Annotated in this window: 106 protein-coding genes, 1 tRNA gene and 1 pseudogene (2 of these 108 cut by a window edge); 45 read left to right on the forward strand and 63 right to left on the reverse strand. The window is 36.1% G+C overall.

Annotation, left to right across the window (positions count from 1 at the left end; all coding sequences use genetic code 11):
- The 3 genes in view from ndk to IPH52_00355 are tightly spaced (at most 14 nt apart) and all read right to left on the reverse strand, a layout consistent with a single transcriptional unit that may run on beyond the window.
- A protein-coding gene (gene ndk / locus IPH52_00345) for a nucleoside-diphosphate kinase (GenBank protein ID MBK7053489.1) crosses the window boundary here: on the reverse strand, positions 1–9 show its 5' end (the start). It extends 408 nt beyond the left edge of the window; the window shows 9 of its 417 coding nt (coding positions 1–9); the start codon lies at positions 7–9; its stop codon lies off the left edge, out of view.
- 14 nt (positions 10–23) lie between these two features.
- The gene (coaD, locus tag IPH52_00350) at positions 24–524 is read right to left on the reverse strand and encodes a pantetheine-phosphate adenylyltransferase (protein ID MBK7053490.1); all 501 of its coding nucleotides are present in this window, start codon (positions 522–524) and stop codon (positions 24–26) included.
- 2 nt (positions 525–526) lie between these two features.
- The gene (locus IPH52_00355; protein MBK7053491.1) at positions 527–1,735 is read right to left on the reverse strand and encodes an argininosuccinate synthase; all 1,209 of its coding nucleotides are present in this window, start codon (positions 1,733–1,735) and stop codon (positions 527–529) included.
- A gap of 196 nt (positions 1,736–1,931) precedes the next feature.
- Between IPH52_00355 and IPH52_00360 the strand changes: the two genes are divergently transcribed.
- Complete coding sequence (locus tag IPH52_00360) at positions 1,932–2,219, forward strand: hypothetical protein (protein MBK7053492.1); 288 nt, start codon at positions 1,932–1,934, stop codon at positions 2,217–2,219.
- A complete protein-coding gene (locus IPH52_00365) occupies positions 2,216–2,551 on the forward strand; it encodes a hypothetical protein (protein ID MBK7053493.1) in 336 nt (111 codons plus the stop codon). Before IPH52_00360 ends, IPH52_00365 begins: the two co-directional genes overlap by 4 nt.
- Positions 2,552–2,748: 197 nt before the next feature.
- Here the strand turns inward: IPH52_00365 and IPH52_00370 are convergent, their stop codons facing one another.
- The 7 genes from IPH52_00370 to IPH52_00400 form a co-directional block, all read right to left on the reverse strand.
- Positions 2,749–4,359, reverse strand: a complete 1,611-nt coding sequence (locus tag IPH52_00370) for a methylcrotonoyl-CoA carboxylase (GenBank protein ID MBK7053494.1) — start codon at positions 4,357–4,359, stop codon at positions 2,749–2,751.
- A gap of 2 nt (positions 4,360–4,361) precedes the next feature.
- Positions 4,362–5,399 carry a glucose-1-phosphate thymidylyltransferase gene (locus IPH52_00375; protein MBK7053495.1) on the reverse strand — a complete coding sequence of 346 codons (1,038 nt, stop codon included), beginning with the start codon at positions 5,397–5,399 and terminating at the stop codon, positions 4,362–4,364.
- A gap of 9 nt (positions 5,400–5,408) precedes the next feature.
- Positions 5,409–7,241: a glutamine--fructose-6-phosphate transaminase (isomerizing) gene (glmS, locus tag IPH52_00380; GenBank protein MBK7053496.1), complete on the reverse strand. Its 1,833-nt coding sequence runs from the start codon at positions 7,239–7,241 to the stop codon at positions 5,409–5,411.
- Between the two features lie 5 nt (positions 7,242–7,246).
- Positions 7,247–8,623 carry a phosphoglucosamine mutase gene (gene glmM / locus IPH52_00385; protein MBK7053497.1) on the reverse strand — a complete coding sequence of 459 codons (1,377 nt, stop codon included), beginning with the start codon at positions 8,621–8,623 and terminating at the stop codon, positions 7,247–7,249.
- Positions 8,624–8,656: 33 nt separating this feature from the next.
- Positions 8,657–8,729 (reverse strand) — tRNA-Val (locus IPH52_00390).
- Positions 8,730–8,857: 128 nt separating this feature from the next.
- Positions 8,858–9,124 (reverse strand): 30S ribosomal protein S20, encoded by a 267-nt coding sequence (locus IPH52_00395; protein ID MBK7053498.1) that lies wholly within the window; start codon positions 9,122–9,124, stop codon positions 8,858–8,860.
- A 346-nt stretch (positions 9,125–9,470) separates the two neighbouring features.
- Complete coding sequence (locus IPH52_00400) at positions 9,471–10,550, reverse strand: hypothetical protein (GenBank protein MBK7053499.1); 1,080 nt, start codon at positions 10,548–10,550, stop codon at positions 9,471–9,473.
- A 121-nt stretch (positions 10,551–10,671) separates the two neighbouring features.
- On the opposite strand from IPH52_00400, the gene IPH52_00405 reads away from it, so the two are divergent.
- The 6 genes from IPH52_00405 to IPH52_00430 all read left to right on the forward strand — a co-directional run bounded on the left by IPH52_00405 (position 10,672) and on the right by IPH52_00430 (position 16,468).
- Positions 10,672–11,385 (forward strand): hypothetical protein, encoded by a 714-nt coding sequence (locus IPH52_00405; GenBank protein ID MBK7053500.1) that lies wholly within the window; start codon positions 10,672–10,674, stop codon positions 11,383–11,385.
- Positions 11,386–11,600: 215 nt separating this feature from the next.
- Positions 11,601–11,891 (forward strand): hypothetical protein, encoded by a 291-nt coding sequence (locus IPH52_00410; protein ID MBK7053501.1) that lies wholly within the window; start codon positions 11,601–11,603, stop codon positions 11,889–11,891.
- Complete coding sequence (locus IPH52_00415) at positions 11,885–14,032, forward strand: response regulator (protein ID MBK7053502.1); 2,148 nt, start codon at positions 11,885–11,887, stop codon at positions 14,030–14,032. Before IPH52_00410 ends, IPH52_00415 begins: the two co-directional genes overlap by 7 nt.
- A 160-nt stretch (positions 14,033–14,192) precedes the next feature.
- Positions 14,193–15,188 (forward strand): hypothetical protein, encoded by a 996-nt coding sequence (locus tag IPH52_00420; protein MBK7053503.1) that lies wholly within the window; start codon positions 14,193–14,195, stop codon positions 15,186–15,188.
- A 23-nt stretch (positions 15,189–15,211) separates the two neighbouring features.
- Positions 15,212–15,634, forward strand: a complete 423-nt coding sequence (locus tag IPH52_00425; GenBank protein MBK7053504.1) for an SRPBCC family protein — start codon at positions 15,212–15,214, stop codon at positions 15,632–15,634.
- 12 nt (positions 15,635–15,646) lie between these two features.
- Complete coding sequence (locus IPH52_00430) at positions 15,647–16,468, forward strand: alpha/beta hydrolase (GenBank protein ID MBK7053505.1); 822 nt, start codon at positions 15,647–15,649, stop codon at positions 16,466–16,468.
- Positions 16,469–16,553: 85 nt separating this feature from the next.
- Here IPH52_00430 and IPH52_00435 read toward each other — a convergent pair whose 3' ends face one another.
- A complete protein-coding gene (locus IPH52_00435; GenBank protein MBK7053506.1) occupies positions 16,554–17,702 on the reverse strand; it encodes a hypothetical protein in 1,149 nt (382 codons plus the stop codon).
- 33 nt (positions 17,703–17,735) lie between these two features.
- On the opposite strand from IPH52_00435, the gene IPH52_00440 reads away from it, so the two are divergent.
- Positions 17,736–19,091 carry an amino acid permease gene (locus IPH52_00440; protein ID MBK7053507.1) on the forward strand — a complete coding sequence of 452 codons (1,356 nt, stop codon included), beginning with the start codon at positions 17,736–17,738 and terminating at the stop codon, positions 19,089–19,091.
- Positions 19,092–19,260: 169 nt separating this feature from the next.
- On the opposite strand, the gene IPH52_00445 is transcribed toward IPH52_00440, so the two are convergent.
- Positions 19,261–19,593, reverse strand: a complete 333-nt coding sequence (locus tag IPH52_00445) for a DUF4404 family protein (GenBank protein MBK7053508.1) — start codon at positions 19,591–19,593, stop codon at positions 19,261–19,263.
- 277 nt (positions 19,594–19,870) lie between these two features.
- Here IPH52_00445 and IPH52_00450 point away from each other — a divergent pair, with 277 nt between their 5' ends.
- The 3 genes from IPH52_00450 to IPH52_00460 all read left to right on the forward strand — a co-directional run bounded on the left by IPH52_00450 (position 19,871) and on the right by IPH52_00460 (position 24,252).
- A complete protein-coding gene (locus tag IPH52_00450; GenBank protein ID MBK7053509.1) occupies positions 19,871–21,853 on the forward strand; it encodes a hypothetical protein in 1,983 nt (660 codons plus the stop codon).
- 146 nt (positions 21,854–21,999) lie between these two features.
- Complete coding sequence (locus IPH52_00455; GenBank protein MBK7053510.1) at positions 22,000–23,268, forward strand: hypothetical protein; 1,269 nt, start codon at positions 22,000–22,002, stop codon at positions 23,266–23,268.
- Positions 23,269–23,394: 126 nt separating this feature from the next.
- Positions 23,395–24,252, forward strand: coding sequence for an EamA family transporter (locus IPH52_00460; protein ID MBK7053511.1), 858 nt, complete (start codon positions 23,395–23,397; stop codon positions 24,250–24,252).
- Between the two features lie 196 nt (positions 24,253–24,448).
- Here the strand turns inward: IPH52_00460 and IPH52_00465 are convergent, their stop codons facing one another.
- The 5 genes from IPH52_00465 to IPH52_00485 all read right to left on the reverse strand — a co-directional run bounded on the left by IPH52_00465 (position 24,449) and on the right by IPH52_00485 (position 33,464).
- Positions 24,449–25,510 carry a hypothetical protein gene (locus tag IPH52_00465; GenBank protein ID MBK7053512.1) on the reverse strand — a complete coding sequence of 354 codons (1,062 nt, stop codon included), beginning with the start codon at positions 25,508–25,510 and terminating at the stop codon, positions 24,449–24,451.
- Positions 25,511–25,533: 23 nt separating this feature from the next.
- Positions 25,534–26,202, reverse strand: coding sequence for a DUF2135 domain-containing protein (locus IPH52_00470; protein MBK7053513.1), 669 nt, complete (start codon positions 26,200–26,202; stop codon positions 25,534–25,536).
- 3 nt (positions 26,203–26,205) lie between these two features.
- Positions 26,206–30,789, reverse strand: coding sequence for an alpha-2-macroglobulin (locus tag IPH52_00475; GenBank protein MBK7053514.1), 4,584 nt, complete (start codon positions 30,787–30,789; stop codon positions 26,206–26,208).
- Positions 30,790–30,792: 3 nt separating this feature from the next.
- Positions 30,793–31,755, reverse strand: coding sequence for a DUF1175 family protein (locus tag IPH52_00480; GenBank protein MBK7053515.1), 963 nt, complete (start codon positions 31,753–31,755; stop codon positions 30,793–30,795).
- A 134-nt stretch (positions 31,756–31,889) separates the two neighbouring features.
- Entirely contained in the window at positions 31,890–33,464 is a 1,575-nt protein-coding gene (locus IPH52_00485; protein ID MBK7053516.1) for a hypothetical protein, read from the reverse strand.
- 295 nt (positions 33,465–33,759) lie between these two features.
- Here IPH52_00485 and IPH52_00490 point away from each other — a divergent pair, with 295 nt between their 5' ends.
- A complete protein-coding gene (locus IPH52_00490) occupies positions 33,760–35,787 on the forward strand; it encodes an O-antigen ligase family protein (GenBank protein MBK7053517.1) in 2,028 nt (675 codons plus the stop codon).
- A gap of 102 nt (positions 35,788–35,889) precedes the next feature.
- A complete protein-coding gene (locus IPH52_00495) occupies positions 35,890–36,288 on the forward strand; it encodes a DUF1499 domain-containing protein (protein ID MBK7053518.1) in 399 nt (132 codons plus the stop codon).
- A 9-nt stretch (positions 36,289–36,297) separates the two neighbouring features.
- Here IPH52_00495 and IPH52_00500 read toward each other — a convergent pair whose 3' ends face one another.
- Positions 36,298–39,330 carry a DUF2339 domain-containing protein gene (locus IPH52_00500; protein MBK7053519.1) on the reverse strand — a complete coding sequence of 1,011 codons (3,033 nt, stop codon included), beginning with the start codon at positions 39,328–39,330 and terminating at the stop codon, positions 36,298–36,300.
- Between the two features lie 145 nt (positions 39,331–39,475).
- Entirely contained in the window at positions 39,476–40,150 is a 675-nt protein-coding gene (locus IPH52_00505; protein MBK7053520.1) for a hypothetical protein, read from the reverse strand.
- Between the two features lie 626 nt (positions 40,151–40,776).
- Between IPH52_00505 and IPH52_00510 the strand changes: the two genes are divergently transcribed.
- A complete protein-coding gene (locus IPH52_00510) occupies positions 40,777–41,010 on the forward strand; it encodes a Uma2 family endonuclease (protein ID MBK7053521.1) in 234 nt (77 codons plus the stop codon).
- A gap of 37 nt (positions 41,011–41,047) precedes the next feature.
- On the opposite strand, the gene IPH52_00515 is transcribed toward IPH52_00510, so the two are convergent.
- Positions 41,048–42,784: an FG-GAP repeat protein gene (locus tag IPH52_00515; protein ID MBK7053522.1), complete on the reverse strand. Its 1,737-nt coding sequence runs from the start codon at positions 42,782–42,784 to the stop codon at positions 41,048–41,050.
- 63 nt (positions 42,785–42,847) lie between these two features.
- On the opposite strand from IPH52_00515, the gene IPH52_00520 reads away from it, so the two are divergent.
- The 3 genes from IPH52_00520 (at position 42,848) to IPH52_00530 (ending at position 46,370) form a co-directional block, all read left to right on the forward strand.
- Complete coding sequence (locus IPH52_00520; GenBank protein MBK7053523.1) at positions 42,848–43,792, forward strand: MBL fold metallo-hydrolase; 945 nt, start codon at positions 42,848–42,850, stop codon at positions 43,790–43,792.
- Positions 43,793–43,920: 128 nt separating this feature from the next.
- Positions 43,921–45,069, forward strand: a complete 1,149-nt coding sequence (locus tag IPH52_00525; protein ID MBK7053524.1) for a hypothetical protein — start codon at positions 43,921–43,923, stop codon at positions 45,067–45,069.
- Complete coding sequence (locus IPH52_00530) at positions 45,066–46,370, forward strand: hypothetical protein (protein MBK7053525.1); 1,305 nt, start codon at positions 45,066–45,068, stop codon at positions 46,368–46,370. The genes IPH52_00525 and IPH52_00530 overlap by 4 nt, the downstream gene beginning before the upstream one ends.
- A 2-nt stretch (positions 46,371–46,372) precedes the next feature.
- Here IPH52_00530 and IPH52_00535 read toward each other — a convergent pair whose 3' ends face one another.
- The gene (locus IPH52_00535; protein MBK7053526.1) at positions 46,373–47,110 is read right to left on the reverse strand and encodes a hypothetical protein; all 738 of its coding nucleotides are present in this window, start codon (positions 47,108–47,110) and stop codon (positions 46,373–46,375) included.
- A gap of 43 nt (positions 47,111–47,153) precedes the next feature.
- Positions 47,154–47,486: a phosphotyrosine protein phosphatase gene (locus IPH52_00540; GenBank protein MBK7053527.1), complete on the reverse strand. Its 333-nt coding sequence runs from the start codon at positions 47,484–47,486 to the stop codon at positions 47,154–47,156.
- Positions 47,487–47,552: 66 nt separating this feature from the next.
- On the opposite strand from IPH52_00540, the gene IPH52_00545 reads away from it, so the two are divergent.
- The 5 genes from IPH52_00545 to IPH52_00565 all read left to right on the forward strand — a co-directional run bounded on the left by IPH52_00545 (position 47,553) and on the right by IPH52_00565 (position 51,650).
- Positions 47,553–48,005, forward strand: coding sequence for a hypothetical protein (locus IPH52_00545; GenBank protein MBK7053528.1), 453 nt, complete (start codon positions 47,553–47,555; stop codon positions 48,003–48,005).
- Positions 47,972–49,135 carry a SpoIID/LytB domain-containing protein gene (locus tag IPH52_00550; protein MBK7053529.1) on the forward strand — a complete coding sequence of 388 codons (1,164 nt, stop codon included), beginning with the start codon at positions 47,972–47,974 and terminating at the stop codon, positions 49,133–49,135. The genes IPH52_00545 and IPH52_00550 overlap by 34 nt, the downstream gene beginning before the upstream one ends.
- Positions 49,136–49,296: 161 nt before the next feature.
- Positions 49,297–50,001, forward strand: a complete 705-nt coding sequence (locus tag IPH52_00555) for a hypothetical protein (protein ID MBK7053530.1) — start codon at positions 49,297–49,299, stop codon at positions 49,999–50,001.
- Positions 50,002–50,187: 186 nt separating this feature from the next.
- Positions 50,188–51,156 (forward strand): NADPH:quinone oxidoreductase family protein, encoded by a 969-nt coding sequence (locus tag IPH52_00560; GenBank protein ID MBK7053531.1) that lies wholly within the window; start codon positions 50,188–50,190, stop codon positions 51,154–51,156.
- The gene (locus IPH52_00565) at positions 51,153–51,650 is read left to right on the forward strand and encodes a transcriptional repressor (protein ID MBK7053532.1); all 498 of its coding nucleotides are present in this window, start codon (positions 51,153–51,155) and stop codon (positions 51,648–51,650) included. The genes IPH52_00560 and IPH52_00565 overlap by 4 nt, the downstream gene beginning before the upstream one ends.
- Here the strand turns inward: IPH52_00565 and IPH52_00570 are convergent.
- The gene (locus IPH52_00570; protein MBK7053533.1) at positions 51,637–52,740 is read right to left on the reverse strand and encodes a M23 family metallopeptidase; all 1,104 of its coding nucleotides are present in this window, start codon (positions 52,738–52,740) and stop codon (positions 51,637–51,639) included. The genes IPH52_00565 and IPH52_00570 overlap by 14 nt on opposite strands.
- 62 nt (positions 52,741–52,802) lie before the next feature.
- On the opposite strand from IPH52_00570, the gene folP reads away from it, so the two are divergent.
- Positions 52,803–53,603: a dihydropteroate synthase gene (gene folP / locus IPH52_00575; GenBank protein MBK7053534.1), complete on the forward strand. Its 801-nt coding sequence runs from the start codon at positions 52,803–52,805 to the stop codon at positions 53,601–53,603.
- A gap of 1 nt (position 53,604) precedes the next feature.
- Here folP and IPH52_00580 read toward each other — a convergent pair whose 3' ends face one another.
- The 4 genes from IPH52_00580 to IPH52_00595 all read right to left on the reverse strand — a co-directional run bounded on the left by IPH52_00580 (position 53,605) and on the right by IPH52_00595 (position 57,843).
- Positions 53,605–55,641, reverse strand: a complete 2,037-nt coding sequence (locus IPH52_00580) for a sigma 54-interacting transcriptional regulator (GenBank protein MBK7053535.1) — start codon at positions 55,639–55,641, stop codon at positions 53,605–53,607.
- A 224-nt stretch (positions 55,642–55,865) separates the two neighbouring features.
- A complete protein-coding gene (locus IPH52_00585; protein ID MBK7053536.1) occupies positions 55,866–56,252 on the reverse strand; it encodes a YgiT-type zinc finger protein in 387 nt (128 codons plus the stop codon).
- Position 56,253: 1 nt separating this feature from the next.
- A complete protein-coding gene (locus IPH52_00590) occupies positions 56,254–56,559 on the reverse strand; it encodes a type II toxin-antitoxin system MqsR family toxin (GenBank protein MBK7053537.1) in 306 nt (101 codons plus the stop codon).
- Between the two features lie 147 nt (positions 56,560–56,706).
- A complete protein-coding gene (locus IPH52_00595) occupies positions 56,707–57,843 on the reverse strand; it encodes a hypothetical protein (protein ID MBK7053538.1) in 1,137 nt (378 codons plus the stop codon).
- Between the two features lie 245 nt (positions 57,844–58,088).
- Here IPH52_00595 and IPH52_00600 point away from each other — a divergent pair, with 245 nt between their 5' ends.
- Both IPH52_00600 and IPH52_00605 read left to right on the forward strand, forming a co-directional pair.
- Positions 58,089–58,952 (forward strand): fibronectin type III domain-containing protein, encoded by an 864-nt coding sequence (locus tag IPH52_00600; GenBank protein MBK7053539.1) that lies wholly within the window; start codon positions 58,089–58,091, stop codon positions 58,950–58,952.
- Position 58,953: 1 nt separating this feature from the next.
- The gene (locus IPH52_00605) at positions 58,954–59,748 is read left to right on the forward strand and encodes a DUF1554 domain-containing protein (protein MBK7053540.1); all 795 of its coding nucleotides are present in this window, start codon (positions 58,954–58,956) and stop codon (positions 59,746–59,748) included.
- A gap of 5 nt (positions 59,749–59,753) precedes the next feature.
- Here IPH52_00605 and IPH52_00610 read toward each other — a convergent pair whose 3' ends face one another.
- Positions 59,754–60,881: an LruC domain-containing protein gene (locus IPH52_00610; protein ID MBK7053541.1), complete on the reverse strand. Its 1,128-nt coding sequence runs from the start codon at positions 60,879–60,881 to the stop codon at positions 59,754–59,756.
- Between the two features lie 357 nt (positions 60,882–61,238).
- On the opposite strand from IPH52_00610, the gene IPH52_00615 reads away from it, so the two are divergent.
- Positions 61,239–61,532: a hypothetical protein gene (locus IPH52_00615; GenBank protein MBK7053542.1), complete on the forward strand. Its 294-nt coding sequence runs from the start codon at positions 61,239–61,241 to the stop codon at positions 61,530–61,532.
- Here the strand turns inward: IPH52_00615 and IPH52_00620 are convergent.
- The 18 genes from IPH52_00620 to IPH52_00705 all read right to left on the reverse strand — a co-directional run bounded on the left by IPH52_00620 (position 61,518) and on the right by IPH52_00705 (position 76,680).
- Positions 61,518–62,147: a hypothetical protein gene (locus IPH52_00620; protein MBK7053543.1), complete on the reverse strand. Its 630-nt coding sequence runs from the start codon at positions 62,145–62,147 to the stop codon at positions 61,518–61,520. The genes IPH52_00615 and IPH52_00620 overlap by 15 nt on opposite strands.
- Before the next feature lie 399 nt (positions 62,148–62,546).
- Entirely contained in the window at positions 62,547–63,872 is a 1,326-nt protein-coding gene (locus tag IPH52_00625) for an adenylate/guanylate cyclase domain-containing protein (protein MBK7053544.1), read from the reverse strand.
- 9 nt (positions 63,873–63,881) lie between these two features.
- Entirely contained in the window at positions 63,882–65,186 is a 1,305-nt protein-coding gene (locus IPH52_00630; GenBank protein ID MBK7053545.1) for a [cytidine(C)-cytidine(C)-adenosine (A)]-adding enzyme, read from the reverse strand.
- Positions 65,186–65,467 (reverse strand): hypothetical protein, encoded by a 282-nt coding sequence (locus tag IPH52_00635; protein ID MBK7053546.1) that lies wholly within the window; start codon positions 65,465–65,467, stop codon positions 65,186–65,188. Before IPH52_00635 ends, IPH52_00630 begins: the two co-directional genes overlap by 1 nt.
- Positions 65,452–65,874: a transcriptional repressor gene (locus tag IPH52_00640; protein MBK7053547.1), complete on the reverse strand. Its 423-nt coding sequence runs from the start codon at positions 65,872–65,874 to the stop codon at positions 65,452–65,454. The genes IPH52_00635 and IPH52_00640 overlap by 16 nt, the downstream gene beginning before the upstream one ends.
- 3 nt (positions 65,875–65,877) lie before the next feature.
- On the reverse strand, positions 65,878–66,288 hold the full coding sequence (locus tag IPH52_00645; protein MBK7053548.1) for a hypothetical protein: 411 nt from the start codon (positions 66,286–66,288) through the stop codon (positions 65,878–65,880).
- Between the two features lie 7 nt (positions 66,289–66,295).
- Positions 66,296–67,375 carry a hypothetical protein gene (locus IPH52_00650; protein MBK7053549.1) on the reverse strand — a complete coding sequence of 360 codons (1,080 nt, stop codon included), beginning with the start codon at positions 67,373–67,375 and terminating at the stop codon, positions 66,296–66,298.
- A 39-nt stretch (positions 67,376–67,414) separates the two neighbouring features.
- Positions 67,415–68,104 (reverse strand): hypothetical protein, encoded by a 690-nt coding sequence (locus IPH52_00655; protein MBK7053550.1) that lies wholly within the window; start codon positions 68,102–68,104, stop codon positions 67,415–67,417.
- Between the two features lie 60 nt (positions 68,105–68,164).
- The gene (gene thrC / locus IPH52_00660; protein MBK7053551.1) at positions 68,165–69,508 is read right to left on the reverse strand and encodes a threonine synthase; all 1,344 of its coding nucleotides are present in this window, start codon (positions 69,506–69,508) and stop codon (positions 68,165–68,167) included.
- A 425-nt stretch (positions 69,509–69,933) separates the two neighbouring features.
- Positions 69,934–70,566, reverse strand: coding sequence for a uracil-DNA glycosylase family protein (locus IPH52_00665; protein MBK7053552.1), 633 nt, complete (start codon positions 70,564–70,566; stop codon positions 69,934–69,936).
- Positions 70,567–70,764: 198 nt separating this feature from the next.
- A complete protein-coding gene (cyoE, locus tag IPH52_00670; protein MBK7053553.1) occupies positions 70,765–71,631 on the reverse strand; it encodes a protoheme IX farnesyltransferase in 867 nt (288 codons plus the stop codon).
- A 6-nt stretch (positions 71,632–71,637) separates the two neighbouring features.
- On the reverse strand, positions 71,638–72,570 hold the full coding sequence (locus IPH52_00675) for a COX15/CtaA family protein (protein MBK7053554.1): 933 nt from the start codon (positions 72,568–72,570) through the stop codon (positions 71,638–71,640).
- A gap of 1 nt (position 72,571) precedes the next feature.
- Positions 72,572–73,117 (reverse strand): ankyrin repeat domain-containing protein, encoded by a 546-nt coding sequence (locus IPH52_00680; protein ID MBK7053555.1) that lies wholly within the window; start codon positions 73,115–73,117, stop codon positions 72,572–72,574.
- A 10-nt stretch (positions 73,118–73,127) separates the two neighbouring features.
- Positions 73,128–73,544, reverse strand: a complete 417-nt coding sequence (locus IPH52_00685) for a MaoC family dehydratase (GenBank protein MBK7053556.1) — start codon at positions 73,542–73,544, stop codon at positions 73,128–73,130.
- A 13-nt stretch (positions 73,545–73,557) separates the two neighbouring features.
- Positions 73,558–74,010, reverse strand: a complete 453-nt coding sequence (locus IPH52_00690) for a MaoC family dehydratase N-terminal domain-containing protein (protein ID MBK7053557.1) — start codon at positions 74,008–74,010, stop codon at positions 73,558–73,560.
- Between the two features lie 456 nt (positions 74,011–74,466).
- Positions 74,467–75,927, reverse strand: coding sequence for an ATP-dependent DNA helicase RecQ (locus IPH52_00695; protein ID MBK7053558.1), 1,461 nt, complete (start codon positions 75,925–75,927; stop codon positions 74,467–74,469).
- 154 nt (positions 75,928–76,081) lie between these two features.
- Positions 76,082–76,384, reverse strand: coding sequence for a HigA family addiction module antidote protein (locus IPH52_00700; protein ID MBK7053559.1), 303 nt, complete (start codon positions 76,382–76,384; stop codon positions 76,082–76,084).
- 14 nt (positions 76,385–76,398) lie between these two features.
- The gene (locus IPH52_00705; GenBank protein ID MBK7053560.1) at positions 76,399–76,680 is read right to left on the reverse strand and encodes a type II toxin-antitoxin system RelE/ParE family toxin; all 282 of its coding nucleotides are present in this window, start codon (positions 76,678–76,680) and stop codon (positions 76,399–76,401) included.
- A gap of 169 nt (positions 76,681–76,849) precedes the next feature.
- Between IPH52_00705 and IPH52_00710 the strand changes: the two genes are divergently transcribed.
- Positions 76,850–77,326, forward strand: coding sequence for a hypothetical protein (locus IPH52_00710; protein ID MBK7053561.1), 477 nt, complete (start codon positions 76,850–76,852; stop codon positions 77,324–77,326).
- Positions 77,314–77,751: a hypothetical protein gene (locus IPH52_00715; GenBank protein MBK7053562.1), complete on the forward strand. Its 438-nt coding sequence runs from the start codon at positions 77,314–77,316 to the stop codon at positions 77,749–77,751. Before IPH52_00710 ends, IPH52_00715 begins: the two co-directional genes overlap by 13 nt.
- A gap of 10 nt (positions 77,752–77,761) precedes the next feature.
- Here the strand turns inward: IPH52_00715 and IPH52_00720 are convergent, their stop codons facing one another.
- From IPH52_00720 to IPH52_00730, 3 genes are all read right to left on the reverse strand, one after another.
- Positions 77,762–78,007, reverse strand: a complete 246-nt coding sequence (locus IPH52_00720; protein ID MBK7053563.1) for a CopG family transcriptional regulator — start codon at positions 78,005–78,007, stop codon at positions 77,762–77,764.
- A gap of 94 nt (positions 78,008–78,101) precedes the next feature.
- Positions 78,102–80,153, reverse strand: coding sequence for a guanylate cyclase (locus IPH52_00725; protein MBK7053564.1), 2,052 nt, complete (start codon positions 80,151–80,153; stop codon positions 78,102–78,104).
- Between the two features lie 136 nt (positions 80,154–80,289).
- Positions 80,290–80,709 carry a Uma2 family endonuclease gene (locus IPH52_00730; protein ID MBK7053565.1) on the reverse strand — a complete coding sequence of 140 codons (420 nt, stop codon included), beginning with the start codon at positions 80,707–80,709 and terminating at the stop codon, positions 80,290–80,292.
- Between the two features lie 244 nt (positions 80,710–80,953).
- Here IPH52_00730 and IPH52_00735 point away from each other — a divergent pair, with 244 nt between their 5' ends.
- The 5 genes from IPH52_00735 (at position 80,954) to IPH52_00755 (ending at position 88,042) form a co-directional block, all read left to right on the forward strand.
- On the forward strand, positions 80,954–81,844 hold the full coding sequence (locus IPH52_00735; protein ID MBK7053566.1) for a hypothetical protein: 891 nt from the start codon (positions 80,954–80,956) through the stop codon (positions 81,842–81,844).
- A gap of 272 nt (positions 81,845–82,116) precedes the next feature.
- A complete protein-coding gene (locus IPH52_00740; GenBank protein ID MBK7053567.1) occupies positions 82,117–82,827 on the forward strand; it encodes a 4Fe-4S cluster-binding domain-containing protein in 711 nt (236 codons plus the stop codon).
- Positions 82,827–85,673, forward strand: coding sequence for a DEAD/DEAH box helicase family protein (locus tag IPH52_00745; GenBank protein ID MBK7053568.1), 2,847 nt, complete (start codon positions 82,827–82,829; stop codon positions 85,671–85,673). Before IPH52_00740 ends, IPH52_00745 begins: the two co-directional genes overlap by 1 nt.
- A gap of 39 nt (positions 85,674–85,712) precedes the next feature.
- Positions 85,713–86,585: a hypothetical protein gene (locus IPH52_00750; protein ID MBK7053569.1), complete on the forward strand. Its 873-nt coding sequence runs from the start codon at positions 85,713–85,715 to the stop codon at positions 86,583–86,585.
- Positions 86,582–88,042 carry an ABC transporter substrate-binding protein gene (locus tag IPH52_00755; protein ID MBK7053570.1) on the forward strand — a complete coding sequence of 487 codons (1,461 nt, stop codon included), beginning with the start codon at positions 86,582–86,584 and terminating at the stop codon, positions 88,040–88,042. Before IPH52_00750 ends, IPH52_00755 begins: the two co-directional genes overlap by 4 nt.
- 45 nt (positions 88,043–88,087) lie before the next feature.
- Here the strand turns inward: IPH52_00755 and IPH52_00760 are convergent, their stop codons facing one another.
- Together IPH52_00760 and IPH52_00765 are read right to left on the reverse strand one after the other, a co-directional pair.
- Positions 88,088–88,387 (reverse strand): hypothetical protein, encoded by a 300-nt coding sequence (locus tag IPH52_00760; GenBank protein MBK7053571.1) that lies wholly within the window; start codon positions 88,385–88,387, stop codon positions 88,088–88,090.
- 40 nt (positions 88,388–88,427) lie between these two features.
- Positions 88,428–89,030, reverse strand: coding sequence for a hypothetical protein (locus IPH52_00765; GenBank protein ID MBK7053572.1), 603 nt, complete (start codon positions 89,028–89,030; stop codon positions 88,428–88,430).
- A gap of 48 nt (positions 89,031–89,078) precedes the next feature.
- Between IPH52_00765 and IPH52_00770 the strand changes: the two genes are divergently transcribed.
- Together IPH52_00770 and IPH52_00775 are read left to right on the forward strand one after the other, a co-directional pair.
- On the forward strand, positions 89,079–90,770 hold the full coding sequence (locus IPH52_00770) for a hypothetical protein (GenBank protein ID MBK7053573.1): 1,692 nt from the start codon (positions 89,079–89,081) through the stop codon (positions 90,768–90,770).
- A gap of 248 nt (positions 90,771–91,018) precedes the next feature.
- Complete coding sequence (locus IPH52_00775) at positions 91,019–92,599, forward strand: SpoIIE family protein phosphatase (GenBank protein ID MBK7053574.1); 1,581 nt, start codon at positions 91,019–91,021, stop codon at positions 92,597–92,599.
- 76 nt (positions 92,600–92,675) lie between these two features.
- On the opposite strand, the gene IPH52_00780 is transcribed toward IPH52_00775, so the two are convergent.
- Together IPH52_00780 and IPH52_00785 are read right to left on the reverse strand one after the other, a co-directional pair.
- Positions 92,676–93,197, reverse strand: a complete 522-nt coding sequence (locus IPH52_00780; GenBank protein MBK7053575.1) for a DUF1564 family protein — start codon at positions 93,195–93,197, stop codon at positions 92,676–92,678.
- Between the two features lie 141 nt (positions 93,198–93,338).
- Positions 93,339–94,643: a sugar transferase gene (locus IPH52_00785; protein MBK7053576.1), complete on the reverse strand. Its 1,305-nt coding sequence runs from the start codon at positions 94,641–94,643 to the stop codon at positions 93,339–93,341.
- A 140-nt stretch (positions 94,644–94,783) separates the two neighbouring features.
- On the opposite strand from IPH52_00785, the gene IPH52_00790 reads away from it, so the two are divergent.
- The 3 genes from IPH52_00790 to IPH52_00800 all read left to right on the forward strand — a co-directional run bounded on the left by IPH52_00790 (position 94,784) and on the right by IPH52_00800 (position 98,881).
- Positions 94,784–95,521, forward strand: coding sequence for a response regulator transcription factor (locus IPH52_00790; GenBank protein ID MBK7053577.1), 738 nt, complete (start codon positions 94,784–94,786; stop codon positions 95,519–95,521).
- Positions 95,512–97,593 (forward strand): hypothetical protein, encoded by a 2,082-nt coding sequence (locus IPH52_00795; protein ID MBK7053578.1) that lies wholly within the window; start codon positions 95,512–95,514, stop codon positions 97,591–97,593. The genes IPH52_00790 and IPH52_00795 overlap by 10 nt, the downstream gene beginning before the upstream one ends.
- Before the next feature lie 106 nt (positions 97,594–97,699).
- Entirely contained in the window at positions 97,700–98,881 is a 1,182-nt protein-coding gene (locus IPH52_00800; protein MBK7053579.1) for a MaoC family dehydratase N-terminal domain-containing protein, read from the forward strand.
- 35 nt (positions 98,882–98,916) lie between these two features.
- Here the strand turns inward: IPH52_00800 and ligA are convergent, their stop codons facing one another.
- The 5 genes from ligA to IPH52_00825 form a co-directional block, all read right to left on the reverse strand.
- Positions 98,917–100,911: an NAD-dependent DNA ligase LigA gene (gene ligA, locus IPH52_00805; GenBank protein ID MBK7053580.1), complete on the reverse strand. Its 1,995-nt coding sequence runs from the start codon at positions 100,909–100,911 to the stop codon at positions 98,917–98,919.
- Positions 100,912–100,970: 59 nt separating this feature from the next.
- Complete coding sequence (locus IPH52_00810; GenBank protein ID MBK7053581.1) at positions 100,971–101,726, reverse strand: sulfite exporter TauE/SafE family protein; 756 nt, start codon at positions 101,724–101,726, stop codon at positions 100,971–100,973.
- Positions 101,727–101,746: 20 nt separating this feature from the next.
- Entirely contained in the window at positions 101,747–102,667 is a 921-nt protein-coding gene (locus IPH52_00815; protein MBK7053582.1) for an SDR family NAD(P)-dependent oxidoreductase, read from the reverse strand.
- Positions 102,668–102,813: 146 nt separating this feature from the next.
- A complete protein-coding gene (locus IPH52_00820) occupies positions 102,814–104,709 on the reverse strand; it encodes a hypothetical protein (GenBank protein ID MBK7053583.1) in 1,896 nt (631 codons plus the stop codon).
- Entirely contained in the window at positions 104,702–105,721 is a 1,020-nt protein-coding gene (locus IPH52_00825; GenBank protein MBK7053584.1) for a GDP-mannose 4,6-dehydratase, read from the reverse strand. The genes IPH52_00820 and IPH52_00825 overlap by 8 nt, the downstream gene beginning before the upstream one ends.
- A 102-nt stretch (positions 105,722–105,823) precedes the next feature.
- On the opposite strand from IPH52_00825, the gene sppA reads away from it, so the two are divergent.
- From sppA to IPH52_00845, 4 genes are all read left to right on the forward strand, one after another.
- A complete protein-coding gene (gene sppA / locus IPH52_00830) occupies positions 105,824–106,795 on the forward strand; it encodes a signal peptide peptidase SppA (protein ID MBK7053585.1) in 972 nt (323 codons plus the stop codon).
- 8 nt (positions 106,796–106,803) lie between these two features.
- Entirely contained in the window at positions 106,804–107,385 is a 582-nt protein-coding gene (locus tag IPH52_00835; GenBank protein MBK7053586.1) for a hypothetical protein, read from the forward strand.
- Between the two features lie 18 nt (positions 107,386–107,403).
- Entirely contained in the window at positions 107,404–108,144 is a 741-nt protein-coding gene (surE, locus tag IPH52_00840; protein MBK7053587.1) for a 5'/3'-nucleotidase SurE, read from the forward strand.
- A 97-nt stretch (positions 108,145–108,241) separates the two neighbouring features.
- The gene (locus IPH52_00845; GenBank protein ID MBK7053588.1) at positions 108,242–108,976 is read left to right on the forward strand and encodes a class I SAM-dependent methyltransferase; all 735 of its coding nucleotides are present in this window, start codon (positions 108,242–108,244) and stop codon (positions 108,974–108,976) included.
- 14 nt (positions 108,977–108,990) lie between these two features.
- Here the strand turns inward: IPH52_00845 and IPH52_00850 are convergent, their stop codons facing one another.
- Positions 108,991–110,316: a DUF1566 domain-containing protein gene (locus IPH52_00850; protein MBK7053589.1), complete on the reverse strand. Its 1,326-nt coding sequence runs from the start codon at positions 110,314–110,316 to the stop codon at positions 108,991–108,993.
- Between the two features lie 197 nt (positions 110,317–110,513).
- Entirely contained in the window at positions 110,514–110,996 is a 483-nt protein-coding gene (locus IPH52_00855) for a hypothetical protein (GenBank protein MBK7053590.1), read from the reverse strand.
- Between the two features lie 60 nt (positions 110,997–111,056).
- Here IPH52_00855 and IPH52_00860 point away from each other — a divergent pair, with 60 nt between their 5' ends.
- Positions 111,057–112,097: an MBL fold metallo-hydrolase gene (locus IPH52_00860; protein MBK7053591.1), complete on the forward strand. Its 1,041-nt coding sequence runs from the start codon at positions 111,057–111,059 to the stop codon at positions 112,095–112,097.
- 65 nt (positions 112,098–112,162) lie between these two features.
- On the forward strand, positions 112,163–112,432 hold the full coding sequence (locus IPH52_00865) for a hypothetical protein (protein ID MBK7053592.1): 270 nt from the start codon (positions 112,163–112,165) through the stop codon (positions 112,430–112,432).
- 69 nt (positions 112,433–112,501) lie between these two features.
- Here IPH52_00865 and IPH52_00870 read toward each other — a convergent pair whose 3' ends face one another.
- The 3 genes and pseudogenes from IPH52_00870 to IPH52_00880 all read right to left on the reverse strand — a co-directional run.
- Complete coding sequence (locus IPH52_00870; GenBank protein ID MBK7053593.1) at positions 112,502–113,422, reverse strand: branched-chain amino acid transaminase; 921 nt, start codon at positions 113,420–113,422, stop codon at positions 112,502–112,504.
- Between the two features lie 138 nt (positions 113,423–113,560).
- Positions 113,561–114,664 carry a hypothetical protein gene (locus tag IPH52_00875; protein MBK7053594.1) on the reverse strand — a complete coding sequence of 368 codons (1,104 nt, stop codon included), beginning with the start codon at positions 114,662–114,664 and terminating at the stop codon, positions 113,561–113,563.
- Positions 114,665–114,791: 127 nt separating this feature from the next.
- A pseudogene (locus IPH52_00880) lies at positions 114,792–115,343 on the reverse strand (leucyl/phenylalanyl-tRNA--protein transferase); it runs 127 nt beyond the window's last position.

A 115,343-nucleotide genomic window follows, 5' to 3' on the forward strand; every position in this document is an offset into this window, starting at 1 on the left:
TCTAGACATTTGTTTTTCCTCTTTTATTTTAATTCTTTAAATTTATTCAATAATGCTTCATTTATGAATTCGTGAACATGACTCGCTACACTGCGACCATGCCTTGCTACTTCTTTTACAATACTTGAAGATACGAAAGAATTTTCTCCCGATGCCATAAAAAATACAGTCTCCAGATCAGGAGCTAATTTTTTATTCATAAGAGAAATTGCATATTCGTAATCAAAGTCGGTTACTGCGCGTAATCCTCTAATGATTGCACTTGCCCCTCTCTCTTCACAAAAGTCCACAGTAAGACCACTGAAGGTAGCGACTTCTAATCTATCTTTGTCAATTCCTAAATCTTTTATTACGCGGTGAATCAGCTCTAGCCTCTCATCTATCGAGAATAAAGACTGCTTTTTAGAATTCGTAGCAACAGCAATAATCACTTGATCAAATAAACTAAGGGCACGTTTGGCAATATCAATATGCCCATTCGTCATTGGATCAAATGCACCGGGGTAAATAGCGAGTTTTCTCATGCTTACTTTCTGAGCCGCGCTGTTTCTTTGGTTGGAAGACCGTAGATATTGATGAATCCTTCCGCATCATACTGATCGTATAATTCTTCTTTTTCAAAGGTTGCCATTTCGTGACTGTATAGTGAAACAGAAGATTTTCTTCCGGCTACTGTGCAGTTGCCTTTGTAAAGTTTCACTTTGACAGTCCCTGTCACATAACGTTGCGTTTCCGCTATATAAGCTCGCATTGCTTTCATTTGGCTTGAGAACCAATGCCCATTATAAATGAGGCGAGCAAAGCTAGTTGATAAATCATCCTTCTGGTGTTGTGTATCTCTATCAATTGTAATAGATTCTAAATCACGGTGCGCTATATGTAAAATAGTTCCGCCAGGAGTTTCATATACACCGCGCGACTTAATACCGACTAAACGGTTTTCTACAATGTCAACACGACCTACTCCATTTTCTCCGCCCACCTTGTTTAAAAATTCCATTACTTCCAAAGGATTCATGCGTATAGAATTAACCGCAACACAATTTCCTTCTTCGAAGTCTAATTCTACATATGTAGGAGAATCAGGAGCTTTCTCAGGAGAGACTGAAAGTAAAAACATTTCTGGATCAGGTTCTTTATAAGGATCTTCTAATATTCCACCTTCAAAAGAAAGGTGAAGTAAATTTCTATCCATCGAATACGGCTTAGAGGCAGTAACCGGAACTGGAATTCCTTTTTTCTTAGCGTATTCAATTAAATCAGTTCTTCCTTTGAATTCCCATGTGCGCCAAGGAGCAATAATATGTAATGCAGGGGCTAATGCCTTGAAACCCAACTCGAATCGAACTTGATCGTTTCCTTTTCCTGTAGCACCGTGGGAAAATGCATCTGCCTTTTCGGCTAACGCAACTTCTACCATTGCCTTTGCAATAATAGGACGAGCGAGTGATGTTCCTAATAGATAACGCATTTCATAAATAGCAGAGCCTTGGATGGCAGGATAAATAAAATCCCTTGCAAACTCTAAACGCAAATCTTTGATGTAGACTTTAGACGCTCCCGTCTTAATGCCTTTTTCTTCAAGACCTGTCAGTTCTTCTTTTTGACCCACATCAGCGCAAAAAGCAACAACTTCACAACCATAAGTATCCTTTAACCAGGCAAGAATCACCGAAGTGTCCAAGCCCCCAGAATACGCGAGCACGATTTTTTTTGGGGAAAATTCCTTCTTCATTTCAATCGTCAAATTACCACAAAAGGCTTTTCTGACAATGAAGTTTTAAGTTGGTTTATTCCCAGAATGATTGCATTTCCTTTCGAATCGAACATGAGTAGTCGAAAGACGGAAAGAATTATACAATTCTCTTTGGTCATAAATTACTTGACTTTCAAAGGAATTAAGAAGAAAAATAATTTTGGAGGATAATACAATGGCAGTCGAAGCATACATGAATCTTTTTTGGAAAAACTGGCAAGGCAAAAAGCCCGATAAACCTTTACAGTCATTGATTAATACTTCTCTTCGAGAAACTTATTATTCTCTCGGTATTAAAAAAGTGAAAGCCCTAGAAGGCATCAAAGGAATCGTAACCAAAAATAAAGTTTATCCCGTTCATCTCGTTAAAGATAAATTTTTTCCCCAAGGGGAAGAATGTATTGTAGGGAATAATAAAGAGTATGTGACACTAGATTGCTTTAAGAGGGAAGTTGTTCCTTGATATTTGGAACTATTATTGTTTTTGCCGGAATTCTATTTCTCGGTAAAGTCTGGGGAAAAATTCGCCCAATGATTGAAATAGAAAAAGATGATATTACTTATCACGCAGGTATCAGTCATTCCTTTAAAAAAGGAATGATTCCACTTTCTAAAAATGATCTAGAAAATTCAGACCTAGAATTGGGGGATGATTGTTTTTCTGGACTCTCCAATAAAAGTAAACTAAAATTAAAGTATGGGATAATGGGTAACACCAAGTCTGAATACGACGAAAAACTTCTTGATGTAAATCCTAAATTAAAATCAAAAGTGAGTAAAAGGAATAATAAGTAAGGATAAGCAGAGAATGAATTAAGCGAAGTAACTTCATATTCGAATAAGAAAATGCTATACCAACTTGGATATTAAAGAATGGTTTTAGTAACTAAGCCAGATTTCCATTCGCGTTGCCGGTTCAAATTGACCGGAGTAATATTAAATCATTACTTCTTGAGATTCCCGATTGAAAATTTCGGGAATGACAACCAAAATCACATCCGATAAATCCCATACTTAGGTTCAGGTATATCTTCCTTAGCCGCGAGAGCGAGAGCTAGACCTAAAGCATGACGGGTTTCTTTTGGATCGAGGATTCCATCATCCCAGAGACGGGCAGAACTATAAACACAGGAAGAGCGATTGTCGTAGTCTTCTAAGATTGGACGTTTAAATTCTGCTTGTTCTTCGGCTGTCATAGTCTTTCCTTCTTTGGAAAGCTGATCTAGCTTTACGGTTAAAAGCACATTAGCCGCTTGCTCGCCACCCATGACAGATATTTTAGAGTTAGGCCACATCCAGAGAAGTCTTGGATCGAAAGCACGTCCGCACATACCGTAATTACCTGCTCCATAAGAGCCTCCGATAATCACTGTAAACTTTGGAACGACAGAAGTAGAAACTGCATTTACCATCTTGGCACCGTCACGCGCAATCCCTGCGTTCTCGTATTTTTTTCCAACCATAAAGCCGGTAATGTTTTGTAAAAATAAAAGTGGAATTTTACGAGCATTGCATAGCTCGATAAAATGAGTAGCCTTAAGAGCACTCTCAGAAAATAACACACCGTTATTCGCAATGATACCAATAGGATAACCATAAATATTCGCAAATCCAGTTACAAGAGTGGTTGCATAGAGTTTTTTAAATTCTTGAAACTCGGAGCCGTCTACAAGTCTTGCGATAATTTCTTTTACTTCATAGGCTTTGCGAGTATCTCTTTGTATGATTCCATAAATTTCATCAGCCGGATAGAGAGGCTCTTTATAAGTAATTCCCTCTTTATTTGTGCGAGTCGAAATATTTAGAGTCTTTACGATCGAGCGGGTAATTTCGAGTGCATGTAAATCATCTTCCGCATAATGGTCAGTTACCCCTGATGTTCTACAATGAACATCAGCACCACCGAGTTCTTCGGGAGTCACTACTTCCCCGGTAGCCGCTTTTACGAGCGGAGGTCCACCTAAAAAGATAGTTCCGTTTCCTTTTACAATGATAGACTCATCACACATAGCAGGAATATACGCACCACCCGCTGTGCAACTTCCCATGACGACTGCAATTTGGGCAATCCCTTTGGCTGACATTTGTGCTTGATTAAAAAATATTTTTCCGAAGTGATCTTTGTCTGGAAATACTTCGTCCTGTTTAGGAAGAAAGGCTCCCCCTGAATCTACAAGGTAAATACAGGTCAGTCGATTTTGCATTGCGATTTCTTGGGCGCGAATATGTTTCTTGACGGTTAATGGATAGTATGTGCCACCCTTCACAGTTGCATCATTGGCAACAATCACACAATCTACACCACTCACTCGTCCAATTCCAGTAACAATTCCCGCAGAAGGAATAACGTCCGGATAAACTGATTCTGCCGCAATCGGTGCGATTTCTAAAAAGGAAGTCTCTTTGTCGATTAAAGTTTGAATTCGTTCGCGTGCAGTAAGCTTTCCACGCTCTTTGTGCTTAGCGATGGACTTTTCACCACCGCCAAGTTTAATTCGATTGATTAATTTCTTGATTTCAGAAGTTTTAGATTCTAAATCTTTGTAGTTCTCTTTAAATTCTTTTGAGCTAGTGTCAATTTTAGATTCTAAGATTTCTGCCATTTCTATCCTTCGTATAGGCTTTTTAAAAGAACTTCCTCTTCGAAGCTGAGAGTTTGATTTCTTCTTGCCATTATTTTTTTTGTATCTTGAATAAAATGGTCTAGTCTATATTTCTCGGAAGATTCTGCCCAAGAGAAAGGAGGCATATAGCCATTAACCCGTGCTTTCGTAACATTAGAGCCTATGTCAACAATAGTTCCAGTATTTAGCATTACGCCTATCGCAATTTTTGAGAAGTCCCCTATGATAGAACCAAATTTAATTGTGTCTGTGCTAATTTGCTTGCTCTGATATTTAACTTTCACAATTCCATAATTGTTTTTTAAATCACTTGTCGTTGACATCGCTCCCATATTCACCCAACTACCAATATGAGAATGACCGACAAATCCTTCATGGTGTTTGTTAGCAAAGTTTTCAAAGATAGAATTTCCAACTTCCCCACCAATCCGACATGCTTGACCAATGATACTTGCCCCTGTAATTCGGGCATTGTCTATCTGTGCATCTTCTGCTATATAGAGAGGTCCTTCCAAAAAAGAAAAGGAGGTAATCTTTACATTCTTATCAATGATAATAGGTCCTGAACTAACATCAAATACTACATTCGGATATATTATAGAACTAGGATGAACATACAAGTGTTTGCTCTTTCCATAAATGTGAAAGCGATCCGCCTTGACTTTAAATTTCTTCTGCCATTTAGCGGTTTCGTCAAAGTATCCAAGATCATCATCAATTTGTTTAGAGATAAGTGGGAGTAATTTCCAGGATAGAAAATCGTTAGGCGTAATCTCTAAGTCTATCACTTCTTCATTGTATAACTTGCATTCTGGATTTCTTTCTAGAAACGCTTTTGTAAAAAAAGGATTCGGATTTTTATAATAAATCAATGCGCCGGGATGCGCTAATCTAAGTCTCCGAATCGTAGTAAAAATTCCATTACGGATTTCAGAGAAGGACTTAAAGCGGGTAATCACTTCTAGCCCCTCCGGAGTTTCTGATTCATTGATTAATATTCTATGAATTTTACTCTTCATCGGATAATCCTATTCTACCGTTACCGACTTAGCTAAGTTACGTGGCTGATCAGGAGTGCAACCACGAGCAATTGCAACATAATAAGACAATAGCTGAAGTGGTATCACGTTAAGAATTGGACTTAAGAACTCATGACAGGCAGGAACTTCAAAACAATAATCCGAAAGAGACTTTGCTTCTTCATCTCCTTCCGTGACTATGCTAATTATTTTTCCATGTCTTGCTTTGATCTCTTGAATGTTAGAAATCATCTTTGGATAGATGTCTGATTTGTTTGCGATACAAACAACAGGAACTTCATTTGTAATGAGTGCAATCGGTCCATGTTTAAATTCACCACCTGCATATCCAGAAGCATGAATGTAAGAAATCTCTTTGAGTTTGAGAGCGCCTTCGAGTGCAATGGGATGATTATAGGTTCTACCCAAAAACACGAAGTCCTTGGTATTAATAAAATCACCTGCCCATTTTTCTATCTCCGAAGATTTGTTTAGAATGTATTCAATCTTTGTCGGTAATTGTTTAATTTCATCAATTAATTCTTTTCTGAGTTCATCCGACATCATCCATTTAATAGAAGAGAAATACATAGCGAATAAGAGTAAATGCAATACTTGAGCAGTAAATGCCTTAGTGCTTGCAACACCAATTTCCATTCCCGCACACGTGTCGATAAATGCGTCAGACTCCCTAGCTATCGTAGAATTTACATTGTTCACCATGGATAAAACTTTTAAGAACTTTGCTTTTGCTTCATGAATACTCGCAAGAGTATCCGCAGTCTCACCAGATTGAGAAATCGCAATAATGAGAGTATCCCCTTCTACTACGGGATTACGATATCTAAACTCGGAAGACATTTCTGTATCAGTCTGAATCTTAGTGAATTGTTCGAGGTAATGCTTTCCAATCATACCGGAGTGTAAACTTGTGCCAGCTGCTTGAATTACAATTCGATTTACCTTGGAGAGGTTTTCTTTGCTTAGCCCCATCTCGGAAAAATCTAATTCCCCATTTTCTTTTATTCTTCTATCAATGATCTTTCTGAAAATGCCTGCTTGTTCATGAATTTCTTTAAGCATGTAATGAGGAAAACCACCCTTATCCACGTCTTCCCATTTAGCTTCTTGTTTTTTCATTTCAGGAACAACATCATTTCCATCAAAATCAAATAAAACTAATTCATCTTTAGAGAAATATCCCCATTGCTTTGGTTTAATATAACATACTTCACTAGAATTTCTTACAAGAGCAGACAAATCAGAAGCTAGAAAATATTCTTTCTTTCCTTTTCCAATTAATAGAGGAGCACCATCTTGTGCAAAATAAACTTTATCCGGCTCTTTTTCGAATACAGCGGCTATTGCCCATTTACCTTGAATGATTTTAAATAAATTCAAAAACGCTTCTTTAATTGTTTTCTTTGCGCTCAATTCTTGCGAAAGCAAATGAGCAATTACTTCTGTATCAGTGTTACTGAGAAAAATATAACCAAGAGATTGCAATTTCATTTTTAATTGCATGTAGTTTTCAATGATACCATTATGGACGATAGCAATAGTTTGTTTTTCATTTGAATGCGGATGGGCGTTTACTTGCGATGGCTCGCCATGAGTAGCCCATCTAGTGTGTCCGACGCCAACATTTCCGCGAACCGGCTTTTCTCGAAGGAGTGCTTCGAGTGCTTTGATTTTTCCTTTTTCTTTTCTGATTTCCAGTTCATCGTTGTCAATGACTGCAATACCAGCAGAATCGTAACCTCTATATTCTAGACAAGCTAGACCTACCATCAATACCGACTCTACACTTTTGTTTCCTGCATATCCTACAATTCCACACATAGTTTTTAACTCTCTATTTTTTCTTTCGTTTTTTTAAGAAGCGTCTGCAAATCGTTTTCGCTTTTGGCTTCCGCAATAATTCGGATGATCGGCTCTGTATTGGATGCTCTTACATGCACCCAAGAAGAAGTAAAATCAAATCGAATTCCATCTTTGTCGTTTATTTTACTATCTTTGTAACTCTCTTTTAGTTTATTAAAAATTTCTTTAATGTCCCTACCTTGAATGGAAATACTTTCTTTTTTCATGAAAAGTTTTGGCATAATATCTAATTGCTTGTCTACTGTAGTTTTGTTCGAGGAAAGAAAATTTAAAATATGACCAATGCCCGCTAGAGAATCTCTTCCAAAGGAACTAATCTTTGGATCAATCACTCCACCGTTTCCTTCTCCACCAAAGAAAGCTTTTGACTCAATCATTTCTTTTACTACATTTGCCTCGCCTACTTTCGCAAGAAGTAGTTTCTTCCCGTAAGGCTCTATAACTTCCTTCGTGATAAAGCTAGTAGACAGATTCACAACTACATTTTTTAATTTTGAGTCTAATACAGAGTAAACGCTCAAAGGCAAAGTATATTCTTCTGAAATCACACCTCTTTTTGGGGTTAATACTATTAGCCGGTCAGCATCAGGATCTAAAGCAAATCCAATATCTGCATCCGTCTTCTTCATTAACTTAGCTGTTTTAGCAAGAGCAGCCGGTGTAGGCTCAGGCGGACGCGGAAACTTTCCATCTGGAGCGCAATATTGTCTGTATACCCCACAACCCAATCGTTCGAGAAATGCCGGAACAACTATGCTCCCACCACCATTAACTGCATCTACAAAGACTTTAAATTTTTTCTTTTTAATCTTAGCGAGATCAATTTGCTTTAAAACTGATTCAAAATGTAAATTCGTAAACTCTGACGAAACATCTTTCTTAGAAGAGCCAGGTGCAAACTTAGGTAAAGGAAGATTATCCTCTACGATGAAAGATTTTAATTTATCAATTTGCTCTGCATCAAAGAAAAAACCATTTTTCCCAACAAACTTAAACGCATTCCACTCAATTGGATTATGCGAAGCGCTAATCATAATCCCGCCATCGCTTTTAGTTTCGTTGACGATTGATTTTAAAGTAGGTGTTGGAACAATACCGATTGTTTTAACATTAACTCCAAGAGAAAGGAGAACGCCAGAAACAAGGTTTTCGATAAACTCACCACTAGGCCTTGAATCCCTACCAATGATGATAGTCTTGGGGTTTAAGACTTTTGCAAATGCTAATGTGAAGGAGACGAGATTCTGAAGATTGAGACCTGAGGGGATAATCCCCCGTATCCCAGAAACAGAAATCATTAAAGAATTGGAATTCGTTATTGAAATTTCTTTGTAGTTCATATTAAATTTTGTTAAAATTTAATAAATAGAACATGGGCGATGACAGGATTGAACTGCCGACCCGCTGCTTGTAAGGCAGCTGCTCTCCCAGCTGAGCTAATCGCCCTGAGAATACATTCCAGAAAAAATAAATATAAGATTTTGTCTAGCGAAAATAGAAAAAACTTACAGATATTTTAATTTTTATGAAATTCGCAGACAGGGTCATTTATTCTAATTATTATTTCTTAAATATTAACTCTTTATAGCTGCGATTTTAACAGAAATTCTACTTTTGCTTCTGTTTGCAGATTTTTTATGAATAATCTTATCTTTTGCAGCTTTATCTACAAGAGACGCATATTCGTTATAGAACTTGAGAGCATCTTCTTTCTTGCCTGCTTTCACTGATTTTAGAATGCTTTTTGCAAAAGTTCTGATAGAGGACTTTTTCTTTGCATTTCTTTCTCTTCTTTTTTCTGATCTTCTAATGTCTTTTTTGGACGATTTTAAATTTGCCAATGTAATTAACCTTTAATAAATAATTTTCCTGATTGTACTAGCTATCCTGTGATTTGGGGACTTTGAGTCAAGTTAAAATAAAATTTTCGGTGGTTGAAGTTTAATAATTGGGTGTTTGGTATAAAGGGATTCTCAGGAAGACTCAATTACGGGATTCCTTTTACCTTTGTATAAGAAGACGATGCACATAACATAGGGTAGGAATGGGTTCCCTTATACCTTAAATATGGGTTCAGGGGGCATAGGGAACCTATAGTGAGTCTATGTTTGAACCCATAGCTAACCTATATTTGATAGAACGTCATCTTAAACACACCTTATACAAAGCATTAACTTCTCCCCGACCTCAATCACTTTGAATCACGCTATTCTCTTTAAAGAAATCAAGATAAGAGCGGAGCATTCTACTTGCGGATAATCCGTAAAAGCCGTTCTTTCTATTTTGGCTTGCGATTTTGAAAAGGGTATCCCATTGATTGTAAAGAGTTTTGTAAGCAAAAAAGAGAGAGTATTTTCGATCATAGATATGAGTGGATTCTGCTTCGCTTCCGTTGACTTCTAGAATTTTGAAATCTCTTCCGTTGGATAATGCTTGTTTGTCTTTGAACTTAATGTCCATGCGTCCGAAGTCGTAACCTTTTACGGAAGAAAATATTTCTTCTAGTCTTTTGAATGTTTTCCCTTCGATGTCATTGATTCCATCCTCGAAGATTGCACCCTGACAATGATTTCCGGCACTACAGATTCGAAAGTTAGTTTCAGCAGCGATGATAGTATCAAGATGATTCTTGTTCTTTTCAAAATACGCACTTGCCATATACTTTGCTCTTTTATCTGATAGAATTAATTCAGATAGAGAAGATTTGCCATCTCCTTTTAAGAAAGGTAGGATTTTGCGGGTAATAGACGTTATTCTGCCCTTTGGTTCAGATGGGATTTTCACCCAGAAGACTCCGTATTCTAGTGGATACTCAATGTATTCCTGAATTAGAAAATCTCTATTGCAGAGCCTTGTGTATTCTAATAGGTCATTTCTATTGCGGATGATTTTAAATCCATTTCCTCTATGTCCCCGATCTGGCTTACAAATGACTGGATAGTTTAATTTATTCTTTTGAATCTGTTCCTCTATCGATAAAAGGTTTTCCTTATTATTGACTTCAATTAAGATTGTTTTGGCTACAGATTCCGGGTGAGAAAAAAATTGTGAAATCATATCATATTTTGAATCAAATGCCATTCCCCCTGCCGCAAAACAAGGATTAACTGCTGAAATCGCTGTAAAGGAGATTCTATATTTTAGCATCAAAAAGATATAATAGAAAAATACAGGTATATAAAAAATATTTGCAGGCAAAAATTCCCAGTGTTTATAAGACAAGAGCTTGTAATATTTGATTTTTATTTTGTTTTGCAGTGAAATCATTCTAGTTTCCTTTTCCAACTTTGACTCTCATACCTTATGAAACAAGTCATTTCGTTTTTTCTTTCTATCAAAGAATAATTGCTAGAAAACAACTAGGGATTTTTTAAAATAGAGCCTAACAATGAATACCATCAAGTTATTTTGGAAAAGAATCAACGAAATAGGTCTAAAAAACAAAGAAATTGACTCCATTGAGTCAAGATCAGTCGTATACTCAAATCAATTCTCTTTTATCATCGCACTACTCCTTTTTCAAAATATTTTATTCAATGCCTTTTACAGTCTTTTTCTTTATTCTTTTTTAGATTTTATTTTAATCCTATTTTTATTACCCGTTTTTATTTCAAACAAACATCGGTTTTATAAAAGTGCTGGTATATATTTAGTATCCTTTGCTAATCTCGGAATCTTTATTATCGACTCAATGGTAGGAAAAGAAGCGGGGAATTATATGTATTATGTGTCAGTCATTCTGTTAAACTTTTTCGTAATTGACTCTTCTAAGAAACGCATAATCATAATTAACTTTTTAATCACGAGCTTACTTTTGATTAGTCTTGAATTGACTGATCATTCTTTGTTTTTGGATAAGACACTAACTATTTTTCACAAACAGTATTTATTCACCATTGCAGTTTTTACCAATTGTAGTTTTATAACCTTTTGTCTCTATCGAATTATTTACAACCGCTCCAAGATAGAACTCGAATTACAGAACGAAGAGAAAACTTTAAAATCCATATTTAACTTTAGCCCATTAGGAATTGCCCTACTCAATAAGATAAAACAATCGAATCGTTTAATATCAATTTCAAAAACAATTTTTCAAAAATAACCAATCTGGAAATTCAAACAAACAAAAACTTGCTTGATTATGTTTCAGAAAATGATCTTCAAAATTTTAGAAACTATTTTAGTCTAATCGAAGAAGGTAAAACCATTCGAATATAAAAAAACTTTAAAACTGATTTTACATCCAATTGGTTTGATATTACATTTAGTCCAATCCTGGGAAATGATAATTCGTGCAGTAAAATAGTTCTAACTTTTGTGGACATTACCAAAAGAAAGCAACTTGAAATAGAAGCAGAAGTCGCAAAAGAAAAAGCAGAAGCGGCTAATACTTCTAAATCGCAATTTTTATCTTCCATGAGTCGTGAAATAGGAACTCCTATGAACGCAATCATTGATCTAACAGATACACTGATCGCGGAATATCCACGCAAAGATCAAAGGGATAGTTTAAATCAGCTTAAATCTTCCAATGAAAAATTACTGATTCTTATTAAGGATATTGTCAATTCTGAAGCGAGAATACAAAATAATAGAAGTATATGCTAAGAAAAATTTGGTTTAAAATATTACACTTAGGAGTAAATGATGACTTACCGTTTGATAGCGTTCGTAAAATAATAGCAATTAACAGAATACTTTTCATAATCTGTTCTACATCTGCTATTAATTTAATTGGCGATTGTTTCAAAGAATTATATTTCTATGCGATTGTCGATGCGGTTATCATTGTTTCATTCAGTTTCTTCTTTTGGCTCAGTTACAAAGGCTACTATAAATTATCCTTTCATTGTATAGTCCTATCCTTGAACTTCTTCCTATTCATTCTTGCATCGTCTACAGGAACTCAATCTGGAATTTTTTTACTTTTCTTTCCTCTCATAATTATCAGTTTCTTTTTCATAGGCATAAATCAAAGAGTTTCTCTATTCTTTTACTCATTTCTACCCATAGCGCTTCTAACTATAACGGTTACTACTGATTATTCTCTTTTAAAGAGACAATCAATTAGCATAGATGCAATGAATTATTTATTTTTTGAATCTATCCTTTCTATTATTATTTTCACAGGGTATAGTCTATACACAATAGTTGAAACAAATGAAACCATTGAAATAAAACTTCGCGAGAATAAAGCTAATCTAAACGCAATCTATAATAATGGTTTATTAAACATAGTTTTTATTGATAAAGAAATGAGAGTTAAAAACTTTAATGAACTTGCAAAGGAAAACTCATTAAGCATATTACACCTTCCCATCAACAAAGGCGATTACTTTCTTGATTTTATTTTAAAAGAAGACAGAAAATATTTTATCCGTAGCATCAAAAAAGCTCTCAATGGTAAAGTGACCTATCTAGAAAAGAATGTAGCAACAGATGAGTATGACCTTTGGTTTGAATTGCATTTTTGTCCAGTCCTCGATGAGAGCAAAAATGTAGAAGGTATAATCATCGCAGCAACAAACATTACCGAAAGAAAAAGAATTGAAATCAAAATATCAGAAGCCAGAAAAAATGCAGAAGCGGATAATAGAAGTAAATCCCAATTTTTATCATCGATCAGTCAAGAAATCAGAAATCCAATGAATACATTGATTGGAACAGTCGGAGAATTAATAGGTAATAATCCAAGAGAAGATCAGTTTATAAAACTATCCAATCTAAAAACTTCAGCCGAAAAGTTTTTAATTATAATAAATGATATATTGGATTTCAATCGCTTGGATACAGGCGAATTTGAGTTAGACGAATCTGAATTCAATTTGATTCATCTATTAACAACACTTACCAATTTTATTTCGCCATTAATCACTAATAAAGACTTGGAATTCGTTACAATTTATGATGAAAAAATTCCGACCGTATTAATTGGAGATTCAGTAAGACTCTCTCAAATTATCACAAACTTAATAGGAAATTCCATTCGTTATACTGATCGAGGCAAAATTGTTTTCGAAGTAAAATTAGAAGAGGAGAGTATTCAGTATTCGCAAGTAGGATTCTACATTTCGGACACAGGCTATGGCATAGAAGAACATACGATTGATAGCATATTTGAATCTTATGATTCTGCTTACTCCAATCTAAATGGAATCCTTCCTAGCTCAGGATTGGGATTAGTGATTACAAAGCGTCTATTGGAATATATGAACACAACTATCTTTTTAGAGAGCGAACTAAGAAGAGGAGCAAAGTATTATTTTACTTTAAAATTCAAAAATACTGAAAGAAGCGAATTAGATAGTCTAAATTACGTCATAGAGAAACGAGAGAAAAGTCCCTATAAGAAGCTTAAGAATATGCGATTACTATTGGTTGAAGATTACTTAATAAATCAAATGATTGTAGAAGAATTTTTAAGTAAATGGGAAGTAAACTTAGACATAGCGGATAACGGTCTTCAGGCGCTTGGATTGATTGAATCAAAGGACTACGACATTATTTTGATGGATTTACAAATGCCAGAACTCGATGGATTTGAAACAACCAAAAGAATTCGAAGTAAGACAGACTTAAAATATAAGAATATACCTATACTTGCTCTTACAGCCTCTTCGGTTAATGATATTCGAGCATCGATTATCGAAGCAGGAATGAATGATTATATTTCAAAACCCTTTGAGTCAGAAGAATTATACGGAAAAATATTAAAATATACGGAGAATAACAATGATTCTTTGTTTTAAATAAAGGAAATCGCCTGTGCTAATTTTCACGGAGCTAATGCTTATTTTGATGGAAAATTTAGAAAAATAAAATAGTCGTTCTTAGACTTGACGAAACAAGTTCAATTATACAAATTACAAAAGTATTCTTTTGCATAACAACTAATAGGATGTAACCACAATGAAACAACTTCTTTTCTTAGCTAAACCTTTCACTCTCATCGGGTTTATTTTTTTTATAAACGGATGCGCACTCTTGCAACAGTTTTTAGGTGGAGATAACCAACCTACTTTTTCTCTCAAGAGTGTAGACATCACCAAAATTACTTTGGAGAATATTTCTTTAAAAGTATTGACCAATGTAAGAAATCCCTACCCTGCTGCACTACCAAAATCCATTTTGGATATGAATGTATCTATCGAAGGAACAAATCTAGCAAAATTCTCAAAGATGGATCTCGGAAGAATTGAAGCAAATTCTAGCAAAGATTTGCCCGTTGATGTAATCATGAAATACACAGACTTAGTAGACATATACAAGAAGATTCCAGGCAAAGATCTGTTAGACGTTAAGCTAGATGGAGTATTAAATGTCCCTATTCCAGAAAAATTACAAATTGCAGGCAAGACATCCTTTGATTTTCCTTTCACCCAGGGCAAACAAATTCCAGCAGTCTTACCAACAATTGACATTCGCAATTTTAAAATCATTAAGCCTGAACCAACACAAATAGTAAGTAGCGCAAAAGATGCAGTAACCGCAACAGCTATGAATTACCTCGACAGCCTTTTAAGTGGCAAGAAAACTACCCCAGTATCTGCCGTCCAAGCAGGACTTGCAAATGTAGACATAGACGTAGCAACAGAATTCGAAATTGCACTAGCCAATCAAGCAGCAGCAGCTTTAAAATTCAGTGATTTAAAATACGATCTAGCACTCAATGGAGAAAAATTTCTTTCAGGAGTTCCTGTAGATATTATCAACAATGGGAAAGAATCTATTGTAAAGGTTAAGACGAGTTTTCCGCTAAAATCAGTTTCCAGTGGTATTGCCGATGCAATTCAAAAAAGAAGCTCTGACTTTAAATTAATCGGCTTATCAGGATTAAACGTTCCAGGCTTACCCGATGGAACAATGAACTTTGAATACGACAAAAAAGGAAATTTCAAATGGTAGTTTGAGATTCTAAAGGAATAACAATGTTTACCACCAAAGTAGAAGCAGTCATTCATGCACCAATAGAAAAAGTTTTCTCTTATGTAAGAGACTTAGAAACTATGCCCCAATACAATGCACATCTCAAACATGCAAAATGGCTAGACGAAAACAAAACTTCTTGTGCGATTACACTCAGTTTGTCGATAGTCAGTATCAATTCTGATTATAAAATTGTAGAAATGCAAGATGGCATTCGATTTGTTGCGAAGTGTGACTCTTCTGCTCTGGCATTTGAGGACATCTATGAATTTGAATCTCGCGGAGAAAATACATTTCTCCGCATAACAGATCACCTCGAATTAAAAGGACTTTTGAAGCTCAGTGAGGGATTTCTTTCTGGAATATTCGGAAAAGAAATGCAGGGAAACATGGATAGGCTCGTCAAAAAAATCGAAGCATTGTAAAATATCTTTACGATGAAAACTATTCTTCTCTTTCTTCTCACCCTCCTTCTATTCTACTCCTGCACTGAATCAAATCATACACAAGAGACTTCGATTCCTAAAAGATTTTTTCCAACGACTGAGACTTATATAACAGAAGGGGCAAATTTACAGTATGCATTAGTTAATTCAAAGAAGAGTAAATTAGTCCTATTCATTCATGGCTCTCCCGGATCTAGCAATGCATTCTCTGAATATTTAGAAGACCTTCAATTACAACAGGAAGCGATTCTAATTTCAATAGATAGGTTCGGATATGGTGGCTCTATGCGCGGATTAGCAGAATTATCTGTTGGCAATCAGGCGCGGTATATCAAGCCTATCTTGGATAAATACAATTTGCCTACGTTGCTTGTAGGTCATTCGTATGGTGGACCTGTGGCATTACGGATGGCAATGGATTATCCAGAGCAGGTAACAAGCATTTTACTCTTGGCTCCCTCTATCGACCCGGAGTTAGAGAAAGTGGAATGGTATCAAAGACTGGGCAATTTTAAAATAATACGATTCTTTTTACCTAGTTTTATTGATGTATCCAATCAAGAAATTTTACCGCTACGCTTTGAACTCGAAAAGATGGAGCACCTCTGGAAGAACTTAAAGACTCCGATGACAATAATCCAAGGCGACAATGATTCTCTCGTCCCACCGCGTAACGCTGATTATGCAGAGAAAATGTATCCCGATAAATCAAAGCTTAAAATCATTCGCGGTGATATGAATCATTTTCTACCCTGGAATCAACGCGAACTAATCCAATCGGAGATATTGGGAATTATGACAGGTATGGAATGACTGGATGTTATATTCTATATAATAAGGATTACATTGTATGAGTAGAGACAGGTCTCAGACCGTCTCTACTATGCAAGGCAATCCTCTATTTACGAGTAACGACCATTATGTGTTGTTGTTTATCAGCTGTTCCATAACCGTATTTGAAATTAACTTTCTCGGGTTTCTGATCTTCGTGTAATTTTTGTAATTCCTTTTGGACTTTCTCAGGCCAGAGTCCTATAGGTCGCGTATAACGTCCGAATACTTTAATTTTAAAGTCTTTATCTAAATCACGAACCGGTGGACCTGTATCATCCATTACCATAAGCTCGGAATTCTTAATGATGAATTCTTTCATTTCAGTAAACGAGTCATAGTGAAGAAGAAAGGATGCCGCTTTAAATGTAGAGGCGAAAGTGCCGAACTTACCGAGAAACTTCATTGTTCCCGGATTTGCTTTTAGCCCGTAGTTAGAAATATTAGTGGAAAGAAAATATAATTTCTTTTTTGCTCCGTCTACTGGATCAATGAAATCAATATCTAAACTAACTAGACCTTCCCGGTAATTTGCATTTGCCTTTATCTCTTCTTTGGTTAAATAAACAATATCTCCATTGTCATTGATTCTGAAATTTTTAATAGAGTATGGTTTCACTTTTAAAAATCCAAAGTAAGCAAGAAACACGGGAGCCGTTCCGCGAAATACAGATTTGCTTACATCTTCTTTCATCGAATTCGTCATGAAATAATTCAAACGAGAAATTGTATCCAAGCTACCGTTTAATTCCAATAAGCCTCTCGAAATTTGATTTTCATTCATGCTTTCGAAGTCAGGTTCAAATCCACCAGCTTCGAGTCCAATCATGATATACGTTGTTGCCTTGGGGTAAATGGTAAACGCATTTGGAAAATCGGGACCTGAGAAAGGATAGAACACAACTTTTGATTTTGGCTCTGGAACATTTTTATTTTTCCATGTGATAAATGGATCTTGGATTTCTTTGTTGTATTGCTCCCAGTGCTTGGTGATTCGTTGACGAAACGTTGCGTAGTAAGCAGTGCGTGTAAGTTTTCCTAATTTTGTAGTTTCATCCGCTTGGGATTTGCCACTTAAGAAGAGAGACTTTGCTTGCAGTTGCTTGGATTCGGGAGTTTCCGCAATGATGACACTTTCGCCGGATGTTTTATCCACTTTGCAAAAACTCAAAACGAAAAAATAGAAGAAAAATATAATTAAAAACTTGTTACTCATGTAAGCCCTTTTTTATAGTCAAATTATTCATTTATGGAATTAAAGCGAACACTTTCTTTAACAGATTCGGTCTCACTCATGTTTAGTTCAATGGTGGGATCTGGGGTATTCTTCACGACAGGATTTATTCTCAATAAAGTAGAAAATCCTTGGCTCGTAATTACTTGTTGGATATTAGGAGGGATATTTGCCATTGCGGGTGCAGTAACATTTGCTTATCCAGCCGTTATATTCCCGGAGGCAGGCGGAGATTATATCTATCTCAAAAAAGCCTATTCTCCTCTAGTAGCATTCATGAGCGGATGGGCATCTCTCAGCGTCAACTTCTCAGCTAGTATTGCCGTTCTTGGAATCGCATTTTCAAAATACTTGCAATTCATTTTTCCGGCTATCAAAGATTTGCCTGATTTTAGGACAACGATTGGTCCACTCAATGTAGAGCTAGGACCAACGCAAGCGATAGGCGCCGGTCTAATTACTTTTTTTAGTATCATCAATTATTTCGGAATCAAACAAGCCGTCCGTCTACAAAACGTATTTACCTCTATAAAAATTTCAGGACTCTTGATCTTAGTAATTGCTGGATTCGCATTTGGAAAAACAGATTTTTCTCCACTCAGGGATAATTCCTTCTTTCCCGATATTTTCCAAAATGTAAATCTTCTTATCCTTGGAATTGTGCCTGTATCCTTTTCGTATTTAGGCTGGAATATGGTGACCTATGTAGCAGGAGAAATCAAAGACCCGCGAAGAATTATTCCTTTGTCGGTTGCGATTGCTTGTGCAATGGTAATGTCTCTTTACATTGCGATTAATTTACTATTCTTAGTGTCTGCCCCCGTGAGTGAACTAAAAGGTCAGGGTGGTATTGGAGTGATTGCCGCCAAACATCTATTTGGCGACGGGATTACAACTGTTATTTCCTTGTTCATCTGTTGGATTATTTTGGGATCTATGTCTGCTATGATTATCGGTGGTTCACGTATATACTATGCTATGGCAAATGATGGATTATTCTTTCATCACCTAGCTGACCTACATCCAAAGTACGCCAGCCCACACAAGGCACTTTTATTTCAGTGTATTTATGCTTCTATTTTGATTATTTTCAATCAATTAGAAGACTTATTGTATTTTATCACTTGCGCCATATTGTTCTTATCCTCTCTGACTGCATTCATTCCGTTTGTTTTAAAGAAAGAATACAAATCAGAATCGGATTATAAAATTCCCCTCTATCCGTTTCCACCGTTGCTTTATATCACTGCAAATATTATTCTAATTAGTATTCTTGCCTACGAGCAGCCGGCAAACGCAATGAAGGGAATCGGAATAACGCTATTAGCCATTCCAGTTTACTTCGCATTCAGGCATAGCTTTAAGAAATGAAGACTGTCATTTCGAACATCCCTCAGCGGCAAATCGAATATAGGCAATGAGATTGATGTGAGAAATCTATCTGGCAAAGAAAGAATAGTGCTAAGGAAGATAGACCTCTCACGGTGTTCCCGCCCTGCGCTTAGCCGCGCCCTTCACCTGCGTATGTTCGAGGTGACAGTTAAAACCCGCTATTAGACAACGAAACGCAGATAGAATTTACAGTAGCTACTAGGTCCGGATGAGAGACTTCAAATTTGGCAACGCTTTCAGAAAGACCTTTTAAAGAAAGATCAAAGAGACTTTTGTTCTTCTCAGATTTAATTGCTTCATGAGTAGATGATTTTGTAAAATTGGCTACAGACTCGGCATCTTCTTTATTGGTATTGGAAAGATCTATTACTTCCTTTTTAAGTGAGCCTACTAAACCAAGTAGTTCATTTTTCTTTGCATCATCAATACTTTTGGCATCTCTAATATTTTGTTCGATTTTAGAAATTGTTTCCTGAATCATTTTGCTATCCTCTTTTCAACTAGATTAAAAACTCCCACACAAAAGGTCAAGAAGGTCTAATAGAAAAATCCAATGATATCGGTCGCCTTTTCTATATAATTGTTGCAATAATCTTAGACCACTCCGTATTTTTTATGAATAATATTAGTAAAAACCACAGGGGAAATATTTATTTCACTTGAAATTACTTGTTTATGATTTATTCTCTGTTCATAAAACATAAAAATTTGCAATTTATGGATTGGTTCTACTTTTTTTATTCAAATTTAAGAAAAAAATGAAACTGTTACAATTAAAAAAATTAATATTTGCACTTTTACTCTTACTATTTCCTTTCTCTTATGCTTTGTCGCAAGAAGAATCGGAAACTGTGAATCCGCTCATTTTATATATGGATAAAGTCTATGATGTAATTCCTCATGCAGAAATTTATGAAGATAAAACTGGAAATCTAAGCTTTGAAGAGGTAATCGAAAAAGAATTTAAACCCGGCGGAAAGAATTCTTATAATTTTGGTTTTACATCTTCCGTTCTCTGGATGCGCTTTCAAATCAAAAATCAAAATAGTTTCTTAAATGATGATTGGATTTTCTTTGTGGAGTATCCACAATTAGATTCGGTCAATTTTTATTTTCCAGTGGAAAACGATAAAGAGGAAGAAGATGTTTACATTGAAAAGGTCGGTGGAGATCATCTCCCATTTTCAAAAAGAAATATAGAGAGTAGAATTCTTAATTTCACTGTTCCCTTCGAAATCGAAAAAGACCCTGTGATCTATGTGCGCATTCAGTCCATTAGTGTTTTACAAATTCCCATCTATCTTTCCACTCAACGTCTCTTTCATTTAAGGGAAAATGAAAACCAAATTATAATTGGAATTTATTTTGGAATCATGCTCATCATGGGAGTTTATAATTTATTTTTATTTCTTTCTCTTAGAGAAAGGATATATCTATATTATGTGCTAACTGTTTTTTTTAGTTTGCTCTATATGAGTTCCTTTCACGGATATGGATATAAATACTTCTGGTCAGAATACCCATATATTCAAAATAAAATCATTCACTTAAGTGGGCTAACAACGATTTTCTTTTTGAATCTCTTTACAGTAGAGTTCCTGGATACAAAAAATTTTGCTCCCCTATTAGACAAAATATTAAAATTTCTATTGGTTCTTTCTCTTCCCGCATTCATTCTTAGTTTTGCTTTAGAATCCAATATTCCAATCATCGTTATCAATGTTTTACTATTATTCTATCCAGGTGCGTTAATAGGAGCAGGAATTATTGTTCTGCGAAAAGGTAATAAAGCAGCAAGACTTTATTTAGTAGGATGGGGATTTGCGGCAATCGTGGGGGCATTCACAGTTATGCGCTCTTTTGGAATAGTCCAAGACCACCGTATCCTAAATTATTTAGGCTTACTCACTGGATCTCTCGAAGTTGCCTTTTTTTCCTTCGCACTTGCAGATAAAATTAATATTCTAAAAAGAGCAAGAGCCCAAGCGGAAGAAAAGCTTATTACAACTTTAGAAGAAGCAAATCAAGAATTGGAAAAGCATGTTAAGAGCAGAACCAAAGAATTATCCCGATCCAATAAGCAAAACGAAGCTCTTTTACTCAATATTCTGCCTAACCATGTCATTGAAAGAATCAAAGCACACGATGAAGTTTTGATTGTAGATACAATTCCATTTGCTAGCATTCTATTTGCGGATGTTGTAGGATTTACAAAGCTTTCTCAAACGGTAGCCGCAACAGACTTAATTGTGCTTTTAAATAATGTGTTTTCCCATTTTGACGTTCTCACAATGGTTCACAATCTAGAAAAAATGAAGACAATAGGCGACTCCTACATGGTAGTGGGAGGATTACCAGGAAGCATTGATAATCATCTAGAGGCTATGGCTGATTTGGCGCTCGATCTTTTAAAATTCAGTCAACAACAAGAGCTAATTGATTTACTCATGAAATATCCTGACTTCAAAATCAGAGTTGGAATTCATTGTGGTCCCGCAGTCGCCGGTGTGATAGGACTCGAAAAAATTGCCTACGATATCTGGGGCGATACAGTAAATACAGCAAGTCGGATGGAGTCATATGGAGTGCCTGAAATGATTCATACATCTAGACAAGTCTACGATCAACTCAAAGGAAAATATATTTTTGAAAAACGTGGACTCATTGATATAAAAGGAAAAGGAATGATGGAAACCTATTTCCTAATGGATAAATTTCCTCCAAAAACTAAATCAGTGTAACGACTAACGTTTTTTATTTCATAGTTTTTAATTATCCCGATCTCTTTTTTGTTGCAAAACAAACTCACTTTTAAATTTGCCAGAAATTAGCAAAAAGAATTTAGAAATTTCTTGACTAAACAGAATTATTCCTATATGCTATTGCCATGCTACGAACATTTAAAATAGTTCCTTTCACTATATTGAGAACACTGTTATATCTTGCGCTTATTTCCTTTTTACCTTATCTAAATAATAGTCTTAGTGCAAAAGTAACTTGCACGGGTCCAGCTTGCGACGCTATTCCACAAAAATACATTTCTCAATTTGATAACATTGATGCGACTTTTCAATCTCAATATTTGCAACCAGTAATGCAGTCCATGATACAAGCATCCGTTATTTCAAATAACGGTTCCGGAATGATAGGGGCTGGTTATGTAAATCGGTTTCAAGTCGGAGTTGGTCTTGGTGCCGGTTATGTAAGAAAAGAAGATATAACAGTTAGCTACGGAGATATTGGAATTCCCAAGCTGCCTAATATAGGAGTTTCCGCGGCACCCACAGTTATGGGAGCGGTTAATCTAGGTTGGCTTCTGGGAAAAGGAGGCTCGCTTAATCCCACGAAAGACTTGAATGAAAACAAATCAAATGTGGAAGATGATGATGACGACGATGATGAGGAAGATTACAATAGAAAATACTTCCATAGATTTAATTTTTACTTTCATGGTATGAAAGCAAATTATCAAACTACAGATGTAAAAGCGGCTTACAATAATAAGCCGGAAGTATCAGGCGGAATTAAACTAGAAAGTTTTGGTATAATGCTTCGTTATCAAATCATTGAGCCTAAAATTTCCAGTTTTTCTTTCTTCGGTTTTTCAGGAATCTCAGCAGGTGTTGGATATAATATGCAAAACTTTGTGATGGACTTAAATCACCAGCCAAGAACAAATCCAACAATCAGCTTCGGACAATTACAAGGAGCATGGGTTGCGCGCACTGAATTTGATTTTGCTTCTAGCGTTCGAAGTATTCCTATGGAATTAAGAACCGGAATAAAACTATTTTACTTCTTTGATTTTTTCGTTGGAGTTGGATACAGCAAGAATTATGGAATGGCGGATTTACACTTATCTCGCGGAGGTCCGGTTAAATTATCGGTAGACCCATACTATGTTTTTAATAGTTCAATCTTAACTTCTGATTATTATAAATATTATACAAATAATTCACTCAATCCCTCGAAAGGTCCTTTGAATCCAGAAGGAACACTTTCCATGGACTTCAGGCAAAAGACAAAGATTCACAACAATACAAATTATATTATTGTAGGAACAGAATTTAACTTTGCTTTCCTGAAGATATTAGCAGAAGCAACCATTCTAGAAAAAGCCTATGGAGCTAACGTTGGACTCAAAGTCGCTTTTTAATTTCCAGATTGATTGAACATAAAAATAAGTTTAATTAGGAAATGATTCTATTTCCATAAAATTGGAAATAGAAAGAATGGATTTGTGAATACAGAAAAATCTAATTCTACTTATATTTTAGGTGTAATGTTCATTATCCTCTCAGCAATTGGGTTTTCCGCTAAGGCAGTGATGATTAAATTAGCCTATGCCTATAAGGTGGACGCTACGACTCTACTCTTTCTTCGTATGGCATTCGCCACTCCTTTTTTCTTAGTAGTTGGAATTTACAAATCTAAGTCGGAAGCGACTCATCTATCTTATTCGGATTGGGCGTATGTAGCTCTTCTTGGATTTCTTGGATACTACCTATCTAGTATTTTAGATTTTATGGGACTCGAATATATTAGTGCAGGAATGGAGCGGCTAATTCTATTTATCTACCCAACCATAGTTGTAGTGCTATCAGCATTTTTATTTAAGAATAAGGTTAGAGAAAGAGAAATACTTTCTTTATTTATTAGTTACATTGGAATAGCGATTGTGTTTTTTTCTGATAAAGTAGAAAAGACAGAGCATATTTATCTGGGAGCATTCTTAATATTTCTATGTGCATTCACCTACGCGGCTTACCTAATTGGAAGCGGGAAAATGATTCCTAAGATTGGAGCTTCTCGTTTTACTGCCTACGCAATGTTAATCGCTTGTCTTTCTATAAGTCTACACTTTCTATTTACTCACTCGCTGGATAATCTAAATTTGCCGTTCGAAGTATATGCTCTAAGTTTTGGAATGGCGATAATTTCTACTGTAATGCCTACGTTTTTACTCTCGCAGGGAATAAAACGCATTGGCTCTGGGACAGCTTCTATCATTGGCACGATAGGTCCTGTATCTACTATTTTACTCGCCTGGATATTTTTAGGGGAAACTCTCAATTTGCTCCAATTTCTAGGAACTGCTTTTGTAATTGCGGGAGTATTTATTGTGAGTTATAGGAGATAGGAATCCCAGTCACCTCGAATATGCTTTATCGTGAGAGGTCTTTTATGCTTAAAACTATCGTTGTATTGCAAGATAGATTTCTCACACCACCCATTAGCTTAGTCACAAACCCAGCCGCCAAGCTATGTCGGGAATCTCAATATGTTGAGATCCCCGACAACTAAACTCGGGGATGACAAATAAATATAAGATTGAACTATAAAATATTGAGAGTAATTGTCGATAGCTCTAAGGCTTCTTTTTTCCCTGATCCCTTGTCAACGAACACAACAAGCAAATAAGGATTATCCCCTTTTTTGAAATAGATAATATTCCAACCGTGCGTTGTGTATTTTTTTCCCTCGCGTGTGGGAGTGCCTGTTTTTCCACTTAGGATTTGAATGCTTGTATTTTGGAGGTGGACATTTTTTAGTGTTCCTTCCTTTACTGTTAGCCTTAGAGCTTGTTGAATTTTTCGACGAATAGAATCTGAATAGGGAAACGGGCTTACTTGTTTGGGAGTTTCACCCTTTAAAATAGGCATTAGAATGGGAGTATCAGAAAAAATGGCTCCGTAGATTTGTGCTAACTTTAGAGCGGTTAATTTTATTTGTCCGTCATCTCCAATACTCGTAAGAGAGGATTCAAAAGGAGTCGGAATTTTATGAGTCAAAATCTTAGCATTGGAAGTTCGTTCAAAAGAAGCTCCCGTTCCTTCGTCCAGTCGCCAATCTTGAATCAAAGTCTTATAAAAGAACTCTGAATCAGCAGAAACAAAGTGCAGATAATAGGCATTACACGACTCAGCTAATGCTTTTCGCATTGTAATTTCCCCATGACCTTTTTCTTTGGAACATCGGAAGTAATTCTTGCCTGTTTTGGAATCTTCTACTAGATTAAATCTAATTTTGTCTTCTGCTTTAAAATAATCTTTCGTTGGCTCTTCAAATTTCCCAATGCAGAAATACTTTTGCTCTGATGAAATATGAAATTTTTCTTGGTTTGCAAGAAATACAAACGAAGAGAGAGTCTTTAGAATAGAGCCGGGCGGTAACTTCTTATAAAATGCATTCTTCTCCGTGTAGGCAAATTCTATTTTACCCGACTCAGGACTTGTAATTAATACAATTGCTTCGTTCTTATTTTTCTTTTCCCAAGTAGTGAGCGCAGTATTTAGCTTTGCCTCATCGAATCCAAATAGGGAAATGGGTATTAATAGTAGGGGTTGAATACATTCAACCCACCGAATACATTCAACCCAACGCATGAAATATTTCATATGGAAATGTTAATTAAAATATTTCATTCCCCTGCTATCTGAAAGTCAGCGATATGATAGACTTGTTGGGCGCGGGTCATTGTAAATTCAAAACTCTTTCGCTCTTCTTTGGAGGTGCCTTCATAGAGGATAACATAGAGTTTGACTCTAGTGATGGGAGTATTGTAGTTAGAGTAGTATTGCACGTTTATCGCGTAAGAGCCAGACAATGCTTTGGACATGGTAAATGTTTCGGGACCAAATCCATCTGTAACGTCTACATCCAAGTTGCCGCCGGAAGAACTAGACGTGGCACCGAAAAAAGTTTTTTCGCTTTTTGGATCAATTACCCAGAGATCAACGTCAGTCGCTGTATCCCAGGTGAGAACCACTTTAATATCTTTCGGGGGAACGTTGGCATGAAAGGAAACTTTGTCATGGTCTTTTCCATGCTTGACTTCGATTGTATTACTACCGGGGGCTACTACTGATTTTATCCTAAAACTTCCTGAATTGGCTTTGATAGTTTGCGGAATTCCATTCATGACGAGAGTGATCCGCTCGGCTGATGTATCTGCAACAGAGCCAGTGATTTCAATGACTCTAGAAGTAGTAAATCCTCCGCGGGGAGATAAAATTTTTACTTCTGAGGAAAGAATAGAAATAGTCATAAAGAAAGATAAAACTAAAACAAAGCTTTTAAGGTTACGCATGATTTACTCCACTTTTAGGTTTTCAGAAGAAGAGATTCCCCTTACTTCTGGATAATACATAAGACTCGCACTTGCAGGGGCAGAATTGTATTTGCCGCTTATATCAGCGCGAAGAAAATAGCGAACTGTAGATTTTTGAATTGGACCGCGCACAAAGAAGACAGCTCGATCATCGTAAACCTGGCGGAATTCATAATCAGCAGAATAATTTCCAACGTAATAATTTGTATCTTTTGAGACAAAGCTAAAACCGGGAATCAAAGGATCTTCGACCATAAAATAAGAATCAGATTTTCCTGTGCGCTCAATTTCTAGCGATACCATAACGAGTTCGCCTGGCTTAAAGGAATTGGAATTCTTAACATTTAAGTTTACTTTACCGTTTTTCTCCTCTGCGGTTACGGAAAAGTATTCTCTCTTTACTTTAATTCCTTTGTCGATAGGAGAGAATGATTTTGACTTATCAATATATTGTAAAGAAACAACAGAGTAAACTGTTCCTCCTTTTTCTTTTACAAGTTCGATTGTATTTTCTCCTTTTACTAAATTAGGAATGGAAAAATTCCAATCTGCTTTGTCGGATAAAATCTCAGTTGGTTTCGCACTCACTGTCTTGAATTCTTTCCCATTGACTATGATATTGAGGGTAATAGGTGTTAATTTTTCAGTAAAGATTTCTAGCTTTTCTGCAAGAGCAAGGACTGCCATTCCTGTATCTCTAGAATTTTTCCAGCCAACATCTGTTCTCCTGTTAAATAACTCTTCGCTGAGAATGTCCGAGATTGCTTCTTCGTTTAGACGAACGGATAATAAGAGTAAGGCGGAAAGCATTTCTACTCCATCTTTTTCTATCGTATTGTCTTCCGGAAGTTTCTTACCATTCATAATGCCTGACTCAGCAATCGCTTTCTTAAATATTACTTTCGCCTTATCGGTATTACCTGATGAATGCAGAACTAATCCAGTTAACGCTTTGCCGTATACTCCTTGTTTGTCTACAAGACCAGCGAGTGAATTGACTAGAGAAGCTTCCACTTCTCCTCCTTCGAGAATCGAAAATAAAATATAAGCTTTTTGAAAAGGATCTGAAGTAGATTCGAGTGCTTTGTAGAGGTAACTTCTGGTTTGGTTTAGAATTTCTTCATCGGGAGATTGATTCATTTTTTTAGAAATGGAAAGAGCGCGATAGACATAGGCAGACATCATCAAATCTTCCCCGCTATCAGGGGCAAACCACTTGAAGCCTCCCTCTTTTCCAAGAAGTGATTTTAAATTTTTCAAACCCTGACTTGCCATCTTAGGAAGTTCCTCTCTTTGCTTTAAAGAAAGCGCACCTGCTTTTTGGGCAGCTAAAACAGGAACAAAGCGACTCATCGTTTGTTCGACACAGCCATATGGGTAATCAATCAAATAAGGTAAGGTTGATTTTAATGCTTCTAGATTTCCGGGATTAATTCGAAGCGTTAGCCGCTCTTCTGCTGCCGTGTTTGGAATTTTCAAAGATGCCTTTGCGCTTTGATTTTGAGAATTTAGTTTTAAGGAAACAGATTCAATTCTCTTCACGCCAAAATAACGAAGAGGAATTTTATGGAGCAGAATATCTTGATTAGCCCCTTTTGCTGTAAATTTAAGACTTACATTCTTTGCTGGACTTTTCTCCTCAGTTTGGATCGTAAAACTTACGAGTTCACTTCCCTGCGGCTTTAAGGTAATTTTCTTAGAAGAATTTCCCTGCACAGAAGCACCATTAGCCTCAAGACTCACTAGAACATCTTCTTTAACATTGCTAAAATTAGTAACAGTTGTGGATACAGAATGAGATTCTCCACGTAGTAAATAGGATGGTAAATTTGCTTGCAAAGAAAGAGGTTTACGAGAAATAAAATTCGAAGTTGACTGACCGAACTTAGAATCTTCTGTGAGGGCAACGGCTGTTATTCTCCATGAGGTTAAATTATCAGGAAGAACAAAACTGAGTTTTGCCTTTCCTTCTGAGTCCGTGTTTACCGTTGCTTTCCAAAAAGCAGTATCTTTAAACTTTTCACGGGAACGATTGTCGTCTTCTTTTAATGCAGAGAGCGGAAGATTTGACTTTTTCCCGAAAGCCAAATCCATTCTTCTAGATTCAGAGTAACCAAAGAAGCGATAAGAGGAAGAGTAAACTGTATTCACATCATTTCTTCGTGGATGATAGAAGTAAGAAATGAGAGGAGGGTTCTTCTCTTCTTGGATTTGGTAAATCGCTTCGTCTACAATTGCTACGGATACTTCTGATTTAACTCCTTTTTGTTTTAAGTCAGAGGTGGAAATTTCAAGTTGAACTGTATCTCCTGGCTTGTAGATTTCCTGATCGGTTTTCGTTTTTACCTTTAAGATTTTATTCTCAGGAGGAGCGACTACTTTTATTTGCCCCGAATAAGTTTCTCGATTGGCAAAGAGGACAGCAGATAAAGTAAAGTTCGGTGAAAGCTCTGGCGTGATTTTTACACTGTATTTATAAGAGTTTCCTTTCAGGGGAATGCTTTCATATTTTAGAATACGATTTCCTTCTAAGGTTACGAGTAAATTTGCATCAGCGACCGGAGAAAGAATTAATATTTCAGCAGTGTCCCCTTGCGAATAAATATCTTTACCCGCAGTTAGAGAAATATCTTTGAGAGGAATTTCGATTGAGTCCGATTTTGCAGAAGACCAAAGAGTAGTTTCTGCAAACGTTTCAGAACCATTGGCATCTTCTGTTTCAAATCTTAGCACATAATGACCTTTATCCGGAATAGAAAATTTGAATTGTGCTTTACCGTCTGGATTTGTTTTTTCAGAAAAAGAGTCTATTTTCTTTCTCTCAGCTTCTTGTGCGATCGATTGAAATTTTCTGCGATATAAAATTGCTTTTATTTTACGAGAAGCAATCTCACGAATAAGATTATCTTTAGAAAGAGATTTATCATAAGGAATAATTTCCGCACTGACTATCGCCTCTGAGCCCGGCTCGAAGACTTGGTTTTCTTTTTTTACACGAATAAAAATAGAGCTTCGATTTATGGAAAAAGACGAAGCACCGGATAGTGTAATATCAGAATCGCGGACAGAGGCTACTACAGTGTAGGCGAAATCTTCTGTGATACTTTCAGGAAGAAAAGAGAACGAATATGAGCCAGATTTATCTAAAATAGCTTTTTCAGATCTGATGATTTCTCTACGTCCTGAGGTTTCTTTTGAAGTAAGATAAGAATCCGTCCCTTCCCAATTTAAAGTTCCTATGGGAGAATAATCATACTTAGCCTTTCGAAAGATTTGGTATTCTACTTCCACGCCGGAAAGCGGCTTACCGTGGTAATACGCAGCTTGAATATCTAGTTTGACTTTTTCTCCTTTAACATAGGATGGTTTTTCTGGTTTAACTTTTACAAGAAAAGTAGGCTTCTTATAAGCATCTACAGAAAATTCCGTAGAGTAAGTTTTACTTTCAAAGTTTAAAACTAGATTGTAAACTCCAAGATAAACTTCGTCGCCATCAGGAGCTTTGAATTCTCCATCAAAGGTTCCATTCGAATTCAGGTTAATCGAAATTCCTGTTTGAATTGCATCTCCTTTGGATGAAAACACATCGACTGTTCCCTTTCCTGAAGAAGGGAAATAAGAATCTTTTTTGAAATTCCTAACGATTCCTTTGAAGTAAACAGTATCACCTGGTCTATAAACAGGTCTGTCTGTATAGAGATAAGATTTGATTCCTCCTTCACTATAAAATGAGCTGGAATAAAAAGTTGGATCAGATACTGCGAATTGATTTTCGTGGGTAACAAGGATTAAGCTTTTCGTGCCTGTTTTACCTTTGTAGTGAAAGATGCCGGCGGAATTTGTTTTACCATTAGCCACTAACTCGGCTGTGCTCGCATCCCAGATTTTAACGATAGCTTTTTCCTTTGGAACTCCATTGTCTTTTCTTGCGGCATATACAAGAGTTTCCCCTTCGGCAAGCTTAGTAACAAAATGAATATCAGATTTAAATACAAGAGAATAAGCAAAATGAGAATTGGTAAATGCCTCTACTAAAAATACACCTGTGTCTTTTAAGGGAACAGGAACTCTTTTGTAAATCCAACTTTGCTTGGACTTGGGGACAGAAAAGCTCAAAACTAATTTATGATCTTTTAAGATTGCGGGATGAGCTAGATTTTCTTCGGATACTCGCGGATAATCCATCTTTAGCCCTTTAGAAACGGAAGAGCGAGTCTTCGTGTTTAATTCTTTTCGTCCAATTTGTCTTAAATCGTTTTTGAAATATTGAAAAGTCTTCTTCAATAGTTGAAGCGGATCAGCAAAGGCTGGTTTGTCGTTTTTTTCTTTGACAAGTCGTTCTCGCACTTTTTCCTGAAGGAATTTTTCAGGGTCTGCTATTTCATATACACGTAGCGTATAACCACTATAACCCGGTCCTTCCAAATTGACATAGGGAACTTCTTCGCGGGCAAAACTTTTATCCGTGCTGAGATAAAATTCAGGAGAGGTCTCATCAGCGTAAGAATAAAAAGGAAAAGAAAACAAAATCAGAAAAGTTAAAATTTTAATTAAACGGTTACTCATGATTTACTCCAAAATAGAAAATCGATATACACCCAGAAAATGTGGGTTCTCAGGAGAAATTCTGAAAATCTTACTACTCGCTAGATAAGAAATCGGAACTCGTTTTAAAATATTTCCGTCACCCGTGTGATAGATTACAATCGGTTCACCGCCTGCCAAATCAGAAACGATCATAGAATGAAATGGAAAACGAATTTCTCCCCTATTTTCAAAGAATAACAAATCCCCCCTTTTGGCTTCTACAATATTTTTCGAAATAAAGATTGTGTTAAAGCGAAAAACTGTTTCTGCATCAGCAAAAGTTCCAAAGCTTGCAAGCTCAAGAGCCGAGCCTTTCCTTTGCTTAAAAATTTTTTCGCCAAGAAAGGGAACGTTTGGGTAAGAATAAGAACCAATATCGGGTAAATTTTTATCGAGAGAAATTCCGCTCTGGATAAACCAGTCAGCATCATGTTTTTTTAGAGCCTCTCGGTAGCTATAGCGTATTAGCCCCGCACAGTCTCGCTCGGTCGGGTTCCAATAACTATTTGGTTTTACAAATTGGGACTCGGCAATTCGCACGAACCAATTTCGAAATCGCTCTGCATCTTCCCGCGAAAGTTCAACGCTATCTGGAAAACCATCCTCATCCGAATCAGAAACAGAAGAATAAAAATCTAATTCCAAACGCAAACCTTTCTCTGATTGAAATACAACTTTGCCGGCTTTCTTTGTGCTCTTGAAATAAACTTTTATTTGGTTAGAAGTTTCCTCTACAGAAATAATTTCAATAGAATCCGAATTGGGAATAATAATTTTATCCTCACTCCAAAAGAATTTATCAAGAATAACGACTCCCCCGCTTATACCATCTGAAGGAAAAGAAGTTAGAGACGAAGTAAGAGTATCCGTTTGGCAGTATAGAATTGTGAATATAAAGGTAATTGTGATTATGCGTAAAATGTTTTTGTGAATTAAATTTATCATTTATCTGTTTTCGAAGGTTACAGTATTTAAAAATATTATTAATGCTTTGGGCGAATCGGTGTAATTCTCCGCGTAGTAGAGACGCATGGCCATGCGTCTCTACATATACCATTTCACACCGACCAGGCTTTCAGCTATTTCTTATTTGCCAAAACTAATCGAATTCCGTTCAACTTTGTTTCTTCCAAAATTTCCACTGGCAATGAGCCTAGATCAAGTTGAGTTTTGTAATGAGCGTGAAGCTTTTTAGGGATATCGGCGGATATATAAATATCTTCTGGACTCAGTATTAGCACAAACTTTTCATTAGCCGGAACCTGTCTTAAATATTCCTTTGCCTCTGCATTTCCAATTAATTTCACATGAATCTTTTCAAAAAAAGACGCCCCCATCCAAATGGAGCTATATAAAGAAGAATGAACGACTAGGCGATCTGATTTTTTTAAGAAGGCTTGAAAGCTCGCATTTTCTTGGGAGGAATTCCTGAGAATCTTTAATCCTTCTCTTGTAGACAACCAATTTCCATACCCAACTAATACCAAGAGGATAACGAGTATCCACCGCTGTCCTTTAGAATTAGAAAGATTCATTTCTTTCAAATAGATACCAAATCCAAGTATGAGCAGATAAAATGGACCTTCAATATAACGAAGACCAAAATATCCAACACCACCATACACTGTCACGTATAAAGGAATTATGAATAAGGAAAGCCACCCCGCTACTAGAAATACATTTCCTTCTTGAGTTCGTATTTTATTGAACCATCCGAATACGGGGATAAGTAGAATTAGCCAGCAAAGTGGCTGAAACTTAAAGACTCCGACCATCACTTCATCTCCCCAAATAGCAGCTTTCAATAGCATTAACCGCTTTCCTATGTCTGCCTTCGCGTTTTCATTGAAGTCAATTGATGACACATATCTAAATCCTAGAGGATGACCGGATACTTGTAAATTGTAAATCACAAAAAGAATTCCTACAATTGTAAATCCTAAGTAAATAAGAAAAGGCTTTTTAAGATTTAAAGTGAAGAGGAAATAGATCAAACAAAGAATCGAGAAAGTCATTAAAATTTCAAGCCTTAGAATGAAAGCCAACCCAAATAACATTCCTGTTAAAATTAACTGAGAATACGTTGCGTTATCCTCTTTTCCGTATTTCCAAAAGAAATAAAATCCAAGTAAATAGAAAGTTTGAAATGCAGGATTCTCTGTGTAATCCATTGCTGTAAGTAGCGAGAAAGAAATAAATCCTAACGTCACAATGAATACACGGAAAATATCTATTAGCCCTATTCTTCTTAATATAAAATCGAATAATAAAATATTCCCTGCATAGAAAAGAAGGGGTAAATATAAGATTAGGTTAAGCGGAAATATTTTTAGAAATACAGAACCTATCCAATAAAAAAAAGGAGGATATTCTAATACGCATTTCATTCCTCTTGTCTGAAAAATTGCCCAAGGATAGGAAATTGGAAAATGCTTATATTCTTCATCAAAGCTTTTTCCAGGATAGAGACATTCTAAAGAAAAAAATCCATTTTCTTTGTATTGCACTGTCTGATAAAGTTTAATCGCACCATCACTTGTAATGTAAAGATTTTTCTTATCCAATTCAAATCTAAATTTAAAGATGAAAACAATCAGCAGTAGATAGATTAGGTAAGGGATAGTTTCCGTTATACTTTCTTTGTTAAGTTTCATTTTCATTCTACCTAGTAGTTTTTATTCGCCTTATTTTTACTTAATCTAGGTCCTCTCTTTTTTTCCAACAAAATATCGGCTTTGCCTTTCTCTTCGTTATTATTCCTTAGCATTCTTAATTTATTAGTAAGTCGTCTTTTTTAGAGAGATAGGAGTCTTCTCAAAAATTATTATTTCCCTGTTCAAGTAATCAGTTTATTCCAAACTACATTGACTGGATCGTTTTTATAACTACTTGCTCCACATTTTTCTTAAAAGAAAACTTGACTCAAAAGGAATCAAAACTTACTTTGAATTGAGTAAAAAGGGTATGGTAGGAATTATTTTTCAGGCATGGTTTATATTATTTATAAGCCTATACCTATACTTTAATGACGCACAACCAAACTTAGTTAAAGAATTATCTGCTAACACCCTCATGGTTTCCGTCCTATTTCTATTCTGGCAAAAAAAAAAAATTAAAGGTCTTGATTCCTATTTTTTCATTTTCTCTTCTCTTAGTTTAATTCTTTATACTTCCATCACGGGTATGATTTTTTTGCCCGACTCTCTCGTTGCTCGTCAAAAGCTTTATCTAAGATTTGTATTTTATTTCTCTGTTGGATTGTTCTTACTTCTGTATAAGCTCGGTATCAATAAAAGAATTCTCATTTTTTACACCGTTATCGCTTCTTCTCATATTTTCCTTTACCGATATCATTACTCGTCCATTGCCATTTTATTTTATCTCGTTGCAAACCTATCTCTCTTAAAGAAATTTAGTTTAAACAAACAAAACGTTTTTGATTTATTAGTTTTTTTACTGTTTACCGCCTCCCTGACATCTACTTATACTTCATTTTTTTACAATGGCACCAATGCAGTTTTTGGATTCTTTCACTTACTCTCTGGTATAATTTTATATCTCTATTTTAAATACCTAGAAGACGAAGAGGAAATAATCAAAATTATCCGATTCAATCATTTGTTCTACGGAATTTGTTTAGCACTTTATAGCATATTCATCTTGATCTATATCTTCTCCCATGATTTCAATCCAAACTTTTCCCTCAGTATTGGTGGATTTCATGTCAGCAACATTGGTAGCATGATAGCTGTAAATTTTCCCGCTATCATAGTAGTCTACCTTTTCTTTAACGACACAAACAAAGTGAAAGCTTCCTATATCGCGATAATATTACTTTCCTTTGTTGTTCTTTATTATACGCATTCGAGAGCTTCTACTTTGGGGGTAATAACTAGTAGTCTATTTATTGGAATCTATTACATCAAATTCGGTAAAGATAAAAAAACAAATCTTATCCCAATCTTATTATTTCTCGTTGCTTTTGTGGTTATTTTTATTGGTAAAAAAGTATTTCAATCCGATGTTTTTAACACTGGTTCGCTCATTGCACGTAAATCTATCTGGGAAGCCTATACAGATCGTGTCCTCAATCATTCTATTCTATTTGGCTTTGGTTCGAATAATGAGTTTTTTAATACTTTTCTTCCTATCAACTACCTCTCCGAAAAAGTAATTGATGATCTAAAATATTACTTCAATAATTTTCAAGCCAATCCACACGCACATAATCTATACATTCAGTTTTTTTATAACTACGGTCTTTACGGTTTATTAATATTAACTGGTATTCTCCTCTCCACTTTTGCCCTTTTAGCAAAAAAGCTAATTCGAAATGATCTTACTTTAAATGAAATATTGGCTTACTCGGTATTATCTTCTATATTCTTTCAAGAAATCTTTGATTATACCATGCTCGATGCTATGACTTTTTTTCCGACTGCCTTTGCTCTTGGAATTATTTCGCGTTATTCGTTTCAACTAAACTCTGTTCACAATCTAAAAAGTTTCTCTACCATCAATATTAACATTATCTACGCACTTCAATTCTTTATCGCAATTTTTATTTCTATGGTTGGGTTTAATCTATGCGTCTCTGAGAAAGTAAAAATACTTTTTAAAAATGAATTCACCATCGACAATTTTTCCAATCTTAAGTTCAAAGACAATTCTAGTTTTTCTGAAACAAAGCTAAAAACATTCCGTCGATTAGACACTCTCTATCTTCCCATCAATCTTGACGATAAAAAGGAACAATTTTCAGGACAAGTTTACTTAGAAGCCTATAAGATTCAAAAGGAAAAGAAAGATTTATACTTAGCCGAAAAGAATTTTCAAAAATGTATCTTAATCTTTCCGAATTCTGCAGTCTGTTACAAAAAGCTTGAAGAAATTGAACTTCTAAAAGAAAATCCAGACGCGGCTAATGGCTACAATAAGAAATACAAAGACAACGATCCTTTCGGTCTTGTAAATTAATATTTTTAAGTTCATGACAGAAACTCAGCTTCTTTCTAACCTGGTGTAGTTAGGGAGCTTTCAATGAAAAAAATACTCATCCTCTTAGGAGCATTCTTTCTTATGTTTAATTGTGCAGGAACAAGACCTACTAATCTCGGCGTCAATGGGGGCAAACTAATAGTTTGTCCTAATACACCAAATTGCGTTTCGAGTCAGGCAGACTCTTCCGATTCTCATTATATTCCCCCGTATAAATATACCACTGATCTGTCAGTTGCTTATGCACAATTAAAATCGGTTGTCGAAAAACAAGATAGAGTTACTATAATCTCAACTGCGGATAATTACTTGAATGCGGAATTCAAATCCAGACTCATGGGTTTTGTTGATGATGTAGAGTTCTACTTTGATGATATGAGTAAGACTGTTCATATTCGCTCTGCCTCTAGATTAGGCAAAGGCGATTTGAACGTTAACCGTAAACGTATGGAATCCATCCGCGAACAATTAAATTGGTAATCAGCTACCCTAACTTACTGTTTCATTCTCTTTTTTTTCTAAGTCTAGCTCTGTCCTATAACGTCTCAAAATCGTGAACGCAGGGTAAATCATTAGCAATAGTCCAATTCCAAAAACTCCTCTTATGATCCAGGAAGATACAGGAGGCTCCATCATGGAATAAGCAAATTCAGGATTTACTTTGTGTTCCCCTACTTTTAAACTTACATGTTTTAGTTTTTCATCGTAGGTTGTCTTCATATCAAATTCAGGAGATCGAACATATTCATTTCCATAATACAATAATAGCGGATGAGATTCATCGACTATAGATGATTTTGGAATTTCAAATACAATCTCTTCCATTTCTGAATAGGCTTCTATAGATTTAAGAGTGAGCGGCTTATCTTCCTTATTCACTATAATAATTTTTAACTCTCCGCCTCGATACGATGGCAATTCAATGTTATGCTCTCCCTTATCCTCTTGTCTTTTATAAATCACAGTGTCCGCAACAGAAACAAATTCTTTAGTCGCTGGATCTTTTTGCAAAATTTCTACAGATCTAGAATACTTTGGCTCATCAAAATTTAATACCATTCTACTCATCGCTTTATGCGTAGGATTATCATAATAATACACACTTGCCTGTTTATCTGAATCCGCTCTATTTACCAAGTCTTCCATTTTAATATCCAATTTATATTCAGCCTTCTCTCTAATCCCTGAATACAATGCACCTGTAATTTCAAATTTATGCTTTGAGTCAAACTCTAGGCGGGCATAACGATATTTGCCTGAGCGAAATTTGATTCGATTGATTTTGCCTGACGCTTGATCATCGTAATAATTATAAATCGAAGCACTCACCGACTCTTGCCAATCATTAGGCTCATTCCCAAGAGATACATATACTCCGGTTTCATATTTTTCACTTCCTGCAATTTCAATCTCCGTATATTCTGTTTTGGCAGGCGGCTCTTCAAACTTTAATACATAGACCATTCCATTAGAAGTTACGTTATCATAAATTATAGTCGGTGTAGTCTTACCAGTCTTACCCGCAGCAACAGTAACTCGCCTATGAAAGAAAGGAACTAGCTCTTTCTCGTAAACAAGTCGTAAATCAGACGTCCCATGAAAGCGCGCAATTTCTTCTGTGAGACGAATCTTTCCATAAATATTATTTTCATCGTTCACCAATTCTTTAGTTAAACCATTTACTTCTGCAAAGTATTTGTATCCATTATTCTTAAATGGATCCGCAGAAAGATTATCAGAAGAGAACATTGCCATGAGCAGAAGAGGAAAAGCAGTTAGTTTTAAAATTTGATTCACGTTGATTTTATCCTTATATTTTTGATAAATGATGCTTAATAAAACAAGACCGATTCCAAGCGAGAAGCCAGCAATAATTCGAACCACGATGCTCATTGTCCAAATATCATATAAATAGAATTTGGAAATAAGAACAACTCCGAGGATAATACCCGTAAGCCTAAAAGAACGATAAGAAAACTTAAATCCCGGAATCAGAAGTGCAATCATATAAAAGGCAATTACATAGGAGTAACTTAGATTGCGATAATATGTATCTGAGACTAGATAGTGAACTTCGACAAGACTACCAAGAATTAGAGTAAAGAGTGCAGCAAATACAAACCCTACAATTGATTTGTGGATTGGATTCTTCTTTTGAATCTGGTATGTGAATAAAAGAAAGAGTGTCGCCAGAACAAAAAGTCCGAACCGAGTGTTTAGCACAAAATAAATCTGTCTGTCGAAAGCACTCTCCACAAAATAAAGACGAATAAGAGCAAGAAACCATGGTATAATGGAAATTGCAATATAAGCCTTATTTCTAAAAGATGCGCCAACTGCTGATAAGCCGCCTGCAAATAGAATCCAGGAGACAGTAATCCAATGTCCTTGTGAAAAATTGGAAATGGAAGCAAATAAGATAGCAATCCAGGACAAAAATAACACAGCTGAAAGAGAAATCTTCGGACTACTTGTTGCTTCTAATACTGGAAGAGAATACTTTTCAAAAACTTTCAGAAATCCAACCAATAGAAATGCCTGAAACAATAAAAAATGTGCAGTCAACTTAGGGTAGAATACATCTACCACCCAGAATCCAAATCCAGCAAAAGTAATAACTAGAAGTAAAGTCAAAATCGGACTAGAAATATCCATTGCCTTTCGAAGCCTAGGCATTAGGTAAATCTCCCGCATTCCAAAAATAAGAAACATTGCAGAAAGATACAGAAGCGGCGGGGTGGGGCTACTATTGATTAAACTCTTTTCTGCCCATCCCGAAAAAATAACACAATTCGCTAGAAATATTAGATAAGGAGAAACTCTCCAGCTATTTGTTTGACTAATGTAATAAAACACAAGATTTACAACTGTCAAATACACAAACAAGAATCGATAAGAATTCTCTCCCGAAGAAAGTAAGATTGGTGCGAGAATAGATCCAATCAAGCTAAATATATAAAGAACTTGTAGATTTGTTTTTCCTGCAAGCAAAGCTGTGCCCACACTTAAAACTGTAAAAGCGGCAAATGCCTCTTTTGCGTTAATGAGGTCATAGTAGTAATAGGCTCCATAGAGACTCAGATATAAGATAGTAATCCCAGTTCCAATGATTGGCTCGGGGACAATATGCATTTTGCGCTTTGCCAGAAATAAGCCAATCATAATGATCGTAAATCCAATGCCAAGTCCAATAAAGATTCTACCTGATTCATTGATCCAGTGATTGTCAAACGCAAATTTTACAAACCAAATGAAGGCAAGAATTATAGCAGATAATCCTAATTTGCCCAAAATATTTCCACCGAGCAAAACCTCCCAATCAAAACTGCGAGGAGGTTTTGTAGGCTTTATTGGCTCTGTTACTTTCGGAGTAATTATATTTGGTTTATAATCAGGTTTCGCAATTTGAACTGTTGCGTCGCTAGAAGATAACTTGCTTAGCTCGGATTTGATCGAACTGAGTTCTCTTTCGAGCATATCTACTCTTTGGTTTAGTTTATCTAAACTTTCTTTATCTGCCATAGATGCACAGTTTGGTTTTTATTTTGATTAGAGCAAGAATTTTTCTAAATTCTTGAATGCTTCTCAATTAAATTAGAAAAGCACAGAGAAATGGCAGAGAGGAAGACGTAATTTATTTCTCTCTGCTATTCATTTATAGGAAGGATTATAATTCGGTAAGGTGCGTTTTCGTATTTTCTTGTTTGTCCGTTTCGCCTTTTTGTAGATAGCTATCCATTCTGAAAATCGTATTAGTGATAACTAAATCAATTGCTTTCAAAGCAACTAGCTTTACTTCTGGTGCCATGTTGTTATAATTCTCAATCATATCAACGCCCTTCATCTTGCTATCAAACTGATCTACTTTAATCTTTATACTAGCAAAATCACCTGGAGCAAACGTAAGAGTGCGAACAACTGAGTGTAAGTCATTGCTTAATCTTTTCTTGCTAGAAACAATTTTTACTTCTTTTGTTTTTTCTTCTTTAAAGGAAAATTCAATATGACGAGCGGATACTATTAGCACTCCGTTATCTTTAGTAATGTTTGGAGCTTCATCATGAATTGAAACTTTCTCTTTCAAGTTCTTGTTTATTTCTGCAACTTTTGCTTGCAGTTTTTCTAGGCGAGAAATTTTCTCTGTGATGCTTTTTTCCAAAGAGCTTAAGTTTTGATAAACACCGTTTGTGTGATTGCTATTTGCAGGTGGAGTCACAAGTTCACTACCTTGGGAAGATTGGGGCTCTTTTCTCGCACTGGAATTGGAACTACTACCCGGGCTCTGTGCAAGGAGCAAACCGGTTGAAAATATATAAATTAAAATGGTAATTCTAGATAGCATTCGCTACCTCCTATTAGTCATATTTGACTATTTTTTTTCAAATTTGCGAAAGGAATTCTGAATAAAGAAATAATTTATTTCCAAAATTTATCCCTACCCTACTAACCATTTCAGCTACTTATACCATTTCTTTAAAACATGAGCTCTTTTCAATATAAATATATATCAAAGTTTGCCTTTAAAACAAAGAATGAGACTAAGAAAACAGTTGAGTATAAGCTATCTAGAACTGACCTTCAAGCCACATAGAAGCCAAATTCGGCTCGAACATTGCTTCTACGTTAGTTATAGATAGCGGAAAGGATAATATTCCTACGTATAAATACATTCAGTATGGCTTTTCTGATTGAAAGTTTATTTTTAATTTTAAGAATTAAAGCTATGATTGTAATGTTAGAAATGGAATTTCCTAAATAGGTGGGTAAAAAAGTTTCTGCTGATGACTATTTCGCACTAGAAAACGATGGATACAAGTATGAGATAATCGAAGGGGTTATGCAGTTGTCCCCTAGTCCTAATTTTGAACATTCGAATAAAAGTTTTTCCTTTCATGGATTACTTTATAATTATTTAAGAAAAAAGAAAATTATTCTTTCATCCAAAAGCATATCTTTGGAGCACCCGATATGGTTTGCGAAATTCTTTCCGACTCCACCCGGAAAAATGATTTAATAAATAAGTCAGAGCGCTATTTAAAAAATGGAATCAAAGAATACTGGATCATAGACTTACTTTCTAAAAAAGTTATACTCAGAAAAAATCGAAATTCCACTTGGCTTGAAGAATCTTCGAATACTTTACAAAGTGAAGTCCTAGTAGGATTCACTTTTGATACAAAAGAATTTTTCGAAGAGGATTAAATAGATGGATTTACCTATACTCTAATCCTGCTACCGGCTAATATAGACTTAACCCAAAATTACTACTTGCGGAAGTTTCAACTATGGTTGAACTTGCGTTTGTATAAGAAGTATAGCTAGTTGAAATTCCAGAAGCAGAGCCTTTAAAAATAAAAAGGGCACCATTATTATTGTATCCAGGTCCGCCTACTAATAAATCGGGAAACCCATCACGATTAATATCGATCAATCGTGTTGAGCTACCAAATTGAAGCGCATCAATCGGTGAACCAGTGATCTTCAAATCAGCGGCTGATGCATTTACGGAACCTTTGCAAATTCCAGTTGTTAGGCAACCGTAAAAAATATACACTTTCCCGTATTCTAACGTGTCAAAACCAGAATGAGCAATTATTAAATCGATGATTCCATCTTGGTTAGCATCCCCGGCGTATATTTTGTTAGAAAATAAATTACCAGCTAATTCTCCAACAATAGCTTGGCTAGAAGTCGTATTTAGATTAGTTCCATTGCTTAGGAAAATATGAACGCGACCAGTGTTTCCGCTAAATCCCATTTCTGCAGCGGCTAAGTCCGCTTTGCCGTCTCCATTGAAATCAGCGAGGACTGGCTGAGAGTTTAAAATGGTAGTAAAAGTGGATGAGATAACTAGGTTACTACCATCGGATAAAAAAGACACGATATAAGGATTGCTACTTGTTCTAGCGACTAAGTCTGTTTTTCCATCGCCATTAATATCCCCCGATGTTAAATCCATTCCAAGATTTGTCCCTGGAGACGTTAGTATTTGGACAGGGGAGATATTTAACCCGCTGGAATTTCCTCGGTAAATGTAAACATTCCCATTCCCGCCATTATCAGACGAAGTTGAATTACTAATCGCCACATCTCCATATCCATCATTATTAAAATCACCCACAACCATTGCTCTGCAATATTCCGTGCTACTCACTTGAATAATTGTATTTTTACTTCCAAAGCCACTGCTGCTGCCTAAATAATAGAAAGAAGAGTTTGTGCCTGCCGCAAAAAACTCACAAACCACCATATCCGCAAATCCATCCCCATTTATATCCGTCATCGCAATAGAAGAACCAAATTTTCTTAGTGCCGTTCCAGTAAAAGTCTGGCTTGCATTCGTTACAGATGTCTGGCTAATGCCAGTTGCACTCCCGTTAAAAACATACACTCTTCCGTTGTTGCCACCAAAAGTTGGCGCGCCTACTACTAGGTCAATGAATCCATCTCCATTAATATCCCGATTTTCTCCTTTCTGAACAGAAGTCAAAGCGGATATTGTAGTGTTGCCGCTAGTATCAGTCACGCGAACATTCACAGTATTAGTAAACGCATACGTCCACTTAGCCGTTACCGGTATTTTATAAGTCCAGTCTTTAGTTCCAGTTGTTGTAGTTGAGTTTGTTAAAGTAGTAGCCGTCGTATAACTTCCCGAATTAATCTGCACTTCTACTGAGGCTACTCCCACGTTGTCGCTAGCAGTGCCAATCAATAAGCCGGTATCTATCGTGCCTTTGGATTTTAAATTTGTAACTGTCCCTGTCGGTGAAATTGTATCGACAGTATTTGTAGTAGTTGTAGTCGTAGTCGTAGTCGTATTACCGGTAGTGTTTGTTTGGGAATTCGAGTTACTTCCAAATACAAGTGCGAACCCCATTCCCATTCCTACACCTGGACTGCTTATATCAAAAGGAGATTTTTTAGCCGACAAACAGCTAATAAAAAGGAGAACTGTCAAAATGGAAAAATATTTCATTGTAAATTACCTATCAGTTAATACAAACGCCCTTTACATTTTTTGCAACCTTTTACTAAGAAATTGACTGAAATTCAAAGAAAATGGAATTTGCAAGCAATGGAAGAAAAGCTCAATCCTATCAACTTTTTCTTGAAATCTAATTTGCTTTACAAAATTAGGAATGCTTTTAAAATCCAAATTAACATCATGAAGTATCTAGTTTTTATTTTTGCCTTTTTTGTTACCTCAATTTTCGCTGACGATGAAATTAGAAGTATCCATGCCCTTGTGTATGGAAGAAGCACCTATCCAAGTGAATTACTAAATGTAAATGATGGAACAAAGAACAAAACAATTCTCTGGCTATTCTATCTTATTCAAACCGATAAACAAATCATACTTGTAGATACTGGATTTACAAATAAAAAATATATTTCCTCCTTTCAAATTTCAGATTATAAATCCCCTACTCTACTCTTACGAAATGTAGGAGTAGATTACATGCAGGTAACAGACATTATCCTTACACATAGTCATTTTGATCATATAGGAAGTGCACATCATTTTCCGAATGCTAAAATCTATATCAACACAAAAGAGCTGGAAGTATTTGAACGCTCAGATGAATACAAACAATTTGAAAAAATCTTTGAAGTTCGGAAATTAAGGAACAAAATAGTAAAGGTTGATAGCAACTTCTATTTCAGCCCGGAAATATCTGTCTACTTCTCCGGGGGGCACACAATCGGCTCCCAATTTGTGCACATCAAAACAGACAACAAGGAATTCGTAATCACAGGAGATGAATGCTACTTTGCTAAAGAATGCTTGGATGGAATTGGACTTGGATCCAAGGCTGCCTATAGCATTTCCAATAATAAAAAATTTATTGATAGACTTTCCGAAATCCACAAGAAAAATAACCGCTTAGAAGTTTTAACTCTACACGATTTCGAATTAATTCGAAATTCCTTAATCCCAAAGAATGGAATTATTCCAATCTATGAAACGGAAAAGAAGAAGTAGTTTCCATTAGAACTTCAAATACTTCGAGGCTATTTTTCTTTATGAAATCTCAACTTAAAAAAAGAATTTCTTTACTTTTGCGCATACTTATCATTTTCCTTATTTCCTTTTGCACCTCGGGAGAGGAAATGGAAGTCAGACTTAACACAGAGGATAAATCTTACTGGAATGAATTATCTTCTTATCTGGCAGGAATTCCACTCGAAGAGAATAATCGCTTTTTACCACTAACCAATTTGAATTATTATCAATCCTATGTTCGTTCCATGGACAATGCCTGGAACAAAATAAACCTTAATTATATTCATCATGTAACAAATTGGTCTAAAGAATACCTTCCAGAGGCTAATAAGGGTAATACCGCAGTTTACCCTTTGAGTGGCGCTGATTTCATTAACCTTTATCATTTCTATCCTACTGCTCCGCGCTATATTATGATTGGACTCGAAACACCTGGCTATATCAATGACCCTATTTTATATAAACCAGTAGAATTAAAAAATGCTTTTTATACGTTAGACGCAAGCCTTAACCAAATCGCAGTCCAGAATTACTTTACAAGTATATTAATGGCAAAGAAATTTTCCAATAAATACTTTCCCGGGGTCGCTCCTGTATTACTTGTTTTTCTAAAACGTCTTGGCTTTGAAATAGATGATCTACAAAGAATCTCTTTGACAAGCGATGGATCCTTTAAAGAAATCACACAAAATGAAGTCAATGATTCACCGGAAGCCTATCAGGGGATAAGAATCATTTTCCACTCGAAGCATAATCCAAAACTCAGAGAGTTGTTTTTTCTAAAGTTATTTGTAAATCAAAACTCAGCCGACAATTCCTCCATTGAAGGAAGATTTCTCTCCAAACAAAAAAGATTAAACCTCGTGATGAAGTCAGCCATCTATCTTATGCATTTGGAAAAATACCAAGGCTTTGTAAACTCAATCATTTCAAAATCAGATATGGTAGTTGAGGATGATTCCGGTATACCAATACGAAATTTTCCAAGCCAAGATTGGGACATACAAGTTTTTGGAAGTTATACCCGTCGTCTCAGCATTCGCTATGTCCCAAAAGAAGCGAGTATGTTTAAATCGGAAAAAGGAAATGTTAGAACAGAATCACAAAAGTTCACGCAAGAGGATTTAAAGAAAATCTATGAGACAAAAGCCAAGCCTCTCTTTTTTAAATACGGCTATGGCGGAGCCTCTAGAAGTGCGGCAAGAAATAACTTGATTCTTTTAAGAAGGCATACTTTGTTGAAATCTAAATCATGAATCAATTTATTTTATTTCTTATTCTTTTTATCTCCCTAAATTCTTTGTTTGCAGAAGAAGTAATTCGCGGAGTTCGTTATTTAAAACCAAATGCAAGCTTTAGCGAGGTCAGTGATTTATACATCCAAAACGGATTTCTGACGCGGATAACAGAGAGTAAACAAAAGGAGAATGTTCGCTATGTATTGCCTTCCTTCTGCGATGCTTATGTAAATTTTGGAGTAGATGCTACGGGCGGACAAAGCAATCTGGCAGGGATTAAGACTTCCCTCAAATCCCTCCTCTACCATGGATTCACACATGTTCAATCTATCGCAGACGGTCCATGGATTCATAAGATTAAATCGGATATTGATTCAGGAAAGATGATTGGTCCGAAGATTCTTATTTCACAAAGACCAATTATTCCCAAAAGTTCAGAAGTAAAAGATGTTTCAGATCTATTATATTTTGGAGCGGATAATAAAGATTCAACCCTAAAAGAATTTCACACTCAAATAGCAAGCCCTGCTAAGACGATTCATATTTTCAACCGATACAACGAAGATGCGTTATTCTCTATAGACTCAGAACTTCTCCATCAAATGGAAAGCGAGGCAAAAGAAAAAAGTAAATTTCTCACGATTCATACCTTCGCAGATCGCATTTCGATCCTCGATGCCTTAATTTCGGGTAATCGATATTTGGCGCATCCTATACTCTCTGAAATGCAAGGCGAGATTGCAAAGCAACATGTCCAAGAATTAAACTTAATCCCACTGTTAAATGTTTATCGTAATATGCAGCTAGACTCAACAGAGGCAGGGGAAGGCTTATTAGAATTAGCCTTCTTAAAGAAAAAAAGTAAATTCTTTCTAGATAATTATTCTTCATCCTACGAAACAACATTAAAAGTAAAAGTCGAAGAGCGAGAATTAGAAAATAGAAAATCCAATTACTCCTCCTTCTTAAAATTCATTCGGAAAAACCCTATTTTAAAAGGAAAACTAATTCTCGGAAGTGGAACGGGAAATCATCTTTCCCTTCCGGGTATAAGCGGGATTCAAGAGCTAAAGGTCTTTGCAAAGGTTTTAGGCATACAGGAAGATTTATTTTTAATTCCAACTAAAAATTCATGCTCTTACTTGGGTGGAGCGTATAACGGAACATTAGCCGCAGGTGGAGAGGCAAACCTCCTAGTCTTAAAAGAAAATCCAGTAAAAAATATCGACACACTCTTTCAAATAGAACAGGTTTTTCAATATGGGAAGCAGATTCGCTTTGATGTTTCAGCAAAAAAGCCACCCATAAAAAGAAAGTAGATTTACTCTTCCATTCCAATGATTTCTCCCATCTCTACTAATTTCTCGTAGAGGTCTATAATCATTTTTTGGTTCTCAATACAGTCTTCAAGGCTAATACTGAGTATCTGCCTATCTTCGGTAAGCATATAAGCCGCGCGAGAAGAAATATTTTTTAGTATTTTACTTTCACATTCCAGACTAGAATTGGAAAGTGCATATACTAGAACAGTGATATCGATTTCACGAAGCATCCTTTGAATTGAAAGATCATCCATACGGGTAAACAAAGTGTTAAACTCTATGGAAATATCCAAAGGGATGAAGTTGGAATTAACAACCATTTCCCTCACAGTGGGATGAGAGTCTATTTGATTCAGATACTCCTCGATGAACTCAAGTCCAATATAGGCATAGAGTTGATGATGCAGCAAATGAGGATTATTCCCTGTTTGAATTCCTAAAACGCCAGTTCGCATAATACAGTATTCTAAGATTCTTTCCGTAGTTGCATTTGAGAACAAAATGATTCTCTCTAGAATTTCTTCTACTAACTCTGGATCGGTTCCATCAATGATAAGCTGCAAACCCATTTTTAAAAATGGATCTTTCACCATACTTAAATCATCTTCAAGACTAAGTAGTCCCTGCTTTCTCGCCTTATCTGAAAAACTAATCAAAGCTTCAATAAGAGGAATCAATGCATCTTTCTGAACCCCACTAAAATCAAATTTGGAAAAAATCATGTCATCGAAATTCATATTTGCTCCCTCGTATAATATACGAGATAGAACCTAAAAATCTTTACAATACATATTTATCTACCTTTTGCCGCAAAACTCTAATTAAAGTTTCATCCATGAATGCAAATTTATCTGGAATACTTAGGTTGATAACCTTTTTGTTTTTAGTAAAGTCCTCATATTTCCGATGCAAGTTTTCAAAATGTTTCTTTTCCATAACAAAAATTATATCCGCCCATTGAATATCCTCGGGCTCCAATAAATAAACAGCACCTTTATTGAGTCCCGCCGACCTCACTTCTAAAGAATCGAATACGCCATAAATTTCTTCGGCAGTTGGACTTCTTTTTTTATTTTGACTACAAAGGAATAAGACTTTTAATTTAGGATGCATTGTTTAGGCTAACGAAAACAGTTTTAAAAATAGATACTCGTGATTTAATTTTTCCCCGGAGTCAAAATGCAAGTAAACATAAAAAAAACAATTCCAAAATTCTACCTATTCTTGTCGGCTTTCCTTTTTACGCAGTTTGCTCTTTATGCACATGGAGATTATTCCGAGCTAATCACAAATCCCTTTGTCTTTGGAGCACCTGTATTTACCTTTGTAGTTTTTTCCTCTGTAATAAAATTAATCAATCGTTCTTGGAATCCTCCGGTTGAATTATCTTACTGGAAATTAGGACTGAGCCTTATTGCAATCAGTGGAATCATTTACGTTCTTGGAATGAGGGATTATTTCATTGGCGTGTTATTTCTGCTCTTTGTAGCGTCGATGATACCGGCAATTGTTGTAGCGGTTACTAATGAGTTGACGACAGGACAGAAGTTTATCCTATTCCTTCTTTCTACTGTTACCTACTTTGTCGGCGGCGGAGTATGCGGCTTCTTTTATTTATCCTCTTTGCAATAAATTGCTCCGTATTTGCAGAAGAAGTAAGAATCGGAATTTTTGCAAAGCATTCTATTACACAGTTACAGGTTCAAGTAGCGGATAACACGCGTATATTCTTCCAAGGGAAAGACAAGACTATTACGCAAGGCAATTGGAATATCAAACTTCAAAATGATAAAGTTTTATTCTCACACCCAACGGAAAAGATACAAGGAGATCATATTCTTCTTCGCTCCAATCAAGAATTTACAATCAAAGCCATTTCCAATAACATTCAACTCAGTCGCCCTTATAAAGGAAATCTAGAACTCTATGCAAAGAGCAAAAGAATTCTCCTTGTTTTAACTTTACCATTAGAGGAATACGTTAGTTCCTCTACCTACTCTGAACTAGGAGAACTCCTTTTGGATAAATCCATTTCCGAGCAAGCAAAGAATGCCCTCATTGCTTCGCAAGAAATAGTCATTCGCACATACATTGTAAACGAAAGGCAAAGACACAAAAACGAATCCTATGATTTTTGTGATTTAACTCACTGCATTCACTTTGCTGGTAATGTAAATAAGCCTTCTCTTTATCCAGAAATAATTCTATCAGGGAAAGAGCCTGTGAGAGGATACTTTCATTCTACCTGCGGAGGCAAATTATCGGGACCCGAATTGTTTTGGTCTAAACACGAAATCTCTTCTCATTATAGAAGAGGAAATGATGGAGAAGATGCAAACTGCAAAGATTCCCCCCATTCCAATTGGGAAACAATTTTATCTAACTCTGAATTAGAAGAAATTCTAGCAGTTCACAACTTGACTTCTATACAAACAAAAACAAAGGAAGGAAGAGTCACAAGTCTGCAATATACTTTTGGAAGCCAAGAAGAGAAGACTGTTTCCATTTCCACTTTTTCAACTAAAGCAGGTAAACTTCTAGGTTGGAATAAAATCAAAAGCAATAACTTCACTCTCACAAAAACAGGCAACCATTATAGATTCCAAGGGAAAGGATTAGGACATGGGATTGGTCTATGTCAATGGGGAGCTAAGAGCCTTGCGGCTAACGGTAAATCACATTCAGAGATACTAGAATTCTATTTCCCTAAAGCTGAGTTAAAGAAAACAGGGATTAACCCCAAAGAGAGTAGAACAAGGTGAGATTTAATACTGTTAAGCGAAAAATTTCTGTGTATTGCTTTGCTTTCACGCAAAGGCGCAAAGTCGCTAAGAGTTTTAGAAGTATAATTTATTCCCACAATCACTATCGTCTTCGATATTTCCTGACTCCCCAAAAAAACTTTGCGCCTTTGCGCCTTTGCGTGAAAATACTTCTCCTTCTTCCTCTTTTTATTTCTGCTCATCCAATTCAATTTCAGAGAGATCAAATTAATTATATCTATCATGACGTAAGAGTAAATGAAAATCATCTAGAAAAATTTCACAATTTATTTCTGCGATACTATCCTAAGACATTTCAGGAGCTAGGAGCAAAGACTCAGTATCCTCTACGAGTAGAAATTTATACAGATGCAATAGAATTTAGAACGAATACAGGGATGGCTTCTTTTACTGCTGCGGTCTTTGACTCAGAGTCGGGAGGATTCTACTTCTTATTGACTCCTAATACTTTAATGGAAGACAGGCTAACCACTATTATCTCACATGAAGCCTGCCACGCTTCCTTTCATTCCAGAACCGATGGACCCAATGCAATTCCGCACGGGTTAGAAGAAGGATTTTGTTATTTGCATTATCCTTTTGGGACAATTCTAAACCGAGATCTGAGCAGTTATTGCAGATTGAATTTTCAGGAATTGATTTCTACTACCAAGAAGAATCTATTAGCGAATGACAAAAAGAAAAGAGAAGAAGTATATCTCATTTCGTCTTGGTTTATTCGGTATCTAGAAAATGAAAACAGCAAAGAAAGCCTAATTCCAATCCTGCTCGATAAAAATAAATGGCAGATATTGGACAAAAGCTGGAGACTATTCCAAAGGAAATGCAGAATCGACAAATCCTAGACTTAAAAAAAGTTTAATCTCTGAGAGTTTCTATTTATTCATCAAGGTGATATTTATCATACTTTTTATTTTACTCAGCAAATTATTGATTGTTTTTATCATTCTCGCCAAATCTTATTATGCGAATGTTTCCTGACAAATAAAAAAAGATTTTTAAAAAATCCCTACCTTATTCAAATTGAAAAAATGAAAGCTTATGTAGCCGAAAATTGGTGCGAGCCTGAAGAACTCGTTTATAAAGATATCGAAGACCCCACGCCTAAAGCAGGTGAGGTCGTAGTCGATATCAAAGCAAGTGGAATGAATTTTCCTGACATGCTACTCATTCAGGGCAAATATCAATTACGTCCCAAACGTCCCTTTTCTCCCGGCATTGAAGTAGCAGGAATTATTTCTGCTGTCGGAGAAGGTGTAACAAAATGGAAAGTTGGCGATAAGGCTATGGGCTTATGCTGGTTAGGCGGTTATGCAGAGAAAGTTGCAATTGCTGAAAAGAATATTTATCCGATGCCGGATACAATGAGCTTTGAAGAAGCAGCAGGATTTATAGTTACCTATCAATCCTCTTACTTTGCAATCGTAGTTCGAGCAAAACTACAAGCAGGGGAAACTATGTTAGTCCACGCAGGTGCAGGTGGCATTGGTAGCTCCGCAATTCAAATAGGCAAAGCATTAGGCGCAAAAGTATATGCAACTGCCGGAAGCGAAGAAAAGTTAGAAGTGATTCGCAATCTAGGTGCAGACCTAGCATTAAATTACAATGATGCGACATGGTCTAAAAAGATTCGCAAAGAATATGGAGGTGTAGATGTAGTCATTGACCCGGTAGGGGGAGATGCCTTCGACAAATCAATATTATGCACAAACTTTGAAGGACGAATTGTAGTAGTAGGATTTACAAGCGGAAGAATACCAACTCTCGCAGTCAATATGTTATTATTAAATAACATAAGCGTGATGGGGGTATATTGGAATCTATACCAGAATGATAAACCAGAAGCGATTCAGAAATGTGTAAACCAATTGAATGAATGGTATGTGCAAGGAAAAGTAAAACCATTGGTATACAAGACTTATCCGCTACGAGATGCCCCAAAAGCATTGCGAGAAGTAGGAACTAGAAAAACATACGGGAAAACAATATTAATACCATGAACAAAAAACAAACAGCAGATCGATCCAACCATAATCCAGAAATCGCAAGAGAAATGGAAATTTTCAACGAATTCTTGAAGAAGAAAGATTTGAAAGTCACCTCTCAAAGAATGTTAGTTGCAGAAACTATCTTCTCGATTCACCAGCACTTTACAGCAGATAGCCTCTTAGAGTTACTTCGAGATCATCGGGATGAAATCTCAAAGGCAACCATCTATAGAATCTTAAGCATAATGGTTGAAGCAAAACTTCTAGCAGAGCATGACTTCGGAAAAGATTTTAAATACTACGAGCATATCATTGGTCACGAACACCATGACCATATCATCTGCACTGACTGCGGTAGAATTGTAGAATTCGTAGTTCCCGAAATTGAAGAAATGCAACAACGCGTTGCACAAGAAAACGGTTTCTCGATACACGGACACCGTTTAAATATCTATGGCAATTGTCAGAAAAAACCGAATTGCGAATTTTGGACTAAAAAATCTTAAGATGAATCACTGACATTGGGTTTACTAGGATGTTATCCACCTTGAGACCCAAATGTAAGTGAGGACCTGTTGACATACCGGTAGATCCAATCTTGCCGATGAGTTGACCTCGCTTAACGTTCTCTCCTTCATGCACAAGAGTTTCTGATTGATGCATGTAGAGAGAGAAAATCCTTGAGCCGTGGTCTATAACAGTGAATATCCCCTCAAAATACATTGGACGAGAAATCACGACCTTTCCATCCTGGATTGCGTGAATAGGATCACCGGAAGCTCCTCTTATATCAATTCCTCCGTGTGGCTTTCCTTTCTTGGTAAAATAATTTCTTCGCGCATAAAAATTACTAGTGATCTTTTTAATCTTTGACGGCAAATGAAAGTTTTGCGTGAAGAGTGGTTGTGTATCTGATTGATAGGCTGCCCGTTTTAATTTCTCACACTCTAAAATAAATTTAATTGAACCACTAGACGCTTTCTTGGGAGCAAATCGTTTTGGTAATTTCAGAGTTTCGGTAACGTTAGTCTCTTTGAACTTGCTTTCTTCAATTTGAACAGGACATACTTTATACGTATCAGTATGCTCTTCTGTTCTAATTTCTAGATCATAAGTTCCAGGCTCTAGTTCGGGGTGAATCGGAATAAACCCCATATATTCACCATTCAAGACGAACATCTCTACTTTCTTTTTCATCCAAATAAGATTGTATTTTTGTAGTTGCGCGAGAGTTACGGCGGGGCTATTCGGGAGTAAACGCACATACATCAATTCACCCTGTTTAAATTTTCTGGCTCGAATTTTGACTACATAGTCTTTGCCTTCATAAATGCGCTCTATATTCGTAATTTGTGGGGCTTCTGGTTTAGATGGTTTAGGTGCGGGTGATGGAGATAAGCTTGCGACCGAGCCTTTTTTTCGCTCATACTCTACAAGCTTTGCGGCTCTTTTTTCAGCGAATACGGATTGAGAGAATAAGCAGGCAGATAAAGAGAAGAGCAAAAGAAGAACTGGGAAATTTTTAGTTTCTATTGAGGGCTTTTTGGTTTTGTTTAAATTCAAGTAAAATTCCAAAAAATAAATTTTTACTGACAAGATTATGCAAAATCTCTTTTTTTCAATACAAAAATCTTTGTTTTTGAATTATGATTCAGTCTATGATACTATTCGGAATTTTAAATGTGACTGCTGATTCTTTTTCAGATGGAGGTGAATTTTTAGATCCGACAAAAGCAAATGAGAAAGGAATGGAACTCATTGCCAATGGTGCTCATATAATCGATATAAGCGCACAATCCTCTAATATAAATGCAAATCAAATTGAACCGGAGCTAGAGTGGGCAAGGATAGAAAATCTAATCCAACGCTTTCATGCAGCTGGATATAAAATTTCAGTCGATACTTACAAGCCTTATGTTATTCGTAAATCAATAGAGGCAAATGTAAGTTATATCAATAATATAAATTCCTTTCGAGACAAAGAATCTCTCTCCATTCTTGCAGACCACAAAGATTCCTTGCCTGACTTAGTCTTAATGTATTCTCATAATAACGGTGATATGGCTGAGGCTAAGTCTGATTTAACGCCAAATACAATCATGGATTCCATTTACCGCTTCTTCGATCAAAAAATCAGCGACTTACAAAGATTAGGCGTTTCAGAGACGAAGTTCATCTTCGATCCCGGTATGGGATTATTCCTAGGAGCTGACCCACTCCTTAGTATAGAAGTTCTAAAAAACATTTCTGAGTTCAAAAAAAGATTTGGCAGAGTCATGGTCTCCGTGTCCCGCAAATCGTTCATCGGAAATCTACTCGGAGGAATTCCCCCTAAAGACCGCGGCGCAGGTACTCTCACCGTTGAACTATATCTATACCAGCAGAATATTGAAATGATCCGCACGCATGATGTAAAACAACTCAGTCAAGCAATGCGGTTGATGGAAGCTTTGGAGTAAACTAATACTCTATCTTTAACTCTTTGATTCGTTTGTCTAGAGTGTTGCGGTTAATGCCGAGAAACTTTGCAACACGTGTTTTTGTGTAACGGAATTTTTTAAGAGCGTATTGGATGAGCCTTGCTTCTACTTCTCCAACAACTACTTCGAGAGCCCTACCGTCTATCGCATCTAGATTTGGCATACTGTATAGACCTGCACTCAACTCAGTTGTCGTATCTTCGGACACTTTGCTGATTGGTAAATTCATAGAGGCAAGTTTTTCTGTAATCTCAGCAAAATCATTTTCGTCGAGCATTGTGTTTTGAGTCATTACAACTGCTCTTTCAATGATATTTTCTAGCTCGCGCACATTTCCAGGCCAGGGGTAAAGAGCGAGTAGCTTCTGAACTTCACGTGTAAAGCCTTTGATGTTCTTGTTGTTTTCTTTGGAATACTTTTCGATAAAATGAATTGTTAGAAGGGGAATGTCATCTGTTCTCTCTCTCAGCGCAGGAGTATGGATATTAACCACATTCAGACGGTAGTAAAGATCAGAGCGAAATTTCTTTTCAGCAATCAGAGCTTCTAAGTTCGCATTCGTTGCTGCCAAAATTCGAATGTCTACTTTCTTAACTTTAAGGGAACCAACAGCTTCGATTTCCTTTTCTTGTAACACTCGCAAAAGCTTAGATTGAAGATTGAGATCCATTTCTCCAATCTCGTCTAAGAAAATAGTTCCTCCGTCGGCAATTTCAAACTTTCCTTTTTTATCTGCAACCGCTCCTGTAAAAGAACCTTTTGTATGACCGAAGAGTTCGCTTTCGAGGAGATTCTCAGGAATAGCCGCACAGTTGATTTTGATAAATGGTTTTTCAGAACGATTGCTATTGTAGTGAATCGCAGAGGCTATCATCTCTTTGCCGGTGCCTGATTCTCCAGTAATTAAAACTGATGCACGAGAATCAGAAACAAGCTGTATCTTTTCGAATAGCTTTTCCATGTTCTTAGAGCGACCGATGATAGAGCCAAATTTATACTTTTCTTTGAGTTCTCTTTTTAGTAAAACATTTTCTCTTGAAATTTCTTTTTTGACATCATCTACTAAGTGATGAATCTTCACTGCCTGCGAAATGATAGAGGCAACTACTTGCAAGAAATCTAAATAAGTTTGCGTATCCATATTTTTCTGATGAACTAGAAACACACTCAATACACCGATGACAGCTTGCTCTCTCTTAACAGGAGCGGATAATAGGCTAACATTGTTTGGATCATTCTTAAAATGATTTAAGTAACCAACTCGATTGAGGAACAAAGGATCATTAGCCACAGAACGAATTAACACTGGCTCACCGGTTTCATATACCTTTCCAATCACACCTTCGCCTAATTGGTATATTCCTTTGTCAATCTCATCAGCAGAAAGACCAACAGCGGCAACTAGTCGTAATGTCTCACTAGGATCATCATATAAAACAAGACTTCCTTTTTCTAATTTCAAAGATCGCTCAATCGTCACCATGATGGATTGAAAGATTTCGTCTAAGTCAAGACTGGAAGTTACAATTTTAGAAATTTCAATTAATACTTGTTGGATTTTATTTTTTTGTTCGAGTCTTCTGAATGTTTGTAGGTTTTTAAAAATCAACGCGGCTTGGTTCGCAAGAATTCCTACGATTTTTAAATGCTCTTCTGTAAATGCATTGATCTTGTTCGAGTCTAACGACACTACTCCGATGACCATATCTTCTACAATCAAGGGAACGGCTAGCTCAGATTGGATTTCTTTTTTAATCGAGATATAATTGGGATCTTTGCTTACATCATTTACAATCATCCCGCGACCAGATGAGGCTACGATGCCTGTTATCCCCTGACCGATTTTAAGACGAATTTCTTTTTTGATCTCTGGATTGTGACCGCGATAGGTGACAATGTCCAAAACAGATTCACGACTGTTTACAAGCATCAAAGAGCCTGACTCAACATTGGAAAATTTGAGCGAATGATCTAAAATCATTTCTAGAACCTGATCTGGGTCTAGAGTTGAATTCATCGCCATTGTTACTTCAGAAATAGTGAAAAAAGGATTTAGGGTTTTACTCGACATATTGTATATACTTAAAACAATTTGCTTAGCCCTTAGTCAAGCAAAAAACCGACTCCCTCGTAAAATGGGTAATTTAAGCCATTCTACAATGTATTCATAGAAATACGAATTATCACCGATGACTGTTTAACGCTGGAATAGTGGCGTTAAAGTTGAGTTTTTTAATTTCATCAACCCCTCTTCAACTCCGACCTTAGCGGAAACCTTAAATTACCCACATAGGCATATTGAATTTTTCCCTCCTCCATCATTTGGTGAATTCGTTGTCTTGTCTTTCCGAATTTTTTCATGAATTCTTCTACGGGAACTAGTTGGGAAGCTACAATTTTATCTGAATCTTTTTTTGCTTTCAAATCTACTATCGCAGAATTAATTTTATTGGAAGACTTTATTAGAAAAATTCTTTCTTTGCATTTGGCACATTCATATCCGGAAAGATTAGAAACTGTTATAGTTCCATAATTCTTGACTTGATATATTTCTTTCATTCCTTTTTTCAAAGTCATACTTCCTTTGGCTCCGCAGGAAGGGCAATCACTCCATTTTCTATCCTTCATTTTATTCCTCCTTAAAAGAAACTACTACTATTGTCTCCGAAATTATTTGCAATTTGATATATGCTCGGATATTATTTTCCAATTTACTTTTATAAACATCTTGCCAAAGAGAATGGTCATCGTGAGAAGTCATAGATTTATAAAAACTATTCATCTCTAAAGAAAGAACTGCTTCAACTATTTGCTCTTCGCTAAATGCAAAATCATATGCAGCCGTTTTTCTAGCAGTTCCAGTAATTATGAACTGATTAGATTGGATTAATGATTTCACTTTACCTAATTTATAATGCGGCGTTCTTTTCTCCATTATAAAAGTTTACTTTTATAATTTGATTCTGTCAAGCAGTTTATTTTCTTTAAAATTCTATCTTATTGTTATACTATAATAGTTCATTATCAAAAGTTAATAATGCCTATTATACCTTTGTCCCTGTTTGCGTAAACTTTTTGACTGTTAAGGGGAGATTCTTCGAATTTTATTATTTCCTGAATCGGCGACATAGATATATCCATCTGGACCAATGGCTATTCCCGCAGGAGAAGAAAAACTAGCATCGGCTCCTATACCATTAGTAGGGCCTACCGTTCCGCTACCTGCCAGCGTTGTAACTTTCCCGTCTGCTGTAATCTTTCGAATCTTATTATTTAATCTGTCGGCTACGAATAAATTGCCGCTAGTATCAAATGCTACTCCAACAGGGTAATTAAAAGTTGCCGCTGTCCCCAAAGCATCTGTTGAGCCTGCCGTTCCAGATCCTGCAAACGTGGTTACTACTGCTGCTGGCGTAATTTTTCGAATTTTATTATTACGAGAATCTCCTACGTAAATATTTCCGTTCGAATCTATTGTAATTCCATAAGGAGAAAAAAAAGAAGCAACGATTCCTTCCCCATCGGTTGAACCACTAGTTCCAGTTCCTGCAAAAGTGCTTACAAATCCATCCGGTGTAATCTTTCTAATTTTGTGATTTCCTGCTTCGGCTACATATACGTTGCCGCTAGAGTCAACAGCGACACCAGCAGGACCAGAAAAACGAGCTGATGACCCAGCGCCGTCTGTCGAACCTGGAAAGCCAGAAATACCAGCAAGACTAGTCACTACTCCGGCAGAAGTAATTTTTCGAATTTTCAATCCACCTGTGTCTGCTACATAGATTGTTCCGCTCGCATCATTAACAACACCAAGAGAATAACCAAATCCTGCCAATGTACCAACGCCATCATCAAAGCCGACAAACCCACAGTTACCCACAAAAGTAGTTACCACCCTATCAGAATTAATTCTTCGAAGACAACTATTGTTTGTATCTGCTACTAATATAACTCCATTTCTCTCAATAGCCAGAGCAGATGGATTATTAAAGCGAGCAGCGGTTCCTATTCCATCTACATAACCTTTAGTGCCTGAGCCTGCAAAAGTTGACACTTGACCACTTGGTGTAACTGCATTATTTTTCAAAAGAATTTCGGCTGTTAAGAAGCCTTTAACTTCTTCATTTCCACTTTTCTCAGGCTTACAGGCATTTACCCAAACCAAACCGAGAATTAGAAGAAAGCAAATTTTAAGTGTATGTATAATTCTATTTTTCATAGTATGCGTTATCCTTTGTCTGCGTTTTTAATATACGTTCCGTAAATCCTATTCATATAACAACAATACAATAACGTATCATTCCTTATATCCCTGTAAACCATAGGCTTTTACAGTAAAAGTAAATGCAAATAGTTTTTATCTTCTGAAACAAAAAAGCTAAGGCGGAGTAAAGCAGAGTCGAAATGTCCTTTTCAGTTTGAAATTACACTTGACCAATCTGGATTCTATGAACAGGTCAAAGTATGGACTATTATTTAAAATCTTTTTTGCAAGGGCTGTATACGAAGATTGGCATCTGTGTAGGGCTAATCATAATTTGCCTGAGTCAGTCGATTTCGGGAGAAGAGAAGAAAGAATTCTCTTACTACATAGAATGGAAAAATATTGCGGGAGCAAAGGGATATTTGATTCAAGTAAAAGACAAGGCAACAGGAACTGAAAAAGAAGAAAAGCTAGACCAGAGCAATATTGAGCTTAAAATCGTAGCAGGTAAGTATGAATATAGAATCGCGTCGATCAATAAATTTGGAAAGCCTTCTGTGTGGACAAATTGGGAAGAGTTCTATGTAGAAAAAGACAAACCTAAACCAAAAGACTCAAAGCAGGCAGAAGTAAAACCTGTAGAGGATAACCAGACAAAGCCGGTAGAAATAAAAAAATGGAAATGGTTTATTCCCGGTCTTACTCAATTTCAAACCGGAGGACGAATTTCTGGTAGCCTGTGGATTCTTTGGTTTACCGCTCTTGCCGCTTATGGAAATAGCGAACGAATGGCAGGCAACCAAGTAGCATCGAACAGAATGAATGATCCAATGTTTCTTTCTACACTCGCTCTAGGAACTCCTGTGAGTGTAGATTTATATCTCAGAGAAAAGCGAAACGAAGCCAAAGCAGAATACGAAAAACACCAATCAAACCAAAAGGCGGCAGGCGTAGTGGCTATTCTGAGCTATGCACTCCAAGTCTGGCACGCAAGAAGAGTTTCTCAAAGCTCAAATGTTTCCTTTGAATTAAATTCCCGTCCCCAGGGAGTAACAGAGTTAAAGTCAATCCAAGCGGATAATCCATTTTTATCCTTTGAATTTGCAATTTCTATGAGGTATTGATATGAGTTTTATAAAGATTACAAATTATCCCTCTCGCAAATCTTTTAGTCTTAAACTAAGTCTACTCATTCTTAGCCTCTTCTTGTCTTGCTCTCAGAAATTTCCAGATGGAAAAATATTTGATCTAGTGATGCTCTTAAAGCTTTTACCTAAGACTCCAGTGGCTACTTCGAATACTCCTCAAACGACTACTCCAACTACCACACCGACCACTACGCCTACAACAACTCCGACGACTACACCTACTACTCCCACTGTGAATACAAATAAATATATCTTTTTAACAGCGACTCACACCGGAAACTTTGGAGGAATCACAGGAGCGGATACGTATTGTCAGTCGCAAAAAACAGCGAGCTTTGCAAGTCTTGCAGGTGATGCTACCGAGTATAAAGCTTTTATTGTAGCAGGAACTACAAGACAAGCTTGCTCCACTGCCAATTGTGCTGGCGGTATTGCGGAAAACATTGATTGGGTGCTCAAACCAAATACAGACTACTATCGGTTAGATGGAACGACAGACACAAAAGTATTTACGACTAACTCTTCTGGCATTGTGAATTTTGGTGGGGGATCATCTTTATTAGTCGCTATTGATTCAAGTGGGTCTACAAATTGGTGGACTGGACTTGCAAATGATTGGACGTTCTATTCCGCTTGCACAGGGAATAATTGGTCTTTTGCGACAGGCTTGGCGAGTAAAGGCGTTGGGGCAAGTGTAACAAATACCTCAATTGATACAGGCTCTTTGTCAACTTGCAGTCTTAACTTTAAACTTCTTTGTGTTCGACAGTAACCACTCTAATTCGAAGGAAACACTTCATTCAAATTAGGGAAATTATACCAATCCAAATCCGCAGTTCCTTTTGATTCATACCAGTTTTGAAATTTGGAGTAGGATTTTCTCACATCCGTTCTCTCGTATGGCCATTTCCAATTTCCTGGAATCATAACTGCCCAGGGAAATCCTTTCGCGTCTAGGTATAGATCTGTTCCATCAGCTTTGTCGTATTTGCCGGCAAAGTGAATTTCTTTTTGCGTATTTAAAACATAGATATATAAATCATATGGTATCGGACCAAGAACAGTCTTTGAAAGAGGAGAAGAAAGAATCACTTCGACCTCTGCTTTTTTTCCAAGTTGAAATGCTTGTCCTTTGGCTGTGTTTGAAAGGCTAATCGTTGTATTGCTCGCAGGAAAAATTTCGATTCCAGAGAACTGAGCTACTGTTGCGTTAGTTTGATATTCTACAACGTCTGCGGCAGTAAGTCTTTTTAGAGAGTAACTAGCATTAGCCACTTTAGGAAGATTCAATCGTAGTATATGATTGTAACCGGCACCCTTTGCAACGTGTTGGTAATACCCGCGAACTCGAACTACTTCGCCCCGCGCATTTAAGTCTTCTTCATAACGAACTCGAACACTATAGTCATTAAAATCAGCATCGCCCTGTGCAGGATAGAGGTCTTCGTAGGATACTGTGTAGTAGCCGACATTCGGATATTTTATTTTTGCTGATCTTGTTGGGTCATCGGGATAGGCATCGTCGGCATCGGCTACTCCGTCTTTGTCGGTATCTTGAATCTGAACATGTTGTGACACTCCAACCATATAAAAACTTCTTCGAATTCCAAATACTGCTTTGACATCAACTAAAGCCCTGTGCTCAACTCCATTGTAATTTACGACTAACAATACTTGGCTGGTAGTAGAATTGATAGTGAAGCTACCTTTTACATTTCCATTTGGATCTGTAACAGCTTGAAAGTATGTCGTGAAATTTTCAGGATCATTTGCATCTCCAATTTGTATGAGTGCTCCAGTCGCTGGATGCTCAGCCAAATCATAGGCAACGATATCTAAGGTCAATGTCTTCGTAGTGTCAAAAATAAAATCCACCGGCGAGCCAGTTACATCGGATACTGTCATTGTGAAATTTTGCGTCTCTGTCGGAACCGCACTTGCTGGATTTGCAGGATCGACCGGACTCGCCGGCACATTTGGAGAGGAAGCAGTTGGCGCACCAATACCTGCTTGTGCTGTGCTTTGCGCTAACCCTACAAGCCATAGATAATTTGGATCTTGCTTTGAAGAACATCCAATTAGAAAGAATAAAATAATGAATAATAAGTTCTTAGTGTTCATGGTCATAGCCTCTTAATAGTATCAGGTATCATTATATAATATTCCAATAAATAAAGCAATATACCAAAATTTATAACCTTTGTTTTTAAAAATATTTTAATTGCTGAATGCAATTGAATTCACAGAATACTAGATAAAACTATGAGAGAAATTTCAGAACAAGAAATAAACAGATTGTTTAAAGAATTCTATCTGAATAAAGAGCTTATAAGCGATTTGTGCGCCAAATACAATATTAACCGCTATACGTTTTATAAATTAAAGAGAAATCATAGTAAAAAAAGCTTCTATGATTATTCACTTAAAGAATGGATTCAATCTTGTCTAGAGCAATACCCGGATTCTAGCGCGGAGGATATCCGTAAGTATCTCAGCTATGTGAATAAAACAGAGTATGCGCTAGAGGAGATTGAGTCAATTTTATCTACACTCTAACGATTTGTCTTTGAAGTTTTTACAATTCAAGCTGCCATCAGGAAAATAGGTAAGACGACTTACAAATTCAGATTTAGAATCATAGGATTCTTCGGCTTCTATTTTACCATCTGCAAAATAAAATTTCCACTGCCCGATTTTATTGTCTTTCAGGTAACTTCCGGTATATTCTAATTTGCCGTTAGGATAATATTTTTCCCATTTGCCCGACTTAAAGCCTGCCTCGTAATCCCCGCGCTCTTCTAACTTTCCGTCCTGGTAATATCGCTCGTATGCGCCATGCTCGTTTCCAAGTAAGTTTGTTTCCATCCAAAATGTTCTTCGCTCTTTATGGCTAAAGTTTTGTTTGTAATAAACATTTCCGTTTGGAAAATACCAATGCCAAAGTCCATCTTTGAAGTTGTCTACATAATTTCCGTTACTTAAAAGATTGCCATTGAATTCAGAATAATATCTACATTCCCCATTTCGAATTCCATTTGCGCCAAGCTTACAATCGGAATAAAGTTTTCCGTTGTCATACCAGACAAGCTCTTGCCCGTCCTTTGTGAGAGTGAAAATATTTTTCTTTCTGTCAAACTTTGCTTCTTTGGGAACACCAGCGGGTAATTTCATTTGGCTGTCCACATTGCAGAGTGTGAAATTAAAAAGAAAACTAAAAAGTAAAATTGATTTTATATAACTCACCTTACGCAAGGTGAGTGACCAGCGTGCCCAACGCTGGATGTGTGGGTTACACCTAACGGTGGGTTCGCTGCCGCGGGCTATCGATTTTATAAATTTATTATATTTATAAAATATTGTTACTTTCATTAAATTTTCCATAGTTTTATTGCTTTGCGTAAGGTGAGTTATGTAATACATTATTATCCTATCACTGAGCAAAAAATGTGGATTAGAGGCATTAAGTTCAATGCCTATTCCTTTCTTCGCGCTCTTCGTGTCCTTCGTGGTTAATATCTTTGTTTACCTTCAAACAGGAAGCATCTCTAGTCGATTTACATCAATTATTTTTTACAAAAGTCCGTATATCTTAACCGGCGTGATTCTTCCTTTTACTCGCACCGTATCAATCTCTCTGTAGTCAAACGAAGTAGCTTTTTGTAGAACGTCTTCTGAAATCAAAATTTGCTCACCGTATTGCTTGGTTAATTGTTCAATTCTAGAAGCCAGATTGACTACATCGCCGATAACGGTATACTCTTTACGTAGATCAGAGCCAACGTTGCCCGTAACCGCATCTCCCGAATGAAGACCAATTCCAATTTTAGTTGGTGAAATTTTTCCCGTTGCGTTGTATTCTTTTACTTTTTCTAAAATCTCTTTGGAAGCCTGAACAGCGTTTACACAGTCTTTGCCGTTGGAGAGAGGAGCGCCGAACACAGCCATGAATCCATCGCCTAAAAATTTATTGATAATTCCATTGTTCTTGTTTACAATCTGAATCATAAATTCAAATAGAGTGTTTAAAAAATTCACAACTTCAACAGGACTTTTATTTTCGGAGAAAGAAGTGAAATTTCGAATGTCTAAAAACATAACGCATACATGCTTGATTTCACTTTCGATTTCTACATTTTGGTTTAATAACTTATCCACAACCTCTGGAGAAACATGTTGACCAAAGATACTCATCAATTGTTTTCTTTCTTCTAAATTCTCAATAGACTTTAAAAATCCATCTTTTATTTGTGAAGCGACTAATCCCGCTATACCGCCACCAATCAAAAAGAAAAATGCTCTAAGAAAAAAAGTTAAAACTTCAGAAGAAATCAAATGCAAATTTAAAATTTGATCTGTATAATAAAAATAAAGAGAAATGGATAGATATTCAATAGCTGCAACTGATGCAGTAAACATAGAAAGCTTTACATTCAATCGCATAGTAGAAAGCATGATAAAGAAAAAATAAAGCAAAATAATCGGGGAGAGAATTGCATCAGTAGGACTTTGAAATCTTGCAAAAATAAGAAGTCCGACAGATGGTAAACTGGTTTCAATGAACGCATTTACATAACGAATGATTTCCGGGGGTTGCGTTTTCTTTTCTATGAAAATGGAAAAAGCTTTTCTCGCAAGAAGCTCATAAGTTAAAAATAATCCCAGGACAAATACAGAATATTTCGTTCCATCTTTTGCATGTGGATATTTCTGCATAATAAAATCTGGAGAAACGAAATGAAGAAATAATTGCATACACAAAATCAGAAACACCAAGAGGGCAATAATAGTTACCCGCTTCTTCTCATTCAAGAGCGTCTGTCTAGCAAACTCATCTTGAAAGCTAGATTGAATTCCCGGCATGAGTAAATCTAAAAACTTTGGTCTTAAATGTTTCATTTGTTTCTCTTACACCGTATTCGTATCGAGCATCGTCTCGCTTATATAAGTATAAATTTTTTCGTCTTCATTTTCATCTGGATTTTCTAATACTCGATTTAAAACAGATTGAAGGATAGCGCCTAGTTTGCGTTTATCTAGCAAAGGGAATTTTCCAATGATTTGGTTTCCATTGACGGCTAATTCTTTTAGGACAAGAGGATTGTTTGAATTTAAAATACTGTAAATCGTTTTCTTGAATTGTTCAAAGGAATTTTTCTCGGAAAAAATTTCTATGTAACTTAAAAACCCTTCGAGGATAATTTCCATTTGTCGAATGCCTGTGTAGGCGACTACTTTAGAAAGAATTTTTCGAATCTCTATTGAATTCATTGTTTCAACTTTATAATTACAAAGAAATAAATCCAAGTAAAAAAGCGCGTCCTTTGTATTTGCTTTTGAGTAACGAAAATCTTTTAGGATTTGCTCTGCTTGAATTAAAATGTCTTTTTTAGGTAAAAGCCAATTTAGTAAATAAGCAAGCCTCAAGCCCAGAGGGGCTACTGCCAATTTGCCTAGACTCTGTAAATCCACATCGCTCGGATTAGAATGGAAATTTACTTTCGTGAATAACTCAAAGATTTTATTTTTATGAAGCTCTATGAGTCCAATGAAAGGATTATTAGAAGTTAAGATTTTATTTAACTCATCATGAAATCTTTCTCTAGAAATTTTTTCTGTAATATGTCTGGTTTGATAGATTGCTTTGTAAGTTTCAGGCTCGATTGTAAAGTCTAGCGTAGACTGAAAGCGAATAGCGCGTATTGGTCGCAGTCCATCTTCTCCAAATCTATCTAAAGGATTTCCAATAGTGCGAATGAGCCTTTTTTCTATGTCTTCGATTCCGTGGTTTTCATCGATTAGCCGCTCAGTGACTAGATCTAAAGCAATAGCATTCATAGTGAAATCTCTTCTCTTCATATCTTCTGAGAGACTAGCTCCAAATTCAATCTTGTCCGGTCGTCTTCCATCCGTATAATCAATGTCTTTGCGATAAGTTGTAATCTCATAGGCATTTTCACCTAACATGATAGTAACCGTTCCATGTTGAATTCCGGTTTCTATGACTCGTTTAAATTTTTTTTTGATTTCTTCCGGTAACATAGAAGTCGTAAGATCATATTCATGCGGTTTTTTCCCAAGGATTAAATCTCGCACAGAGCCACCGATTAGGAAAGATTCTTTTCCTGAATCATGAATTTGCTTAGAAATGAATTCTAAGTCTTTCTTGAAGTTTAAGGGGATACTATCTATTAGCTTCGTAACATTCAGCATTAGGAAAGAGCAAGCTCATCTAATTTTTCAGAAATTGCATCTAGTAAAACTTGTTTCTTTATTTTTCCAGTCAATTCAATGGAATTTTTTTGTTTGTATCGGGAAGGAAGTGAGTTCAATATTTCAATGTAAAATTGGGTGAACTTTGCTTCATCCCATTGTATAGCTTTATACTTTGGTAGAAGTTCTTTCAAACAGTCTTTCACTCTCTTTTCATTTGAATTGGAAACAGAGGAAGTCCACTTTTTTATCTTAATGACTTTTTCTACTTTTGCTGACAATTTTTACATAGACCTCTGATTATAATTTCGAAAGACCTGACTCTAAAGTCTTGCACATTTTTTTTAATTTGAAATTTATAAGAGTCTTCATCAAAGCATTCCATTTTACCACAGGAATCACATACCAAATGGCTGTGTTCAGGCTTTGCTTCATTTTTTATTTCAAAATATGTAATTCTTTCATTGGATGGCAAGGATTTAATAATTTTTTTTTCGGTAAATTCAGACAAAGTTCTATAAACCGTAACTCTATCCCAGGTGTCCTTTTCTGGCAGATGCTCCATGATATAAGTATGTGTAATTGGTTTATGTGTATGATAAAGAATTTTCAACACTTCGAGCCGACTGCGAGTTATCTTAAGATCAGCTTTATGTAGAATTTCTTTCAAATCTTCTTGCTTTACCATTCTTTACTCTTTATAAATTTCGGCAGTTTCATTCCAGATAGAACGGTATTTAATTCCAAGTTGAATATTCGCGCGAAGTAACTCTTGAATTTTTAAACTCTTATCTGGATCCAAGATCAGCTTCATAAATGGAATTTCTTGTTTCTTAGAAATAATTTCTTCGATGTCCTCAACTGATTGCGAAAGACTGGTTTCACATTCTGTCTTGTATTCTTCAAATTTATATTCAGAACAAAGGGCTGCTATCGTCATATAGTCATTAGTCCGAATGGCTTCTCTTATTTTAACTTCATGTGGTTTTCTCTTACAATTTGACAAAGAAAAAAGGAGGACAATGGCAAATAAAGATATTGAATGATGAAATATTTTTTTGCGCATTACAGTTGTTAGTCTTAAAGTAGAATTAGAGTTCATTCAATCCTTACGCCAAATACATAAAGAACAAGATAATTATCAACACTACAAGAATACCGATGATTACACTCATCATTCTTCCAAGGTCAGATCGTTCATCCTTCTTTGTCGTTTGTTGGTTCTTTTTTGATACAGCCAATTTCACAGGTCTTTCTTCAAAGGCACGGAGCAAAATTCCATTCGGTCCTTTAGCAAAGATATGAAACTCATTTTTTCCGCCATTTATTATTTTCAAGAAATCTCCGGAGATAGGCTTAATCGTGCCTTCTTTTGTTACCGCGCCCACACTTTTAGCAAGAGCAATTTCTTCTGGTGTTTGAAATGGAAGAACAAAAAGAAGTTTCATGTTTTCTTTCAGATTACCAAAATCAATTCCTGCAACAGGAGCAACTACAGTTTTACACATAAGGACTTGCTTAAAATCCTTTTGCACTTCACTTATCATTGCTTCTGCTTTGATTTTTTCTGCTGAGTTTTCTAATACTGGAACTACGATTTTTTTAGGTTCAGTTTTAATTTCTTTATATGGATTCAGAATGGGAGCATACATTGCGCCTAACGGATTATTTACTCTAAATTTTAAACTAGAAACTTTTTCTATATCCATTTGAACTTTAGTTGTTTGTATACGCAATTCACTGTTGATGATTTGTTGGGTTAACATACAGAAATCGGGGAAGTTCTTTTTGAGAATCTTTGGAAACTGTTGCAACATAGCCTTCCCATCGAGTCCTTTATATATGGCACGTCCAATTCTATCGGATAATGCGCGTTCGATCCCGCCGGCTTGCACTGCCTCAATTAAATCCTTTAAAAACTGTCCGTAGTTTTCGAAAGTTCTAATTCGATTCAACAAGTGAGAGTTCCCAAAGATGGAATAAGCTTCTAATAAATCTCCTTTCTCTAAAGAGAATAAGAGCACCATGATTCCAGTTCTGCTTTCAACTAGAACAGAAGCTTTAATAAGAAGAGCATCTACAAGTTTACCCTCTAACAACAACGTTACATTCGCCTCAGAGGAAACCGACTCTTGAGCCATCGCTATCAGTTCATTCTGTTCTTTTGGTATTTCATTTTCTGACGACATTTTCTTTTGCCTTTAAATATAAGTATCGGAAAAATATTCTCAATGCCCCGCATTAAATCCAAATCGAATTGGCACATGCTCCGGATGCATCGGCAACTCTACCTTTGCCACGGTTTCACGTTTAATTTTGGAGGAATAGATAGTAAATATATGCCTATCAAAACCGCTCTGGGCAAGTAAGATTTCTACCATCGTAATACCCATTCCTGCGCCTTCTGTATTATCTCCATGATCAACATAGAATTCAAATAGATTATCATATTTTTTTGCCTTTATAAATTTTTCACGAATCCTTTCCTCTTCTTTTTGTAACAAGGGAAAATTGTTTATTATTCGCAAAACGATTTTTTTTTGATCATAAAAAAATCGAATCTTAATATAAAATCCATTGTCTTTCATCTTGCTTCTATAGTAAGGAAACTTTTTATCAGTCAAATTGTCTTTGAATGAATTCATAAATTCATCGTATTCTTGATCGTTCGTTGGATCAATTCCCATCTCTTTAAAAGCCAATCGTTTTATTGCTGCCTTTGTTGAGTTGACAATCAACTCTTTCGCACAAGTATAAAGCAAATCCATCAGTTCAATCTTTTCATATTTTGTCAAAAGAGTTCGAATGATGAACTTCAACTTTGCTTCTCCTAGTTCACCTAATACATAGGTAATCAAACTAATTGTTTTATTTGCAGAAACACCATCCAATACTTTTTTTTTAAATGGGACACTCAAGAGGTGTTCATCGTCATTATTCGGTATTGGATTCTGGGTATTTTCCATACATTTGTAAAATCAAAGTTTATTGATTATATCCATCACTGCACCAATTTCTGCCTTACAATTTAAAATGGAATTTACAAGTTTTTTATCAGTCTTTTCAATTTGATTTGAGTGAAACTGAACTTTAAACTCTGTAAACTTCAAACCATTTGCAGTTGAAATTACAACGGCTCTTTCTCCTCGTTTAATATTTCCTTTTTCAATTTGTTTAAATAGAGCGGCTAACGCAACGCCTGTATGTGGGTCATTGTATAAACCATGAAGATCTCCACGGGAGGCAGCATCAGCTAACTCGTGTTCGTCGGCTTCTTCTACTATGCCATTAAATTTTTGTAATGTGCGTGTGGCTTTTTTGATGGAAACAGGATTTCCTATCTGAATCGCAGAGGCGAGAGTCTTCTTTGCATCTACAGGAGCAAATTCCGAATAGCCTTTTAGATACGATAAGTAAAGAGGATTTGCATTATGAGCTTGCGCTAAAACAATGCGAGGCAATTTAGATATTAGCCCCAATTCAAGCAACATCTCAAAACCACTTCCGAGTGCTGACACATTACCGAGATTACCCCCAGGAATGACAATCCAATCAGGAATTTCCCATCCAAGTTGTTGGGCTATTTCTGCGGAAATAGTTTTTTGTCCTTCAATGCGAAGAGAGTTCATAGAATTTGCAAGATAGATTCCCGCTTCTCTTGCAACTTCTTGGACAATCTTCATACAACCATCAAAGTCAGTATCGAGAGAAATAACTTTTGCTCCGTTGGAAACGGGTTGAATGAGTTGTGCGTTAGAGACTTTGTTCGCAGGTAAAAAAACAATTGTAGGTATACCGGCCTTAGCCGCATAGGAAGCAAGTGCAGCAGAAGTGTCTCCCGTGCTAGCACAGGCAACTGCTTTAATTTTAATTCCATCGGCAATGAGTTGGTTAACATGACTCACTAAAACGGTCATGCCCAAGTCTTTAAAAGACCCAGTATGGGACACCCCACATTGTTTGATATAGAGTTCAGAAAGTCCAAGCTCTTTCGCTAGTCGTTTTGCTTCGTAGAGATGTGTCCTTCCCTCACCGGAGCTTACAATATTTTCATCGCGCATAGCAGGGAGAACCCACTCTCTTTTATTCCAGATTCCAGATTGATTCGGAAACCGAACGTCTTTTAATCTGTCATCAAATAGAGTTTTCCATTCTTCGGATGAGGTCTTTTTTAATTCATTGATATTATGTTTTACTTGTAATAAGTCTCCGCATTTTTTGCAGAGATAAACGATTTCTTGTAATTCATATTCACATTTGCATTCAGGATTGATGCATTGGAATATTGCTGAGTATTTTGGTTTAGATGTAACGAGTGTCATAAGTTAAGTTTCAATTTATAGGTAATATACGAAATATAGCAAGAAAAAATTTACTAAATTGCAATTTGAAAGAAATTAAGAGGAGGATTTGCCACAGAGACACAAAGGCACAGAGTTCTCTGGAATCGCTATATTTGTATCACATTAATGATAGTTTAGAAAAGAATAGAATTTGGTAATTCAATTACATTAAAGGTGTCATTCCCATTATGTTTCGACCCTTAGAGAGAAACATTGAGTTTCGTTTTCTGTCTGGAATCTCTACCTCGTGAGACCCCCGACATCGCTTGGCGGTGGCGGCGAAAGCGGGTGGAATTTCGGGGGTGACAGAACAGGAAAATTCTTACATCGAAATCACGTTAATTTATCCATTATCTCTCATTCACATTAAACATATGAATAAAATCAGCACCTTCCCCAAAACCTCAATGTCTTTGTGTCTCTGTGGCATCTTCTTTTATTTCCTTCATTGCTGGATGTTTTTTTAAGAGGGCTAGGGCTTTGGTTGTTAATTCTTTTCCGCGAGCAGTATTGTTCCATACATTTAGTCCAGAAGGATGAGGAAGAGCAATCCAGTCGAAGGAAACTCCATAAATCTTTGTTTTAAAAACTTTACCAATAACTTCATCAAGTTTGTATTTTTTATTTTCTATCAATAAATCAATCGCCATCTTACCAATCGGTATAACAAGTTCTGGTTTGTGAAATTCTATTTCATATTCCAGATAGACGCTACAATTTTTAATTTCTTCGGGCGAAGGTCGTCTATCTCCTGACTTTGCTTTGCCGGGAAAACAGCGACAGACTGCTGACATATTTACTTTTTGGCGATAGAGTTCTTCTTCTATTCCAATCGTTTTAAACCATTTGAATAAAGTTTTGCCAGCAGTGTAAGAGAACGGCTTACCGTGTTTTTCCTCATGAATGCCGGGAGCCTGCCCAATCGAAATTACTTTTGTTTTTTTTACAGAGCCTACTATCGGTTTGCCCTGCATCGCTTTGCATTTCTGACAAGCATAAAGTGTAGATACAAATTCGTTATATGATTTAAATTGCATAGTAGTCTGTCACCTCGAACTGTCCCATCGTGAGAGGTCTATCTAACAAAAAAAGTATAAGATTCACCTTTACTAACTAAGGAATATGGATCTCTCACTATCTTCCGTCCTTCGGCTTTCGCCGACCTTCGCCTTCGCATGTTCGAGATGACTGTTTAATAATCTATCGGTGTTCATCGTCTTCATCGGTGGTAATCTTTAAATCACCTTTCTATCAAACAGGATTATAAAGTTCACGACATACAAATGAAAGATACTGAAAAAGAAAAAGAAGCGAGCGAATTTTTTGGACTCAGAAAGCATTAATCGAACAGAGAGGTAAATCATGAGTAAACAAAGAGCAATTGTAGAGTATAGATAAATAAATCCAACCTTCTCGGAAACAAAGTAAAATGCAACACAGGAAATAGAATATAGAATTGTATAAATAAAAATTGCTTGAACTGTTTTCTTTAGCCCCCTGACAACAGGCATCATAGGAAATTCAGCAGAATCATAATCATCCTTTAGAAAGATGGCGAGTGCCCAGAAATGCGCTGGTGTCCATAAAAAGATCATAGCAAATAAAGTCCAAGCAGGAAGCGGCAAAGTATTAGTTACCGCAGCATAGCCAATGAGTGGACCGATACAGCCAGAGATTCCCCCAATTACAATATTTTGATCCGTTCTAGGCTTTAAGTAAATTGTATAGAGAAAAATATAAAGTAAAAGTCCGCCTAACGCACATAAGGCGGTAAGTAGATTTGCATAAAAATAAAGAATTGCAAAAGAAATTAGAATCATCACTAACCCAACACTAAGAGCGGTGATAGGTTGAATCTCGCCTCTAGGCAAAGGACGATTTTTCGTTCTCTGCATTTTAGCATCTCGGTCAATCTCAATGTATTGATTTAAAATAAAAGAAGCAGAGGACATAAAGAAGGTTCCGAGTAAAGTCATAGCAACAAGAAAGCCCGCTGGATGACCATCACCACCAAGATATAATCCGGGAAGAGAAGTTACGAGGACAAGCGATGTTACCCTCGGTTTAATGAGTTTATTCCAAATAGATATGTATTTTAACATGAGCGGTTAGAGAGAATTATCCTCAGGCAAAAGCCGATAGTATAGAGCCGTATAGACTAAGATAAACAAAGCAACTCCCATACCAGTATGAGCTGCGGTAACAAGTGTAGGAAGTTGAAATAAAACATTAGAAACTCCTAATATAATTTGAAAGCCAACAGCATAAAGAGCCAGTTTTAAAAATAAACGCGTTCTAGGATCATAGGATTTAAAAATGGATACAGCAACATTTACAATAATAAGAAAAACGATTAAATAGGCAACAAATCTATGCTCCATTTGAATCTTAACAAAACCTTCCATAGCAGGAAACCATTGACCATTGCAAGTAGGCCAGTCAGGACAAGCAAGCCCCGCATAGTTAGAACTAACCCGACCACCCATAAACAATTGAAAGTAAACTAAAAATACAGTGAGTGATATAAGCAAGTTCTTAGAATTAAAAATAGCAAGCCAATTCACAAGTCGAATTTCTTCCCTACCAGTCTTCAAAATATAATTTGCCTTAGCGGTAATGCTAACAATCAAAGTAAAAAGAAAAACCGCATTGAGTAAATGCATATTAACCGTTCCAGGGTCAAGGAGTTTGGTAACAGTAAGTTTTCCCAAAATAACTTGATTGACTAAAACAACAAGAGAGGTAAATGCCAGTAAGCCAAAACGAGCCCGCAATTCAGAATTTTTAAATACTATGATAGATAAGGCTAATACAACGAAGCCCAAAAGACCAGAATAGATTCTATGCCCGACTTCCATCCAGATTCTAAACTCTGGGGGAGGAATTACCTTACCGTGACATAAAGGCCAGTCAGGACAGGCAAGTCCTGAATCAGTAGCTCTTACAAGAGGTCCAAATAAAATATTAATAAAAATTAAAACGGAAAGTAAGAAAGCTAACTTATAAACAACTGAAATAGATTTCCTAAGAGTTTCATTCATCCTATTCTCTAGCGCCAGCCTGTTTTAGAATTGTGACAATCTCAGGCCTTCCTCCCTTCATAGCAAAGCTTAAAGCAGATTCTTCTACATTGGTTCTAGCATTTGGATTTGCTTTGTTTTCTAAAAGAATTCCAATCGCATCTTTTCTTGCATAAAAAACGGCGTGAATCAAAGCAGTCTTTCCTTCTTTGTCTTTTGCATTTACAAGGATTCCTGGACGAGAAAGGAGATAACGAAGAATATCCACATGACCATTCGCGGCAGAATAAATCAAGGCAGTTCGCCCGGTTTCTTTGTGTTTACGATTGATATCCGCTCCTGCTTCCACAAGGGTCTTTACAATTTCTAAATTATTATCTGCACAAGAAAGAAGCAAGGGGGTCATCTCCCTTGCATCCGGTGCGTTCAGATTGACTTTAGACTTGATAAGGATTTTTACCTTCTCAAGATTTGCATCTCTAACAGCCTCTAATAGTTCCTCATTTACATCGGCACTTAAGGAAGAGAATGAGACTAAGAGGCTAATCAATAGTAAACGAAATTTCAAGCGTAACCTCTTAAGCACAAGCAACGATTAAATCGCCACCGGCTTTTACTTCTCCGTTTTGATCAATTGCTTCGACGCTAACAGTGATTAGCTTCTCGCCATTCTCTTCTTTCTTTCTTTTAACGGTTCCTTTGCAGGTAAGAACAGAACCTAGCTTGGTCATGGACTTAAATTTTATCCCGAAGAATTTAATTTGTTTTTGGTCTGCCCAATTTGTGCATGCACGCCCAATAAGAGCCATCACAAACATACCATGTGCGATCGTTCCATCTAAACCATTTGCGATTGCAAATTCTTTGTCATTGTGAATAGGATTAAAATCTCCACTCGCTCCCGCATAACGCACTAGATTCGCGTGAGTGATTGCAGGCAGGGTGAGAGAAGGAATTTCATTACCAACTTCTATTTTATCAAATTCGATTTTCATAAATAATTACTCCTTAGTTAGGGCGAATGACGATTGCCATTTCTGCTTGGATGCAAGGCTCGTTCTTTGCGTTGTGGTAAGTGGTTCTAAATGTAACCATGTCCATCTTTCCTGTTTTAACATCTACAACTTCGGATTGTGCCCAAACATTTCCAGGGTAGAGCGGTTTCAGGTAAGTATACTCTTCTTTTAAATGAAGAAGACGCTTGATGTCGATTCCAAAAGAAGTCATGTCTTCCCAGATTTTCGGGTATCCCCAAAACTGAATAGATGTTTGAAAGGTAGGTGGTGCAGGTATATCGTCGTAACCCGCTTTCTTTGCAGCTTCCAAGTCAAAGTAGATTGGATTTGTTTCGCCAATAGCAATGCAAAACTCTTTAATTTTTCCACTCTCGACAACAAAATCAAAACGGTCCATTTTCTTTCCAACAATGTCCTTGGAAAGTGTGCTCGTAGTTTCACTCATAATTAGAACTCCGTGTATAATACTGATTCTACATATTTCAAAATTCAGGTATTCAGTCTATTCTTTATTTTCGGGTGTGAAGTGAGGGATTGGGGACATATTTGGGCGTTCTCGGCGGGAATCTCCATTAATCGTGAAGGCGCAGAAACGTTTCTGCGCCTTCGATTAACCTTCGGTTTGAGCTCGATTTGATTACGATAAGGATTTGATAAGAATATGTAAAAAAACAAACGAAAAACGAATATAAGTCACAGCGCTGAAGGTGGGGTCACACCTAACGGTGGGTTCGTTGCCGCGGGCTATTGATTCTATTACTTTATTAAATTTATCTAATATTCTTAATTCATTAAATTGCTTCATAGTTTTACTCCTTTGCGTAAGGCGAATAAGTAACAGACATATGAAAGTTTATGCAATTGGTCTAGCAGATATTATCCTCGACGCGCTACTCCCAAATTACACATTTAACTTGCAATAATCGCAATTGCCACAGTAGGCTATATCTTCGCCGAAATAATTGTATAAGAAATCCCGACGGCATTTTTTTGATTTTGTATACATTAGCATTTCGTAGAGTCTTTTTTTAGAATTCATTTTCTTTTCTTCCAAATTTGGATCTGAAATTAATTCTTGCGGGAGACTACCAATTAATTTTAAATTATGATTTTCAACATCACCAGAAGTGACTCCGTATCGATCTAATAAATTCAAAACCGTTTGCAATCGATGATCTCCTCGATTCTTAAAAACAACTTTTGCTTGGATTTCTTGGTAATCCAAAGAAGCAAGAGTATCTCCCGCATGACGAAAAGTTTCATACACTTTTTTTATAAATTTGGAATCTGGATTTTGCCATTCAATAAAATCCATAAGAACTGCGAGGTCATCCTCCACATAATATAGATAACAATGTGAATCGAGTCCATCTCTTCCTGCTCTACCAATTTCCTGATAATAGGATTCGATAAATATGGGAAGTTCTGCGTGAATAATTTTTCGTATATCCGGTTTATCAACTCCCATTCCAAAAGCGTTAGTCGCTAGAAGTATTTGAGTTTTGTTATCTAGAAAATTCCTTTGAATCCGATTTCGTTCGTTGGCATTTAATCTTCCGTGGTAGACAGAATGCTCGATTCGATTGGAAAATAAATAGTCTGAAAATTTTTTTAATTTATCAATTAGATTAAAATAGATTAAAGTGGAAGAACTTTTTCCCTGATTCAATTCTTTATCTGATTGAATCAATTCTAAAATGGATTTCCATTTCATGGGCTCATCGATATTTGTCTCTACATGAAGATAGAGATTGGGGCGAGCAATTCCTGAATGGAAAAGTTTTATTTCGCTCGCATCAAATCCAAGTTGGGCAATGATATCCTCTTGCACAGCTTTAGTTGCTGTTGCTGTGAGTGCAATCGTAGTAGGATTTCCTAAGATGGATCGGATCTCTCCAATTCGAGAATAGTCAGGTCTAAAATCATGTCCCCATTGACTTATGCAATGGGCTTCATCGACTGCAAGTAGAGAAACTTTTTGATTTTTGATTGCCTCTAAAAAAAACTTACTTCTAAATCTTTCCGGTGTGATGTATAGAATTTTATATTTTCCATTTTTCAATTCTTCGAGTCGATAGAGTCTTTCTTCTTTGCTTAACGAAGAATTTATAAAAGTTACGTCGGGTGTGATTTTTTTGAGAGCGTTCACTTGGTCATACATAAGTGCTATGAGTGGTGAGATAACAATTGTTAGCCCCTCAAAAAGAAGAGCTGGAATCTGATAACAGAGGGACTTGCCCATTCCAGTAGGCATAATGACAAAGCAATGTTGTTCAGCTAGAATTCGATGAATGATATCTTCCTGGTAAGATCGAAATTCTGAAATATTAAATAATTTTTTAACGGACTCTAAGGTTTGCAAATAATTCATTCCAATATGAACAAGAATAATACGGGTCTTGTCAAATCCCCATCAGGAAACTTCTATTTGGAGCTTTCCAATCTATACTTTTCTTCTATCGCCCCATACATAGCAATTTTTTTGCAGGATATGCTCTCGGACTGAAGTTTTTATTTTATACTGCTAAAGCTTCTTTGTAATTAGGAATAGAATTAAAATCTTTCGATTTCTTTTTTGACTCTTCTTCTAAATCATAATCATTTTGTAAACCGAGCCAAAACTGTGGAGAAGTTCCAAAGAATTTTGAAAGTCGTATCGCTGTATCTGCGGTTATACTTCTATTAGCCTTTATGATTTGGCTAATACGGGTTTGCGGTATTCCTGTTTCTTTCGCCAGACGATAAGCTGTAATTTCTAGCGGTATCAAGAATTCTTCTTCTAAAATTTCGCCTGGATGTATATTTGGTATTCTTTTCATATTATCAACCTGTCTTAATGATAATCTACAACTTCCACATTGGTGGCATTCTCGCTTATCCAACCAAAACAAATTCTCCATTGATCATTCACTCGTATACTGTATTGACCTTTCCTGTCACCCTTAAGAGGTTCAAGCTTGTTCCCGGGTGGAACTCTTAGGTCTTCTAACACGCTTGCGTTATTAATCATTCTGAGTTTTTTTCTAATCTGTCTTTGGATTTCCGTTGGTATTTTCTTTGAGAATTCCCCTTTCCATATCTTTTCTGTTTCTGTAGAGTTAAAACTCTTAATCACATTGTTATAGTATCTTACAGCGTTACTGATGTCAATCGTTATTATTTACTAAATTCCCCCCATTCATTTTAATTCTTCTCTTTAGAAAACAAAAACAATCCATTTTTAGAATTGACATTCAGTTTTCAAAAATATTTAACATGTGGAATTAGAATAGGAGAAACTAAAATTGCTGGATTTATCCATTTCCGATTTTTCCGTTTTGGGTTTTGGAGGGCTCTTTTGTTTGGTATGGGCGGCGGGGCTTTCTTTACAGTTACCAATTCGAACAAAATTTATCGCTTTCAGGCAATCCGGAGAAGGAGCATTAGCAATTCAATTGCTTCCCGAAAAAATCAGGATATTCTCGATTACCCTCTTGATTTATATTTTGATTATGATTATCGCAGATATTCTTGGATATGTTCTAGGAAATAAATTTTTGTATAGATACAGTGCATGGTCACATTCTTTTGCTGCTATCCTTGTTTATTTATATTCCAGATTAAATCCGTATTCCATGCTTGAAATTTCCGGAGCAATTAAAACAGCTCGGTATTCCCGATCTAAAATAGTTAACCTTGATTCAAACGAGGCAATTTTAAAATTAAATAATTTGATGGGAAATGAATCCTATTCAATACGGAGGAAAATATGGACGCATTAAGATTATGTTATTTATCCGCGGGAGTCTTCTTTATAGTTGGACTACTTTGTGGAATTTGGAAATATAGAGGCATTGTAAAATCAAAAGATGCTATAGCACCCGAGTATGTTAGTATACTGCACAGGGCTTCCTTATTATATAGTTTTGCTTGTATCTTACTTGCAAAATTTGTAGAGTTAAGCACACTATCGGAGGAAATTAATTTTTATTCTGCTCTAGCGGCTATCGTATTTTTTTCCTTCGCGCAGGTAACTTATTTTCTACATGCCTTATTAAAAGACACAGAAAACCAATTTGCAAAACCTTATCGTCTGGGAAATTGGATTATACCATCCTTCCTAATTCATATGTCAATGGCTCTACTTATCCTAGGTGAGTTGGGTGGATTTTTGATTTTGTTCTGGGGCTTTGTTCGATCTTTGTAGATTGTTGAACTTAGAAAGTGAAAAATCTCTTCTGTTTAGATTTGGCGTCCTTTCGTCCGTTCGCTAGTTTTTTCAAAAGGGATTTGTTGTCTAGAATTTCATTTGTTTCGAAGTCATCAGTCAGCTCCATTTCATTTATATATTTTTTAGTAGCTGTTTCAATAAAGTTAGACAGCGAACGATTTTCTAGCTTTGCAAAATTATTGAATTGCTTCAATAGATTTTCGTCAATTCTCATAGTAACTATTTTGGTCATAACACACTCCGAGAATACTTTGTAATACAAAGTATTTCATTTGTTAAATGTTTCAATTTTTGAAATCCAATTTGCAGTCATAGAAGCCTATACTTTAGTTGTATGCTTTTTCCTTTAGTCTGGCAAGATAGGTATTGGTTGCTCTATCATGAGGGAATACGGCAAAGACTGATTCAAAGGATTGTCTTGCGAGATTGTATTCTTTGTCATAAAAATATTCAACACCTTTTGCGAATTCTTCTCTAGTTTTCATTTTTAAATCCTTCGATTCAGAATCCTCTCCGTCGAAGATTTCGTAGACAGCGGTATATTTGCTTTTGCCTTTCACTTTTATATTTCCAATATAACGCATGGAGTATTGATTTGGATTTTCGAGTCCATCTAAAACATCTTTACTGATTAACAAAGACGCTCCTACTTTTTTGGTTAGACTTTCGATTCTAGAAGCTAAGTTGACGGAATCAGAAATAACCGAGCCCTGCATAAATTCTTCGTGACCGATTGTGCCTAACATCAATTGTCCTGTATGAATGCCAATTCCTACTTTGATGGGGATTAGGTTAAAACTCTGTCTTTGAATATTATATTCTTTTAAAATTTCTAAAAATTCAAGCGCCGCTTTTACTGCATCGTCTGGCTTGTGGGGGAATAATGCCATTATCCCGTCACCTATGAATTTATCTACTATTCCATGATTTTTTCTAAATACAGGAACTACTCGACCGAGGTAAGCATTGATAAAGTTAAAATTTTCTTCTGGAGTCATTTGCTCGGAGAGACTGGTAAACGAGCGTATGTCGCAAAATAAAACACTCATTTGTTTTAGAATCTGATCTCCTAGATTGACATCTAAAATACTTTTTTTGTCTAAGAAATTTAAAAATTCATGAGGAACAAATCTTCCATAGGCAATATTTAATTCCCGTTGTGCTTTTTCTTTTTCGGCTTTCAGTGCATTTATTTTATCCGCAAGTCCGAGGGAAAGTAAAAACATTTCCATCACAGCGCCAATTTGAACTCCCCAGTGTGTAAAGAAATTTGTTGGGATAATTCCAAACGTTTTTAGAACATAAGCTGTGATACCTAATATTAGAGCAAACCAAGCTATTAAATAAAACCGAGCTGGTCGATATCCTTTTATCAAACAAATAATTCCTGCGATTAAAAGAGAAATCACTGTTATCCCCGCAAGACCAGCTGCTATTTTAATTCCAACGGAGTATTTGAAAAATAGAGAAACAATCATTCCAATTCCGGCAATGCCCATTAGAATGTTCATCCACTTTGTGAATCTTAGAGCAAAATGAGTTGTATTTAAAAAGCTTTTTCCAAATAGCAAACCAAATAAGGAAGCAGTGCAAATGAAGAAAGGCAAACAATTATTAGCCCACCAGACCCAATTAGGCCAGAGATATTCAAACGCTACTCCATTGAGTGTAATTAAAAAACTTCCATAGAACAAAACAAAAAGAATATAATACAAATAACTTAAATCTCTCGTGGAAATTAATATGAATAGATTGTAAAATATCATGATGAAAATAATTCCATAGCTCATACCTAGCAAAGTTTGTTCCTGGTTGATCTTCTCAGTCAGGTTTTGAGGAAACCAAACAATGAGTGGAAAATTCATAGAGCTAGTCGATTGAATGCGGAGATAATATTCTTTAGCCTCTATGTTGGGAGCCTCATTCATTTCAAAAAGAAAATTGCGATATAGAATCTTTCTTTCACGGAATGGCTTTTCATCACCTTCCATTCTAATGTCAAAACCGCCTTCTGTTTTGGGAGAGTAGAGTTTGATTTGGTCAATCATAGGATATGCTAATTCTAAAATCCAGGATAGCGGCTTATCGGAAGTATTCTTTACAGTAAATTTCAACCAATAGACGGAAGTTTTAAAACCAAAACCCAAAGCTTCTACTTCCGACTTTATAAAATTATTCTGAAACTCAGGATTTATTATATCTTCAATTTCTAATTTACCCGTTTTGTCTTCGTAATAAAATAGATTTTTTCCAATGTAAAATCCACTTTGATTATCTTTTAGTTCGAGCACGGTATCCTGTGCTGTAAGGAAATTTACACTCAGCAAGAGCATAAATAGGAATAAATATAATTTATTGATAATTGGTAGGTTCTTCATTTCTAGGTAATTAATTCTAAGAAATGTTTTTAAATTGTAAACCTTTTTTATTTAACTCTAGAAAAAATACTGTTTGTTAAGATAAACCAAACCAAGGGCTATCTAATTTGGACTTGGAAATTTCATTTATACTTTTTTAAAAAATGTTTTGTAAATCTACTTCCATTCCTGCGATTAATTGCGATTTGGCGGTGTCGGTTTTAGTGAGTTCAGCGATGAGATGAAATTTTGCATTTTGGTTTTGGTAGATTTCGACTGTTTTGTCGATTGGGTCTACTACCCAGTATTCTCTGACTCCATGTTTTTCATAGATGGTTTTCTTGTGTTTTAAATCATAGTAGGCGGTAGAGGGAGAGAGAACTTCTACAATTAAATCGGGAGCTCCTTCAATTTTGTTTTCTTGCATCTTAGAAAAACTTTCGGTTAATAGAATTAGAATATCAGGTTGATAGGTTTCTGTTTCCGAAAGATAGACATCAAGCGGAGCTACGAAAGCCTTTCCAACTTTATTTCGAGCAAAATAAAATCTAAACTCAGTTGCTAGATTGAGTAATATTTCTTAGTGGTATAAAGATGGTGAAGTCATTTCAATAATCTCTCCTCCTATTAATTGAAACTTTCCTCCTTCCGGAGTTTTTAAATAATCGGAGTAAGTAGATTGTTTTTTTTCAGAACCGAAGTCAAATACGATCATGAATCTACTGTATCAATTTTTTTTATCTCAGTCAAAAATTAAAAATTATTGATTCTGTTAAAATTTCCTTTACAGTCTACTACTGTGACTAAATACAATTATTCGCATGAGAATATTTATCTACCTAATCCTATTTTCCCTTGCCAATTGTTTTACTGTTTTTACAAAAGATGAAACAGTTCTGGAATCCGAAACGCTAGAGACAAAAAATGTAAAAGAAGAAAGAGACGTTTACATTCTCACGAGCAATCTGAATAAAGATGGACTTTATTTATTATTAGATGCCTATCGAGTGAAAGAAGAAAAGTCGATCAATTCTATCAAAGAAAAATACCAAAAGAATAAAGACTTTCGATTTACAGAGCCAAAGAATGGTTATGGTGGGGGATGTGGTGGATCTATAGAATTATGCGCTGCAATCATTGTGATTGCGTCCACTGTTGCAATAGCAGAGCTAACTACAATGCCATTTAGATTGATGTCTGAGCCGCAAGAAAGAATTCGAAATGAAATTTTAACAAACCAATCTACAAAAATAAAAGTCCTTTCGACAAAAGATGTTTCTTTTGTTTTGTTAGATCGCAATCCTTCGAAGGAATATGTTTTTAAAAATGACAAAGTATTTATCCCAATGCAAGAATTAGAACTAGATTATTTTACATTTAAAAAACTTCCTTACAAAGTTGTTGCTGCTGACAAAAAGAAAGTTTTATTAAAATCAGAATTGAATGTTTCCAAGGAAGCCGGCAAGAACAACGAGATAATGGACATTATCCGCAAGAACAATCAAACAAAAAAATCAGCTACGTGTAATACGACATTTCCTCACATGACAAAGCAAAACGTTACCTACGATGATGTGCATCCGGGTGCACTGGCAATGTGCGAAAGAAAATACAAACCATTTGCCTCTGACTTTACTTCAGGAATAGATGCCTATAACGCTTGTGTCGTAAGCATTAGAGAATGCTACGATGCCACAAGACTACCGGAATAAAATGGGCCAGTAAACAGAAGAATATTTTGCCACAGAGGCACAAAGACACAGAGGAGATGGGATTGGTCTTTTTATATTCATGTTTGTTTTCATAAAGAGGGTGGATGTCTAGAATCTAATAGCCGCAAGTCTGAAATCGGAAAACATACCATTTCCGTGAAACCAGCTCTCTTGCAATTTCTCTGTGTCTCAGTGCCTCTGTGGCAATCCATTTTTACAAACATTTTCTGGAAAGGCGGAAAGTTCTTAGGAGGAATGGTTTTTTTTACGACATAAGTCTTATGAAGGCAATCGTAAATGAGATTTTCTATTCCCTTTCCGGTGAGGGCGTATCGCAAGGAATTCCTACTGTTTTCGTTCGCCTAGCTGGCTGTAGCCTACGCTGTGGCATAGATGGAACCCGTAAACTCTGGTGTGATACTGGCTATGCGCTTTCGGACAAAGCCGGAACAGAAATGAGCCTTGACGAGGTATTAACCAAGATAGAATCCTTCTCCTCCACGCCAACGCAGGTTCTTTTGACAGGCGGCGAGCCATTAGAAGGGGAAAAGAAATTTTTTTGCTCTGAATTAACAAAAATGGTTTATTTAAAGAGACATAATTATACATTTGCTTTTACGCGAGTTGAGACAAATGGTAAGGAAAACATTCAAGATTTGAAGCACATGGTATTTTCAATAGATTACAAATTACCGGGATCTGGTATGGAGTCACAGATGAACCGCGAAAACTTCCATTTTATCAAAGAGCGCAACAACCCACTCGATGAAGTAAAATTTGTAGTCCGCGATCGAGTCGATTTTGACAAAAGCCTTTCCGTGATCCAAGAGTTTGGACTGAATCAAAATCTAATTTTTTCCTCCGTCTATCATGATTTAAAGCCAGTCGTCTTAGCGGATTGGTTAAAATCAGAAAATATTCCTGGCGCAAAATTATCTATTCAACTTCATAAATACCTCTGGGGCGAGACAAGAGCCGTATAATGGAATCCCTAATTCAGTTTACATTAGACTTTGAGAAGACACGCCCTGACGAAATAAAAGGCGAAGTAATCTATCTAAAGTCACGCCCTGGATTAGGCTTCGGACAAATTCGAGGCTTGAGCGAAGAGAGGCTAACATTATTTTTCCCTTCCGTCAATCGTGAATTAGAAATAGAGCACAACGACCCGGATATTCAATACATTGCCTCTAACTTAAGATCTCTTTCTGAAAAAGAAACTCGTCCTTTCGAAATGTATCTTTCCTTGAAAGCGATGGAGTTAAAACTCACTCATGCATTCGACAAGCTTTCCTCTCTTTCCAATTCCAGAACTAGACTCCTTCCCCATCAGATTGAATCTACATATATTGTGGTAAATAGTCTTAAGCCGCGATTTATTTTAGCAGACGAAGTTGGATTGGGTAAAACAATCGAAGCTGCTCTCATCATGAAGGAATTAATCTTTCGAAATGCCTACAAGCGCGTATTGATTGTTACCCCTTCTCCCCTACTCGTGCAATGGAAACAAGAATTAAAGAACAAGTTCAACGAAGACTTTACCATTATTAAACGTAAAAACTTTATTTCTGATAACGAAAATAACTGGCAAAACTTCAATCATATAATTACATCTGTTGACTTCATAAAAAATCCACGTTATGCGGAAGATATTCTCAAGAAGAAATGGGACATTGTTATTTTTGATGAAGCCCATAGACTCAGAAGGGATTATTCCAAGATTACCCGCGCGTATCTATTTGCAGAAAAGATTTCTAAAAAATGCGAATGCCTTCTTCTTTTAACAGCGACCCCTTTTCGTGGGAAATTGGAAGAGCTGTTTTACTTAATGCATTTGGTAGATCCAAATATTCTAGGTCCGTATCATACATTTATCAATGATTATGTGGTTGGAAATAAATCAGACCTAAAAGAAAAAATTGCCAAAGTATTACTAAGACGACGTAAAGTAGAAATCGGTGGATTTACAAAGCGTTTTGCAAAGACAGTCAAGATTGATCTTTCTGAGCAAGAGCGTCAGTTCTATGAGGAAACTACTGAGTATGTGCGCCGAGAATATAACCTGGCGATGAACACAAAGAACAGAGCCGTTGGTTTTGTGATGATTGTATTCCAAAAACTTTTGGATTCATCGCATATCGCGCTATTATCCGCACTGACGCGTAGAAAATTTTTAATTGAATCTAGAATGCAAAAGTTCCAACTAAAAGCACCCGACTTAGATGAATGGGATTTAGACGAAACAGAGGGTGTAGAAGATTTTATTTCTGGTTTAGATGACTCTGCTCATATAGAATTGCAGAACGTTAGACGCGAGCTTTTATCACTCAATCGATTAATCCTATTAGGAAAATCAATCAAAGAAGATAGAAAATCTCTGAAACTAAAAGAAACAATAACGCGCTTAAGAAAAGAAGGCACTAAGAAATTTATCATCTTCACTCAGTTTAGAAGCACGCAGGATTATTTATTTAGCATACTAGATGATTTCAAAGTCATGTTGTTTCACGGATCTCTTTCGGCTGACGCCAAAGAAGAAGCAATCCAAAAATTCAAAGAAGATTACGAAATTCTAATCTGCACAGAAGCAGGTGGAGAAGGACGCAATCTACAATTTTCAAATGTATTGTTTAATTATGATTTGCCGTGGAGTCCTCTCAAGATAGAGCAGCGGATAGGTCGTATTCACCGCTTCGGACAAAAGAAAGATGTTTATATTTTTAACTTCGCAAGTAAAGACACAGTAGCAGAAAGAATTCTTGAAGTTTTAACCAATAAAATCAAGCTATTTGAAGAGTCGATAGGCGCATCCGATGCACTTCTTGGAACGATTGAAGATGAACTCGATTTTAATTCTGGCTTTATGAAATTCATTACAGGCTGTAAAACAAAAGAAGAAATCGAAACCGAAATGGATCTTCGTATTAAAGTAGCGGAGCAAGGGTTTAACAAGCTAAATGCGCTCGTGACACCCAAACTCATTGACTTCAATTTACAGGATTACTACAATCATACTTTGAGTGAGCGGCAATACAACAATAGCCACTTAGAAGAATTTGTAATTTCTTTTTCTAAACATTTCCCTGAAGAATGCGGATCACAGATTACTGTTCATCCCGAAAAGGAAAGAATGTATGAAATTCAAACAGGAAAAGAAATTAAGACCGGCACATTTAACTCAGAAGATGCATTACAAAACGATTCATTAGAGTTTCTAGCATTCGGTCATCCACTCGTTGAAAAATCAATTCAGTATTTCTTAGAATCAAAGAGTGGATTTTCGAAATCTAATTTTTCTATACCTGGGTATGAATCTAAAATATTTTTCGTATTCTTAGTTGAATTCCAATTTAGTTTAAAAAGGACAGAAATTTTCTATTTGGAATATGACTCCGCAATAGATATGGTGTCTGAATTAAATTGTATTCCTCCTCAAATTCAAGATGGATTTTCACTGGCAAATAGTGATAAGTCAAGTGACAGAGTAAGAATTGAATCCAGCTTTATAAAATGCTATACTAAATTATTAGAAACAGTTGAATCAAGAAAAGAAGAACTAATAAAAAATACTCTTTCCATTTTCAAGAAAGAAGAATTTAAAATTGAAGTTACGAGTCAAAAAGCAATACGTCAGTTGCAAGAGAAACTGAATCGACAAGAAGCACAAGAAAAATGGGATCCGCGCCCTGAGCGAAAATCTGTTATCAATAGAACAAAGAATGAAATCATGAAAACAAGAGAAGACTACGAAAGAGAAATGAGAAAAGTTCGAAATGGAAGCACTATTCATTTTAGAATTGAATTATTTCAAGCCTACATTGGAATCTAATAAACTTACCAAATCCAAAGCGCAGGCAGTCTTAGTAGTATGATAATAAAAATTTTCTTTCTTTTCTTAGTTCTTCATTTTTCAATTCATTCGCAAGAAGAAAAACCAACGACTCCAAGACGAACTGTAAATGATGAAGTGAATGATACTCCATTGATTCCAAAAACTTCGAATGAGGATGATTCAAAAAAATATTCCGCTCAATTTATTTTAGGAGGCGGGATAGGAAGTTTAAATGTTTTAAATGATAGGTATGATCCAGCTACTTCTCTTTCAGAATTTGTCGCATTATCCATATTTAGCGCTTCACAGGCTTCTCAGGGTTATGCGTCATCCTTGTCGGGAAATCTGAATACAAACTCGCTCACTGCTCTTTATTTATTTAATGACGAAATTTCTTCCAATACGATTCACTCTGATTCTCGCTCTTCCGTTAACCGCTTCTACATTGAAAATCGACAAAAGAATGATTCTATCGGATTACAATTTGGAATTTCTTCCGCAAGCTATTCATTCCAAGCAGATTCTTCTCGGAATATAAATGTTTTTTTACCGGCAGCATTTTTTGGAAATACAAATCCAATTATCAATATCTATATGACAGAAGCTTTCATAAAAAATTCGCAGCCAATTTATCTTGGAATTAATACATTTGACTTTGCATTGAAGTATCATTTTTTTCCTGCAGATAAGGTTGATTTATACCTGAGTGCTGGTTCTGGAATTGGTTCTTGCTTTGTGAATTGTTATGCAATGCGTTTTTTCGGAAGGATTGGAGTTCGCTATAATGTAGATGACTATTATGGCTTTCTGGAAGAAGAAATTCAATCGGTTTTATTCTATGTAAAGGATAATCAATATAATCCATTGCAGGAAAGAATTACTCTATTAGGTTTTGGTTTTTATCTTTGAAACTAAGAATTCTTTTTTTACTGCTTTTAGTATTTCTTCTATTCTGCAATCGCAAAGAGAGTGTGGATAATACTAATTTACTTCGCGTAGGCATCGCATCCGATCCAACCACTTTAGATCCGATTTACTCTGTAGATTTGACATCGCAAAAGATTAATTCTTTATTATTCAGTAAGCTATTTCGATTTGATAGAGAAGGCAATGTGGAAGGAGAATTGGTAAAAGAGTTTTCTTTCCAAGGAAATTTGCTAAGAGTTAATCTAGAGAAAGTGCAAACCAAGAACGGCGCAAGCTTAACAACTAAAGATGTTACCTACTCCTTAAACAGATTGAAAACAGAAAAGGGACCTCGTAAGTCTAGGTATGGATTTATAAAATCAATTCATATTGTATCCGATTCTGAATTAGAAATGGAACTCGATTCAAATAGCAAGAAGTATTTGGAATTACTCGCATTATCCCCTGCGTCTATTTATGAAGAAAATGAGCATAAAGCAAATGGAAACTTCAAAAGCAGTGGACTGTATTTCTTGAAGAAATGGAATAAGAACGAAACCATTGACCTTGCATTAAATCAAGTTTCGGAAAACAGACAAAAAGAATTTCCTTCTAGCTTGGTATTACAGGTATTAAACCAACCATCGAGTGCAATCTATCTCTTTGAAAAAGGAAGTCTGGATGTGATGAAGATTCCCTATTTTTTAATGGCTCATCCAGCAGTCAGAGAAAATGAGAAAAGAATTGTAAAAGGGAAATCAGTGCAGTATATAGCAATTAACCACAGCAATCCCTGTTTTGATTTGCCTTTTAGAAAAGCATTAAACTTAAGTGTGAATCGAGCGCTAATCATAGAAAAAATATTTGAATCCTCTGCAAGTGAAATCAATGCTTCTGTGACAAATGAATATTTGGCGCAATTTACAAAAGAGAGATTTTATTATCCTTACGATGTAGAATTGGCTAAGAAAAATCTTTCAGAATCAAAATGCTTTCCCAAAATAACAAACGAAGTATTAGAACTAAGAATGAGAGCGGATGACGAGAATAAGGCGAAGGGAGCAGTATTAGCACAGTATTTGAAAGAGTTAGGATTAAAGGTTTCCATTTTGCCAATGGAGAAGACGAAACTCTACAAAGAAAATGGAGAAAAGAAAGGCGATCTAACACTGCTTACATGGTATATAGATTATGATTCGATTTATAATTTCATTGATCCGATTTTGGCGAGCGATAGTTTTGGAAATGGGGGCAATCGTTCCTTTTATGCAAATAAAGAAGTAGATGAGTATATACGCAAAATTCGAATTAACCCCGATGAAGTAGAAAGCCCAGTAGGAATCATTCAATCAATCAATAACGATGCTCCGTTAGTTTTTCTCTGGTCTATTCATGAAAATTATATACTATCAAAGAAAGCCTCACAGTTTCCGACATTGATTGATCTAATTGTAAAATGACTTCCGAATAATAACGAGTAGACGCAAAATAGAAAAAGGACTATTTTATTTTTTCTTACTAATGGCTCTTTTCTTGATTGCTAAATTTTCTTTTCGATTGTCCAGAGTATTTCCATTCTTGTGCTGGATGACTGCTGACTTTTCAACTACCTGCAAAATGAAACGATGCATATACACCTTTGTGCCTTTTACGGTGCCTTCTTCGCTTTTTAGTTTTGAGCGCATAGCATAGAGTTTTGTCTTCTCTGCATTTTCGTTGATATACCAATTGTATTGACTGACTCGTTCAAAGTCATCATCATCTATCAAAGCTGTTTTGCCGCGGGAAAGTTTAATTTTTTTCATAGCTTACCTACATGTTTTTAAAACTGTGTAAAAATTCTATCTACTTTTTTTCTAGGTTTACATTGGGATAATGTTTTTCTTTTACAAAATAATACCAAGCATTTTCACTTTCTTCCGAAATGCGATAGGCGAGATTCCGGAGCATTCTTGCCTGTGCCTGCTCTTCTGATTCTCGATTGCCCAATTGATCAGAGTAATAGGCACGAATTAAAATTTCATCTCTTTCCAGTGGAATCTTGTCACCAGTGGATGCCTCTTGAATTTCTAATCGAACCACTAAAGAAATTTCAGAGCTCATTTGCTGTCCAAAGGCATCCATAATATTTCCAATTCTTTGATAATGCACAACGCTTCCATAAAAACGAAAGGCGGCGGAGGACTTTTCGCGAGTTTGAATGAATCTTCCCCGTCTATCAATTTCTGCTTTTACAAGTTGAGTGAGGGTTGTATGAACTGCAGCTCCGTAGGAATCGTTTTGGAAATTGTGAATATAAACTCTGCGAAGATTGTCATTGATTAATACGCCATTTACCTTTGGGGGGCGACCAGGCTCTTTCGTAAAATAAGCACAAGAAAAAAAAGAGAGAGTAAAATAAGAGGATATGAAAAAAAGTTTAAGGTTATCCAATTGGAAAAATCGCATAAAGGAAATAAAATTGACAGCAAGTGTATTGTAAATCTTTATTTCTTTATGAAGAAGATAGTTTTGTGTTTCTGGTTCCTTTTTGTGATGCAATTGTCTGCGATCGAGCCGGAAAAAATTGATTCCGTTTATTGGCCGATGCAGGTTAGACTTCCGATTTCAGGAACATTTGCTGAATTTAGAAATTCCCACCTTCACATGGGATGCGATTATAAGACGTATGGCATTAACGGTTTCTCAGTATTATCCGTTTACGATGGGAATATTGCTTCGATGAGCTATGCAAACAATGGTTACGGGTTGAGTATAAATTTATTTTCGCCATCACTCAAGATATACGCGAAGTATGCGCATCTAAACGACTTGCATGGAGATGTGAGCGGATTAGAAGAATTAAAAACTGCGCTTTTACTATTGGGAAAACCAGAAGGCTTTCAAGTAAAATTAAAACCAGAATATTTCAAAGTAAAATCGAAAGATAGAATCGCACGATCAGGAGAAACAGGATCAGGAATTTCTCATTTACACCTTGAATTATTTGATGGAAAGGAATATTTTAATCCTCTCAGTTTCCTCAATTACAAGCAAGAAGACAAAAATCCACCCGTAATTCAGTCTATATTTATTGATTCAGACAATGGATACAGTAAAAATTTTACTACGATCGGAATAAGCAAATCGTCATATTCATTTACAAATTCAGAAGAAGTAAAACTTAGTGGAAAAGTAAAATTTAAAGTTGTAGGCTTTGATCGAATAAGCTCTAAAAATCAAAACAACGTGTATGCAGTTAGACTCAAGATAAATGAATTAGTCGTTTTCGAAAGAAATTTTAAACGAATGACTTACAAAGAAGCGTCCGATAAAGACAGCTTATACGATATGAACAAATCCTCATTATCCCCTGCATTTTATGTTTACAATCTTTACGACGATAAAAATTCCTATTCGATTGACTTGAATTCTGTGGAAGAAGGCAAACAGATGTTAGTCGAGGTATCCCTGTTTGATGCCTCTGGGAATGAATCTAGTTTAAAGTTTAATTTCTTAACAGTGAAAAATGAGAGCTATGTAAAGCCTCCACCGACAACGAAGTTTAGTTCCGAAGATGAGAAACTTACTCTAAACTTTTCTAAGACAAATATTTTAGGGGATGGAATAGTCAAGATTGCAAAATTAGAAAAATTACCAGAAGAAGTATTGCTTCCAAATCTAATTCAATCTGGAAATGCTTACCAAATCACTGCATACAATTTTTCTTGGAAAGGTGGGGCTGAAGGAGTATTTACAGGAGGCTTCACTGAGAAGGATGAAGCATTGTATCTATATGATAGCGTTTTGAATCGATGGGCACCTATAGCAGGAAAAAAAAATGGAAACTCAATTTCTTTCAGTTTTGGACGATTGGGGATAATTTCCGTTATGCGTGATAAATCTCCGCCTACGATTAGTTATCCATATTTGATCTATAGGCATTATAATTTGCCTGAAATACAAGACTCAGCTATGATAGAGAGATTTTATTATGCGACAGACAAAGGTGCCGGAGTGAGTAATCGCATTGAGGTTTTGTTAGAAGGAAGTCCTTATCCATATGTATTTGATAGAGACCGAAATTTTATAAAGCTAGAAATTGCGAAAAGTCTAAAGGCGATAAAAAATCCTATTCTCATACAAGTTAGAGTTCAAGATAACGCGGGCAATAAATCAAATTGGTTCACTGATTTAGTCAATCTATAAGAGCCTGTCTGAAAAGGATATTTGAGGCTCTTGGAGGTTGACTTTTATTCAAACAAAGATATCTTCTAAGACACACTCTAAAGTTGAAAATATTCTCTTGGTAATTGACAATGAATCGGTTATACATTTGATTTATAAAACCAAGTTTCGTAAACTGGTAAAGTAAAATGGTATTTACTCTACGTAAAAAATTGATAATAGGATTTCTAGGACTGGATATTGCAATATCTTTTCTGCTAGGAATATTTATGCATCAACTTGCTTACGGTATGTTTCAAGAGGATTTTAAACGTCACAAAATATCGATAGCAAAATTTGTATCCTCTGTGATATCTGGAGAAGAACATGCATCAATTTTATCCAATAAAGATATGGATAATCCAAACACTCAATACTACGCCAGCGTAATCCAGAAAATCTACGTGAATGAAAGCAGCGTTCAGTCCATCTATACGCTAAATTATAACAAAAAAGAGAATACCTTATATTATGCGCTCGATGTAAGAAAAGCAAGCGATTATACAATGATGAATTCGGGAAAATTATTCATTGCAGAGTCAGATCAAATAAAACGGCTAATAGAAATTATCCGAAATGAATCTAAGGAAAGTATTGACTCTAATATTGAGTCTAAAAACGAGGGAGATCTAATTCAGGTTTATGCAAAGATATTTGACGAGAAGGGTGAAGCAACAGGAATCATTGTGATCGAAGCAAATACACAAGAGATTGATCAATTTCGAAAGAGCATGATCATTGTTGCACTTTCTTTATCCTTGTTTACTTTTTGCGTGACTGCAATTGCGGCTTTTATTCTCGCACGCTATTTTACACGTCCATTAGAAATTCTTTCCGCGGCTGTTGATAATCTTGCTTCGGGAAATTTAATCATGATAGATAATATCGACAAGAAAGATGAATTCGGAAACCTTGCAAAGAGTTTCAATGTGATGGTAAATAATTTGAAAATCGCTTCCGAAGTTCAATACAATCTGATAGTTGAAATTTCTAACTTCAATGAAAGTCTGGAAAGGAAAGTAGAAGAAAGAACTCATACAATTCAGGAGCAATCGCAAGAATTAGAAAAGCAAATTATGATTGCAAAAAAGATTCAAATGTCTTTACTACCGGAAGATGTTCCACGAATCAATGGGGCTACTCTGAGTTTCCGCTATCAGCCAATGATGGGTGTCGGCGGAGATTTTATCGACTTCGATTATAAAAACGATAACGATTTACGCTTGTTTATCTGTGATGTATCAGGTCATGGTGTGCCAGCCGCATTTCTTGCAACGATGGTAAAGATGTCTCTGCAAGATTGCTATGAGATGAAATTGAGTCCGGCGGAATCACTAAAAAAAATTCATCGTTCCCTTCAAGGAAAACTAAGCGGCTATTTTTTATCGGCAGTCTATTGCCATATCAATCTCCAAGATGGGATTATGACTTCTGCGAATGCGGGACACTTACCAATGCTCAGATTGGGCAAAAGCGGTGAGCATGAGTTGATTAATTCTAAAGGAAGAATCATTTGTGAAGCTTTCAAAACAAATTCAGAAGAAGTAGTCACAGAGCTAAAACCGGGAGACAAAATAATATTATACACTGACGGTGTAACAGAAGCGAGAGATAGAAATCAAGAAATGTTCGGAGAGAAAAAGCTAATAGATATTAGCCTCAATTATCATTCAGAATCATCCTCTGTTTTGTGCAATAAAATTTATGATTCAGTGTTAACATTCACAGGAAATTCGCAAAGTCAATTTACCGATGATATAACGATTCTCGTTGCCGAATTTTCGGGAAAGGAAAATAATATTTCCATTTAAAGAGAGGATAATGATTGTATAGCTCCGCCTTTCTTTTTAAAAGGTTTTATTTTACTTGCTGGACTTTCGGGAATTGCTAAACTTTTTTGTGATACTTGTCTCTTCGATATTGCATTTGCCACTCGTAAAACACATTTTTCCTTGATAAAATGGCTCTTGTGTATAGACGAAATTGCGTTTGCATAGGAACTCCGAAACTACTTAAATGTTCAGGGATAGATTCTGCAACACCAAGAGAATCAAGCATTACTAAAAAGGTCACGATAAAACAAATGCTTTTGTTAAAAAAAGCTTTCAATTGTTTCAACTCTGCCCAGTCTTCCGGATAAGGACGAATAGCCACTTTCCGAAGACGCTGATCTTTTTCCTGGTATTTAGTCATAAGCGTTTCGCTTTTTTCTAGAATACCAGTGTAAACTAAAAACCGATATTTCTTTAACAGCAAATGAAGATAATCTCGACGACTATCTTCATCATCCCCGGTTCTTTCATTCCAAAAATCTATCAAGTCCTTGGGAATAAGAAGCGAGGAATTATGCTGCTCTTCATTCAAATTTTTACATTCATTGTAAAATGTGGGAGTGTAGAATACTTTCATGATTCCTTATTTTTCTACACTCATAATTCCGAAAAGAATTTTCATAAAACGAACAATTTTTCTTGGAATAATTACGCACTTGCACATATTTAGTCCAAGAAAAATGAATACAATCCATTTGCATATGCGGCTAATCTAATTTTATCTCATATTCAAAATTGGATTTCCAAAATGAACTACCTTTTCCTTTTCTGATTTGCAAATTTCGTCTTCCACCCCACGAACAATTTTGAAAAAGTCTTCGTAAGTTTTAGTGAAAGATACTTCAAAAGTCTTGAGAGATTTCCAATGATCCAAAACTACAACGATAAATGCAAGCAGGGTTACTATCCTCCAGAAGAATTGAAAGATTTTTTTATGCAAATAAGTTTCAATCCTTACTTTGAAAAACTCTTGGTGAAATCGTAGATGAAATTCTTCATCGCGTGTAATTTCAATCAAGGCTGCGCGCATTCCTGAGAGTGGTAGTTCTCGAATCAGAATTTTATAGAACGTTACACCTACTGCTTCAGCGGCAAGTAGAACTAAAAGTTTGAGTCTAATACCGAGTAGCCTTCTTCCAAAACTAAATAAGCTTTCTGTCCAATTATGCGAAAGAATTTTACCACCTAAGCTTCGAACCATGAGTGCTAATACTCTTCCATGCCTACCTTCCTCTTTCACGAAAAGTTTGAGACAGTCTCTGTATGTATCATTTACTCCAAAAATATGAACATCCTCAATTTGCTTTGCAATTCTACCTTCTCCCGATTCTCCCAGTTGAAAGATTGCTAGTGAGCGGTGAAAAGCGATTATCTTCTCCTCTGAAAGATTTGAAACAGGCTCTATACTCTCTCGTATTGGAGAAAGTGCGTTTCTTTTAAAATGCTTAAGCCATTTATTCCAATTAGGATTTCTTCTTCTCTCTTTTAATTTTTCCCATAATAATTTTCGAACTCTCTCTTTTCCGAAAAGATTTACAATAAAGGTAATCATGATTATCCTCATATCCATCTCGAAGCTCTGTAATTTTAAATAAGAATACTCAAAGCATTTTGAAATCCTAGCCCCTTTTCCTCCATAGACTTGTCCCAGTCCGGTTAATCCGGGTTTAACGCTAAATCTCTTTACAAACTTATACTGATTCCATCCAAGCCTATCAATATCAAATTTCGTCAGTGGCCTCGGTCCTACAATGTTCATATCACCGAGTAGTATATTAAAAAGTTGTGCAAGCTCGTCCAAGCCTGTTCTTCTCAGAATTCTTCCGACTCTAGTTACTTTTCCGTCTCTCATCGTTCGGAATTTATAAATCAGAAAAGGAATTTCTCTAAGTCCGATTCTTTCCTGGAGGAAAAGTATAGGACCTCTGTCTTCTAAGAAAACGCACAGCGCAATCAAAATTATAAACGGTGAAAAAAAGAAAATCGCCAAAAGGGTTAATGTAATAGTTAGTATTTGTCTCATAATGCATTCATTCTAACACATTCTTTTTTTATATCTACCCTCCATGTGCTTCTAGATTTGCACTCAAGTGCTTGACTAATAAAGGAAAAGAATCCTTAATACCCTGTAAAGACTTGATTCATCCAGTCTTTAAAACGCCCATGGACACTTTAAAAATAATTATAATCGAAGACAATCTTAAGTTGCGCAAAGCGCTCAAACAAGGCTTAGAGGATACAAAAAAAGTTTCTGTTTTGTTTGATTGCGATAATGGAGAAGCGGCTATCGAGTTTTGCCGCAAGTCTGATGTTGATGTTCTCTTATTCGATGTGCAAATAATCGGTCCTAATGGAATTGAGTCAACCATTTCCATTCGAAAAGAATTTCCTCGTAAGCCAGTTGTATTTTATTCTATTCAAGATGATGATACTTACTTTCGAGATTTTCGCCGATCGGGAATACTCAGTCATTATGCGTATGTAAAAAAATCAAATTATCTATTACCCTCTATGATTGTTCCACTTCTACGCGATGCCTATTCAGGTAGGAGTTTTATTGATCCAGAAATAGAATCCCGCGTGCAAGAAGTGCGATATACGGATGAAAATTCTCCCATGGCTCTTCTAGAGCCAAACGAAAGAGAAGTCGCTAAATTCATTTCCCTTGGTTTGAGCAATGAACAGATCGCCGCAAAAATGGGCATAAAGGACAAAAGAACAATTAGCCGCATAAATGGACAAATATATACTGTTTGGGGATTAGCGGATAACGCAACGGACGAAAAAGTCGCCCGCACTCGCGCAAGCCTGATTGTTCACGAAAATAAACTTCTACTCTGGTCAGAAAAAGGAATCATAACTTACATTAATGAAAAGGGAGAAGAAATAAAATGGGGATAGTCGCTAATAGCCTTTCTTTATTTCTTTCCAATTTTATCTATTTGATTTCCTTTTATCTAGGCTGTGTTATCTTCGTCTATTCCGAAAAGAAAGATCGACAAGCAGTGTTTGCAAGCATCAGCTTTTTTACTGCCTCTCTTTTTTTTATAGGTCATCTTCTCATCCTTGGCAAAGGAATGTCATTTATTCTTTCTTTTTCCTCTCGCATCATCTATCCATCCTTCTTTATTCTCAGCCTACTCCCATTTGCCTGGTCTTCTATTGTATTTCGTTTTTATGAAGATACTCTAATTTGGAATCGAATTAGTCTTCGAAAACTATTTATTCTCAGTGAATTTTTATTCTTTCTTTTTTCATCCTCTTTAGTTTTTCTTTTTATTCCAGAAAGCGCCAACTCAAAAGTATCCGACATTATTTTCCTAATTCCAGACATCGTATTTTTCTCTTTTTCCTTTTACATTTTCTTTTGCACTACCAATTCAATCATTTATCTTCTTAAAATTAAAACGAGTCAAAATAATCTAGAAGAAATCGCAAAATCTTCCGCCTATCGCACCATCCTACACGCATCCCTCTTATTGGTCGCGCTTTCCGTTTTAGTAGGTGTAACTGCTTTTTTTGGAAGAGAGACTTTGGATCGAGAAGTGCAAAGTTTTGCGAGTCAACCATTTCCCCTTTTGCTTTTGACACTCGATTGCCTTGCCTGCCTTGCAATACTAGCAACCATACTCATTGTCGGAAAAGCTGTTATTTCTTATCAAGTCTTTACAGGTCGTTATCTTGCTATGAAATCTCTAAAGGACTATTGGAAATATATTTTATTTTTCGTAGTCGCATACAGTCTTATTTCGTCAATCAGCGGCTTAATAGGATATACCACTGACTCAAAGCAAATTTTACTTTCTGTATTAGGCTTACTCTTCTTTGTAAAAATCCAAATAGTTTCGAGAACTCGCGAAATAGAAAATCGTAAAGTGCTAAAGCCCTTTCTATTCAACGAAAATCTATACGAATCCATCACACAGTCGAGTGACAAAATGGACTCTCATCTAGAAAATACCTTCCGACTTTTGTGTGACGATACTCTTGCCACTACCAGAGCCTGTCTTGTCCCAATGGGGGCTTACGCGTCTTATATCCCTAAACCTCTTTTTTATCCAGACGATAATTCAAACTTCAAAGACGAACTTCTATCGTTTACTAAAATTTCTCTGAATGGAAAAAATCTTTTCTATCTAAATCGAGATTCATCCGATGGATACGTTCTTGCACTTACAATCTTAGATTCAAATGGACTAGTGGGTGTTCTATTTCTAGGGGTTAAGAAGGATTATACGCTTTACTCGGAAGAGGAAATTGACATTGCCCGTATCGGTTCTGGAAAAATTCTAGATTTACTTTCTGTAACCGAAATTTCCAGGTTGCTGGTAAATCTTCAAAAGAAGCAGCTAATGGATAGTAAACTATTAGATCACCAAACACGCCGAGTATTGCACGATGATATTTTACCAGAAATACACACCATCATGATTGGGATTGACTCGATGCAGGAAGAACCAGTGCGAATGGATTTACTGAATTCACTTTCCGGTCTGCACAAGAAAATTTCTAATCTATTAAAAATTCTTCCCTTTCATCCAGGAGATTTAACCTATCAAAATTTTATTCTAGAAATTAAAAGTTTGGTCAAATCGGAATTACCCGTTGATTCAGTTTTCTATTTCATTCAAAAAGAAGCCGAAGAAAAACTCCAAGCCCTTGAACCGATTGCTTTAGAAGTTGTTTATTATGCAGTGAGAGAATTACTTCGAAATATTTTACGCTATGCAATTCACCCGGACCGAAAACTAGAAGTGAAAATTTCTCTTCTCTATGAAAACTCTATCCTAGAACTTTGCATGGAAGACAATGGAAAAGGCTTACAGAATTCAACAAAATCTCACATCGGAGCAGGACAGGGTCTTATTTTACATAGCACGATGATGGCTGTCATCGGTGGCGCATTAATCAAAGAATCGCAGGCGGGAGAATTTACACGAGTTAGACTTGTATTAAAAAAATTCTTTCTCTAAAAGGATACAGTAAAATTCTGTATATAATGTGAAGTCAAATTACTCCGAGCGATATCGCCCCAATCATGGAAAAAAGAATTCACAATCATAAAAAGAGGAATACATTATGAAGCAAATTGAATTAACACCTTTCAAAGAAATTGCACCGGCAACGGCTGTGGATACCAGCACTGTAATAAAAAAAACCTACGGTCGATATTTAGAAGAATTTAAAGATGGAGAAGTCTTCGTTCATCCGAGAGCGTTTACTATTGATTTTTCTTTCGCACAAGAATTTGCGACTTCCTTCATGGAGGCTAATCCGCTTTATCTCTCACGTCCTTATGCACAAGCACATGGATTTAAAGATCTTTTAGTAAGTCCTCTTATGGTTTTCAATTTAGCTCTTTCCATCGGTGTGCAAAACGATTCCGAAAAAGCAATGGCAAATCTAGGCTACTACAACGTTCAGTTTTTAGCTCCTGTCTATCCTGGAGATACGTTATCCGCTCGAACAAAAGTTTTAAAAGTAGATGATAAAGGCACTGAGAAGCCAGGCATCGTTCACGTGCGCACAATGTGCTTTAACCAGTCCAATGATGTTGTATTACAGTATGAGCGCAAAATCATGATTAACCATTCAAATGGAAAACCAAAAGGCGATTCTAAACCGGGTAACCCTGCTAGCTTTTTTCCCGAAGCAGATAAGCCTGTCTTGAAACTACCATCTCTTATGTTTCCAAAAGACTTTAGAGAAACTACATGGGAATCTACTTATTTTGATTCTTTCAAAGCAGGTCAAATTTATATTCACGCAAATGGTCGCACGATCACAGATGAGCATTATTCATGGACATATCGTGTGGGTAACACGCATCCTCTGCACTACGATCAACTTTACTCAAAAGGTTTAACGGGGGCAATGAGCGGCGAACCGATAGTATACGGTGGACTTGTATTTGCATGGCTCGTCGGTATGGCGTCTCGTGATATTTCCGAGAACATGCTTTGGGATTTAGGTTACACAGAAGGATACCACACTCAACCATCTATCAGCGGAGATACTGTAACAGCTATTACTCGTATTCTTTCCGTAGAAGATGTTGGGGATAAATACGGTTTACCGGCAGGAGAAGTTCATCTTCAATTCATTGGTCTAAAGAACATTAAAGCCGCTGCCGCTTTCGAGAAATACGGCGCAGATTTATTCATCAAAGAAAATGATAAGAAGAAACTCGGCAAAGAAAAACTTCCTGAAAAGATTTTTGAAATCGAAAGAAAACTAGTCATCAAGAAGAAACCGGCTTAATACGATTAGCCGTTCATTGAGACTTTAAGCGAAGCCTATTTTATTCCCGCGCTTTTTAGGATCGCAAGGAATTCGTCTTCGCTAACAACCTTTACTCCAAGCTCGATTGCCTTTTCGAGTTTGGAGCCTGCTCCTTCCCCCGCCAGTAAATGAGTCGTCTTCGATGACACAGAAGAAACTTTTCTTCCACCATGATGTAAAATCAAATCCATCGCCTTGTCTCTTGGTTGAAAGTTCTGGAAACTCCCCGTTACACACCAACTCTGATCCAAGAAAGGTTGATTGTCCGATTTTTCGACAAGCTTTCCTTTAAAATTAAGACCCAATTTTTTTAAAGTCTCGATTAGGGCTAATACCTCTTTGTCTCTAAACACAATCAGTAGTGACTCAACCGTGCGCGGACCAAGTCCATGGATATCCATCAATTCATCTTCTGCTGTTTTGCTTTTGACCAGACTAATGATCTTATCCACATCATCATATCCGCTTTCAATTAGAAGCTCAGTCACTTTATGTCCGACTTCCGAAAAACCAAGAGAAGGAAGCAATACTTTAAAATCTTTTTGTTTAGAAGCCTCGATGCCTTTTAAAATAATATCTACACTCTTTCTTCCAAATCCATCAATTTCTTTTAGTTCTTCTGCTCTCTTGTGTAAATTATACAAATCGGGGATACTCTTTATAAACCCCAAGTCATATAGATTCTGAATTTGCTTTTCGCCAAGACCTTCTATATCCATTTGTTTTTTTTGGCAAAAGAAAATTAGATTATTCTTTTCGCGGTCGGGACATTTCTTATTCGGACAAAACAAATCTACCGAGTCGTCCACCTTTCCTAACTTAGTCCCACAACAAGGACACTTGGTTGGAAGTTTAAAAATTCCTTCCGGTCCTTTCTCGATTACTTCTTCTACTGCTGGAATAATTTCTCCCCGCTTTGCAACAAGCACTCGCGCACCAATCCCAACTCCGAGTTCATCAATATAATCTTGGTTATGAAGGGTCGCAAACTTCACAGTAGTGCCTGCAAGATTTACAGGTTCAATTTCTGCGCGCGGTGTAATTTTTCCTGTTCTTCCCACTGCAAAATCTATTTTTAAGATTGTGCTTTCTTTCATGAGTGCGTCAAACTTATACGCTCTTGCCCATCGCGGCGAATGAGCAGTAGCCCCTAGCGCATCTCGCTTTGCAAGGCTATTTAGTTTAATAACAAGTCCATCTGTCGGAAAATCAAGAGTATCCTTTCTCTTTTTAAATTCTTCTACTCGCTTAATGACATCCTTTGCTTTTACAATCAGCGAATCTTCTGAGACAGGAAGCTTCTGTGCTTTCATGAATTTTAGCATTTCGTCATGCGTCTTCATTTTCCCATAGCCTTCCGGGAAATAGCCATCATAAGTAAAAACTTTTAAAGGCCGTTTCGCTGTTTGTGAAGAATTTTTATGCTTGATAGAGCCTGCGGCAAGGTTTCGCGGATTCGCGTATTTACCCCCATTCTCTTCATTAAAATCTTCAAAGTCTTTGTATCCCATATAGACTTCGCCTCTTACGTAAATTGTAACAGGATCTTTTAAAACCAACGGAATGTTTTTGATTGTGCGGATATTCGCCGTTACATCATCTCCGACTCCACCCGTTCCGCGAGATACTACTTTGTCCAATTTTCCTTTTTCGTAATATAAAACAAGAGAGGCTCCGTCTATTTTCCACTCAACAGAATACTCACCTTCTGTATCAGTCTTTGCAATCCATTCAGTCAATTCATTTATATTATAAGTATTTTCCAGAGATAGGACTGGAATTTTGTGTGCGATTTTTTCGAATTCGTTGTCCAAATCAGAGCCTACTACTTGCGTTGGGCTATTCGGTGACGCATATTCAGGATAATCCGCTTCTAGTTTTTGAAGCTTCTTAAACAGTAAATCAAATTCTTTATCTGAGATTTCAGTTTTATTTTTTACATAGTATAGGTTTTGATGATGACGAATTTCTTCTTCTAGCTCTCTAATTTGTTTTTCTATTTTATTCATAACCAGTCTCTTTGATTTATAAAACTAATTTCAAAATTATTTACTGTCAATTCGAATTTCTACAAATACTTGGCTGCTTGGTAGACAATGGAAAGTGCAATGATAAAAATAAAACTTAAAAATCCAATTGTTACCACTCTATCGGAAAGCCTGGGAAGGAAGCGAGTGCCAAACTGAGCGCCGACTAGTCCACCGAATCCGATGAGCAAACCTTCGGTTAACAAGATATTACCCGCTACTGCATGACCTATACTGGCAGAAATGGCAGTGAGTATAATTACTCCTAGGCTTGTTTGGATTGCTACTTTTATTTTTTCTCCGAGTAAAAGCATTTGGAGGGGAACCATTATTACCCCACCGCCAACTCCAAAGAGACCGGATAAAATTCCCGCCGCTCCTCCCGTTAGAATTGTATTGAGAAAAATTCTATCCTCATTGACTGAAATTTTTTCCATTGTAACTAATCTTCTTCTTAGGGACACCAAGTAAACATTGACGAATAACAAAATTGCAAACAACGAGAGCAATAGGAGAGGAGAAAAATGTGAGGCTAGATAAACGCCGAGCTGTGCGGTAGCGACTGCCGGTAGTCCAAGAGAAATTACTTTTTTGAAATTGAGATTTCCTTCTCTCCAATTTTGAAAGCTACCAGAGATAGAAGTAATCACAATGGCCAGAGAACTAGTTGCAACAGCGTTTACTGGCAATTTACCGAAGAATACGAGCATCGGAACAATAATAATTCCTCCTCCCACACCAAGGAGTCCAGCAATGATTCCAGCTAAGACCCCTCCGATAAAAAAAAGTAAAAGCATTTAAAAAAACTTTTTCCTTTTTATAATTTCGCTACGATCTTTTCTGAAACTTCCCAGAGCTTTTTAGCAAGCTCAGAATTCTCTGCGTCTTTTCTAGGAGTCTTTGTATTACAATCTGCAAAGTAATTTCCCGATTCAGAAATCACATTTGGATTTGTAGCCACATAACATTCCGTAGCCGCTCCTTGTGGAACTGTCTTTAGGAATAAATGCTCTCCCAATCCAAAGACTACTTGTAGAAATGGATTCATACTTCTTGCGAGGTTAGTTTTGATTACCCCCGGATGCACTGCATAGGCAGTTTTCTTTGTTCCTGAAAATCTTCTGGCGAGTTCTTTTGCAAATAGTAGATTTGCAATCTTTGATTGTCCGTAAAAACTCCAAGCGCTGTAGTTTTTCTCTCCCGCTAGATTATCAAAAACAATTCCTTCTTTCGGAGCATTCATATGTGCGGCACTACTCAACATAACAACACGACCTTCTTCAGTTAATTCATCTAACAATCCATTAACTAAAATAAAATGTCCTATATGGTTCGTAAAAAATTGTAACTCATATCCATAAGCTTTTTCTAGTTTAGGCAAAGCCATAATACCCGCATTGCAGATAATTACATCTAGTTTTATTTTCTGTTTTTTAATTTCAGCAATACAACTTCTAACACTCGAAGGATTGGCAAGTTCACATTCTAAGCCTAAGTGCGATTTGCCGCTAACTTGTTTTAAAGCAGATTCTGCTTTTTCTTTTGTGCGGGCGGTTCCGATAATTCTAGCTCCTCTCATTGCGAGCACTCGAATCGCTTCCTGTCCTAGTCCCGAATTACAGCCAGTAACCAGAATCGTTTTTCCTTCTAAAGAAATTCCTGCTGTGACTTCTTCTGCTGTCGTGCTATAACCAAAACCGTTTTTTCCTTTAGGCATCAACATTGCGAGTAATGACATTTTTACCTCTTAACCGAGAATTTATTTTTATAAATACTAGTAGTATAAATGACAGGTTGAAGTAAAGAGAAATATACAGTAAATCGGTAACTCACCTTACGCAAGGTGAGTCAATAAATTAGAAGTAAAACTTGGGCTATTCAGAATTATTCTCTAGAGAAAATTCCTTTGATACCTTCCCATGCTTTGTGCACATACTCTGTCACTGCGGATCCTGTTATACCTCCTACCGTAACACCTGCCGGTCCTCCGAGTAATGTCGCTCCTACATAAACTGATCCAATCCAAACAGGATCAATATAGGAAACGTTATCCGGCATAATGCCTTTATAAAGAATTGGGACATACAGTGCTTTGCCTGCAATCCCTCCGAGACCTGCATAAATTCTAAAATCTATCTTGCGATCAAAACTTACACTTCCACTACCATGTGCGTCTAAACCAACTCCAACCATTTTTAGATTCTGAATTTTTATCATTTTGCCTTGTATTGAATAATCAAGTGTAAGCGATTGAAATTCTGTATTCTTCCCTCGCGGACCTAGGAAATTAATCAATTTTCCAAGACTAAAAATTGGCTTTAGAATATTTGCATAACCCAATAGTTCCCCTTTTTTTACGTCTACCCTACCAGAAGATTTTAAATTATCCAAGAATAGTGGAAGTGTATTTCCATTCGAATTAAAACTTAGATTTGAGCTAAGCAAACCTTTGATATAAGGATTCTTTGTATACTTCGCAATTAGCATTTCTGAATTAATATCTTTTAGAAATGCGTCAAAATGATAAGTAGAATTTTGACTTGCGACTACTTTTCCTTTACCGCTAAGATGACCATAAACAACATCTGCATTGTTTATCTTGATTCCAATATCGGAATTAGCAATATCCAAATCTAGATTGATATTTTTTAATTCATATAAATCAAATATAGCCCTGGCACAAAGAATATTCATATGGGAATAGAAATTCAAATTGCTAGTAATTCTTATATCAAGCGCACGAACAATTAAGTAAATGACCTTATAAATATCTGCATACTCTCCTCGGATATTTAGGTTCAAATAAATATCCTTTGTAAAGGTTAACATACCGTTTGCGCTAGCAATTGCACCAGTTTCATAATAGACTCGAATACTTGTAAAATTGATTTGTTTAGTGTCTGCCAAAAAAGTGAATTCGCTATTAGCCGCAATGTTTGGATATACGGGATAGCCTGAAAAGAGTAATCCACTTATTATAACGTCCGTTTTTATATTGTATTCATTCTTAAATTTTTCTTTAAATAGTGTAAATTCTCCACTCAATGTCGTCTTATCAAAATTAGCCCCGTAAACTAGAGAATAGTATTCCTTTAGTGGTTTAAGTGCAAAGTTATTGATTTTCCATTTAGATTCTATTTGAAGAGAATTGAAATTATAGTCGTTATTTGTATATTGAATTCTGGTATCGGATTTAAAATTGCCTGCCTGATAATTAACATCGAAGTTTAATGAAATAAGGCTTATATGATCACTACCTACTTCTAAGTAATTAAAAAAGAAATCATCCGTTAATGCATTACTTCTTTTTACTACGAATTGAATGGACCGAAATACGATTGTATCTACATTTAAGAATGTAAAAATCTTTTGCAGACTTTTAGTATTCAGAGTCTTTTCTTTTAATTCTTTCTCTTTTTTTTCCACATCAAAACTTGTGGTTAATTCTATTATACCCTCATCTACATTGATCTTATTTAGCTCAATGATGCCGAATAAAATTTTCCATGAAAAAAAGAACTTCATAGATTTTATTTCTACATCAAATCTATTCGTTTCTTCCATACTATGAATGCTGACTTCTTTTAGCTTAATACCAGGAGAAGGAAAGACAATAAGGCTTGATTCTTCAAAAACAATTTTAAAGTCAATCGTTGTATATATTTTATCAATGATGAATTGCTTATAAAAATCCTTATACGAATAAATCGAAATGAATAGCAAAAATAGAACAGAAAGAAAAACGATTGAGTAGGTTTTTTTACTCGTTAAGCTACGCATGGCGTAATTTTTCTATATCACTACGAACCATAATCTCAGAAATTTGTTTGTAATCTAAATTAGAAACCCAATTTAATTTTTCTTTTGCTTTTGCAGGGTTGCCACAGGCAGATTTGATTTCTATCGGTCTGTAAAATTTTGGATTAATACATACCATTAATTCTCCCGAATGATCATCGTATGCCTTTAAGTTCTCTGATTCCCCCTCCCATCTGAGGTTAATATTAATTACCCGAAAAGAATTTTCTATAAAATTACGCACTTTTGTTTTCTTGCCGGTTGCGAATACATAATCTTCTGGCTTTTCCGCTTGCAAGGAGAGATACATTCCTTCTACAAATTCTTTTGCGTAGCCCCAATCTTTCTCCGCATCTAGATTGCCTACTTCTAAGACTGATTTATTTCCTAAAGACCAATTCGCTACATGGAGACTTACTTTTCTAGAAAAGAAATCTTCACCACGAAGTTCCGATTCATGCCCGAATAAAATTCCATTTACGCAAAATAATCCAAATGCATTTCTATAATTTATATTCATCCAATGCGCATAAGACTTTGCCACAGCGTATGGATTTGCCGGCTGATGCGGAGTATCCTCTGTTTGCTGAACCGTATTGGAATTTCCAAATATTTCGGAACTACTTGCTTGGAAGAATTTGGTATGCGGACTAAATTTTTTAATCGCCTCTAGAATATGCAAAACACTGAGACCATCCATTAAACTTGTCTCTAGAGGTGATTTAAAACTTTCAACGACACTACTTTGCGCTGCGAGATTATAAAATTCATCAGGCTGAATTTCTTTAATGCATTTTTCAATCGATACTGGATCCGAAAGGTTAAATTGATAAAACTGAATGTTCCCTAAAATTCCAAAGTGGTTCAATCGCCAGTTTATAAATTTATTTACGTCTCTTACGCCACCATAAACTTTGTAACCCTTTGAAAGTAATAGCTTTGCTAGCCATGCACCGTCTTGGCCTGAGATGCCTGAGATAAAAACTTTCTTCATAACTTAGTTTAAGCTAAAATAATAAGTAAAATGTCAGCGTAAATAAAAATATTTAATTTGCGCTGATTCGCTAATTTTTAGAGTGACTACTAGGAAGAGGCAATGAATACAAATAGAACTATTTTGCTGTTTATTTTAATTTTTACTTTCACATCAACCATTTTAGGTATGATGCATATCGCAATTCAGTCAAAATCAAAAATTACAAAAACAGGAAACATGAATGTTTTCAAAAATACTTTAGAATCAGCAGTTCTTGTAAAAGTGGAAGGAGAGATTCATTCTGGAAAATCTACTTACCAATCCACAGGCGCTGATACAGTTCTAGATAAACTGAGAGAAATTGAAGATAACAATGACATCAAAGGAGTCTTAATCGAAATCAATTCTCCCGGCGGCACTGTGGGAGCTTCCCAAGAAATCTTCGAGCAACTCATGTATCTGAGAGAAAAGAAAAATAAAAAAGTTGTCGTCTCCATGAAAGACCTCGCTGCATCCGGCGGCTATTATATAGCAAGTGCGGCTGATTATATTTATACGGAAGCGGGAACAATCACCGGCTCCATCGGGGTAATTACTGTTAGCCCAAACATTTCCGGTCTATTAAAAAAATATTCTGTTGAAATGCGAGTCTACAAAGCAGGCAAATACAAAGACATTCTTTCCATGTTCAAAGATTCCACTGAAGAAGAAGTTGCTATCATAGAAGGATTACTTTCCGACACTTACAATCGTTTCATTGCAGATGTAGCACGCGGAAGGAAGAAAAAAGTTTCGACGATAGAAAAGTTAGCAGAAGGTAAAATTTATTCAGGAGAAGCTGCGGTTAAAAACAAATTAGCCGATGAAATTGGCGGGCGAAGAGAAGCGATGAGCAAATTAACGGAATTATGCGGAGTCAGTCATTTGAATCTACTTGAAGATGAAGAATCTCCTTTTGATAGATTGTTTAATATCATGGGAACAAAGTTAAATTCCATTTCTGGATTCGGAGGACAAAATACTTTTAGCATCAAGCATTTAAAGTCTCCCATTCTATTAATAATGCCGTCTGCTTTTAGCATTCAGGAATAAGAGGATTCATGAATACATTTCTTGAAACGATAACAGATTTATTCTTGGATAGAGAAGAATTTCTAAAAGCCTTTAGTCCGCTCAATAAAACTACTAAGTTCATTGAATTCTTTTGCATTCTATTTGGCTCAATATCTCTTTCTATGTCTGCCATTTTGATAAACCCTCCTTATACTAGCGGTTATATTGCATTAATCGCTTTACTCACGATGGGAAATTATTTCTTCTTATCTCTTTTATCTTCTTTTCTTTCTTATTCGATTGATTTTAAAGCAAAGAATCTAATTAAAACAGGAGACTTTCCAAGCTTGATTTCTTCTGCTCGCACAATCAATATCGTTTATATTTTTGCCTGTCCTGTTGCAATTGTTTTTAGTTATGTAGGCATAACGTCATTTTCCGCATTCCTTGGAATATTACTTATAACCGTTAGTTCTTATATTTGGATTTTTTCTGGATACGCGAATGAAATTTATGGAATGGGTGGATATAGAACCTTTAAGACAATCGTCGGTTCTATGTTCTTTCTTTTGTATATCCCATTTATGATATTGTTTTATTTTCTCATGAATCTCAGTGTTATTATTTGAAAAATTAGGTGGTTAATAGTGAATATACTCATAACAAACGATGATGGAATTACAAGCCTCGGTATCCATGCTCTTAAAAAAGCTCTTTCAAAAAAACATAACGTTTTCTTAATTTGTCCCGCAAAAGAAAGGTCAGCAACTTCACAAGCGCTTACAATCTTTCATAGAATCCATGTAGAGAAATTAGAAGATACAACGTATACCGTAGACGGTTTTCCTACTGATTGTGTAAACATAGGATTCTTTGGAAATATTTTTCCTGAAATTGATATGGTTATTTCTGGAATCAATCGTGGTGTTAATATGGGGCACGATGTTCATTATTCGGGAACTGTTGGAGCAGCGAGACATGGAGCGGTTCATCAGCGTTATTCGCTTGCAGTAAGCTCCGGGAACAGAGACGACCACTACGAATTTGAAAGAGAAGCCGAATTTATAAATCATTTTATCGAAGAAAAACTATCTTGTTTAAAGAAAGGAATCGTGTATAATATTAATTTTCCGCTAGAATTTTCAAAAGAGTTATCAGAAATTAAACTCACTAAATTAGGGCAGAGAACTTATTCTGATCGCTATGAAATCGCGCATATCAAAGACAATGTATATCATTACTTCTTAGCACTTACTGAGCTTGGATTTATAAATTCTGCTGGTTCTGACTTTGAATCATACACTAAGGGCTACGTAACATTAACCCCTATCACACTCTACACAACAGATAACGATGAATTCAATCACCTACAGAAGACATTTTACTAAGTATAGACTCAACAGGCTTAAGATGATCGCAAAAACTACTATATACAAAAATACATCGGTGTTCATCGGTGTTCATCGGTGGTAATCTTTTAAAAGTATGCAAAACGCTAAGCCCTATGCAAAGTTCGCTGAAGTCTATGACCATGTAATGGGTCATATTGATTTTAAAAAATGGGCTTTGTTTATTTTAAAGTCGAGCTTTCCTGATAAAATTCCTGCGCGTGCACTTGACCTAGGATGTGGGACTGGTTCTCTGTTTAGATATTTCCCAGCGATGACTTATAAAGTCGGCATGGATATTTCTCCTGAAATGGTTACAACGGCTAATAAGAATTATCCCGATACAGTTTTCCAAGTGGGAGACATTCGAAATTTTAAGTTTGATTCTGCCTTCGACTTAATTACATGTAACCATGATACTCTAAACTATTTGACAGACTATTCCGACTTAGATAAACATTTTACCTCCATTCGAAACAATTTAGCAGATAATGGATATTACCTATTTGACGTAAGCAGTGAGCGCAATCTCACCCAAAATTTCCACGATAGAATCTTTAGAGAAACAATTGGAAATACTCTTTTTATATGGGAAAATTCTTACGATGAAAAGAAAAAAGAAATTGTTTCAAATCTATACTTCGCTACAGACGATGAAAACGGTTTCCATGAATTCAAAGAAGTCCATAAACAAAGATATTATTCCAACGACGAGATTAAGCACTCAGTAGAAAAGAATGGTCTTAAACTTTTAAAGATTGGCTCTGATTATAAAAAATGGTCTTATGATAAAAATGCATCTCTTATAAACTTTAAAGTTAGTAAGAGATGATTGATTATATCAGTTTACTTACGAACACATCTAACTTTATTGTTCGCTCTTTGAATATCGCCTTGTGGTCCAAAGTAATAGAATAGACCATTTGTGAGAGTTGTAGAGGAAGCAGCCGGAGTAGAAGAAACATTAGTTTTATAATTGCTTCTTTGTGCACCGGCACCATGAACATCATAATAATTTGAATTCATATATCCAGCGGCTCTACCAAAAGAAAGGTATACTCCTGATTTGCCGCTACCGTCATTCCAAATATGTGTAGTCGATGCCCAATAATAACCATAATCAGTTGCACTGTTTTCATTTAGAAAGGAAGTGGCTGTGAATTTAGAATCAATAGCAGCACTACTTGTAGTTGCGGGAGAACGGGTGTAATCCACAATGCTTTGCAATTCCTTTGCGTTAGGTAATCTCCAGTCGGTATAATTTGCAGTGGTTGCATCTTCACAGGTTTTCACAGCATTGTCCCAATCAGTAGAATCACTGTCTTTCGTTTGCCACATGAGTCCGGTAGAACTATCCGTGATGGTATTATCTCCATTATCCTTAAAACTATTCACTCCATAGCTAGTATTCCCACTAACGCATCTTACATAAAAGGTATTTGATGCGCCACTTGCTTTCGTGATTGGATATCCCTTAATTCTACCGTCGATAAAATTAACTCCAAACATTGTGGCATCATTTGCCATAGTCGTTGATACATATTGTGTAGAGGTTGCGTATTGACCATCAATCACTCTTTCATTTGCACTTACATCTCCAAATCCAACATCAAAAGCAGTCGTGTCAATGAAGGGCGTAAGAGAAGACGTTACACAACTAGTTGAGCCGGCAGTAGAGCAAGCAACCGTAGAGCTCGCATCTTTTCCGCTAAATAATATCAGCGAGTAAAGAGTTTTTATATCTGGAAGTCTCCATGTGTAGCCGCCGGTTGTCAAACCAGAACAATATGTTTTAGCAGTGGCTAACGACATTTTATCCGTAGTTGTAAGCGTTCCGCTGTTATCGGTATCAGCAGTCTTCGTCCACAAAAGCCCTGTGATATTATCAGTAATGATTGTGCCAGCACTATTCTTTGTATAGCTTGGCTGATTTCCGCTATAGTCCGCATCGTATCCAGTTTTTATACAGGTTGTTGCTGAACCAGAACTAGTGGTGTAACAAGTAGATTGATTTGTATCTACTATTGTATAAGTCAAGGTTGAAGAAGTTGTTGTCCTAGTTGTAGAAGCATATGCCAGTAGTGCTGCTAAGGAAGAATTATCTTTTTTATCATCCTTGCAATTCATTACTGATATAAATAGAATTAACATAAGTAAAATTAGTCGCGTCATAATATACCCTCTCTTAAAAATTATATTATTCAATTAAGATACAAGGTAAAGAAAACTCCAATAAAAAAACATAGTTTAGTGGCTAATGATACATTTTTGTAGACCTACCTTACCTTTTAGGACAAATTCTGCGGATACTGAGTTTAAGTATTAAAGCAATAACTATAGTAAGGCATTGGGTTCCTTTGTTCTAGTGATTAATTGGACTGTAACAATCTACAAGAAATCTCTTCATAGCTTACTTGCAGATAATCAGCAGTAGCCTTATGCCTTGCCTTAAATTGAGTTTTTAACTTCTCTGCAACAAAGTATTTACTTATAGAGTTTAAAAAGAATTCAAATTCGATATGATCGTTTAATACTGAATATCCGCTGAAGGAAGAAAAACGATGCTCATGCCTAAAGAAATTAAATGGTCCTACTTTCTGGATATCTACAAACAATTCATTCTTCTGGTATTCAATATGTCTAGCAATCCATTTTTTTTGAATGCCGGGCAATATCTTTACATTTAAGATTGCCTCTGTTCCAATTTGAGAAATGGAGGAAGGAGCTTGGATAACTTCTACAGATTTATCTAAAGCGACGAGTGTTTTAAATCCAATATCCTCTTCATGAAACTGAAAAAGTTTTTCGACAGGACAATGGAAAATCGATTTACATTCAAAAATAGCATTCATGTGTCTTAGACTGTTAATTTCTATTTGCAAAACTTTATATGTTAAATTTGATGAGAAACTATGAAATTGATTCAATTCCTAATTCTACTTTTATTCTCCTGTAAGAATCTTACAATCCCTATGATTCCAGATGATTCTCCGAAGTCTCATCACACAAAAGAAGGATTTCAAAATCTAAATCCTACAATCAAAGCTAATGGTCTAGGTCCTGTGATACTCTGGAAATTAGGCAATCTTTTTAAAACAACTCCTTCAACAGAGGCCGAAGACTATAAAATAGAAACCATCTCTAACGATGGAGCAAAGATTAGAGAAAATAAAGATAGAATGAGCTTTACCTGGATTGGTCATGCGAGCGTATTAATACAATTAGACGGAAAAAACATTTTAACCGATCCCATCTGGTCAGAGCGGTGTTCACCCATTAGCTTCATCGGTCCTAAACGTTTTACAAATCCGGGTATACAGATAAATGACCTTCCTCCTATAGACATAATCGTTATTAGCCACAACCATTACGATCATATGGATTTACCCACTCTGAAAGAATTAGATAAACGATTTAAACCTACAATATATGCTGGATTAGGAAACCAGGATTTCTTAAAAGGAGAAGGACTTACGAACGTTGTAGAATTAGATTGGTGGGATATTCGTTTAGAGAAAGATTTAAAAATTGTTTTTACTCCCACTCAACATTTTTCCGGTCGTGGAATATTTGATCGAGAAGAAACTCTTTGGGGAAGTTATATCATAGAAGGAAAATCAGAAACGATTTATTTTGCAGGGGATACTGGCTATTTTCCCGAATTCAAAGAAATCGGAAAACGTTTTCCTAAAATTGATGTAGCCATTTTACCTATTGGTGCTTATGAGCCTCGCTGGTTTATGAAACCTATTCATATGAATCCAGAAGACACTCTACAGGCATTCTCTGATCTCGGCGCAAAATATCTATTACCCATGCACTATCTAACATTCGTATTAACCGATGAAGCACTAGATGAGCCTCTAAAATTTACTAGGTCTCTATTTGAATCAAGGCAAATACCGCTCAATAATCTATTAGATTTAAAAATTGGTGAAAGTAAGTTTTATTAGTTTTTTTGTTGCAAAAGATTCTCAACATTATAGAATACGCGCATTCATTCAAAGGAGATTCTTCAATGAAAAAAATTAGTTTAGTATTGGGTTTAGTGATCGCGATTACATTTGCGGCTTCTAGTCTTTCAGCAAAATGTTATGGGTTTAGAGATGCAGACATCAAAGTTTGTGTAAACGGTGATGGATTCAAAGAAAGAAAAAAAGCTAGCGACATTTGTAAAAGCGTTTCTGGAACAGATTGTGGTGGGATTACAGGCAACTCCGGTTCCTGCACAGGACCTAAGTGTTATGACGAAAGTGGAAGCAAAAAGAGCAATATCAAAGTAGATTAATTTTCATATTTACGCCATGCGCGTAGAGACGTAGCGCGCTACGTCTCTACGTGTAACGATTGAATAAAATCAATAAACCGAACTGAGCCAACCCGCATACTCATCGTTATTCGCTGTAACTATTTCAAAAAACAAATCCTGAATTTTCTTTGTGATAGGTCCCATTTTACCGTTGCCTATAACGCGTTTATCAATTTCTTTGACCCAAGCTACTTGCACACCTGTGCCTGAGAAAAATACTTCATCGCAAATATACAATTCACTTCGAGTAACGTCCCTCTCTATTACTTCGATTCCTTGTTTGCGCGCTAGTTCAATGACTGACCTTCTTGTAATTCCTTCTAGGATAGAAGAAGTAAGACTTGGTGTGATTAGTCTTCCATCGCGGATAATGAAGATATTCTCCGCTGAGCCTTCCGAAACAAAGCCACGAGAATCAAGAAAGATTGCCTCGTCACATCCATTTTGCACTGCTTCTGATTTTGCAAGAGCCGAGTTTACATATCCGCCGGAAGCTTTAGACATTGTAGGAATTGTAGTGTCGTCAATTCTTCTCCAGCTAGAAACCATTGTCTTGAGACCTTTCTTTGTATCTAGATAATCGTTTAGCGGCAAAATATAAATAGCCAAATCCGCCTTCACGTCATGAAAGCGAGGCGATAGTTGCAATGCCGAAGTATAGATATAAGGACGGAGATAGATATTCTCTTTGTATCCGCATTCTTTCACTAGTTTCAAAATGATTTTTTCAAATTCAAGCGGATCAATTGTGTATTGAAGTTGAACTAATTTCGCAGAGTTTAACAGACGTTTGACGTGATCTTTTAAACGGAAAATATAGACGTTATCTTTTTTTGCATTATAATATCCACGTATTCCACCAAACACTGCAGTTCCGTATTGCAATGCATGGGTTTGAATGCTCACCATTGCTTTTTCGGCAGGAACAATCTTTCCTTCAAAATAAGATAAATTCTTAAACTTTCCCATAAACCCCTCACATCTGAATATATTTTCAGAATTTTAGAAAAGGGTATTTTAACAAGTAAATTTCAGATGGGGTTTTAATCCAAAGAATCTGAATCACTCACCTTACACAAGGTGAGTGAATAAGATTAAGGAATCCCGCTACTTCTCCTCTTCTTTTCTTCTCATCCATCTTCTTGAAAGGAAGAATCCAAAGATTCCAACGATGAGTCCACCTAAGACCATCGAATAACTGTTGTTATTCCCTCGATTCAAATAAGCAAGCAAAGGGCTCTCGTCTTCGTTCGTTAAACTAACCGGCAATCCATAAAGAGTATCTGTTTGTTCAAGCGACAACACAGCGTTATCCGTAGAAGTAATATCAGTATTCGTAGAATCAGAAACTTTAACTAAAATAAATGTCTTGGCAAAACTATAAAAGTCCTTGGTAAATGGATCCCTAATAATTGCATCTTCTTCTGTAACGGTTGTTGTCTTGGAAGAATAATTGGAATCTACCCAAGTTGGATACGGAGAAGTTTTATCTCTTTGTAGGTAGAGTTCACATTCATGACTTGGAATATTGTAAGAGCCGAAGACTGCGACTATCTTGTATTTTGCGCCGTCAGTTTGATTTTTGATTTTAAAATGAAAGCTTTGCAGACTCTTATGATCCCATCCTACAATGGCAACTTTTCCATAGCCCTGGTCTTGAAAGATATTATCTTTGATAGTTAAATTAACAGTCTGTCCGTTGTATTGAGAATTACTCTGAATAGGCACTTTAGAAAAGCTATCAGAAGGATTACAATAATTAGCTACTGAAATGAAAATCTTTTCGGAATACTCTAAACTTGTTTGTTCTTCTTGAAACGAAATTGTATAAACATTATTGAATGAAAGTTTGGTTTCGGGAATGAATCGAATATTTGCTTCCTTAGTAATCTCAACGCTCCCTTCCATTTTTGTATTGGTGACAGCATCTGAAAGAGAGAGATTTGCATTTAGCTGATTGTCTTTTAGCATTTGCAATTTTCTTTCAAAACCAATGTCTAGACTGCCAGAATTTAGCTGAATCTCAATAAATCCTTCTTTCACGAGTATGTTTGAGTTTGTAGATATTCCCGTGTAAGGTTCATTGGGAGTAATCCCAGTCTTATCAATTTTATTGGCAGAAGAAGTATAAGAACGGTTAACGTTTGTTTTTTTATCGAAGCAAGTTGAAAAGGAAAAAATGATAATAATTAAAAGTAAAATGTATTTCACCGACTTTCCCCCCTATATTTAGGAAATGCATCCATACAAAGTGGTAGGCACACCCGTCATATCATACGATTATTTTAGTTTAATTATAACAGCCTTCCATAAAAAAGCAAATTAAAAAGGAGGGTTTCTAAATGATTTGTTTTTGCCATAGTCCATAGCGAGGCTCGAAGTCAAAAACAAGGAATTTGCCTTCTTTTAGAGTTGTGCTAGGTTCCCATTTATCAGGAATCTCAACGGCTTTGTGAAGGCGGTCTAGATAAACTTCTTTGGGGATTTCGTAGGCACCTAAATTCCAAGTGACTTCATTGAGTTGTTGGGTATCAAATAGAGTGAACCCATCGCGAAAGAGAGCTTCAAACAAATGAACCAATGCCACTTTTCCTGCATCTGACTCAACGGAAAACATACTTTCACCGGCAAAGAATTTACCAATTCCAACTCCGTAGGTTCCTCCAACAAGCTCTCCTTTTTGATTCCACGCTTCGACACTGTGAGCATAGCCTCTTTTATGGAGTTCGGTATAGCCATTTAAGAAACCTTCTGTTATCCAGGTAATTTCATTTACGCGTTGAGCACATCCTTTCATAACCTCGCGAAATGCTTGGTTGAATGTAACCCGATAGACATTCTGACGAATTTTTTGCGAACAGTCTTTGAAATATGCAATCCATCGATTTCG

Source organism: Leptospiraceae bacterium (assembly GCA_016708435.1).
In the GTDB taxonomy this organism is placed as follows: domain Bacteria; phylum Spirochaetota; class Leptospiria; order Leptospirales; family Leptospiraceae; genus UBA2033.

Excerpts from the sequence above, each read along its gene's own strand:
- coaD (MBK7053490.1), bottom strand. The coding sequence starts at position 524 with ATGAGAAAACTCGCTATTTACCCCGGTGCATTTGATCCAATGACGAAT.
- IPH52_00355 (MBK7053491.1), bottom strand. The coding sequence starts at position 1,735 with ATGAAGAAGGAATTTTCCCCAAAAAAAATCGTGCTCGCGTATTCTGGG.
- IPH52_00360 (MBK7053492.1), top strand. The coding sequence starts at position 1,932 with ATGGCAGTCGAAGCATACATGAATCTTTTTTGGAAAAACTGGCAAGGC.
- IPH52_00370 (MBK7053494.1), bottom strand. The coding sequence starts at position 4,359 with ATGGCAGAAATCTTAGAATCTAAAATTGACACTAGCTCAAAAGAATTT.
- IPH52_00375 (MBK7053495.1), bottom strand. The coding sequence starts at position 5,399 with ATGAAGAGTAAAATTCATAGAATATTAATCAATGAATCAGAAACTCCG.
- glmS (MBK7053496.1), bottom strand. The coding sequence starts at position 7,241 with ATGTGTGGAATTGTAGGATATGCAGGAAACAAAAGTGTAGAGTCGGTA.
- glmM (MBK7053497.1), bottom strand. The coding sequence starts at position 8,623 with ATGAACTACAAAGAAATTTCAATAACGAATTCCAATTCTTTAATGATT.
- IPH52_00400 (MBK7053499.1), bottom strand. The coding sequence starts at position 10,550 with ATGATTTCACTGCAAAACAAAATAAAAATCAAATATTACAAGCTCTTG.
- IPH52_00405 (MBK7053500.1), top strand. The coding sequence starts at position 10,672 with ATGAATACCATCAAGTTATTTTGGAAAAGAATCAACGAAATAGGTCTA.
- IPH52_00415 (MBK7053502.1), top strand. The coding sequence starts at position 11,885 with ATGCTAAGAAAAATTTGGTTTAAAATATTACACTTAGGAGTAAATGAT.
- IPH52_00420 (MBK7053503.1), top strand. The coding sequence starts at position 14,193 with ATGAAACAACTTCTTTTCTTAGCTAAACCTTTCACTCTCATCGGGTTT.
- IPH52_00425 (MBK7053504.1), top strand. The coding sequence starts at position 15,212 with ATGTTTACCACCAAAGTAGAAGCAGTCATTCATGCACCAATAGAAAAA.
- IPH52_00430 (MBK7053505.1), top strand. The coding sequence starts at position 15,647 with ATGAAAACTATTCTTCTCTTTCTTCTCACCCTCCTTCTATTCTACTCC.
- IPH52_00435 (MBK7053506.1), bottom strand. The coding sequence starts at position 17,702 with ATGAGTAACAAGTTTTTAATTATATTTTTCTTCTATTTTTTCGTTTTG.
- IPH52_00440 (MBK7053507.1), top strand. The coding sequence starts at position 17,736 with ATGGAATTAAAGCGAACACTTTCTTTAACAGATTCGGTCTCACTCATG.
- IPH52_00445 (MBK7053508.1), bottom strand. The coding sequence starts at position 19,593 with ATGATTCAGGAAACAATTTCTAAAATCGAACAAAATATTAGAGATGCC.
- IPH52_00450 (MBK7053509.1), top strand. The coding sequence starts at position 19,871 with ATGAAACTGTTACAATTAAAAAAATTAATATTTGCACTTTTACTCTTA.
- IPH52_00455 (MBK7053510.1), top strand. The coding sequence starts at position 22,000 with ATGCTACGAACATTTAAAATAGTTCCTTTCACTATATTGAGAACACTG.
- IPH52_00460 (MBK7053511.1), top strand. The coding sequence starts at position 23,395 with ATGTTCATTATCCTCTCAGCAATTGGGTTTTCCGCTAAGGCAGTGATG.
- IPH52_00465 (MBK7053512.1), bottom strand. The coding sequence starts at position 25,510 with ATGAAATATTTCATGCGTTGGGTTGAATGTATTCGGTGGGTTGAATGT.
- IPH52_00470 (MBK7053513.1), bottom strand. The coding sequence starts at position 26,202 with ATGCGTAACCTTAAAAGCTTTGTTTTAGTTTTATCTTTCTTTATGACT.
- IPH52_00475 (MBK7053514.1), bottom strand. The coding sequence starts at position 30,789 with ATGAGTAACCGTTTAATTAAAATTTTAACTTTTCTGATTTTGTTTTCT.
- IPH52_00480 (MBK7053515.1), bottom strand. The coding sequence starts at position 31,755 with ATGATAAATTTAATTCACAAAAACATTTTACGCATAATCACAATTACC.
- IPH52_00485 (MBK7053516.1), bottom strand. The coding sequence starts at position 33,464 with ATGAAACTTAACAAAGAAAGTATAACGGAAACTATCCCTTACCTAATC.
- IPH52_00495 (MBK7053518.1), top strand. The coding sequence starts at position 35,890 with ATGTTTAATTGTGCAGGAACAAGACCTACTAATCTCGGCGTCAATGGG.
- IPH52_00500 (MBK7053519.1), bottom strand. The coding sequence starts at position 39,330 with ATGGCAGATAAAGAAAGTTTAGATAAACTAAACCAAAGAGTAGATATG.
- IPH52_00505 (MBK7053520.1), bottom strand. The coding sequence starts at position 40,150 with ATGCTATCTAGAATTACCATTTTAATTTATATATTTTCAACCGGTTTG.
- IPH52_00510 (MBK7053521.1), top strand. The coding sequence starts at position 40,777 with ATGGTTTGCGAAATTCTTTCCGACTCCACCCGGAAAAATGATTTAATA.
- IPH52_00515 (MBK7053522.1), bottom strand. The coding sequence starts at position 42,784 with ATGAAATATTTTTCCATTTTGACAGTTCTCCTTTTTATTAGCTGTTTG.
- IPH52_00525 (MBK7053524.1), top strand. The coding sequence starts at position 43,921 with ATGGAAGTCAGACTTAACACAGAGGATAAATCTTACTGGAATGAATTA.
- IPH52_00530 (MBK7053525.1), top strand. The coding sequence starts at position 45,066 with ATGAATCAATTTATTTTATTTCTTATTCTTTTTATCTCCCTAAATTCT.
- IPH52_00535 (MBK7053526.1), bottom strand. The coding sequence starts at position 47,110 with ATGAATTTCGATGACATGATTTTTTCCAAATTTGATTTTAGTGGGGTT.
- IPH52_00540 (MBK7053527.1), bottom strand. The coding sequence starts at position 47,486 with ATGCATCCTAAATTAAAAGTCTTATTCCTTTGTAGTCAAAATAAAAAA.
- IPH52_00545 (MBK7053528.1), top strand. The coding sequence starts at position 47,553 with ATGCAAGTAAACATAAAAAAAACAATTCCAAAATTCTACCTATTCTTG.
- IPH52_00550 (MBK7053529.1), top strand. The coding sequence starts at position 47,972 with ATGCGGCTTCTTTTATTTATCCTCTTTGCAATAAATTGCTCCGTATTT.
- IPH52_00560 (MBK7053531.1), top strand. The coding sequence starts at position 50,188 with ATGAAAGCTTATGTAGCCGAAAATTGGTGCGAGCCTGAAGAACTCGTT.
- IPH52_00565 (MBK7053532.1), top strand. The coding sequence starts at position 51,153 with ATGAACAAAAAACAAACAGCAGATCGATCCAACCATAATCCAGAAATC.
- folP (MBK7053534.1), top strand. The coding sequence starts at position 52,803 with ATGATACTATTCGGAATTTTAAATGTGACTGCTGATTCTTTTTCAGAT.
- IPH52_00580 (MBK7053535.1), bottom strand. The coding sequence starts at position 55,641 with ATGAATTCAACTCTAGACCCAGATCAGGTTCTAGAAATGATTTTAGAT.
- IPH52_00585 (MBK7053536.1), bottom strand. The coding sequence starts at position 56,252 with ATGAAGGATAGAAAATGGAGTGATTGCCCTTCCTGCGGAGCCAAAGGA.
- IPH52_00590 (MBK7053537.1), bottom strand. The coding sequence starts at position 56,559 with ATGGAGAAAAGAACGCCGCATTATAAATTAGGTAAAGTGAAATCATTA.
- IPH52_00595 (MBK7053538.1), bottom strand. The coding sequence starts at position 57,843 with ATGAAAAATAGAATTATACATACACTTAAAATTTGCTTTCTTCTAATT.
- IPH52_00600 (MBK7053539.1), top strand. The coding sequence starts at position 58,089 with ATGGACTATTATTTAAAATCTTTTTTGCAAGGGCTGTATACGAAGATT.
- IPH52_00605 (MBK7053540.1), top strand. The coding sequence starts at position 58,954 with ATGAGTTTTATAAAGATTACAAATTATCCCTCTCGCAAATCTTTTAGT.
- IPH52_00610 (MBK7053541.1), bottom strand. The coding sequence starts at position 60,881 with ATGACAGTATCCGATGTAACTGGCTCGCCGGTGGATTTTATTTTTGAC.
- IPH52_00615 (MBK7053542.1), top strand. The coding sequence starts at position 61,239 with ATGAGAGAAATTTCAGAACAAGAAATAAACAGATTGTTTAAAGAATTC.
- IPH52_00620 (MBK7053543.1), bottom strand. The coding sequence starts at position 62,147 with ATGAAATTACCCGCTGGTGTTCCCAAAGAAGCAAAGTTTGACAGAAAG.
- IPH52_00625 (MBK7053544.1), bottom strand. The coding sequence starts at position 63,872 with ATGAAACATTTAAGACCAAAGTTTTTAGATTTACTCATGCCGGGAATT.
- IPH52_00630 (MBK7053545.1), bottom strand. The coding sequence starts at position 65,186 with ATGCTGAATGTTACGAAGCTAATAGATAGTATCCCCTTAAACTTCAAG.
- IPH52_00640 (MBK7053547.1), bottom strand. The coding sequence starts at position 65,874 with ATGGTAAAGCAAGAAGATTTGAAAGAAATTCTACATAAAGCTGATCTT.
- IPH52_00645 (MBK7053548.1), bottom strand. The coding sequence starts at position 66,288 with ATGAACTCTAATTCTACTTTAAGACTAACAACTGTAATGCGCAAAAAA.
- IPH52_00650 (MBK7053549.1), bottom strand. The coding sequence starts at position 67,375 with ATGTCGTCAGAAAATGAAATACCAAAAGAACAGAATGAACTGATAGCG.
- thrC (MBK7053551.1), bottom strand. The coding sequence starts at position 69,508 with ATGACACTCGTTACATCTAAACCAAAATACTCAGCAATATTCCAATGC.
- IPH52_00665 (MBK7053552.1), bottom strand. The coding sequence starts at position 70,566 with ATGCAATTTAAATCATATAACGAATTTGTATCTACACTTTATGCTTGT.
- cyoE (MBK7053553.1), bottom strand. The coding sequence starts at position 71,631 with ATGTTAAAATACATATCTATTTGGAATAAACTCATTAAACCGAGGGTA.
- IPH52_00675 (MBK7053554.1), bottom strand. The coding sequence starts at position 72,570 with ATGAATGAAACTCTTAGGAAATCTATTTCAGTTGTTTATAAGTTAGCT.
- IPH52_00685 (MBK7053556.1), bottom strand. The coding sequence starts at position 73,544 with ATGAAAATCGAATTTGATAAAATAGAAGTTGGTAATGAAATTCCTTCT.
- IPH52_00690 (MBK7053557.1), bottom strand. The coding sequence starts at position 74,010 with ATGAGTGAAACTACGAGCACACTTTCCAAGGACATTGTTGGAAAGAAA.
- IPH52_00700 (MBK7053559.1), bottom strand. The coding sequence starts at position 76,384 with ATGAAAAGAATACCAAATATACATCCAGGCGAAATTTTAGAAGAAGAA.
- IPH52_00715 (MBK7053562.1), top strand. The coding sequence starts at position 77,314 with ATGGACGCATTAAGATTATGTTATTTATCCGCGGGAGTCTTCTTTATA.
- IPH52_00720 (MBK7053563.1), bottom strand. The coding sequence starts at position 78,007 with ATGACCAAAATAGTTACTATGAGAATTGACGAAAATCTATTGAAGCAA.
- IPH52_00725 (MBK7053564.1), bottom strand. The coding sequence starts at position 80,153 with ATGAAGAACCTACCAATTATCAATAAATTATATTTATTCCTATTTATG.
- IPH52_00735 (MBK7053566.1), top strand. The coding sequence starts at position 80,954 with ATGAGAATATTTATCTACCTAATCCTATTTTCCCTTGCCAATTGTTTT.
- IPH52_00745 (MBK7053568.1), top strand. The coding sequence starts at position 82,827 with ATGGAATCCCTAATTCAGTTTACATTAGACTTTGAGAAGACACGCCCT.
- IPH52_00750 (MBK7053569.1), top strand. The coding sequence starts at position 85,713 with ATGATAATAAAAATTTTCTTTCTTTTCTTAGTTCTTCATTTTTCAATT.
- IPH52_00760 (MBK7053571.1), bottom strand. The coding sequence starts at position 88,387 with ATGAAAAAAATTAAACTTTCCCGCGGCAAAACAGCTTTGATAGATGAT.
- IPH52_00765 (MBK7053572.1), bottom strand. The coding sequence starts at position 89,030 with ATGCGATTTTTCCAATTGGATAACCTTAAACTTTTTTTCATATCCTCT.
- IPH52_00770 (MBK7053573.1), top strand. The coding sequence starts at position 89,079 with ATGAAGAAGATAGTTTTGTGTTTCTGGTTCCTTTTTGTGATGCAATTG.
- IPH52_00775 (MBK7053574.1), top strand. The coding sequence starts at position 91,019 with ATGCATCAACTTGCTTACGGTATGTTTCAAGAGGATTTTAAACGTCAC.
- IPH52_00780 (MBK7053575.1), bottom strand. The coding sequence starts at position 93,197 with ATGAAAGTATTCTACACTCCCACATTTTACAATGAATGTAAAAATTTG.
- IPH52_00785 (MBK7053576.1), bottom strand. The coding sequence starts at position 94,643 with ATGAGACAAATACTAACTATTACATTAACCCTTTTGGCGATTTTCTTT.
- IPH52_00790 (MBK7053577.1), top strand. The coding sequence starts at position 94,784 with ATGGACACTTTAAAAATAATTATAATCGAAGACAATCTTAAGTTGCGC.
- IPH52_00795 (MBK7053578.1), top strand. The coding sequence starts at position 95,512 with ATGGGGATAGTCGCTAATAGCCTTTCTTTATTTCTTTCCAATTTTATC.
- IPH52_00800 (MBK7053579.1), top strand. The coding sequence starts at position 97,700 with ATGAAGCAAATTGAATTAACACCTTTCAAAGAAATTGCACCGGCAACG.
- ligA (MBK7053580.1), bottom strand. The coding sequence starts at position 100,911 with ATGAATAAAATAGAAAAACAAATTAGAGAGCTAGAAGAAGAAATTCGT.
- IPH52_00810 (MBK7053581.1), bottom strand. The coding sequence starts at position 101,726 with ATGCTTTTACTTTTTTTTATCGGAGGGGTCTTAGCTGGAATCATTGCT.
- IPH52_00815 (MBK7053582.1), bottom strand. The coding sequence starts at position 102,667 with ATGTCATTACTCGCAATGTTGATGCCTAAAGGAAAAAACGGTTTTGGT.
- IPH52_00820 (MBK7053583.1), bottom strand. The coding sequence starts at position 104,709 with ATGCGTAGCTTAACGAGTAAAAAAACCTACTCAATCGTTTTTCTTTCT.
- IPH52_00825 (MBK7053584.1), bottom strand. The coding sequence starts at position 105,721 with ATGAAGAAAGTTTTTATCTCAGGCATCTCAGGCCAAGACGGTGCATGG.
- sppA (MBK7053585.1), top strand. The coding sequence starts at position 105,824 with ATGAATACAAATAGAACTATTTTGCTGTTTATTTTAATTTTTACTTTC.
- IPH52_00835 (MBK7053586.1), top strand. The coding sequence starts at position 106,804 with ATGAATACATTTCTTGAAACGATAACAGATTTATTCTTGGATAGAGAA.
- IPH52_00845 (MBK7053588.1), top strand. The coding sequence starts at position 108,242 with ATGCAAAACGCTAAGCCCTATGCAAAGTTCGCTGAAGTCTATGACCAT.
- IPH52_00850 (MBK7053589.1), bottom strand. The coding sequence starts at position 110,316 with ATGACGCGACTAATTTTACTTATGTTAATTCTATTTATATCAGTAATG.
- IPH52_00855 (MBK7053590.1), bottom strand. The coding sequence starts at position 110,996 with ATGAATGCTATTTTTGAATGTAAATCGATTTTCCATTGTCCTGTCGAA.
- IPH52_00860 (MBK7053591.1), top strand. The coding sequence starts at position 111,057 with ATGAAATTGATTCAATTCCTAATTCTACTTTTATTCTCCTGTAAGAAT.
- IPH52_00865 (MBK7053592.1), top strand. The coding sequence starts at position 112,163 with ATGAAAAAAATTAGTTTAGTATTGGGTTTAGTGATCGCGATTACATTT.
- IPH52_00870 (MBK7053593.1), bottom strand. The coding sequence starts at position 113,422 with ATGGGAAAGTTTAAGAATTTATCTTATTTTGAAGGAAAGATTGTTCCT.